Genomic DNA, 108,286 nt, shown 5'->3' with positions numbered 1-108,286 from the left:
GCGCCGGCACCCGACCAGCTGCTGCGCGTCGCGGCGCGCTTTGCCCATGCGGATCCGCGGCTGGCCTGCCTGCAAGGCGTGCTCGACTTCTACAACCCGCGCAGCAACTGGATCGCGCGCTGCTTCACGCTGGAATACGCGATGTGGTTCCGGGTGATGCTGCCGGGCCTGCAGCGTCTGGGGCTGGTGCTGCCGCTGGGCGGCACCACCCTGTTCCTGCGCCGCCACGTGATCGAGGAGGTCGGCGGCTGGGACGCGCACAACGTCACCGAGGATGCCGATCTCGGCATCAGGCTGGCACGCCGCGGCTACCGGACCGAGGTGATCGACACCGTCACCCGCGAAGAGGCCAATGCCCGGCTCTGGCCCTGGGTGCGGCAGCGTTCGCGCTGGCTCAAGGGCTACGCGATGTGCTGGGGCGTGGCGATGCGCGACCCCGGGCGGCTGTGGCGCGAGCTGGGCGCGAAACGCTGCCTCGGGCTGCAGCTGCTGTTTCTGGGCACGCTCGCTCAGTTCGCTCTGGCGCCGATGCTGTGGTCCTTCTGGCTTCTGACCTTCGGCCTGCCGCACCCCGCCGCGCCCTGGCTGCCGCCCGGCACGGGGCTGGCCCTCGTCGGGCTGTTCCTCGGGGCCGAGATGGTGACGCTGGCGGTCGCGGCGCTCGGGGCCGCGCGGGCGGGCCGGCCGAAGCTCGCGCTCTGGGCGTTGGCGCTGCAGGTCTACTTTCCGCTGGCCACGCTGGCCTTCTGGCGCGCGATGTTCGAGCTGCTGCTGCGCCCCTTCCACTGGGACAAGACCAGGCACGGCGTCTTCGGGCCGGAGCGGCCCGACCGGGTCACTCCGCCGCCTCGACCTTCGCCGCATCGAGCTTCAGCCGGGTGACGAAGGCGCGCGAGATGTGGTCGCGCACCGCCCGGTCGGCGGCGTCGCCGTCGCCCGCCTCGATCGCCTCGACGATCGCCCGGTGCTCGTCCAGTGCGCCGCGCCCGCGCCCTTCGGCCGCGAGCGAGGTCGAGGCCAGGAGCGCCATGGAGCGGTGCACGAGGTCGAGCTGCCGCACCAGGAAGCGGTTGTGGCTGGCGAGATGGATCTGCTTGTGGAAGCGCCGGTTGGCACGGCTGAGCGCCTGCGGGTCGTTCACCAGCGCCTGGTCGGCCTCGAGCATGTCGCGCAGCACGCGGACCTCCTCGGGCGCGGCATGGCGCGCCGCGAGGCGCGCCGCCAGCCCCTCGAGCTCGCCGCGCACCACGTAGAGCTCGGCCAGCTGCGTGTGGTCGAGCGAGGCGACGATCAGCGAACGGCCGTCGCGGCTCAGCATGCCCTGCGTCTCGAGGCGCTGCAGCGCCTCGCGCACGGGCGTGCGCGACACGCCGAAGCGGTCGGCCAGCTCGCTTTCGACCAGCCGGTCGCCGGGGCGGTAGATGCCGCCGTCGATCGAGTCGAGGATCAGCCCGTAGGCATCCTTCTGCGAGGGTCTGGTGTCCTGCATCCGCGGGCTTTCCTTGGGGTCTTGCGACGATACCCCCATGGGCGCGGGACGATCAAGCCGAACCGCCCGCCGCCGCTGGACCCCGACCGCGCCCGCGCCTAGGGTCGCGCCATGACCAGCCTCCCCTTCCCGACCGACTTTTCGCATGTGCGTGCCTGGGTCTTCGACCTCGACAACACGCTCTACCCGCCCCGGATGCGGCTCTTCGACCAGATCGAGGTCAGGATGCGGGCCTGGATGCGGCGCGAGCTGTCGATCGACGACGCCGAGGCCGACCGGCTGCGCGCCGACTACTGGACGCGCTACGGCACCACGCTGGCCGGGCTGATGGCCGAACACGGTCTGCCCGCCGACGACTTTTTGCGCGACGTGCACGAGATCGACTTCGGCGCGCTTGAGGCCGACCCGGCGCTGGCCGCCGCCATCGCCGCCCTGCCCGGCCGCCGCATCGTCTACACCAATGGCACGAGACCTTACGCGCTGCAGGTGCTGAAGGCGCGCGGGCTCACGGGCGTGTTCGACGCGGTCTACGGCGTCGAGCATGCCGGCCTCGTGCCGAAGCCCGAGCGCGCCGCCTTCGAGGCGGTCTTCGCGCTCGACGATCTCGCCCCCGACCAAGGCGCGATGTTCGAGGACGACCCGCGCAACCTCGCCGTGCCGCACGCGATGGGGATGCGCACCGTTCTCGTCGGGCCGCCCGAGGCGACGCGGGCCGATCACATCCACCACCACACCGACGACCTCGCGGGCTTTCTGTCGCAGCTGGTCTGAGCTTTCCCTGCGCCCCGTCCCGGCCTATCTCAACGCCATGACCCAGCATGTCGACATCCTGATCTCCGGCGGCGGCGTCGCCGGTCTCGCGGCCACGGCGGCCTTCGGCGCGGCCGGCTTCTCGGTGCTTTGCGTCGATCCGGCCCCGCCGGTGCAGGAGGCGGCCGACGAGGGCGCCGATCTGCGCTCCACCGCCTTCCTGCAGCCCGCCCGCGAACTGCTCGAGCAGGCCGGCATCTGGGACCGGCTCGACCCGCACGCCATGCCACTGCAGGTCATGCGCATCGTCGAGGCCGGGCCGCGCGGGCCGGTCACGCGCGACTTCGACGCCGCCGATCTCGGCCCCCTGCCCTTCGGCTGGAACGTCCCGAACTGGCTTCTGCGCCGCGAGATGGCGGCACGGATCGAAGAGATGGACAATGCCGCGTTCCGCGCCGGCACCGGCTTCGCCGGTCAGACGCCGCGCGACGACCGGGTGATGGTGCGGCTGAGCGACGGCGCCTGCGTCGCGGCCAAGCTGCTGGTGGCCGCCGACGGGCGCGATTCGCCGGTGCGCGCGGCCTGCTCCATCCCGGCGACGACGCGGCGCTACGGCCAGAAGGCGCTGGCCTTTGCCGTCACGCACGAGGTGCCGCACGACAACATCTCGACCGAGATCCACCGCTCCGGCGGGCCGTTCACGCTAGTGCCGCTGCCCGACCACGAGGGACGCCCCTCTTCCGCCGTGATCTGGATGGAGCCGGGGCGCGAGGCCGAGCGTCTGGCCGCGCTGCCCGCGAGCGATTTCGAGATCGAGGCCACGGCGCGCTCCGAGCGGGTGCTGGGGCGGCTCAAGCTGGTAACCGGGCGGCAGCTCTGGCCGATCGTCACCCGCACGGCGCGGCGGCTGACGGCGCAGCGCGTGGCGCTGGTGGCCGAGGCCGCGCATGTCATGCCGCCGATCGGCGCGCAGGGTCTGAACACCTCGCTGGCCGACGTGGCGGCGCTGCTCGAGCTTGCGCGCGAAAAGCCCGAGGAGCTGGGCAAGCCCGCAATGCTCGACGCCTATGCCAAGGCGCGCGAGGGCGACATCCGGCTGCGCAGCCTCGGCATCGACGCGCTGAACCGGGTGGCGATGGCGGGCGGGCCGGTGGCGCAGGCGCTGCGCGGCGCGGGGCTCGGCGTGATGCACGATGTCGGGCCGATCCGGCGCGGCGTGATGCGGCTCGGCCTCGGGATGGGGCGCTAGATCGGGCCGGGCAGCCGTTCCTCGGACAGAAGCACGTTGGCCTCGACCGGGCCGATCCCCGGCAGCGTCATGATCCGCCGCCTGAGCACCCGCTCGAAATCGGCGAGGTCGCGGGCGACGACCCGCAGCCGGTAGTCGTAGAGCCCGAGCACATGCTCGACGGTCTGCACCTCGCGGATCGCGCTCACCGCGCGCTCGAAATCCTCGAGATTGGCGCGGCCCGTCCGCGCCAGCTTCACGCCGAGGAACACGGTGACGCCGAAGCCCAGCGCGGCCGCGTCGAGATCGAGCCGCCGCCCCTTCAGCGCGCCGATCTCGCGCAGCCGCCGGATGCGGCGCCAGGCGGCGGGCTGCGACAGGCCCAGCTCGCGGCCGATCTCCGAGGCCGGGCGCGCCGCGTCCTCCTGCAAAAGCCGCAGCAGCCGGCGGTCGGTGTCGTCGAGCGCGCTCACAGCGGCAGCGCCTCGTCGAACTTCACCACGCTCACCGTCATCAGGCTCTCGATGTCGGCGATATGCGGCAGAGCGAGGATCTTCTCGCGGTAGAGCGCGCGGTAATGCTCGAGGTCGCGCGCGACGAGCTGCAGCCGCACGTCGACCACGCCGAGAAAGGTCTGGATCTCGATCACCTCGGGCACCTGCCGGGCCTCGGCGAGAAATTCGTCGAAGGCGCGCGGCTGGGTCTTGTCGAGCGTCACCCGCAGGCTGACCGCGACCGAGAAGCCGAGCGCCTTCCAGTCGATGACCGCGCGTTGGCCGCGGATGATCCCGGCATCCTGCAGCCGGGCGATGCGCCGCGCGCAGCGCATCGCGGTCAGGCCGGCACGCTCGGCCAGCTCGGCGGTGGTGAGGTCCGGCGTCTCCTGCAGGAGGCGCAGGAGGCGGCGGTCGGTGTCGTCCTGCATGAAAATCACGTTATTGATGCCCGAGACGAATGACCAGTGCGCAGATGGCGCGAAATTCATGCGATGCCCTCCTCGCCTCTTGCGCCCCGCACGGTCAGAGTGCGGCGCAGGACATATCCCCGAGGGACCAAGGAAGGACCAACCGATGCGCGTGTATTACGACCGCGACTGCGACGTGAACCTGATCAAGGACAAGAAGGTCGCCATTCTCGGCTATGGCAGCCAGGGCCACGCCCACGCGCTGAACCTGCGCGACTCGGGCGCCAAGAACCTCGTCGTGGCGCTGCGCGAAGGTTCGCCCTCGCGCGCCAAGGCCGAAGGCGAAGGCCTGCAGGTGATGGGCATCGAGGAAGCCGCCGCCTGGTGCGACCTGATCATGTTCACCATGCCCGACGAGCTGCAGGCCGAGACCTACAAGAAGCACGTGCACGACCACCTGAAGGAAGGGTCCGCCATCGCCTTCGCGCACGGCCTGAACGTGCATTTCGGCCTGATCGAGCCCAAGCCCGGCGTCGACGTCATCATGATGGCGCCGAAGGGCCCGGGCCACACCGTGCGCGGCGAGTACCAGAAGGGCGGCGGCGTGCCCTGCCTCGTGGCGGTGCACAACGACGCCTCGGGCAAGGCGATGGAGATCGGCCTGTCCTACTGCTCGGCCATCGGCGGCGGCCGCTCGGGCATCATCGAGACCAACTTCCGCCAGGAATGCGAGACCGACCTGTTCGGCGAGCAGGCCGTGCTCTGCGGCGGCCTGGTCGAGCTGATCCGCATGGGCTTCGAGACGCTGGTCGAGGCCGGCTACGAGCCCGAGATGGCCTATTTCGAGTGCCTGCACGAGGTGAAGCTGATCGTCGACCTGATCTACGAGGGCGGCATCGCCAACATGAACTACTCGATCTCGAACACCGCCGAGTACGGCGAGTACGTGTCGGGCCCGCGCGTCCTGCCCTATGACGAGACCAAGGCGCGGATGAAGGCGGTGCTGACCGATATCCAGAACGGCAAGTTCGTGCGCGACTTCATGCAGGAGAACGCCGTCGGCCAGCCCTTCTTCAAGGCGACCCGCCGCCTGAACGACGAGCACCAGATCGAGCAGGTCGGCGAGAAGCTGCGCGCGATGATGCCCTGGATCTCCAAGGGCAAGATGGTCGACAAGTCGCGCAACTGATCGCGCGGCAGCAGATTTCGAAGGGGGGCGCCGCGAGGCGCCCCCCTTTTCCGTTCGGGCCGGTCGTCGGGTGTCGAACGCCAGCGGACGGGCGGACAGGGCCGGTCCGCTTGTGGCGGACCGGCCCTGCCTGCGCGAATGCGCTGTCGTCCGGTTAGCGGTTGATGTTGCGGAACTGGTGTGTCGCGACGATCTGCCCGTCCACCTTCAGCACCGCCATCACGTCGCCACGCACCGGGCGGCGGGTGTCGATGCGGACATCGCTGTTCGCCCCGGCATGAACGCGCTCCGTGCCGATCAGGTCGCCCAGGCGGCCGGCATGGAAGGTGTAGAGTTCGACGACGCCGTCGCCGCCCGAACGCACCGTGCCGACATCGACGATCTTGGTGTTGTCCTGGATACGGCTCAGCGAGGTGAAGGCATTGTCTTCCGGAATCATCGCCGGCGCTCCGGTGGCAACCAGGCTTGCTGCGGCGAAAGCGAGAAACAGTGTGCGCATGATGTGTCCCTTTCCTGTGTTACGGGGTCGAGCCCGTCGGGTTCACGTGACCACATGCTGCGCCCCGACCCGTCACGGGGGAACGGCCGTAACATCACAAGCCCGGTGACGAGAGTTGAACGGTTTCGCCTCTTGAAAAGCGAGTTCTGCGCACCCTCGGCCCGACCGGCGGCGCAGGCGGGCAGGTTCCGGTCCGAGATGCACCGTCTTCCACCCAGAGATGCGCCGCGAATGTCACGAAGTTCACGAAAATCGCGCCGCAGGACCGCTGCCGCAAATCGTCAACCGCCGTGAATACCCCGTCCGTGAGCGATCTGCGGCCTTTGTTTCAGGCTCGGGACCCGGATTTCGGCGCGGGCTGCGCGAATCGGTCGCACCCCCGGGGGGCGCAACTCTCCGCCCGTGCCGGCCCCGGCACGTGGACAGCGCCGGCCGGCCATGCTCAATGCGCGGGCATGACCCGTCGCCCCACACCCGCGAACTGGCTCTCGATCCTGCTGCTCGGCGTGATCTGGGGTGGCACCTTCGCCGTGGTGCGCGTCGCGCTCGACGGCTACGGGCCGGTGACGGTGGCCTGCGCGCGCACCACGCTCGGCGCCGCCGCGATGCTGGCCCTGATGCGGGCCATGCGGCGGCCGCTGCCCCGGCTCGATCGCCGCACCATGGGCTACCTCGCGGCCATCGGGGGCCTTTCCACCGCCCTGCCCTTCCTGCTGCTGGCCTGGGGGCAGCAATACGTGCCCTCGGCCTTCGCCGGCATCTCGATGGCGGCGCTGCCGCTCTTCGTGCTGCCCCTCGCGGCGGTCTTCTCGGACGAGCCGCTCCACTGGCGCTCGGCCACCGGTGTCGGCGTCGGCTTCGCCGGGGCGCTGGTGCTGATCGGCCCGGGCGTGCTGGCGCCGGGGGCCGGCCTCTCGGCCTGGGGGCAGCTCGCCTGCCTCGCCGCCGCGCTGTCCTACGCCGTGGCCTCGATCCTGACGCGGCGCTGCCCGCCGATCGACGGCATCGTGCTGACCGCGCTGAGCCTCGGCGTCGGCGCCGCGATCCTGCTGCCGGCGATGCTGGTGATCGAGGGGGTGCCGGGCTGGGCCGGGCCGCGGGCGGGGCTCGCGGTGCTGTTCCTCGGCCTGCTGCCCACGGCGCTCGCCGCGCTCCTGCGGGTCACGGTGATCCGCTCGGCTGGGTCGGTCTTCATGACCCTGGTGAACTACCAGGTGCCGGTCTGGTCGATGGCGATCGGCGCGCTGGCGCTGAACGAGGCGCTGCCCTGGCGCTTCTTCGCGGCGCTGGTGCTGATCCTGACCGGGCTCGGCATCAGCCAGGGGCGCAACCTGCGCGCGCTGGCCAGGCGCGCGCAGGCCTAGGATTGAGGCTCAGGCGACGGACTGGACCTCGGCGACGATGCCGTCGACCACCTGCGCGAGCAGCCCGTCATCCTCGCATTCCGCCATCACGCGGATCAGCGGCTCGGTGCCCGACTTGCGGATCAGCAGCCGGCCCTTGCCGTTCAGCCGGCCCTCGGCCTCGGCGATCGCCCGCTTGACCGCCTCGGTCTCGAGCGGGTCCTGCCCCGGCGCGTAGCGCACGTTCTTGAGAAGCTGCGGCACCCGCTCGAACTGGCGCACCAGCGACGAGGCCGGCTTGCCGGTCTCGATCATCGCGGCCAGGAACTGCAGCCCGGCCAGCAGGCCGTCGCCGGTGGTGGCGTAGTCGGTCATGACGATGTGGCCCGACTGCTCGCCGCCGAGGTTCCAGCCGCCGCGTCGCATCGCCTCGACCACGTAGCGGTCGCCGACCTTGGTGCGCTCGAGCTTCAGGCCGCGGCCCTCGAGGTAGCGCTCCAGCCCGAGATTGGACATCACCGTGGCCACCAGCGTGCCGCCGCGCAGCCGGTCGGCCTCGGCCCAGCGGCCGGCCATCAGCGCCATGAGCTGGTCGCCATCGGCGATCTGGCCGGTCTCGTCGATGATCATCACCCGGTCGGCGTCGCCGTCGAGGCAGATGCCGAGATCGGCGCCCTCGTCGAGCACCCGCGCCGCGGCGTGGCGCGGATAGGTCGAGCCGCAATGCTCGTTGATGTTGGTGCCGTCGGGCTCGACCCCGACCGGGATCACCGTCGCGCCCAGCTCCCACAGCACCTCGGGGGCGACCTTGTAGGCCGCGCCGTTGGCGCAGTCGATCACCACCTTGAGCCCGTCGAGCCGCAGCCCGGTCGGGAAGGTCGACTTGAGCCGCTCGGCATAACGGAAGCGGCCGTCGTCGACGCGGCGCGCCCGGCCGATATTGGCAGCCTTGGCCGGCTCGATCTTGCCCGCGACCATCGCCTCGATCTCGGCCTCGGCCTCGTCCGAGAGCTTGAAGCCGTCGGGGCCGAAGAACTTGATGCCGTTGTCGTGGTGCGGGTTGTGGCTCGCCGAGATCATGATGCCGACATCGGCGCGCATCGAATGGGTCAGCAGCCCGACCGCCGGGGTCGGCACCGGCCCCAGCAGCAGCGCGTTCATGCCGGTCGAGGTGAGGCCCGCGACCAGCGCGTTCTCGAACATGTAGCCCGACAGGCGCGTGTCCTTGCCGATCACCACCCGGTGGCCGTTCGAGCCGTCATTGCGGAAGTAGCGCCCGGCGGCCGCGCCGATCCTGAGCGCGGTCTCGGCGGTCATCGGCCAGGCATTGGCGGTGCCGCGCACCCCGTCGGTCCCGAAAAGCTTTCGTGTCATTCGTCCTGTCCCATCATGGCCCTGTGCAACCGCAGGGCTTGCCTGGTATCGCTCACGTCGTGCACACGCAAGACGTGCACTCCCTGCTGCGCCGCGGCCAGCGCCACCGCCACCGAACCGGGTACCCGGTCCTTCGGGGCGGCGACATCGGCGATCGTGCCGATGAACCGCTTGCGCGACACGCCCAAGAGCAGCGGCAACCCGAAGCCGTGATACACGGGCAGCGCCCGCAGCAGGGTCAAATTGTGTTGCAGATCCTTGCCGAACCCGATGCCGGGATCGACCAGCAGCTTCGCCCGGTCGATGCCGGCCGCCTGCGCCGCCCTGATGCGGGCCTCGAGCATGTCCCAGACCTCGGCTGTCACGTCCGAATAGCGTGGCGCGTCCTGCATCTCGGCCGGGCTGCCCTTGGCATGCATGAGGCAGAGCGGCACCCCCGCCTCGGCCACGACATGGGCGAGATCCGGGTCGTAGCCCAGCGCCGAGACGTCGTTGACCATGTCCGCGCCCTCGGCCAGCGCCGCGCGCGCCACCTCGGCCTTGCGGGTGTCGACAGAGATCGGCGTGGAGAGGCCGGCGGCGCGCAGCTCGGCCACCAGCGGCACGACGCGGGCGATCTCCTCGGCCACCGGCACGGCTTGCGCGCCGGGGCGGGTGGATTCGCCGCCGATGTCGAGGATCTCGGCCCCTTCGGCCACCAGCGCCCGGGCCCGCGCCAGCGCGTCGGCCCGGCGGGCATGGTCGCCGCCGTCGGAGAAGCTGTCGGGCGTCACGTTGAGGATGCCCATGATCCGCGGCCGGTCGAGCGGCAGGCCGCAGAGGTCCGGGCGGCGGGCTGAGAGGCGGCCCTGCAGGTCGGGGGCGAGGTCGGCGGCCGCGATCAGCTGCCCGTCCGCGCCGAGCGCCTCGGAGAACCGCGCGCCGGCGATCCCTGCGAGCGGCAGGCCCCGCTCCGGCCCGATCGGCCAGAGCGGCAGGGGCGCGGGCGGGCGGCTCATGGCGCCGGGTCCAGCCGCCGGGCCGGGCAGCGCGCGCCGGGCGCGTCGGCGCCCAGCAGCAGGATCTCCCGCGCGTCGAAGCGATCGGCCAGCCAAGCCGCCAGGTCGCCCGGCCCGGTGCCGGCGGGCGGCTCCACCGCCGCCGCGACCATCCGCGACGGCGCCCAGAGACTGGCCGCGCCGCGGCGCATCGCCCAGTCGAGCTCGGTGCGGCTGTCGCGCACCTCGAGGCCGAGCACCGGAACCATCGCCCATGCGGCCTGGTCGAAGGCCAGAAGATCGATGCGGGCCTGCGCCACGGGGTCGGGCACGGCCAGACCGGGCGCGGCGGGCGCGACGCAGATGACGAGCGGCCCGGCTTCGGCCAGCAGCATGTCCCGCCAGCGTTCGGGCGCGGCGGCCGTGGCGGCGCCGATCAGCGCCACGACCGGGCGCGGTGTCTGTCCGGCTTGCTCGGTTGCGTCTGACGCGTCCTCGCGCATGATCTCGACGCCCAGCTCGCCCGGCCCGCGGTCGAGCTTGCGGATGCGCAGGTAGACGCGTTCGACCTGCGGCTCGGCCAGCAGACGCGCGGCGATGCGCTCGGCCAGCGTCTCGAGCAGGTCGAGCCGTTCGGCGGCCAGCGCGCTGTCCACCGCCTCGGTCAGCCGGTCGTAGGAAAGGATGCGGTCGACATCGTCGCCCGCAGGCGCAGCGGGCCGCAGGTCGGTCACGATGTCGACGACCAGCCGCTGCGTCTTGCCGCGCTCGGCCTGGAAGGCGCCGATCTCGACCTCGACCGGATAGTCGCGCAGAAGCAGCCGGTCGCGCGGACCGGCGGCGCCTGTTTCGGCGCCGGACTGGGCGCGGGCGGCCAGGTCGAAGGCCTGTCTGGTGTCGTCGGTCATCTACCGCTCCGGGCTGGAGGCAGGGGCGGTCTAACCGCCCCCCGCCCGGCCGGCAAGCACGGCCTCAGTTCGAAGCGGTGCGGGTGGCCTCGCGGTAGAACAGATGCGCGCCGATCGAGGCGGTGCGCGGGATGCGGCCGGCCCAGGACGGGTTCACCGCCTTGGTGTGGTAGTGCGTGGCGCCGGCGGTCAGCTCGCGCGGGCCGTCCTCGAGCATGATCGAGGCGATGCGGCCGAGCTTCTTCCACGAGCCCTTGTCGTTCACCGTGTCGGGCAGGCCGTCGCAGTAGTAGGAGAACTGGCAGGCATATTTGCGGCCGGTGCCCTGGCGCACCACCCCGCAGACGCTGTCGGGGTAGTCCGGGCTGTCGACGCGGTTGAGGATGACCTCGGCGACCGCGAACTGGCCCTTGAGCGCCTCGCCGCGCGCCTCGAAGTAGAGCGCCTCGGTCAGGCAGTTCCACTCGGCGTCGCCCTTGCCGCCCGGCTGGGCGGCGAGCATGGCCTCGTAATCCTGGCGGCCGGCGGCGGTGGCGAGCTCAATGCCGCGGTCGGCGGCGGCCGGCAGGGTCGCGGCGGTGGCGACGGCGGGAACAATCTCGGCCTCGTCGCGTTCAGTGCCCAGAAGCGCCCCGAGACGGGTCTCCTGATCGGGGGCGGCGGCTCGACCGTCGATCCGCGCCGCGGCCACGTTTCCGTCGGCGGTGGCGGGCATTGCGGTCGTGAAAGCCACAAGACATGCCATCGCGCCGGACTTGGTCAGGCGCAGAAAGTTCAGTCGATTCATCGCTGTCCCCTCGGTTCCTCGCGGTGTGCCCCGCGCTGGCAGGAGTGACCTAAGGGACCGGGGGCCGGGTGTCCACCGACCGGTTTTCTGTTAAGAAGGAACCGGCAGGTTCCCGCCAATCAGGCAAGCAGGAAGTCGCGTAACCCCGCTCAATAACCCGGAAGCGTGACCCGGAAATCACGCATTCCGCGCGCGGCCAGCGCCAGCTGGGCCGCCGAGAGCCGCGCCACCGGCACGCGGAAGGGCGAGCAGGACACGTAGTCGAAGCCCTGCCGCCGGCAGAACTCGATGGCGCTGCGCGAACCGCCATGTTCGCCGCAGATCGACAGCGTCACGTCCGGCCGGCCGGCGCGGCCGCGCTCGGCGCCGATCCTCAGCAGCTCCCCCACCCCGTCGAGATCGAGGCTGTGGAACGGGTCCTCCTCGTAGACGCCGTTCTTGACGTATGTGGACATGAAGCGGCCGGCATCGTCGCGCGACAGCCCGTAGGTCATCTGCGTCAGGTCGTTGGTGCCGAAGGACAGGAAGGCCGCGTGCTGGGCGATGTCGGCGGCGCGCAGCGCGGCGCGCGGCGTCTCGACCATCACGCCGAGCCGGTAGTCGAACTCGACCCCCGACTGGGTCCGCACCTGCGCGGCCACCGCGTCGACCCGCGCCTTGACCAGCTCGACCTCGCGCATTGCCGAGACCAGCGGGATCATCACCTCGGGCACCACCGGGTCGCCCTCGCGGCTGGCCTGCACGGTCGCCTCGAAGATGGCGCGGGCCTGCATCTCGTAGATCTCGGGCACGGTGATGCCGAGCCGCACGCCGCGCATGCCGAGCATCGGGTTGTACTCGGTCAGCGCCGTCACCCGCGCCTCGACATCCGACAGCGACACGGCGAGCCCGTCGGCCAGATCGCGCATGCCGGCGCGGTCGGAGGGCAGGAACTCGTGCAGCGGCGGGTCGAACAGGCGGATGCAGACCGGCTGGCCCTGCATGATCTCGAACAGGCGGGCGAAATCGGCGCGCTGCATCGGCAAAAGCCGCTCGAGCACGGCGCGGCGCGCCGCCTCGTCCTTGGCGAAGATCATCTCGCGCATCATGCCGATGCGCCCTTCCTCGAAGAACATGTGCTCGGTGCGGCACAGGCCGATGCCTTGGGCCGCGAAATTGCGCGCGGTCTGCGCGTCCTGCGGCGTGTCGGCATTGGCGCGCACGCCGATGTCGCGGAAGTCGTCGGCCCAGTCAAGCAGCGTGCGGAAGGCGCCGTCGAGCACCGCCTCGAACATCGCGGGCTCGCCCGCCAGCACCTCGCCGGAGGTGCCGTCGAGGGTGATCACCTCGCCCTCGGACAGCCGCCGCCCGCCCGGCGCGATCACCTGCCGCTTCTTGCGGTCGATGGTGAGGTCGGAGGCGCCGACCACGCAGGGCAGGCCGAGGCCGCGGCCGATCACCGCCGCGTGGCTGGTGATGCCGCCGCGGATGGTCAGCACGCCCTCGGCGGCATGCATGCCGCGGATGTCCTCGGGCGTGGTCTCGCGACGCACCAGGATGCAGGGCTCGCCGCGCGCCGCCGAGGCCTGCGCCGCGGTCGCGGTGAAGACGATCCGCCCGGTGGCCGCGCCCGGCGAGGCGGCGATGCCCGAAACGATCAGGTCGCGCGGCGCGGAGGGGTCGACATGGCGGTGCAGCAGTTCCGACAGCGCCTGCGGCTCGACCCGCAGCACCGCCTCCTCGCGCGGGATCACGCCATCCTCGGCCAGCGCCACGGCGATGCGCACGCTGGCGCGCGAGGAGCGCTGCACCCGCACCGCGTCGAGCACGTGCAACCGGCCCTCCTGCAAGGTGAACTCGATCTGCATCTCCTCGCGCAGCTTGACGCGGCACAGCGCGCCCATGCGCAGAAGCTCGGCGAAGGCCTCGGGGCAGAGATCCTCGAAGGAGGGGCCGCGATGGTCGCGGGTCAGGTAGATCGCGCCGGCGCCGGGCTTCAGCGCCTCGCGGCCCTGGCTCTGGCTGAGATAGCGGCCCGTCACCTGCGGCTGGCCGGTCAGGCTGTCGACGAACTGGATCACGCCCGAGCCGCATTCCCCCTGCCCCACGCCCAGCGCCATCTGCTGCACAACGAGGCCGAGCCCGGCATCGGCCGGCGCGCCCTTGGCCTGGCGCAACAGCCGCGCCGTGGTGCCCTCCCATGCGCGGGCCATCGAGCGCAGCACCTCGCAGAGCTGCAGGCTCGGATCCTGCGGGAAGGGTTCGTCGGCCTCGGCCTCGTAGGCGGCAAGCGCCGCGCGCAGATCCTCGGCGCCGGGATGGTCGGGAATGTGGAAGCTGTCGGGGTCGAGCCGCGCCACGTGCACGGCCCAGGCCTGGATGAAGCGCATGTAGAGCGAGGTCGCGGCCTCCTCGCCGACCTCGTCGCACATCCGCGCATGGCGCAGGTCGGTCATGCCGATGTTGAGGATCGCGCCGGGCCCGCCCCAGTCGGGGTCCTGGCTCGACGGGCGCACCGACAGAAGCGGCGCCTCGCCGAAATGGCGCATGATCTCGTCCATGTCGGGCATGCGGCCCTGCGCGATGGCGTGCACGCAGGCGAAGGAGAGCGCCACCGTCGTCGGCAGCGGCAGTTCCATCCGCACCAGCCGCTGCAGGCACTTCGCCCGGCCGCCATGGCGGTCGGCCGACATGTCTGCGGTCGGCGTGATCAGAAGGATCTTGGGGTCGCGCGGGGTATGCTGCACTGCGGCGCTCCTTTCGCCGCAAGATAGGCCGCGCCCGGCCATCCGCCAAGCGCGACCTTCGCAGCGTCGTGTGTCAGCCCTCGATCTTCGACAGGTCCGCCACCATCAGGCAGGTGGTGCGGATGCGCGAGAGCAGGTTGAGGCGGTTGCGGCGCAGCACCTGGTTGTCGGTGTTGACCTGCACCGCCTCGAAGAAGGCGTCGATCGGCGCGCGCAGGCTCGCCATCGCGGCCATGGCGGCGCCGAAGTCCTCACGCGACATGGCGTCGTCGATCTTCGGCTGCGCGCCGTCGAGCGCAGCGAAGAGCGCCTTTTCCTCGGCGCCTTCGGCGAACTTGGCGTCGGCGCCGAAGGAATACTCGACCCCGTCCTTCTCCTCGGCCTGTGTGAGGATGTTGTTGGCGCGCTTGAAGCCCTGCGTCAGGTTCTCGCCATCCTCGGTCTTGAGGAAGGCCGAAAGCGCCTCGGCCCGCGCCACCAGCAGCGCCAGATCGTCGTTGCCCGGCATGGCGATGCAGGCGTCGATCACGTCATGCGGGATGCCCTCGGCGCGCAGGTGCACCTTGAGGCGGTCGTGGAAGAAGGCGAGGAGGTCGTCCGCATCGGCCCGGTCGTCGGCCTTGGCGAACAGCTCCGACAGCTTCAGCCGCAGCCCGTTCGACAGGATCAGCCGGATCACGCCCAGCGCGGCGCGGCGCAGCGCGAAGGGATCCTTGGAGCCGGTGGGCTTCTCGTCGATCGCCCAGAAGCCCGCCAGCGTGTCGAGCTTGTCGGCGAGCGCCACCGCCACCGAGACCGGGGCCGCGGGCACGGCGTCGGAGGGGCCGAGCGGCTGGTAGTGCTCCTGCACCGCCGCCGCCACCTCGGGCTTCAGCTCCTGCGCCTCGGCGTAGTAGCGGCCCATCAGGCCCTGCAGCTCGGGGAACTCGCCCACCATTTCGGAGCGCAGGTCGGCCTTGGCGACGCGGGCCGCGCGCTCGGCGTCGTCGGCCTCGGCCGAGACCTGCGGCGCGATCTCGCGCGCCAGGGCGGCGATGCGCTCGATCCGGTCGGCCTGGCTGCCCAGCCGGTTGTGGAAGGTGACGTTCGACAGCCCCTCGCCCATCGCCTCGAGACCGCCCTCGCGCACGATGCGCAGGTCGTTCTCCCAGAAGAACTTGGCGTCCGAGAGCCGCGCGGCGAGCACCTTGCCGTTGCCGGCGAGGATGGTCGCGCCGTGGTCGCGGGTCTCGATGTTGGCGACGGTGACGAAGCGGGTGATCTTGCCGGTCCTGGGGTCGCGCACCGAGAAGAACTTCTGGTGCTCCTTCATCGAGGTCTGCAGCACCTCGGGCGGCAGGTCGAGGAAGTCGGCCCCGATCTCGCCCATCAGCACCACCGGCCATTCGACGAGGCCCGCGACCTCGTCCAGAAGGCCGCGATCCTCGACCAGCTCCAAACCTTGCGCGAAAGCCTGGCTCGAGGCCTCGGACCAGATCGCCTCGGCCCGCTCCTCGGCGCGCAAGAGCACGCAGGCGCGCTTCAGCTTGGCCTCGTAATCCTCGAAGGAGGTGACGGAAAATTCGTCAGGCCCCATGAAGCGGTGGCCGCGCGTGGTGTCGGAGGCGTTGATGCCGCCGACTTCCATCGGCACGACGCGCGCGCCTTCCTCGTCGGTGAGCAGGCACAGGATCGAGTGCAGCGGCCGCACCCAGCGCAGCTCGCCCGCGCCCCAACGCATCGACTTGGGCCAGGGGAAGTCGCGGATCGTGCGGCTCAGGACCTCGGCGACGATCGCCTCGGCCGGGCGGCCCTTGTGGGTGATCTGCGCGAAGTAGGACTGGCCCTTCTTCTCGTCGCGGATCTCCAGCTGTTCCAGCGTCAGCCCGGTCGAGCGCAGGAAGCCCTCGAGCGCCTTCTCGGGCGCACCGACCCGCGGGCCCTTGCGCTCCTCGACGGTGTCGCGGCTCGCCGCAGACAGCCCCTCGACCGAAAGCGCGAGGCGGCGCGGCGTGCGGAAGGCGCCGGCGGAGGCGTAGGTGAGACCCGCCTCGACCAGGCCGTCGGTCACCAAGCGCTTGAGATCCTCGGCCGCGCGGGCCTGCATGCGGGCGGGGATTTCCTCGGAGAAGAGTTCGATCAGCAGGTCGGGCATCAATAGGTCCCTTCGGGTGGGGTCGGGCAGCCGGGCGGCACCGGGTCGCCGTCGAAGACGACCTCGCCGCAGGCGTTGATCTGGTTCCAGGCGTAGCCGCGCCCGTCGCGCGTCACCGCGAGCACGCGGTCGATGCCGTAGGGCTCGTTCAGCTTCCAGACATAGGCGCGGGCCTCGCCGCTCTCGAGCGCGGCGCCGATCGCGGCGGCGTCGAAGCAGTCGAACCAGCCGGGCGCGACCAGCGGCTCGGCGCGCTCGTGGACCACGGCGTTGTCGAACGGCGTCGCGTCCTCGATGTCCATGCAGGCGCGGAAGCGGATCGGCGAGCTGTCGCTATCGATGCCGCGCAGGTTCTCGACCGCGACCGGGATCGGGGCGGCGCGGTCGTCGAGCACGGTGACGGCGCCGATCTCGGGGGCGTCGAGCTCCTCGTAGAAGGCGTAGACCTGCAGGTACCACATCGCCGCGCCGGCGATCAGCGCGACGACCAGCCCCGCGACGATGATGATGCGCGCGGTCATGCGGTGGCGTCGGCGCTGGTGTCGGCGTTGGCGTTGCCGGGAACGAAGCCGCCCGCCTCGGTGGTCACGAAGGCGTCGGCGCAGGCCTTGGCCAGCGCCCGCACCCGGCCGATATAGGCCTGCCGCTCGGTCACCGAGATCACGCCGCGCGCGTCGAGCAGGTTGAACAGGTGGCTGGCCTTGATCGCCTGGTCATAGGCCGGGTGCGCCATGACGATGCGCTTTCCGGTGCGCGGGTCCTCGGCCGGGGCCGACAGGATCTTCGCGCATTCGGCCTCGGCATCCTCGAAATGCCGCAACAGCATCTCGGCGGTCGCGGTGTCGAAGTTGTGGCGCGAATATTCCTCCTCGGTCTGGCGGAACACGTCGCCATACTTGAGCGCGATCGGCGCGTCGGGGTCGTTGAACGGCATGTCCATGACGTGGTCGACGCCGAGCACGTACATGGCGAGCCGCTCGAGCCCGTAGGTCAGCTCGCCCGAGACCGGCTTGCAGTCATGCCCGCCGACCTGCTGGAAATAGGTGAACTGGCTCACCTCCATGCCGTCGCACCAGACCTCCCAGCCCAGCCCCCAGGCGCCGAGCGTCGGGCTTTCCCAGTCGTCCTCGACGAAGCGGATGTCGTGCAGGGCGGTGTCGATCCCGATGGCACGGAGCGAGCCGAGATAGAGGTCCTGCAGGTCCGAGGGGCTGGGTTTGATGATGACCTGGTACTGGTAGTAGTGCTGCAGCCGGTTCGGGTTCTCGCCATAGCGGCCGTCGGTCGGGCGGCGCGAGGGCTGGACATAGGCCGCGGCCCAGGCCCGGTCGCCCAGCGCGCGCAGCGTGGTGGCCGGGTGGAAGGTGCCCGCGCCCACCTCCATGTCGTAGGGCTGCAGCACGGCGCAGCCCTTCGAGGCCCAGTAGGACTGGAGCCGCAGGATGATCTCCTGGAAGGAACGGGGGGCGTCGGTCATGTCTGGCCTTTCGCGGGCGAGGTGCAGGATCGCGGGCCTGATTACGGCGGGCGCTGCCGGGGGTCAATCATGGCGCGCCGGGGCAACAGCGCCGGCTTGGTGCGGCGCTTCGCCCTCGTCCCCGGCGGCAGGGCTGCTAGAGTGGCCTGCCACATCCACGGCACGGGACGCGCGATTCACATGAAACGGATACTCCTCGCCGGGCTTCTGGCCTCGGGTTTCTTCAGCGGCGCGGGCTGGGCGCAGGAGGGCGGCGTCTGGCTGCAGGTCGAGGCGCTGCCGACGCTGAGCCGCGCCGAGGCGCGGGCGCGCGCCTATGCCGGGCGGTTCGAGGACGTGAGCGGCTACGCGCTGGGCTCGGGCTGGTACGGCATCGCGCTCGGCCCCTACGACCCGGCCGAGGCGCGGCGCCTGCTGGGCGAGCTGAAGGCGCAGGGCGCGGTGCCGGGCGACGCTTTCATCGCCGATGGCGACGCGTTCCGCTCGCGGTTCTGGCCCGCCGGCGCCGCCGCCCGCGCCCCCGGCGCCTCTGCGCGCGTCGCTTCGGACGCGGCCGAACCGACCGAGGAGGCCGCCGAACGGCCGGTCGAGGTCGCCGCGCAGGCCGCCCCCGAGGCCCCCACCCCGCCCGAGGAGACGCTGCCCGAGGCGCGCGCCTCGGAGGCCGCGCTGAGCCGGGCCGAGCGCGAGCGGCTGCAGGTGGCGCTGCGCTGGGCCGGGGTCTACGACGCCGGGATCGACGGCGCCTTCGGCGCGGGCACGCGCGCGGCCATGGCCGAATGGCAGCGGCAGAACGGCTTCGAGGCCACCGGCGTCATGACCACGCGGCAGCGCGCCGCGCTGGTCGCGGCCTATAACGGCGTGCTCGAAGGGATCGGCATGGGCCCGGTGACGGACGAGGCCGCCGGCATCGCCATCGACATGCCGCGCGATCTTGTGCGCTTTGCCGAGCACCGGCCGCCCTTCGCGATCTACGAGGCCGCGGGCGAGGTGCCGGCGCAGGTGCTGCTGATCTCGCAGCGGGGCGACGCCAACCGGCTCGCCGGTCTCTACGAGATCCTGCAGACGCTGGAGATCATCCCGCGCGAGGGGCCGCGCGGTCGCAACGAGACGGGCTTCGTGATCGAGGGCGCGGGCGAGACCTTCACCGCCCATGCCGAGGCGCGGCTCGAGAACGGCGAGATCAAGGGCTTCGTGCTGGTCTGGCCGGCCGGCGACGAGGGCCGGCGCAAGCGCGTCCTCGATGAGATGAAGGCGAGCTTCGTGCGCCTGCCCGGCACGCTCGACCCGGCCGAGATCGCCGCCGACGACGCGCAGGCGATCGACCTCGTCGCCGGGCTCGAGATCCGCCAGCCGCTGCGCGAGCGCTCGGGCGTCTTCGTCGACGAGGCGGGCGCGGTCGCCACCGTGGCCGAGGCGGTCGCGGGCTGCGGCGAGGTGGCGATCGACGGCATTCGCGGCGCCGAGGTGCTGATGCAGGACGCGGCGCTCGGGCTGGCGCTGCTGCGCCCGGCCCGACCGGTCGCGCCGCGCGGGGTCGCGCAGTTCCAGACCGCCACGCCGCGGCTGCAGGACAAGGTGGCGGTGGCGGGCTTTCCCTATGGCGACGCGCTGTCGGTGCCGGCGCTGACCTTCGGCCGGCTGGCCGACATCCGCGGGCTGGACGGGCGCGAGGAGGTGTCGCGGCTGGAGCTCAGGGCCGAGCCGGGCGATGCCGGCGGGCCGGTGCTCGACGGCGGCGGCGCGGTTCTGGGGCTGCTTCTGCCCGGCGAGGGGCGCGCCGACCGGCAACTGCCCGAGGAGGTCGCTCTGGCGCTGGAGGCGGGCGCGATCCTGCCGGCGCTCGACGCGGCCGGCATCGCGGCGCGCACGACCGATACGCCGCAAGGCGGCACGCCGGAGGCGCTGACGCGCCGCGCCGCCGAGATGACCGCGCTGGTCAGCTGCTGGGAGTGAGCCGCCGGCCCGCGGCGGTCAGCGCACCGCCGCGGGCGTCAGGTGGATCAGCGTCGGGCCGCGGGTGGCGAAGGCCAGCGCCACGGTGTCGCGCAGCTCCTCGAGATTCTGCGGCCGCTCGGCCGCCGCACCCCAGGCCCGGGCCAGCGCACAGAAATCGGGGTTGCGCTGGATCACCGCGTTGGGCGCGATCTGCGCCGCGGTCATGCTGTCCTCGATCTCGCCTAGCTTGCCGTTGTCCCAGACGATGATCGGCAGCGGCAGGCCCAGCTCGACCGCGGTGCCGAGCTCCTGGATGGTGTATTGCAGCCCGTAATCCCCGGCCAGCGCCACCACCGGCCGGCCCGGGCATCCGACCTTGGCGCCGATCGCGGCCGGAAGGGCGTAGCCGAGCGTGCCGAAGCCCGAGGGGTGGTGCCACAGCCCCGGCGCGCGGGCGGGCCAGAGCTCGAGCGCCGCATAGGCGAGTTGGGTCATGTCGGAGAACACCGTCGCATCGGCCGGCAGCGCCGCGCGCAGTGCCTCGATCACCGGCACCAGCCCGGGCCGCTCGGCGGCGATCGCGGCGCGCCAGCGGTCGCGCGCGGCGGCGACCTCGTCCGGCTGCCACAGCGTGGCGGGCTCGGCCTCGCCCAACGCCGCGCGCAGCGCGCCGAGCCCCTCGGCCGCGTCGCCCGCGATCCGCAGATCCGCCCGATGGTCGGCGGCGAGGATCGCCGGGTCGATGTCGAAGCGGATCACCTTAGCATCGGCCGCGAAGCCGGGATCGGCACGCCACAGATCGGTCTCCGAGAGCGCGCAGCCCACCACCAGCACCGCGTCGGCGCGGCCGATCTCGGCGGCGCTGTCTGGCCGGGCAAGGGCGCAGCCGTAATGCAGCGGCGCGCCGCTGTCGATCACGCCGCGCCCGGCATAGGAGGCAAAGCTCGCCGCGCCCAGCCGCGCGGCCAGCGCACGGGCCTCGGTCGCCGCGCCCGCGGCGCCGCCGCCGAGCAGCAGCATCGGACGGCGCGCCTCGGCCAGAAGCCGCGCGGCGCGCGCCACCGCGCCCGGATCGGGCGGCGCGGCGCGGCGCGGCCCCGCGGAGCGCGGGGCGGCCGGTTTCGCGGCGGCCTCGAGCGCCGGGATCGGCACCTGGATGTGAACCGGGCGCCTGCGCCGCCCCTCGAAGCCCAGAAGCGCGCGGTCGACCAGCGCGTAGGCATGTTCGGCATCGCGCGCCTCCTCGGACCATTCGGTCACGGCGGCGGCCGCGGCCCGCTGGTCGCGCATCTCGTGCAGCCGGTGATCGTGCCGGCCGCCCTCGGGCAGGCAGGACGAGATGGCCAGCACCGCGACGCTGTCGGACCAGCTCTGGCCCAGCGGCGTCAGGATGTTGCACAGCCCCGGCCCGGTGATCACGTAGGCGACGCCGGGCCGGCCGGTGGCGCGGGCGTAGCCGTCGGCCATGAAACCCGCCCCCTGCTCGTGGCGGGCCAGCACGTGGCGCAGCCCGGCCTCCTCGATGCCGCGATACATTTCCTGATTGTGCACGCCGGGAATGCCGAAGATCACCTCGACGCCGCGCGCGGCGAGGGCGTGGCTGATCTGTGCGCCCAGCGGCCGCGTCATGGGTTCGGTGTCGAGCATCAGGATCTCCAGAATTCGCGTGTGCCCACGACCAGCACCACCAGCAGTTCCAGCCGACCGACGAACATCGCGAAGGTCAGGATCCACTTGGCGGCGTCGGGCAGCGGCTCGAAGGTGCCGGCCGGCCCGATCACCTGGCCGAGCCCGGGCCCGACATTGGCGATCGCGGTGGCGGCGCCCGAGACGCTGGTGATGAAATCGAGCCCGGTCAGCGACAGAAGCACCGAGGTGATGCCGATCGAGACCACGAAGACCACGAAGAAGGACATCACCGAGGACAGCACGTCGGGGGCGACGGGGCGGCCGTCGTAGCGCGGCGTGAAGATGCCGTGCGGCTGGTGGATCTTGCGGACCTGCGCCGAGATCGAGGCGAACAGGATCTGGTAGCGGAAGATCTTGACCGAGCAGGCGGTGGAGCCGGCGCAGCCGCCGATCAGGCCGATGAAGAAGAACATGGCGACCGGGAACGGCCCCCACTGCATGTAGTCGGCGCTGGCATAGCCGGTGCCCGACATGATCGAGACCACGTTGAACAGCGCCTCGCGCAGCGCGCGCTCGGTGAAGCCGTGGCTCCAATTGGCGATCGACAGCGCGATCAGCAGCACGCAGATGAGGATCGTCAGGAAGAAGTCGCGGACCTGCGTGTCGCGCAGCAGGGGCCGCGGATGCCCGGCGGCGAGCTGCACGTAGCGCACGAAGGGCAGCGCCGCGAGGAACATGAACAGCGTCGCCACGTAGTGCACGCCCGCGCCGTAGGCCGAAAAGGACGCGTCGCTGTTGGCGAAGCCGCCGGTGGCGATGGTGGTCATCGCGTGCACCGCGGCGTCGAAGGGCTCCATCCCGGTGGTGATGTAGGCCAGCATGCAGGCGATGGTCAGGCCGACATAGATCACCGCGATGCCGGAGGCGATCTGCGCGGCGCGGGGCAGGATCTTGCCCATGGTCTCGAAGGCCTCGGAGCGGAACACCTGCATGCCGCCGACCTTCAGCTCGGGCAGGAACACCATGGCGACGACGATGATGCCGATGCCGCCCAGCCATTGCAGGATGCCGCGCCACAGCAGCAGGCCGCGCGGCAGCTCGTCGAGCCCGACCAGCACCGTGGCGCCGGTGGTGGTGATGCCCGACATCGCCTCGAACATCGCGTCGGTCAGCGAGGCGCCGGTGGTGCCCAGCATGAAGGGCAGCGCGCCGAACAGCGGCAGCGCGATCCAGACGGTCGAGGTCAGCAGGAAGGTCTGGCGCAGCGTCAGCTTCGGTTTCACGCCGTTGAGGCAGGACAGCGCCATCAGAAGCCCCGTCAGGGTCGTCAGCACCGCGCTTTCGAGAAACACCGGCCAGTGGTCGTTGCCGGCGGCCAGATCGGCGAGCATCGGCCCCAGCATGGTCAGGCCCAGCACCGACAGGAGCAGGCCGTTCACGTATCCGACGGGGCGCAGGTCGATCATGCCGGAGCGTTGGCCCAGCCCCGCCGCCCTGTCAAGCTGGGCGACCGCCGCGCAAAACAAGGGGCGCGACCGTGACCGGCGCGCCCCTCACGGCCGTGGCCCACGGCTCAGCCGGGGTGGATCAGGCTCGCCAGCAGCCGCGGATCGAGGCTCTCGGCGGCGAAGGTCGGCCCCTCGGTCAAGAGGCTCACCGCGTCGTGGCTGTGCAGGCTTTCCTGGTGGCTGGCCATCACCCGGAAATCGCCGATCCGCGGGTCGGCCAGCAGCTGCTCGGCGAAGAGCCGGGCCGCGTCCTCGACGAAGATCGGGTTGGCGGCGTTCAGCTCCGCGAAGGCCTGCTCGTCCTCGCGCTTGACCATCACCTGCGTTTCGGTCGGCACGGCGGCGCGGGCGAGGTCGATCAGGTCCTCGAACCACAGCCGCGGCCCGGGCTGGGTGACGACCGAAAGCCGCGCCACAGAGCGCTGCGAATGCGGCGTGGCGAGTTGGCCGCGGAACTGGCGGGCGTGCTCGCTGAGTTCCAGCGAGCAGGGGCAGGTCGAGGAATAGACGTAGTCGAGATGGACGATGGTCTTCTCGACCCCGCCCTGCTCGACCAGTTCGAGCGCGATGTCGTAGTACTGGTAGCCCTCGAGCCCCGAACGCAGCGAGGGGCGCAGCATCGGGAAGCGGAAGCGCATCTGGATGCGGGCGTCGAAGCTGCCGAGATCGGTCTTGTAGTCGGCCAGCGCGGCGCGGACCGTGTCGAAGGAGAAGGTCTTGCCGGCATGGCGGTAGAAGGACCGCATGATGCGCGACATGTTGATGCCCTTCTTCTCGGCCTCGAGGCTGACCGTGCCGGTCACGCTGGCCTCGAGCGAGAGGTCGCCGTTGTCGCGGGTGTGGAAGCGCACCGGCAGGCGGAAGTTGGAGATGCCGACATGCTGGATCGGCCGGGCCGCGCCGCGGATCAGGCTCGCCGGGCCGTTCTGCAGGTCGGGCAGCGCGGCGCGGTAGGCGTCGTCGACCGCGAACTCCTCGGGGTAGGCACGGGCCAGCGCCGGGTAGTTCGAGACCTCGCGCCCCGGCACCAGCCGGCCGACCAGTGGGTCGAGCGTGGCGATCTCCTCTGGCGTGGCGCGCGCCGCCCAGTCGCGCAGGAGCTTCAGCGCCTCGGCGGCATCCTCGCGGCCGGGGGCGCGGGGCTGGTCGGGCTGGCGGTGCAGTTCGCGGTCGGCATGGGTCACGGGGCTGGTCCCTCTGTCTCTCCGCACCCTCATATGGGGGTGCGGTGAAGAAAATGCATCGCACCGCGCCCGCGGCAAACGGCAGGTTGTCGCAGGTTCCCGGCGATCAGATCGCCGCGACGCCGCGCCGCAGGTCCGCGATCAGGTCCTCCGCGTCCTCGAGACCGACCGAGAGCCGGATCAGCCCCGGCGTGATGCCGAGCCGGTCCTTCTGGTCCTGCGGCAGGCGCTGATGCGTGGTCGAGGCCGGGTGCGTGGCGATCGACTTGGCGTCGCCGAGATTGTTGGAGATGACGACGATCTCGAGCGCGTTGAGCAGGCGGAACGCCGCCTCGCGCGAGCCCGCGTCAAAGGCCACCACGGTGCCGCCCGCCCCCATCTGGCGCATGACGAGGTCGTGCTGCGGGTGGTCGGCATGGCCCGGGTAGAGCACCTGGGCGAGCTTGTCCTCGCCCTTCAGCGCCTCGGCGATGCGGCCGGCGGTCTCGGTCTGGGCCCGGACCCGCAGGTCGATGGTCTCGAGCCCCTTGAGCATCATCCAGGCGCTGAAGGGCGAGAGCGAGCCGCCGGTGTGCTTCATGTAGGTCTCGACCGGGCCGCGGATGTGCTCCTCGGTGCCGAGGATCACGCCGCCCAGCGCCCGGCCCTGCCCGTCGATGTGCTTGGTGGCCGAGTAGACCACCACGTCCGCGCCCTGCGCGATCGCGTCGGAATAGACCGGCGTGGCGAAGACGTTGTCGCAGATCACTTTGGCGCCGACGGCATGGGCCATCTCGGCCACGGCGGAGATGTCGACCACCTCCAGCGTCGGGTTGGAGACGCTCTCGAAGAACACCGCCTTGGTGTCCTCGCGGATCGCCGCCTTCCACTCGTCGAGGTTCTTGCCGTCGACGAAGGTCACCTCGACGCCGTAGCGCGGCAGGATCTCTTCCAGGATGTAGAGGCAGGAGCCGAACAGCGCGCGGGCCGAGACGACGTGGTCGCCGGCCTTGAGCATCGAGGTCAGCGCGCCGTTGACGGCGGCCATGCCGGAGGCGCAGGCGAAGGCGGCCTCGGCGCCTTCGAGCGCGGCGAGCCGGTCCTCGAACATCGCCACGGTCGGGTTGCCGTAGCGGGCATAGATGAACTCGTCGCCCTCGATGCCGACGAAGCGCTTCTCGGCGGCCTCGGCGCTCTCGTAGACGAAGCCCTGCGTCAGGAAGATCGCCTCGCTCACCTCGCCATACTGGCTGCGGCGGGTGCCGGCGTGGACGGCGCGGGTGCGCTTGCGGTGTTCGGTCATGGGCTGGCCTCCGGGCCTTGTCTGTCCGGGCGGCGGGGCCATGACGGCCGGGGCGCCGCGAATTGCCCGGGCGATAGACCCCGGCTGGCGTCGGGTCAAGCGCCCGGCCCTTGCGCATGGCGCGCGGCGCGCCATTCTCCTCGCGGAAACGGAAGGAGACCGCCATGCCCGCCCCCATCGAACTGCATTACTGGCCGACGCCGAACGGCTGGAAGGTCTCGATCGCGCTGGAGGAGATGGGCCTGCCCTACGAGGTGCGGCTGGTGAACATCGGCGCGGGCGAGCAGAAGGAGGCCGCCTTCCTGAAGCTCTCGCCCAACGGCCGGATGCCGGCGATCGTCGATCCCGAGGGGCCGGACGGCGCACCCATCGCGATCTTCGAGAGCGGCGCGATCCTGCAGTACCTCGCGCGCAAAACCGGCCGGTTCTGCGGCGCGACCGAGCGCGCGCGGATCGCGGTGGACCAGTGGCTGATGTGGCAGATGGGCGGTCTGGGGCCGATGGCGGGACAGGCGCACCACTTCCTGCACTACGCGCCGGGGATGGAGCCGCCGCAGGACCTGCCCTACGCCAAGGACCGCTATCGCGGCGAGGTGGCGCGGCTCTACGGCGTGCTCGACCGGCAGCTTGCAGAGAACGAATTCGTCGCGGGCGCGGACTACACCATCGCCGACATGGCCACCTTCCCCTGGGCGCGGCTGTGGGAGCGGCAGCAGCAGAGGATCGACGACTTCCCGCACATGAAGCGCTGGCTCGAGGCGCTCGAGGCGCGCCCGGCCGTGCAGTGCGGCGTGGCGCTGCATCTCGACAAGCGGCAGGGCACGGCGAACGCGGACCAGCAGAAGCACCTGTTCGGCAGCCGCTGAACGCGAAGCCGCCGGGGCCTTGCGGCGCCCGGCGGCAACTTCACTCCGGAAATACTCAGGTCCGGCGGCCTCGGTTATTTCTCCGGCTCGATCATGTAGCGCTGCAGCGAGGCGATCTGCAGCCACAGGAACAGGAACAGCGCCGCCGGGAAGGCGAAGGTCTCGATCTTGACCCAGAGTTCCTCGGTCTGGGTGCGCCAGACGATCTCGTTGGCGACGGCAAGGCCCGCGAACATCGCGACGAGCCGTTTTGTCAGCAGCATCCAGCCCTCGTGCTTCATCGGCAGCGCCTCGCCCATGATCCATTCGAGCCAGCTCTTCCTCAAGATCAGCCCGGTGCCGAGGATCGCGGCGAAGAGGCCGTAGACGATGGTGGTCTTCATCATGAAGAACCGCTCGTCGTTGAACCAGGCGGTGAGGCCGCCGAAGAAGATCACCATGAAGGCGGTGAAGACCTGCATCCGGCTGAGCTTGCCCGACAGCGCCCAGAGCGCGGCCATGGCGGCGAGCAGGATCGGGATGAACAGCAGCGTCGCGACGATGAAGCCGGAATACTCGGTGCCGGCGATCAGGAACTGCTCGTCCTTGACCCGCAGGTAGACGAGGAAGAAGGCCAGCGTCGGGCCCAGTTCCAGCACCTGCTTGAGCACAGGGTTGATCTTGCGTTCCGCCATTCTCAGCCTCCGAATTCCACGATCACCGCGCCCAGCGCGATCAGCGACATCAGCACCAGCCGCCGCGGTCCGACCGTTTCGCCCAGTATGAACCAGCCGATCAGCGCGGCGAAGACGGTCGAGGTCTCGCGCAATACCGCGGCCTCGCCGACCTTGTCGAGATAGGTGGCCAGCATCACGCCGCCAAAGCTGACCCATGCGACCAATGCGCCGACGAGCCCGCGCAGCATCAGCGGCGCCATCGGCGGCCGCACCTCCATGCGCCGCAGCCTGCGCCAGGCCAGCACCGGGAAGTCGAGCGCGGTCACAAAGAAGAACCACGCGAGGAAGGTGAAGGGATCGGGCGCCGAGCGGATGCCGGCGGCGTCCCAGGTCGTGTAGGCCGCGACCAGGAGCCCCGCTAGCAGCGCCCAGGCGAGGCCCGCGCGCAGCGCAAGCGGGTCGATCCGCTCCTCGGAGAGGTTGCGCAGCGCCAGCGCGAGGATCGCGCCCGACACCAGCGCCACGCCGAGCCATTGCGCGGCGGTGAAAGCCTCGCCGAAGACGAGGAAGGCCGCGAGCACGGTGACCACCGGCCCCGCGCCGCGCACCACCGGGTAGACGACGGTGTAGGCAGCCTTCTCGTAGGCGGTGGCCATGGCCCACTTGTAGGCGAAATGCACGACCAGCGCGCCCGCCACGAAGCCCCACGTCACCGCGTCGGGCCACGGCACGACGAAGATCGCGACCGGGGCCGAGAGGATCGCGAGCCACAGGTCGATCGCGCCGCGCGACAGCCACGGGTCGTGGCGGCCCTTCTGCAGCGCGCCGAATGCGGCATGCGCCACCGCCGAGAGCAGCGCGAGCCCGGCGGCGAGACGCGCGCCCTCGGGCGTGCCGGCGAGGGCGGCGAGCCAGTCGCTCACCGCGCCGCGCCTCGGAACGCAGCCGTGTCGCGGGCGTTCATCACGCAAACGTCAGACGGAGCCACGCCCATGCTCGACACCCTCCTCGCCGATCTGCAGAGCGGCTTCAGATCCACCTCGCCCTGGGTCGCGGCGGTGCGGCTGTTCTCGGCGATCGTGCTGACCGGGATGATCGGGATCGAGCGGGAGTGGCGCGGCAAGCCGGCGGGGCTGAGGACGCATATCCTCGTGGGTCTCGCGGCGGCGCTGTTCGTGATCCTCGGGCAGGAGGTGACGCAGCTCGACTTCGGCGGCACCGACGACCGGCGGATCGACCCGCTGCGCCTGATCGAGGCGGTGACCTCGGGCGTGGCCTTCCTCGCGGCGGGCATCATCTTCACGTCGCGGGGCGAGGTGCGCAACATCACCACCGGGGCGTCGCTCTGGCTGGCCGGGGCTGTCGGTCTGGGCTGCGGCGCCGGACAGATCCCGCTCGCCGCGATGGCCTCGGTCATGGTGGTGGTGGTCCTGATGCTGCTGCGCGAGGTCGAGCGGCTCTTGGGCTGGCACGACTAGGCGAGCTCGCCCTCCGCGCCGGTGAGCGCGCGCGCGAACTCCTCGGGGTCGAAGGGCGCGAGATCGTCGATCTGCTCGCCCACGCCGATGGCGTGGATCGGCAGGCCGAAGCGGTCGGCGATGGCGACCAGCACGCCGCCGCGCGCGGTGCCGTCGAGCTTGGTCATCACGAGGCCCGAGACGTCGGCGATCTTCTGGAAGATCTCGACCTGGCTCACGGCGTTCTGGCCGGTGGTGGCGTCGAGCACGAGAAGCGTGTTGTGCGGCGCGTCGGGGTCCTTCTTGCGGATGACGCGGACGATCTTCGACAGCTCCTCCATCAGGTCCTGCCGGTTCTGCAGCCGGCCCGCGGTGTCGATCAGCAGGAGATCCGCACCCTCGGCCTGCGCCCGTGTCATGGCGTCGAAGGCGAGGCTCGCGGGGTCGGTGCCCTGCGGCGCGGTCATCACCGGCACGCCGGCGCGGTCGCCCCAGATCTGCAGCTGCTCGACCGCCGCGGCGCGGAAGGTGTCGCCGGCGGCGATCACCACCGACTTGCCGGCCTCGCGGAACTGACTGGCGAGCTTGCCGATGGTGGTGGTCTTGCCCGAGCCGTTGACGCCGACGACCAGCACCACCTGCGGCTTCTTGGGATAGATCGGCATCGGCCGGGCCACCGGCTCCATGATGCGGGCGATCTCGCCGGCGAGCAGGTCCTTGATCTCGGGCACCGACAGCTTTCGGCCCATCCGCCCCGCGGCGATGTTGGCGGTGACGCGCAGCGCCGTCTCGACGCCCATGTCGGACTGGATCAGCAGCTCCTCGAGCTGCTCGAGCATCGCGTCGTCGAGTTCGCGGCGCGGCGCGGCCGCCTCGCCCCTGCCGAAGATGCGGCCGAGAAAGCCGGGCTTCTGGGCGGGTTCGGCCTGCGGCTCGGGCGCGCGGGCCGTCTCGGCGGGGCGTGGCGTGGGCTCGGGTGCGGGCTCGGCGCGGGGCGGCGTCTCCTCGCGCACCGGCGGCGCGGGCGGGGTGACGGGGGCGGCGGGCATGCCGGGGGTGACCGGCGGCGCGACCGGCGGCTGGGCGTCGGGCGTGGCGGGCTGCGGCGCGGCCGGGGCGCTGGGCTCGGGCCGCTCTTCGGGTTCGGCGGCGGGCTCCTCGGGCGCGGGCTCGGGCGCCTGCGGCGCGTCGGGGCGCGGCGCGTCCTGCTCGGGGGTTTCCGTCTCGGGGGTGTCTTCGACCTGCGCCTCGGCCCCCTCCTCGACGATCTCCTCAAGCCCCTTGTCGAGCTTGGAGGAAGAGGAGAAGAGCCGGTCTTTCAGTTTGCCGAAGAAGGACATGCGCCGCCCGTGTTTGCCGATATGCGAGATTTCCCCTCTCACCTAACCCCTGCGAGGGGGCTTGGAAAGGGACAGGGCCGCGGCGGGAACGGCGGCGAACCCCGCCCGATGCCGCCGACGGGCGCTCTGCCCTCCCCCGCCATGGCCCTTGCGCCGCCTGCCGCGGCAAAGCCGGGCCGGCACGCCTCGGTGCCGGCGGGGGCTGGCGGGACGCGCGCCGCCGTGCCAGCCTGATCCCATGCGAACGCTCGCCGCCCTCCTGCTTCTCGCCCTGCCTGCCACCGCGCAGGAGGCGTCGCTTTCGCCCGAGGAGTTCGCGGCCCGGGTGGATGGCCGGACGCTGACCTATCACAGCGGCGGCGCGCCCTACGGGATCGAGCGCTACGGGCCGGGGCGCGCTGTGACGTGGTCCTTCCTCGACGGGCGCTGCCTCGAGGGCGAGTGGTACCCGAATGCCGGCGCGATCTGCTTCGACTACGAGGACGGCACCGGCCCGGAATGCTGGCGCTTCTACGACGAGGGCGGGCGGCTCCGGGCCGAGTTCGTCAACGACCCCGACGCGCCGGTGCTCTACGAGGTCGAGGAGGCCGAGGGCCCGCTGCTGTGCCAGCCCGAGGTCGGCGTCTAGAGCAGTGTGCCCTGCTCGGGCGGCGCGGCGGTCTCCTGCTTCTTCTGCTTCTTCGGCTTGGCCGGGGTCGCGGGACCCGCGCCGCCGCCGGTGGGCACGGCCTCGACCCGCCCGTCGGCGAATTGCACCTCAAGAAGCTTGGCTTCGCGCGCCGTCGCCGCGTCTGTCACCAGCGCGCCCTCGGCCCGCACCACGGCATAGCCGCGCGCCAGCGTCGCCTCGTAGCCCAGCGTGCCGCGCAGCCGCTCCAGCGCGTCGAGCCGCTCGCGCTGGCGGTCGATGCGGGTGGTGACGAGATCGGGGCGCAGCCGCTCGGCCAGCCGATCGAGGTTGCGCCGCTCCTGCCGCAGCGCGGTCTGCAGCGCGGCCGGGCGCAGCCGCAGCCCTTCGAGCCGCAGCCGCTTCTGCGACAGCCCCGCGCGATGCGCGCCGGGCAGCCGGGCCGTGCTGCCCGCGAGCCGGTCGCGGGCGCGCTCGACCGCGCGGGCGGCGAGGCCGGGGCGCAGCGGGTGGTCCGACAGCTCGATCCGCTTTTTCGCGATGGCGGCGCGCAGCGCGCCGGGCAGCCGCGTGTCGAGCGAATCGAGCCGCTGCGCCGGCGAGGCCAGCAGCGCCTCGGGGCGCGGCAGCGCGCGGGCGAGGTCGCGCAGCCGCTCGGCGCGGCGGTCGAGCCCGCCGCGCTGGCTTTGCGCCATGCGCGCGCCGAGCTGGGCGAGGTCGGCCAGAAGCTCGGCCCGCACCGGCACCGCCATCTCGGCGGCGGCGGTGGGCGTGGGCGCGCGGCGGTCGGCGGCGTGGTCGATCAGCGTGGTGTCGGTCTCGTGGCCGACGGCGGAAATGAGCGGGATCCGGCTCTCGGCGGCGGCGCGGACGACAATCTCCTCGTTGAAGCCCCACAGATCCTCGATCGAGCCGCCGCCGCGTGCGACGATCAGGAGGTCGGGCCGCGGCAGCGCGCCGCCCGGCGTGAGCGCGTTGAAGCCGCGGATCGCGGCCGCGACCTGCTCGGCCGAGCCCTTGCCCTGCACCGCGACCGGCCAGACCAGCACCTTGCGCGGGAAGCGGTCGCGCAGACGGTGCAGGATGTCTCGGATCACCGCGCCGGTGGGCGATGTGACGACGCCGATGATCTCGGGCAGGAAAGGGATCGGCCGCTTGCGGCCCTCGTCGAACAGCCCCTCGGCGGCGAGCGCCTGCCGCCGCTTCTCCAGCATCGCCATCAGCGCGCCCGCGCCCGCGGGTACGACTTCCTCGACGTTGAGCTGGTAGCGCGACTGCGGGCCGAAGGTGGTCATCCGCCCGGTGGCGATGACCTCCATGCCCTCTTCGGGGCGATGGGCGAGCTTGGCCACCTGCCCTTTCCAGCTGACCGCCGAAAGCACGGCGCGGTCGTCCTTGAGGTCGAAATACATGTGCCCGGTGCGGGCCACGGTGACGCGCCCGACCTCGCCGCGCACCCGGACATAGCCGAATTCGCTCTCGATGGTCTTCTTCACCGCGCCGGAGATTTCCGAGACGGTGAACTCATGCGCGTTGGCGCCGGTGCCGGGGGTGTCGTCTTCGAACAGGTCCATGCGTCCTGTCTGCCCCAGCCGCGCGGTCCGGGCAACGGGGCGCGCGGCTCCGGGGCGGATGATTGCCCTCGCGGCGCACCCGCCCTAGAAGCGGCCCCGACGGCAAGCGCGCAGGAGGCTCGATCGTGAACATTCTCATCCTCGGATCGGGCGGGCGCGAGCACGCCATCGCCTGGGCGGTGCTGCAGAACCCGAAATGCGACAAGCTGATCGTCGCGCCGGGCAATGCCGGGATCGCCGAGATCGCCGAATGCGCCGATCTCGACATCCTCGACGGCGACGCGGTGGCGGGCTTCGCCGCCGACGAGGCGGTCGACCTCGTGGTCATCGGCCCCGAGGCGCCGCTGGCCGCGGGCGTGGCGGATGCCTGCCGCGCGGCGGGGCTGAAGGTGTTCGGCCCCTCGGCCGAGGCGGCGCGGCTGGAAAGCTCCAAGAGCTTCACCAAGGCGATCTGCGACGCGGCGGGCGCGCCGACCGCGGCCTATGCGCATTTCACCGATCTCGACGCCGCGCGCACCTATCTCGAGGCGCAGCCGATGCCGATCGTGATCAAGGCCGACGGTCTTGCCGCCGGCAAGGGCGTCGTGGTGGCGACCGAGCGCGACGAGGCGATGGCAGCGCTCGATGACATGTTCGGCGGCGAGTTCGGCGCGGCCGGCTCCGAGGTGGTGATCGAGGAGTTCATGGAGGGCGAGGAGGCGAGCTTCTTCGTGCTGGTGGACGGCGAGGAGGTGCTGCCGGTCGGCACCGCGCAGGACCACAAGCGCGTCGGCGAAGGCGACACCGGCCCGAACACCGGCGGCATGGGCGCCTACTCCCCCGCCCCGATCCTCGACGACGAGACCGCGCGAATGGCGCTCGACGAGATCGTCCGCCCGACCATGGCCGAGATGGCGAAGCGCGGCACCCCCTACCAGGGCGTGCTCTATGTCGGGCTGATGATCCAGCACGGCCAGCCGCGACTGGTCGAGTACAACGTCCGCTTCGGCGACCCGGAATGCCAGGTGCTGATGATGCGGCTCGGCGGTCAGGCGCTCGATCTGATGCAGGCCTGCGCAGAGGGGCGGCTTTCGGAAATGCAGGTGGCCTGGTCCGATGACCACGCCATGACGGTGGTGATGGCGGCCGAGGGCTACCCCGGCAGCTACGTGAAGGGCTCCGAGATCCGCGGTCTCGACGCGCTGGAGGACAGCTCTTCGGCGATGGTGTTCCATGCCGGGACGGCGCGGCGCGACGGGCGGCTCCTGGCCAATGGCGGCCGGGTGCTGAACGTGACGGCGCGCGGTGACAGCCTTTCGGAGGCGCGCGAGCGGGCCTACGCGATGGTCGAGGCGATCGACTGGCCCGAGGGGTTCTGCCGGCGCGACATCGGCTGGCGGGCACTGCCGAGCGGCAACTGAGGCGCCGGCTGTCGCATCAAGGGAGAACGGCCGAGCCGTCTCCCGCTGCGTCCATCCTCAAATACGCATGGCGACCGGCAAGCCCGGGGCTTTGCCCGTATCTTCGAGGCCGAACACGAAAAAAGGCCGCATCCGGCGGATGCGGCCTTTCTTCATGAACCGTCGGGACGATCAGGCGGCGGCGGCGCGGGCGCCGAGCACGCCGTCGATCTCGCGCGCGGCGGCGGTCTCGTCATTGCCCGAGACGGCGGCGATCTCGCGGATCAGGCGCTCGAGCGCGGCCTCGTAGAGCTGGCGCTCGGAGTAGGACTGCTCGCGCTGGTCGTCGGCGCGGTGCAGGTCGCGCACCACCTCCGCGATGGCGATCAGGTCGCCGGAGTTGATCTTCTGCTCGTATTCCTGGGCCCGGCGCGACCACATCGCCTTCTTGACCTTGGCCTTGCCCTTGAGCGTCTTCATGGCGTGGGCCACGACGTCGGGCGAGGAGAGCGAGCGCAGGCCGGCCTCGGTGGCCTTGTGAGTGGGCACCCGCAGGGTCATCTTGTCCTTCTCGAAGGAGATCACGAAGAGTTCGAGCGACATGCCCGCCACTTCCTGCTCCTCGATCGAGACGATCTTGCCGACGCCATGCGCCGGGTAGACGACGAAATCATCGGGACGGAACTCGTTCTTCTTCTTGCTCATGATGTCCTTCCTGGGAGATCCGAATCGTGGCCCAGAACGCCGAAAAGGCCTGCCGGACCGAGGGGTCCGTCAGGCCGGCGTCGGCCAAGCTGGATCAGGTTGTCAGCAGCATTACCGGAGGATCATACCACGAAAACGCCCTCGACGGAAGCGGGGGCGCATTCGGTCCGACGTCGGGCCGCCATCTAGCCGCCATCTAGTCGTCGGAGCAGCGGCTCAGCCGCCCTCGCCGGGCTTCTCGGAGAACAGCTCCATCTTGCCCTCCTTGCCGTCCATCTCCTCGGCCCCGGGCAGCGGGTCCTTCTTGGTGACGATGACCGGCCAGATCTCGGAGTATTTCCGGTTGAACTCGACCCATTTCTCGACATCCGGCTCGGTGTCGGGACGGATCGCGTCGGCCGGGCATTCGGGCTCGCAGACGCCGCAGTCGATGCACTCGTCGGGATGGATAACGAGCATGTTCTCGCCCTCGTAGAAGCAGTCGACCGGGCAGACCTCGACGCAGTCGGTGTACTTGCAGGCGATGCAGTTGTCCTTGACGACGTAGGTCATTGTCGGGCCCTCGATGCTTCTTGCGGCCTAGCTAGAGCAGCGGGCGGGATCATTCAAGCGCCCCGGGCGGCTCCTCTGCCGCAGACGTGACCGGGGGGTCGAGATCGTCGTAGAGGCCGCGCGCCTCGCTGGCCGGGCCGCGCCGTTCGCCCAGCGCGAGGATGCGGATCACCCGGATCGCGCGGCCCTGCGGAAAGGTCAGCACGTCGCCGGGGCCCACCCCGCGCGAAGGGCGCGCGGCGGGCTGGCCGTTGACCCGCACCCGCCCCTTGGTGACGAGCGCGGCGGCAAGGCCGCGGGTCTTGAAGAACCGCGCCTGCCAGAGCCACTTGTCGAGGCGCAGCGTCTCGCGCGGCGCCTCGGCGGGGTTGCCGCTGGTCCGGCTCAATCGCGCTTGAAGCCCGCGAGCGCGGCCGCGAACGGGTTGTCCGGGTCGATCTTCTTCTCGCGCTGCGGCTGCGAGGAGAACTGCCGGGGCTTGTCGCCGCGCTCGGGCTTGTCGCCACGGCGCTTGCCGTCGCTCTTGCCCTTGCCCTGCGGCTTGCCGCCCTTGGCGCCGCGCGGCGCGCCGTCGCCCTTGGCCTGGCGCCGGCCCTTGCCCTCGCCACCCTCGCGGCCCCGGCGCTGCCCGCGCCCGGCCCAGGTGAAGGTGTAGAAGGTCTCGGTCTCCGCCGCCTGCTCGGTGGCCTGGTCGGCCGCCTCATGCGCAGCCTCCGGCGCGGTCTCGCCCACGGCGATGGTGCCCGGCGGGATCTCGGTCGGACTGCCGGCGGGAATGCCGGCCGGCGGGTCGCTGTCGGGCATCTCGTCGGGCGCGGGCGCGGGGCCGCGATCGGGCGAGTCGCCCGGCACCTCGGCGGGCGGCACGTCGGGCTGGGTGCCCGGCACGTCGGTGGGCGAGGCCGGCGGCGCGTCGGGCTGATCCGGCGCGGGCGGGGTCTCGTCCGGCAGGTCGGGCGCGGTCGGCGGCTCGGGCGGGGTGATGCCCGGCGCGTCCGGCTGGTCCGGCGCCTCCTGCGGCGTCTCGCCCGGCACGTCCGGGCCCTCGGGCGCGGGCGGGGTGGTGTCCGGCACGTCGCCCGGCACCTCCTGCGGGTCGCCGGCCTTGACGGGCCGGGCCTTGGGCCGCTCGCCCTTCTCGGCCTTATAACCGAGGCCGGACATCAGCTCGGCGAACTGGTCGAGCGTCAGGCCGGTGATCGAGAGCATGTCCGGCACCGCCTCGAAGCCGTTCTTGCTGTCGCGGTCGCGCAGCATGTCGGCGAGGCGTTCGAGCATGTCGATGCGGATCGCCCGCTCGCCGGCGGCGCGATAGCCCGCCATGGCGTAGTAGCCCGGCGCGGCGCCGCGGGTGGCGGGCACGGTGACGAGGCCCGGCGGCGGGGTCTCGGGGAATTCCTGCAGGTTCTTCGACAGCGCCCAGAGCACCAGACGGATGCGGGTCGGCGCGGGCTTCAGCAGCGCCGGCATGAAGACGGTGAACTGGCCGAAGCGGATGCCGTGCTTCCTGAGCGCGCCGCGCGCCTCCTGGTCGAGGCCGCGGACCTCCTCAGCGACCTCGCCGCGCGGGATCACGCCGAAATTCTCGACCATGCGGTAGGCGAAGCCCTTGGCGACGCCGGTCAGCGCCTCGTCGTTCTTCAGCGCCAGCAGCGGCTCCTGGGTGGCCGCGATCTTGCGGTCGATGAAGTGCTGCAGGCGGCGCTTCACCTTCTCGGAGATCTCGGCGCCGGCCTCCTCGTCGACATAGGCCACGACCTGCGGGCGGAAGGCGTCGGGACCGGAGACCAGCTTGCCCACGGCCGAGCTGCCCCACATCAGGCCGCCCTGCTCGGTCACGTCGATCTCGGTGTCGGGCGCGTTGTAGAACCGGTCGGCGCGCAGGTGGAACTGCGGCGCGAGCGCCTTCTCGGCGGCCTGCCGCAGGGTCTTCGCCTCGTCCGGGCCGCCCGCCTTGTCGGCCCGGAAGCGGAATCCTTCCAGCCGTCCCACGAACTCGCCCTCGACCGTCACGTCGCCGGTGTCTGTCACTTCGGCCACCATGACCTCCTTCTGCTTGAGCCGCCGGGCCAGAACGCTGGTCCGCCGGTCCACGAATCTTTGCGTCAGAGCGCCATGCAGCGCGTCCGACAGACGATCTTCTACAGCGCGCGTCACCTCGCGCCAATGGCTTTCGTCCGAGAGCCAGTTGCTGCGCTGGGCCACATAGGTCCAAGTGCGGACATAGGCCAGCCGCTTCGACAACGCGTCGATGTCGCCGTCGGTGCGGTCGATGCGCTGGACCCGCTTGGCGAACCAGTCCTCGGGGATGCGGCCGCGATCCTGCAGGTGCGAAAAGATCTGCCCGACCATTTCGGCATGCTCGCCCCGGCCGATGCCGCGGAAATCGGGCAGACGGCAGACCTCCCACAGCAGCTTCACCGACGGGCCGTCATGCGCGCGCGCCGCGATCACCGGGTCGGCGGCGAGCGTCTTGAGCGCCGCGAGGTCGTCGCTCTCGCGCACCCGGCCGAGCCATGGATTGCTGGTGCGCTCCTCCAGAGTCTGGATCAGCCGCCGGAGCGAGCCGAACTGCAGCCGCGAGTTGCGCCAGAACAGCCGCGTCACCGGGCGGAAGCGGTGGTTCTCGATCGCCTCGACGGTCTCTTCCTCGAGCGGCGGCGCCTCGCCGGTGACGCCGAAGCTGCCGTTCATCTTGTGCCGCCCGGCCCGGCCCGCGATCTGCGCCAGCTCCGGCGGCGCGAGGTGGCGCATCTTGTGGCCGTCGAACTTGATCAGCGAGGAGAAGGCGACATGGCCGATGTCGAGGTTGAGCCCCATGCCGATCGCGTCGGTGGCGACCAGGTAGTCGACGTCGCCGTTCTGGTACATCTCGACCTGGGCGTTGCGGGTGCGGGGGCTGAGCGCCCCCATCACCACCGCCGCCCCGCCCTTCTGGCGGCGGATCAGCTCGGCGATGGCGTAGACGCTGTCGACCGAGAAGCCGACCACGGCCGAGCGCTCGGGCATGCGGCTGAGCTTCTTCGAGCCCGCGTAGCTCAGCACCGAGAGCCGCTCGCGGCGCATCATCTCGGCCTCGGGCACCAGCGCCCGGATCGCCGGGGCCATGGTCTCGGAGCCGAGGAAGAGCGTCTCGTGGCGGCCGCGCGCATGCAGCAGACGGTCGGTGAAGACATGGCCGCGCTCGGGGTCGGCGCAGAGCTGGATCTCGTCCACCGCGAGAAAGTCGGCATCCATCTCGGGCATCGCCTCGACGGTGCAGACCCAGTAGGCGGCGCGCGGCGGCACGATCCGCTCCTCGCCGGTGACCAGCGCCACCACGCCGGGGCCTCGCGCCTTGACGATGCGGTCATAGACCTCGCGGGCGAGCAGCCTGAGCGGCAGGCCGATCACGCCGGTCCGGTAGGCCAGCATCCGCTCGATCGCGTAATGCGTCTTTCCGGTATTGGTGGGGCCGAGAACGGCGCCGATGCGGGAGGGGGTCATAGGGGTCCTGTTTCGGACGGGGCCGGGAATGGGCGGTCGAAGACCGGCTCAGAGCGTCCGGCCGCCGAGCTGGATGTCGAGCCGCTCCTGCGCGGCTCGGGCGGTGTCGTCGCCGGGAGAGATGTCGCGCACCCGCCCCCAGGTCTCGAGGGCGTCCTCGGGCCGGCCCATCTCCTCGAGCAGGATGGCAAAGCCCCGGAGCGCGCCGAAATGCCGCGGCTCCAGCAGCAGGGCGAGGCGCAGATCCTCGATGGCGGGGCCGGTCAGACCGGCGAGGTAATAGGCGTTGGCGCGCGCCTCGTAGGCTTCGACGAAGTCCGGGGCGTGATCGATGGCGGCGGTCAGGTGCTCGATCGCGGCGCGCTGGTCGCCGGCCTCCAGCGCCTCGCGGCCGCGGCGCAGCAGCAGGTCGATCGCCGCCGATCCGCTCTTCGACCAGGCGTCGCGGATCTCGGCCTCGATCTCGCCCGTCTCCACGGGCCCGGCCTCGGCCAGATCGGCGAAGAGCCGGTCGATTCGCGCCGTGTCCTGCGCGGCGACGTGGCCCACGGGCGTCAGGCCCAGCAGCAGTGCCGCGAGGACAGGTTTGAAGCTAGGAAATCTTGCACCCATAGTCCCTAGTGTAGGCACCGCCCCCGGCCGAGACCAGAGGCGGCGCCATCACAAGGCCCAGATGACGGCCGACACAAGGGAAGGACGACGGGATGAGCGAACTGGTGAACCAGGCGGTGACTGCGCTGAACGCCAAGATGAACGGCGACGGCCTCGATGGCGGCCCGGCGAAGTTCGTGATCGAGGACGAGGGCGCGATCATGATCGACGAGAACGGCGCGCGCGCCGGCGACGAGGCCGCCGAGGTCACGCTCAGCGCCGACGCCGAGACCTTCAAGGCGATCCTCGAGGACGAGCTCGACCCGACCGCCGCCTTCATGCAGGGCAAGCTCTCGGTCGATGGCGACATGGGCCTCGCGATGAAGCTGGCGGCGGTACTTGGCTGACGGCACGACCCCCGAGGCTGCGGCGCCGTTCTTCGCCGAGGTGGCGGACGGCCCGGCGCGCGCCCGCTGGCTGCGCACCGCCGACGGGGTTCGGCTGAGGGCCGTCCACTGGGACGGCCCTCAGCCGAACGGCACGGTGCTGCTCTTCACGGGCCGCACCGAATATGCCGAGAAATACGGCCGCGTCGCCGCCGATCTCGGCGCGCGCGGCTATGGCTGCGTCACGCTCGACTGGCGCGGACAGGGCCTGTCGGATCGCGGCCACCGGATCGCGCTGCGCGGCCATGTCGACAGCTTCTCAGACTACCAGACGGACGTGGCGGCGCTGCTGGACCATGCCGAGGCGCTCGGCCTGCCCCGGCCGTGGCACCTGCTGGCGCATTCCATGGGCGGCTGCATCGGGCTCAGGTCGCTGATCCGCGGCCTGCCGGTGGCCAGCGCCTGCTTCACCGCGCCGATGTGGGGCGTGATGATGAGCGGCGGGCTTCGGGTCGCGGCCTGGGGGCTGAGCACCGCGAGCCGGCTGACCGGCCTGTCGCACCTGCCCTCGCCCGGCCGCTCGGCCACGCTCGACGACGCGATCGAGGCGGCCGAGGCCAACATGCTGACCCGCGACGCCGAGAGCTTCGACTGGGTGCGCCGGCAGGTCGAGGCGCATCCCGAGCTGGCGCTGGCCGCGCCCTCGCTGCACTGGCTGAACGAGGCGCTGCTGGAAACCCGCCGCCTCGCCGCCCTGCCCGCGCCGCGCCTGCCCTGCCTGACCCTGCTCGGCACCGAGGAATGGGTGGTGGATTCGGCGCGGGTGCGCGCGCGGATGCGGAGCTGGCCCGGCGCGGAGTTCGAGATGATCGAGGGCGGCCGGCACGAGCTCCTGATCGAGGACGCCGCGACCCGCGGCGCGCGGATCGACCGGATCACCCGGCATTTCGGCCGCCACGGGGGCTGAGCGGCGAGGGCTGGCCTACTCGGCCGCGCCGAGCCCCACCGGCGGCCCCGGGATCTCCGGCTCCGGCGCGGGCGCGGACCCGGGCAGGAGCCGCCGCGCCCGATGACCGCCCGCCACCGAGTCGTGCAGCCGCTCGGAGGGGTCGCGCCCGATCACCCGCCGCCCCCGCAGCAGGAACATCTTGCCCCAGCCGCGCCAGGTCCCGACCGAGGGCGCGTCCGGGTCGCAGGGAAAGCGCGCCTCCCAGTCCGCGGGCAGCGGCAGGCCGCAGGCCTCGAGCCGGGTCAGCATCCAGACCAGCGGAATGTTGGCCAGCGGCCGCGCGGCGAACTCGCCGTTGAGCTGGCCGCCGATGTCGCCATGCGTGCCGCGGAACCAGACCTGCTCGACATGGCCCTCGAAGGCGTCCGGCGTGGTCCAGAGCACCGGGGCGTAGCCCTCCCGCGTCTCGTCGAGCGCCAGCGCGTGGAAGCCGTGCAGCACGTGCCGGCCGAGCCGGTGGTCGTGGAACATGTGGTTGGGCTCCGACAGCCGCCACAGGAGCGGCAGTCTGAGCCCGAGCGAGGCGACCGTGTCCCAGCAGCCGACCGCCTCGATGTCGACCCGGTCGTGGCAATGCAGCCGGGCGAAGGCGCGGGCCGCCTCGCTCGGCGCCTCGCCGCGGTGGCGGTAGTGGCGGTAGGCGTCGCGGACGTTGCGCTCGGTCGCCTCCTCGGCCCGCAGCAGCCCGACCCGGCTGACCACCCCGGCCAGCGAGCGCACCGCGTAGGCGCCGCGCGAATAGCCCACCAGCACGATCCGGTCGCCGGGGCGGAATCGCGAGGCGAGCACGCCATAGGCGCGCTGGATCTGCCGGTTGATGCCGCGCCCCATCATCACGTCCAGCGTCTCGGACCAGCTCGGCCACTGGATGCCGGCCTCGTAATGCACGGTGAGGTTGGCTTGGCGGCCCGATTCGCGCAGCAGCTTGTAGGTCAGCCCGGCATTGGTCTCGTAGCCGCGCCTGAGCGTCGACATGGTGCCGTCGAGGATGATGACGTGGATCGCGGGGCCGCGGGCGCGGGGCTGACCCTCCGCCTGCCGCGCGCGGCGGCCGAACAGGCCCAGCAGCCAGTCACGGACGCCCATCCACGCCTCCGCCGCCGTGCCGCCCTGCCCTGCCTCGCATCATGTCGGTCCTTCCTGCTCTCCTTCAGCCTAGGGGATGGCACGGGTCTGTCCAGAGCCGCCCGACGCTGGCCTGCTCGCGTGTGCCATATCCGTTGAACATGGTGGTGACGCCGTTGAGATAGGCCCCGGCCGAGCGGAACAGCAGCCAGTCCCCTTCGGCCACGCAGCCGGCGAGCCGCGTCTCGCCCGGCAGCCGGTCGAGGCTGTCACAGGTCGGGCCGAACAGCGTGAAGGGCTGCGCGGGACCGGTCGCGCGGCCGTCATCGGTCACGAGATCCACCCGCGGCACGCCGATCGAGGGGCATTCCGACAGCCCGCCATAGATGCCGTCATTGAGGTAGAGCGCGGCGCCGCGGCGCGCCTTGACCCGCACCGCGTAGGCCATGGCGTCGGCCACCAGCCCGCGCCCCGGCTCGCAGACCAGCTCGGGCGGCCGTTCGAACCGCGACAGCCCGCGCGCCACCGCCGCGAAGATCGGCTCGAGCGCCGGGTCGCCGCCGTCGCGCCCCGAGGGAAAGCCGCCGCCGACATTGAGCCGCGCCAGCCGCAGCCCGGTGCGCCGGACGATGTCGGCGCAGGCCTCCATGTAGGCGGTCCAGGCGGCCGGGTCGGCGCATTGCGTGCCGACGTGAAACGTCATCGAGACCCGCGCCCCGGTCGCCGCCGCGCGCCGCAGCAGCGCCTCGGCCAGCTCCGGCGGCGCGCCGAACTTCGAGCCGAAATCATAGGCCGCGCCCGCCACCGGCAGCTTCAGCCGCACCGCGATCTCGGCGCCGGGGCCGACGCCCTCGGCCACGAGCTTCTCCAGCTCGCGCGAATCGTCGACCGACCACGAGGCGACGCCCGCGGCGAGGCCGGCGCGGATCTCGCCGCGCGACCGCACCGGGTTGTGGTAGTGCAGCGCCGCCGACGGGCAGAGCCGGCGCACCAGCGCGATCTCCGCGGGCGAGGCGACGTCGAAGGCGGGCATCCCCTCGGCGCCGAGCCGCGCGATCACCGCCTCGTCGGGATTGGCCTTGACCGCATAGGTCACGGCGCCCGGAAACCCGCGCCGGAAGCGGTCGTGCCGAGCCGACAGCGCGGCCAGACAGAAGAACAGCACCGGCAACTCGCCGCCATGCCGGGCGAGCCAGTCCTCCGGGCCGTCGGCATGGCCGGGAACAACCGTGGTGTCGGGAACAACCGTCGTCTGCAGCATCATCGTCCTCCTCTCCCTCATGCTGCCGGCCCCGCCCGCCGATCCGAAGCGGCGATATGCCCGATTTGTCTGGACCTTGCGGCATTTCGTCGGCTTCATCGGCGATATGACCGAGATCGACCGCACCGATGCCCGCCTGATCGCGCTTTTGAGCGAGAACGCCCGCCTGCCGGTCGCGCATCTGGCGCAGAAGCTCGGCCTCGCGCGCTCCACCGTGCAGGCGCGGCTCGACCGGCTGGAGCGGTCGGGCGCGATCGCGGGCTACACGCTCAGGCTGTCGGACAGGGCGCGCGGCGGCATCGCCGCCACCGTGCTGGTGCAGATGGAGCCGGCGCGGCAGGCCGCCGTGCTCGCCGGGCTGAGGAAACTGCCCGAGATCGAGACGGTGCACACCACCTCGGGGCGCTTCGACCTCGCCTGCCGGCTGCGCGCCCGCTCGACCGAGGATCTCGACGCGGCGCTCGACCGGATCGGCGCTCTGGCCGGCGTGAAGGCGACCGAGGCGCTGATTCACCTTAGCACCCGGATCGACCGCGGCGGCTGAGGCCCGCCGCGGCCTTTTCCTCCACCGTCCCGCGCGCTAGAGATCGGCGCGATTTCTACGAGGAGCCCGGACATGGCGATGGAAAAGACGTTCGACGCGGCCGGGGCCGAGGCCCGGCTCTACGAGGCCTGGGAAAAGGCGGGGGCGTTCCGCGCCGGCGCGGGCGCGCGGCGGCCCGAGACCTTCTCGATGATGATCCCGCCGCCGAACGTCACCGGCTCGCTGCACATGGGCCACGCCTTCAACAACACGCTGCAGGACATCCTCGTGCGCTGGCACCGGATGCGCGGCTTCGACACGCTGTGGCAGCCCGGCCAGGACCATGCCGGCATCGCCACCCAAATGGTGGTCGAGCGCGAGATGGCCAAGGCCGGCAACGAGAGCCGCCGCGAGATGGGCCGCGAGAAGTTCCTCGAGAAGGTCTGGGAATGGAAGGCGCAGTCCGGCGGCCAGATCGTCGGTCAGCTCAAGCGCTTGGGCGCCTCGCTCGACTGGGAGCGCAACGCCTTCACCATGTCCGGCGCGCCGGGCGCGCCCGAGGGCGAGCAGGGCAACTTCCACGATGCCGTGATCAAGGTCTTCGTCGACATGTACGAGAAGGGCCTGATCTACCGCGGCAAGCGGCTGGTGAACTGGGACCCGCATTTCGAGACGGCGATCTCCGACCTCGAGGTCGAGAACGTCGAGACGCCCGGCAACATGTGGCACTTCAAGTACCCGCTCGCCGGCGGCGAGACCTACACCTACGTGGAGCGCGACGCGGACGGCAACGTCGTCTTCGAGGAGGAGCGCGACTACATCGCCATCGCCACCACCCGCCCCGAGACCATGCTCGGCGACGGCGCGGTCGCGGTGCACCCCGATGACGAACGCTACGCGCCGATCGTCGGCAAGCTCTGCGAGATCCCGGTCGGGCCCAAGGAACACCGCCGCCTGATCCCGATCATCACCGACGAATACCCCGAGATGGATTTCGGCTCGGGCGCGGTGAAGATCACCGGCGCGCACGACTTCAACGACTACGAGGTCGCCAAGCGCGGCGGCATCCCGATGTACCGCCTGATGGACACCAAGGGCGCGATGCGCGCCGACGGCGCGCCCTATGACGAGGCCGCCGCGCGGGCGCAGGAGGTGGCGCAGGGTGCCGAGATCTCGGTCATGGAGGCCGACGCGCTCAACTTGGTCCCTGAGAAATATCGCGGCATCGACCGTTTTGCGGCGCGAGAGGCGGTGGTCGAGGACATCACGGCCGAGGGCCTTTCCGTCATGGTGCCCGAATGGGACCCGCGGCTCGGCCCCAAGGCCGCCAAGCGCGAGGCCGCCGAGGAAGGCGGCACCCCGCCCGAGACGCGGCTCGTCCCGCTCGTGGAGCACAAGCCGATCATGCAGCCCTTCGGCGACCGCTCGAAGGTGGTGATCGAGCCGATGCTGACCGACCAGTGGTTCGTCGACACCTCGAAGATCGTCGGCCCCGCGCTCGACGCCGTGCGGTCGGGCGAGACCACGATCCTGCCCGAGCGCGATGCCAAGGTCTATTTCCACTGGCTCGAGAACATCGAGCCCTGGTGCATCTCGCGCCAGCTCTGGTGGGGCCACCAGATCCCGGTCTGGTACGGGCCGACCCTGACCGACGGCCATGTCGACCTCGAGGCCGACTGGACGCCGTTCTGCGCCGCCACCCGCGAGGAGGCGCTGCAGAAGATGGCCGCCTATTACGGCCATGACGAGATCCGCTTCGTCGAGGACCGCGCCGAGGCCATGGCGCTGTTCGAGGCGGCGATCGGCAACACCACCGACGAGGGCGCGATCCGCACCCCCGACGCGCCGACCGCGATCCCGGTCTGGCGCGACCCCGACGTGCTCGACACCTGGTTCTCTTCGGGCCTCTGGCCGATCGGCACGCTGGGCTGGCCCGAGCAGACGCCGGAGCTGGAGAAGTATTTCCCCACCTCCACCCTCGTCACCGGCTTCGACATCATCTTCTTCTGGGTCGCCCGGATGATGATGATGCAATACGCCGTGGTGGGTGAGCGGCCCTTCGACACCGTCTACGTCCACGCCCTCGTCCGCGACGAGAAGGGCAAGAAGATGTCGAAGTCGCTCGGCAACGTCATGGACCCGCTCGACCTGATCGACGAGTACGGCGCCGACGCGGTGCGCTTCACCCTGACCGCCATGGCGGCGATGGGGCGCGACCTGAAGCTCTCGACCCAGCGCATCCAGGGCTACCGCAACTTCACCACCAAGCTGTGGAACGCCTGCCGCTTCGCCGAGATGAACGGCGCGCTGGGCGCCGAGCGCGAGGCCGCGCCGAACGTGCCGCCCAAGGCGCGCGCCACGGTCAACCGCTGGATCGTCGCCGAGACCGCGAAGATCCGCGAGGAGACCGACGCCGCGCTGCAGGCCTACCGCTTCAACGACGCCGCCAACGGGCTCTACGCCTTCGTCTGGGGCAAGGTCTGCGACTGGTATGTCGAGTTCTCCAAGCCGCTCCTGCAGGGCGAGGACATGGAGGCCCGGGCCGAGACACAGGCCGTGATGGCCTGGGTGCTCGACCAGTGCATGATCCTGCTGCACCCGATCATGCCCTTCATCACCGAGGAGCTCTGGGGCACCACGGCGCGGCGCGACACCATGCTGGTCCATGCCGAGTGGCCCGAATACGGGCTGGCCGAGCTGGCCGACCCGGAGGCCGAGGCCGAGATGTCGCTCGCCATCGCGATGGTCGAGGGCGTGCGCTCGGCCCGCGCGCAGATGAACGTGCCGGCGGGCCTACAGGTGCCGGTGGTGCTGGTCGGCGCCGACGACGCCGTCCGCACCGCCTGGGAGCGCAACGCCGCGATGATCCAGCGTCTCGCCCGGATCGAGGGGCTGACCGAGGCCGAGACCGCGCCCAAGGGCGCGATCACCGTGGCGCTGCCCGGCGCGACCGTGGCGCTGCCGCTGGCCGACATCATCGACGTCACGGCCGAGAAGGCGCGGCTGTCGAAGGTGATGGGCAAGCTCGAGAAGGAGATCGGCGGGCTGAAGGGCCGGCTGAACAACCCGAAATTCGCCGAGAGCGCGCCCGAGGAGGTGGTCGAGGAAACCCGCGAGAACCTCGTCGCGCGCGAGGCCGAGGCGGCGCAGCTTTCCGCCGCGCTCGACCGGCTGAACGAGATCGCCTGACCTGGCGCCGGGCATGGGGGCGCTGCCCCCGCCCCTTCGGGGCTCCCCCGGAGTATTTCAGGAGCGAAGTGAGCAAGGGCGGTGCCGCGAGGTGCCGCCCTTTCTTCGTGCTGCCGGGGCGGATCTGCCGCAGGATGCGGACATGATTCGCTCGCTACGCCATCTCACCGAAAGCCGCATCCGCGCCGCCGAGGCGGCGGGCGAGCTGCGCGGGCTCGCGGGCGAGGGCAAGCCCCTGCCCGACCGCTCGGGCGAAGCGCATCTCGACACCGGCACGCAGGTCGGGCACCGCATCATGGCCGAGGCCGGGGCGCTGCCCGAGGAGTTCCGCATCAAGCGCCGACTCGACGCCGCCCGCGCGGCGCTGGCCGCGGCCCGCGACCCGCAGGAGCGCCGCCGCCTGCAGGCCGAGGCCGCCGACCTGGAGCTGCGCCACGCCATCGCCACCGAGGCGCGGCGCAAGTTTCTGCGCCCCTGACGCGCGCCGGCACGATGCCCGCTGGACGCCGACCCCGCGCCGCGCCATCTTCCCCGCCATGACCGATCCGCGCCTCACCCCGCTCGCCGCTTCGCTGCCCGACACCGTGCCCTTCGTCGGCCCGGAAACCCAGGAGCGCGCCATGGGCCGGCCCTTCGCGGCCCGGCTCGGCGCCAACGAGAACGTCTTCGGCCCCTCGCCAAAGGCCATCGAGGCAATGCGCGCCGCCGCCGCCGAGGCCTGGATGTATGGCGACCCCGAGGCGCACGAGCTGCGTCACGCCATCGCCGCGCATCACGGCGTGGGGCCCGAGCATATCCGCGTCGGCGAAGGCATCGACGGGCTCCTGGGCCTTCTGGCGCGGCTGACCATCGGGCCGGGCGACTGGGCCGTGACCTCCGAGGGCGGCTACCCGACCTTCGACTTCCACGTCACCGGCTTCGGCGGCCGGATCGAGCGGATTCCCTATGACGGCGACCGCGTCGATGCGAAGGGCCTGATCGAGCGTGCCGAGTTCGCGGGCGCGAAGCTCGTCTACATCGCCAACCCCGACAACCCGATGGGCGGGCATCACGGCGCCGACACGATCCTCGAGATGATCGACACCCTGCCCGAAGGGGCGCTCCTGGTGCTCGACGAGGCCTATGTCGAGTTCGCCCCCGAGGGCACCGCCCCCGAGATCGACCCGACCGACGAGCGGGTGATCCGCTTCCGCACTTTTTCCAAGGCGCATGGCCTTGCCGGCGCGCGGATCGGCTATGCCATCGGCCCGGCGCCGCTGATCGCGGCCTTCGACCGGGTGCGCAACCATTTCGGGCTGACGCGCATGGCGCAGGCCGGCGCGCTCGCAGCGCTGCAGGATCAGGACTGGCTCGCGCAGGTGCAGGCGCATGTCACCGACGCCTGCGCCCGCATCGCCGCCATCGCCCATGACAACGGCCTCGTGCCGCTGCCCTCGGCCACCAACTTCGTCGCCATCGACTGCGGGGCCGACGGCGCCTTTGCCAAGCGCGTGCTCGACGGGCTGGTGAAGCGCGGCGTCTTCGTGCGGATGCCCGGCGTCGCGCCTCTGAACCGCTGCATCCGCGTCAGCGCCGGCACCGAGGCCGATCTCGACGCCTTCGCGCAAGCGTTACCCGAGGCGCTGGAAGAGGCCCGCGCCGCGGACTAGATCGCACGGGGTCGAGGAGACCCCGATGCGACAGCCCGCCCCGGACTACACCGCCGCCTTCCTGACCACGCTCGGCGTGCTGCTGTTCTTCGGCCTGCTCACCGTGGCCGCGATCTGGGGCTGGGTCGGGGTGATGCTCGGCGCGTGGGGCTTCGACCGCCTGGCCTGCCCCATCGCCCGCCGCGTGCGGCGCTAGAGCCGCGCCGTCACCTCCGCGACGCTCCCCGTGATCAGGTCGAGGCAGTCGGGCGTGGAAAAGCGGTGATCCGCCCCGTCCACCAGCGTCAGCCGCATGTCCGGCCCCTCGGCATGCTCCAGAAGCCGCAGCGCGGTGGCGACCGAGACGTCCTCGTCTGCCGTGCCCTGCAGGAAGCGCACCGGGAAGGGCAGCGACAAGGGCGTGCGCAGCACGAGGTGCCCCCGCCCCTCCTCGATCAGCCGCCGGGTGATCCTGAGCGGCTCGCCATAGTCCGACGGGTAGTCGAGATAGCCGTCGGCTTCGAACCGGCGCAGCATCTCCGCGGTCATCTCGGCCCGGAACCCGTCCTCGGTGAAATCGGGTGCTGCGGCGATGGTCACGAGCCCCGCCACATTCTCGGGCATCGCCCGCGCCAGCAGCAGCGCGATCCAGCCGCCCATCGAGGAGCCCACGAGGATCTGCGGCCCCTCGGTCAGACCCAGCGCCGCCGCCGCGTCCTCGGCCCAGTCGCCGATCGCGCCCTCCTCGAAGGCGCCGCCGCTGCTGCCATGCCCGGAATAGTCGAAACGAAGGAAGGCCCGGCCCTCGCGCTTGGCCCATTCCTCGAGGTGCAGCGCCTTCGTCCCCTCCTTGTCCGAGCGGAAACCGCCGAGGAACACCACCCCCGGCCCGGTCCCGGGCGTCAGGTCGTAGGCGATGCGGCGGCCCTGCGGGCTGGTGAAGTCGGGCATGGCGGTCTCCCTCTCTTGGTCGGCGCGCAGCATCGAAGCGCGCGGCCCCGATGGCAAGCCCCGCGCTTGACACCCGCGCCGCCGCCAAGCATCAAGCCCCGACACATAACCCGCAACCGGGCGTTCCGTGGGCGCCAAACCGACGAGGAGGCCGAACATGGCCCAGATCTCCCTCACCTTTCCCGATGGCAACAGCCGTGACTACCCGGCCGGCGTGACCGCCGCCGAGGTGGCGCAGTCGATCTCGCCGAGCCTTGCCAAGAAGGCCATCTCGGCCGACGTGAACGGCACCCATTGGGATCTGAGCTGGCCGATCGAGACCGACAGCCGCATCGCCATCTACTCCAACAAGGACGAGCTGCCCTCGCTCGAGCTGATCCGCCACGCCTTCGCGCACGTCATGGCGCGCGCCGTGCAGGAGATCTGGCCCGACGTGAAGGTCACCATCGGCCCGGTCACCGAGACCGGCTGGTTCTACGATTTCGACCGCGAGGAGCCCTTCACCCCCGAAGATCTCGGCGCGATCGAGAAGAAGATGAAGGAAATCATCGCCAAGTCCGAGCCGATCCGCAACGAGGTGTGGGACCGGGCGCAGGCGCGCGCCTACTACCAGGAGCGCGGCGAGACCTTCAAGATCGAGCTGATCGACCGCATCCCCGAGGACGCGCCGATCCGCATGTACTGGCACGGCGACTGGCAGGACCTCTGCCGCGGCCCGCATCTGCAGCATCTGGGCCAGCTGCCCGCCGACGCCTTCAAGCTGATGGGCGTCTCGGGCGCCTACTGGTTCGGCGACGTCTCGCGCCCGCAGCTGCAGCGCATCTCCGGCGTCGGCTTCCGCAACCGCGAGGAGCTGAAGGCGCATCTCACCTTGCTCGAGGAGGCCGCCAAGCGCGACCACCGCAAGCTCGGCCGCGAGATGGACCTCTACCACCTGCAGGAAGAGGCGCCGGGCATGGTGTTCTGGCACCCGAACGGCTGGACCGTCTACCGCGCGCTCGAGGACTACATGCGCCGCCGCCAGATCGCCGCGGGCTACAAGGAGATCCGCACCCCGCAGGTCGTCGACCGCGTGCTGTGGGAGCGCTCGGGCCACTGGGAGGCCTATCGCGAGAACATGTTCATCGTCGAGGTGGACGAGGAAGGCGCGAAGGAAAAGCGCACCAACGCGCTGAAGCCCATGAACTGCCCCTGCCACGTGCAGGTGTACAACCAGGGCCTCAAGTCCTACCGCGACCTGCCGCTGCGCCTCGCGGAGTTCGGCTCCTGCCACCGCTACGAATCCTCGGGCTCCATGCACGGGCTGATGCGGGTGCGCGGCTTCGTGCAGGACGACGCGCATATCTTCTGCACCGAGGACCAGCTCGAGCAGGAATGCGCGGACTTCATCGCGCTCTTGGCCTCGGTCTACGAGGATCTCGGCTTCGAGAAGTTCGACATCAAGCTTTCCACCCGGCCCGAGACCCGCGTGGGCTCGGACGACATCTGGGACAAGGCCGAAAGCGCGCTGGAAAAGGCGATCCAGAAGGCCGGGGCCGACTACACCGTCGATCCGGGCGAAGGCGCCTTCTACGGCCCGAAGCTCGACTTCAAGCTGACCGACGCCATCGGGCGCGAGTGGCAGTGCGGCACCTTCCAGGCCGACTTCAACCTGCCCGACCGGCTCGACGCCGAATACGTCAACGAGAAGGGCGACAAGGTCCGGCCCGTCATGCTGCACCGCGCCATCCTCGGCTCGTTCGAGCGGTTCCTCGGGATTCTCATCGAGAACCACGCCGGCCGCCTGCCGCTCTGGCTCGCGCCGCGTCAGGTCGTCGTGGCCTCGATCGTTTCGGATGCCGACGACTACGTGCACGAGGTGGTGGCCGAGCTGACCCGCGCCGGCATCCGCGCCGAGGCCGACACCCGCAACGAGAAAATTAACTATAAAGTGCGGGAGCATTCCGTCGGGAAAGTCCCTGTCATCCTCGCCATCGGCGGCCGCGAGGTCGAGGAGCGCACCGTCAGCCTGCGGCGTCTGGGCGAGAACCGCTCCGAGGTGCTGGGCTTGGACGAGGTGGTCTCGCGCCTCAAGGACGAGGCCACCCCGCCGGATCTGCGTCAGGGCCGGCGGTAACGCCCGCCCTCCTCGATCACCGGGCGCTTCATCAGCGCCGGGTGGTCCTTCAGAAGCCCGGCCGCCGGCCGGGCTTTTTCGTCCTCGGAAAGCCCCCGCCACGTCGCAGAGGCGCGGTTGATCGCCTTGTCGCCGAAAGCCTCGACCAGCGCCGCGATCTCGGCCTCGCTCAGCCCTTCGGCGCGCACGTCGACCAGCAGCGGCTCATGCCCCTGCTCTTTCAGCGCCTTCACCGCCTTGCGCGTCGTGTCGCAGTTCTTCAGCCCCAGCACCCGCATCTTTCCCTCCATTCGTGATTTGCCTTTCGGTGGAGCGCTCTAGACTCCCTGTCAACCGCCCCGCGTGGCGGAGGACGACACTTGAGACTGGAGTTACGACCATGCCGAAGGGCACCGTGAAGTGGTTCAACACGACCAAGGGCTACGGCTTCATCGCGCCGGAGGACGGCGGCAAGGACATCTTCGTGCACATCTCCGCCGTCGAACGCTCGGGCCTCACCGGTCTGGCCGACGAGGAGCAGGTGGAATTCGAGCTGATCGAGGGCCGCGACGGGCGGCAGATGGCGGGGAATTTGAGGAAGGTTTAGCCTTCTCCAATTGCCACTTCAGGCATTTCAATAGCGTTCTCTAGTGACTCTATCCTTTTTGGAAGGACGTAGAGATACTCGATTAGATAAACCAACAAGTCTAGAGTCTGCCGCGCCATTACTTGGTCTGCTTCTTTGTCCGGATCAAAATGAGCTCCAAGATTGCCTCCCTTTCTAACAGCGTTCGACAACCTGTCTATAGGAGCCTTGAAGTCGTAATTATCGCCAGCAGCTTGGATTAGCTTGTACAGGGAAGTATCTCGCTGCTCTTCTGGCAGCATATATTTAAAAATACCCTCAAGCGTACGTCGACCGCTGGTTGTCGTCGCCCCATAGATCCTTGCATTATAGGCGCGAATTGCATCGTCCAAAGATTTTCTGAGGGGCGCTGGCACACTATCGGGAAGCGCCCCGACCTTAAATTCAGAGTCCATCTCGGGATACAGATCTACCTGAATCGGCACCCGTGATCTATTTTGAACGGCCCGATCCTCATATAGCATTACAAACTTCACTAGGAAATTACAGCTAGGGCAATACGAACCTGCGGTCCGGATCGACATCGCCGGATTCAAATGGTTGTGCGCTAGAGTGAAGGATGCCCAATTTCCACAATTTGGGCAAACAGATCTAATCGCGGCAGGATAATCACAAGAAGTATTATCTTGAGTCATCTTATCGAAATATTCTGCGCCAATTCTAGTCATGTTTTTTTAGCACCCCTTGAAACTCCCGCCACTCCCTGGCGCTCATGCCGGAAGTCTCTTGGGTCACTTCCTCCCCAACGAGCATCCGGCGCAGGCACTCTACCGCCATGGTTGACAGAGTCACCCCTCCGAGCCGGTAGTCCTCGAAGGCGCGGTAGGCCATCGGCACCCAGTCCTTCACCATCTCGCAGATCGCGTCGGCATAGACCCGGATCTCGTATTGCGCGTGGGCGTCGGCCCGGAGCCGCAGGAAGTGGAACAGGTTGTGCAAATCCACCTTCCAGTACCACTGCGTGTAGATGTTGGCCGGCAGGTTCATCCGGGCGAGTTCGCGCGCGAGGCCCTGCTGCCCCTCGCCCTCGGGCGAGGTGTCGGAGATCATCGCCTCGTAATGGTCGTAGGAGCGCATCGCGTCCTCGCGCAGCCATTGCAGCACGCGCGCCGATTCCTCCGGGTTCAGCACGTCGCCCCGGCCCTGGTTGTTCTGCGCCGACTGCGCGGCGAGGTCCTCGGCGCGCGGGATGTAGAACTCGCGGTCGAGGATCGAGTAGCGTGCGGAGTACTCGTTCACGTTGGCGGTGCGGTGGCGGATCCACTGTCGGGCGACAAAGACGGGCAGTTTCACGTGCAGCTTCAGCTCGCACATCTCGAACGGCGTCGAGTGCCAGTGCCGCATCAGGTAGCGGATCAGCCCCTCGTCGTTGCTGACCGACTTGGTGCCGCGGCCGTAGCTGACGCGCGCCGCCTGGCAGATCGCGGAATCGTCGCCCATGTAGTCGACCATCCGCACGAAGCCGTGGTCGAGCACGGGATGCACCTTGTAGAGATGCGCCTCCGCGCCCTCCGAGACGGCGCGCAGGGTCGGTTTCGGGGCGGCGCGGAGATCTTCGATCTCGGCCTCCTGCTCGGGCGTCAGCGGCATGGCGGGTCTCCTCTGGATCGGCTGTCGCCCCTCTCTAGACGAGGCGTGGCGGCGAGGGAACATTCCGCGCTGGCCCCCGCCCCGGTTGCGGCCGCGCGTTGACTTCGCGCGCCCCGGCCGGAAGGGTCGGCCCCGAGGACAGCCCCCGAGGACCCGCCATGATCCGCCTTCTTTCCACCGCCGCCCTGCTGGCCCTGCTCGCCGGCTGCGGCGACGGCCAACCCTTCGACTTCGAGGACCCCGCCGACGCCCCGGCCGATGGCGGCGACGCCGGCGGCCGCGATAGCGGCGGCGATGCGGAGGACGGGGACGACGCCGATGACGGCTTCGGCGGCGACGAGCGGCTGCTGCCCGGCACCGCCGACCCCGACCCCGACCGCTCCATCACCCGCTTCGAGGCCGAGACCGAGGATGGTGGCGGCTTCGTGCGCCGCGTCACGCTGTTGTCCGGCGCGCGGCTGGAGGTCGACAACCTCGCCTTCGACGGCACCGAACCTTATCGCAGCGACTATCGCGGGCCGAGCACGCTCAACGGCTATGCCGTGTTCCAGAGCGCGGCCGAGGTCGAGACCGGCGGCTCCGAGCCGATCGACCAGCTCGACTACCGCGCCATCTACGGCGAGAGCATCAATACCGTTCGGGTCGATGGCGAACGGCTGCCCCGCACCCGCTTCGCGGTGGTGCGCACCGGCGATTTCTCGAACTTCGGCTTCGGCGGCTTCCTCTACGAGCGCAATGGCGGGGTCGAGATCCCGGCCCGCGGGCAGGCCGCCTTCCGCGGCGATTACGCGGGCATTCGGGTGTTCGACACCATCTCGCGGCATGAGTTCACCACCGGCGACATCGAGGTGCTGGTCGACTTCGACGACTTCAACGCCTCCGACGGCGTGCGCGGCACGCTCTCCAACCGCCGCGCCTTCGACGAGGACGGGCTCGAGATCGAGACCAACACCAGCGGCGTGCGCCGGACCGACCTGTCGGACCGGGCGATCCTCGACCTGCCGACGGTCCGCTTCGTGCTGACGGACGCGGCCTCCACCCCGAACGGCGAGATCGTGGGCCAGCTGAACAACCTGGTGGTGGTCGACGGCAAGGCCGAGCCTTATGAGGCCGGCGAGTATTTCGGGGTGCTGAGCGGCGACCTCGAAACCGGCGGCGAGGTCACGGGCATTCTGGTCTTCGAATCCGAGGATCCGCGGCTGGAAGACATCCGGGTGCAGGAAACCGGCGGCTTCACGGCGTATCGCGACTGATGCGATCGACGATCACCGCCCTGGCGGCGGCGGCGCTGCTGCTGGCGCTGCCCCTTGCCGCGCCGGCCGCGCCCGCCAGCCTCTCCGTCGAGCGGCTGCGCGGCCTCGCCGTGACCGCGCTTAGCGAGAACCGGCTGGATGAGGCCGAGGCGCTTTCGCGCCGCCTGCTGCAATACGCCCCCGACGAGCCGACGGGGCTGATGATCTCCGCCGAGGCGGCCCTGCGGCGCGGCGACCTCGACGCCGCTCAGGGCTTCGCTGCGCGGGCGCATCCGCGGCTCGAGGGGCCGGCCCGGTTCCGCGCCGCCCGCATCGTCGCCCTGGCGCATGCGAGGAGCGGCGCCTACACCCGGTCGCAGTTCTGGCTGCGGCGGGCCCTGCCCGACGCGCCGAGCCCGAACGCGCGGGCCGAACTGCGCCGCGATTACCAGGCGGTCCGTGCCCGCAACCCCCTTTCGATGCAGTTCACCTTCGGCGTGGCGCCCTCCTCGAACGTCAATGGCGGCAGCGACACCGAAACCCTGCGCCTGCCCGGCCTGCCCTATGACTTCACGCTGTCGGGGGACGCGCGGGCGCTGTCGGGCGCGACCGTCTCGGCCGGTGTCGCGCTGCGCTACCGGCTGCGCGCCGACCGCAGCTCGATGACCTCGGCCGACCTGCATCTTTCCGGCCGCACCCATTTCCTGAGCGACGCGGCGCGCCGGCAGGCGCCCGAGGCCCGCGGCAGCGACTACGCGCAGGCCAGCGCCTCGGTCGGGCTGCGGCATGCCTGGCGCCAGGAGGGCTGGAGCGGCCCGGCCGAGCTGTCGCTGCAGCTGGCGCGCGACGCCTATGACGACGCGCCGCTCTCCAACCGGCTGCGCTTGGCTTTGCGCCGCAGCTTCGCGATCGATGGCGACACGGATCTGAGCCTCTCGGCCGAGACGACCCGGGTCGAGCGGCTCGATCTCGACGACGGATGGTGGAAACCGGGCCTCGGGGTCGGGGTGACGCGCGCCCTGGGGCGCGACCGGGCGAGCCTGTCGCTGGACTGGCGCGAGGCCCGCACCGACCGCCCGGATCTCGGCTACGAGGGGCTGACCCTCGCCGCGGATTACGATTTCGGGCGGCGGTTCGGGCCGGCCGATCTGGGGGTCGGCCTCACGGCCGAATGGCGCGACTACCAAAGCAGCCGCTACGTGCTGGAGGAGCGGGAGGACCGGCGCCTCACGGCCGAGGCGCGGATCGGCATGCCGCGGGCGGAACGCTGGGGCTTTCACCCCGAGATCCGGCTCGAGGCCGGGCGGAACTGGTCGAACGCGGACCTCTACGACGAAGAGGTGCTCAGCCTCGATCTCGGCGTCGTCTCGAGCTTCTGAACCGCTGGCCCCGCCGGCGGCGCGTGCTAATCTCCGACCCGAACCGCGAGAAAGGGAACACGCGATGGCATTGACCTATCTGCACACCATGGTCCGGGTGAAGGATCTCGAGAAGAGCATGGCCTTCTACGAGCTGCTCGGGTTGAAGGAGACCCGCCGCATCGAGAACGAGGGCGGCCGCTTCACGCTGGTCTTCATGGCGCCCCCGGGCCAGGAGGAGACGCCGGTCGAGCTGACCTGGAACTGGGACGGCGACGATGCGCTGCCCTCCGACAGCCGGCATTTCGGGCATCTCGCCTACCGGGTCGACGACATCTACGAGACCTGCCGGCACCTGCAGGAGAACGGTGTCACGATCAACCGCCCGCCGCGCGACGGCCACATGGCCTTCGTCCGCTCGCCCGACAACATCTCGGTCGAGCTGCTGCAGGCCGGCGACGCGCTGCCCAAGCAGGAGCCCTGGGCCAGCATGGAGAACACCGGCCACTGGTAACGGGATGATCCGGGCGATCTGCGGCGCGCTGCTTCTGGCCGGGCTGGCCGATGGCGTGGCCGCCCAAGGCTGCCGGCAGGCGCTGGTGCTGGGGCTCGACGTTTCGGGCTCGGTCGACGCGCGGGAATACGCGCTGCAGCGCGACGGCGTGGCGGCGGCGCTCACGGCGCCCGATGTCGCGGCCGCGCTACTCGACCCGGCCATGCCGCCGGTCCGGCTGGCGGTGTTCGAATGGAGCGGGCCGGGCGAGACCCGGCTGATTCTGCCATGGACCGGGATCGACGGCGCGGCGGCGCTCTCCGCCGCCGCCCGGCAGATCCGCTCGGCCCGGCGGGCCGGGTTCGGCCCCACCACCGCGCTCGGCGGCGCCATGGGGGAGGGATACGCCCTCCTGGCCGCCCAGCCCGACTGCGACAGGCACACGCTCGACCTTTCGGCCGATGGCACGTCGAATGCCGGGCCGCGTCCGCAGGACACCGGCGCCGCGCCGCCCGGCGTGACCGTCAACGCGCTGCTGGTCGCGCCCGAGGCGCCCGGCCGCGCCGCGCCGCTGGTCGATTATTTCCGGGCCTATGTCATCCGCGGCGCCGACGCCTTCGTCGAGACCGCGATCGGGTTCGACGACTACGAGGCGGCGATGCGCCGCAAGCTCCTGCGCGAGCTGCGCGCACTGGCGATCGGCGCCCGGCCCGTCCCGGCGCGCCGCGGCTAGTAGATGTAGCGGATCTGGTCGGCCCAGTACCGCTCGAGCCGGCGCAGCGACATCGTCACGTCCTCGATCGCGACCTGGTCGAGAACGCCGCGGGACGACAGGCCCTGCGCGTGCCCCTCGAACAGCTTCTGGACGATGTCGCGGACGCGGTGCCCCTTCTCGGTCAGGCGCACCCGCACCGAGCGTCGGTCGACCCGGCAGCGCTGGTGATGCATGTAGCCCGCCTCGACCAGCTTCTTGAGGTTGTAGCTGACATTGCTGCCCTGGTAGTAGCCGCGGCTGCGCAGCTCGCCCGCCGTGACCTCGTGGTCGCCGATGTTGAACAGCAGCAGCGCCTGCACCGCGTTGATCTCGATCACGCCGACCCGCTCGAACTCGTCCTTGATGACGTCGAGCAGCAACCTGTGCAGCCGCTCGATCAGGATCAGCCCGTCGAGGTAACTCGCCATGAAGGCCGCCCCGCGCGGGCCCGTCAGGGCCGGTTCGAGGCTGGAATGAACGCTCATCTCAATTCTCCCTCTTGCCCGCCCGCCGGCCAGCAATGAGGGAAAATTGGAAACAAAGGATTAAGGCCGGCGCTCAGCGCGGCCGGGTGACGCCCTCGGCCCCCTTGGCGATCTCGGCTACCAGCGCCTCGTAGCGCTCGGGCGCCGGCTGCGCGCCGGCAACCCAGGCGTAGAGATCGTGGTCGTTCTCCGACAGGAGCCGGTCGTAGAGCGCCAGCTCGGCATCATCGAGATCCCGCATCCGCGCCGTCGCGAAGGCCTGCAGGATCAGGTCCATCTCCTTGATTCCGCGCCGCATCGAGCGCATCGCGAGCCGCCGCTCGCGGATCTCGCGCGGCTCGTCCGCGGGCGCGGCGGGCTCGACCGGCAGCCCGCTCATGCGCTCACCCCGAGCCGCCGCTTCAGCCGCTTTTCCAGAGCGCCCATGCGCTCGGCCGCCTGCAGCATCTCGGCCCGCAGCACCCGCATCTCGGACAGCAGGTCCTTGTAGTCGACCTCCTGCGCGCCTTCATCGGGCGCCTCGGGCCCGTCGCCGCGGCCGGTGAGCAGCCAGCTCAGCGACACGTTCAGCATGCCCGCCAGCATCTGCAGCCGGTTGGCACGCGGCTCGTCCATGTCGTCCTCCCAGGCGCCCAGCGTCTCCAGCTCGACCCCGAGCCGGGTGGCCAGCGCCTCCTGGCTCAGCCCCGCCGCCTCGCGCGCCCCCGCGAGCCGATCGCCGAAGGTGGCCGCGCTTTCGCTGTAATAGCCGTCGTCCTGCATCGCACATCCTCTCGCCCTGCCGCGGCTTGCCGGCCGCCCTGCCCCGCCATATGACACGGGGCAGGGATCATTTCCAGAACGCGGGCGACCCGGCGTCCGCCTCTAGCGACATCGACGGAGCCTTCATGCCTTTTCTTTCCGACACGCTCGCCCGGGTGAAGCCCTCCCCCACCGTCGCGATCACCGGCAAGGCGCTCGAGATGAAGGCCGCCGGGCGCGACGTGATCGGCCTGTCGGCCGGCGAGCCGGACTTCGACACCCCGCCGCACGTGGCCGAGGCCGGCCAGCGCGCGATCGCCGAGGGGCGGACCCGCTACACCGCCGTGGACGGCATCCCCGAGCTCAAGCGCGCGATCTGCGACAAGTTCGCCCGCGACAACGGCCTCGACTACCGGCCCGCGCAGGTCAGCGTCGGAACCGGGGGCAAGCAGGTGATCTACAACGCGCTGATGGCCACGCTGAACCCCGGCGACGAGGTGATCATCCCCGCGCCCTTCTGGGTGAGCTACCCCGACATGGTGCTGCTCGCCGGCGGCACGCCGGTGATCGTGGCCGCCGGGATCGGGACCGGCTTCAAGATCACGCCCGCCCAGCTCGAGGCGGCGATCACGCCGAACACCAAGTGGTTCCTGTTCAACTCGCCCTCGAACCCGACCGGCGCGGGCTACACCCGCGACGAGCTGAAGGCGCTGACCGAGGTGCTGTTGCGCCACCCGCATGTCCACGTGCTGACCGACGACATGTACGAGCACCTGACCTTCGGCGACTTCGCCTTCTGCACCCCGGCCGAGGTCGAGCCGCGGCTCCATGACCGCACGCTGACCGTGAACGGCGTCTCCAAGGCCTACGCGATGACCGGCTGGCGCATCGGCTACGCCGCCGGGCCCGAGCCGCTGATCCGCGCGATGGCCAAGATCCAGTCGCAATCCACCTCGAACCCCTGCTCGATCAGCCAATGGGCGGCGGTGGCGGCGCTGGACGGCCCGCAGGGCTTCATCGCCGACAACAACCGCATCTTCCAGCGCCGTCGCGACATGGTGGTCGAGATGCTGAACGCCGCGCCGGGCGTCACCTGCGCCGTGCCCGACGGCGCCTTCTACGTCTATCCCGACATTTCCGGCTGCCTCGGCAAGACCAGCGCCGGCGGCGTCGCGATCACCGATGACGAGGCCTTCGCCACGGCCCTGCTCGAGGAGGAGGGCGTGGCCGTGGTGTTCGGCGCGGCCTTCGGCCTCTCGCCCAATTTCCGCGTCAGCTACGCCACCTCCGACGCGGCGCTGCGCGAGGCCTGCACCCGGATCCAGCGCTTCTGCGCCGGTCTGTGCTGAGGGAGACCCGCGATGACCGACCTGCCCGGCTACTACTTCCGCATCCGCGAGAACGGCGCGTTGATGTTCCGGCTCGGCGAGGAGAACCGCCAGCGCCGGGTCGAGATGGAGCAGATCGCGGCGCTGAACACCCGCAGCGGCGAGATCCGCGGCATCGGCGGGCGCGAGCTGTCGCCCGAGGACCGCGCCGCCGCGGAGGAATGGATCGCCGGGCGGCAGGCGCTGCTGGCACAGCGCGAGATCGACGACATCGCGCGACTGGCCGACCAGCTCAACCTCGGCGCCCAATGGGCGCTGTCGCGCGCCACGCCCGAGCAGCTCGACGCCGTCACCGAGCCCTTGCTGATGGCGATGCACGATCTGCGGACGGTTCTGGTGCGCAAGCTGGCGGAGCGGGCCGAGCGGCCCGACACCGAGGCCTGATCAGCCCTCGCGCGGCTTGCGCCCCCGCCCCTTGAGCACGCGGTAGAGATAGAGCAGCACGATCAGCCCGACGATGCCGGTGGTCACCGGGTCGAGCCAGTTCTGCACCCGCTCGTATTGCGCCTCAAGCACGTAGCCCGCAGCGAAGAGACCGCCGACCCAGATCACGCTGCCCGCGGTGGTGTAGGCGAGAAACCGGCCGAGCGGCATGCCCTGCAGCCCCGCCGGCACCGAGATCAGCGTGCGCACGGTCGGGATCATCCGGCCGAAGAACACCGCCGCCGCGCCGTGCCGGTCGAACCAGTCGAGCGCCTGCTCGATGCTGTGCCGGTCGAGCGTCAGCCAGCGCCCGTGCCGGTCAACCCATTCCATCAGCCGCTCCCGCCCGAGCCTGCGGCCCAGCTCGTACCAGATCCAGGCCCCGGCCACCGACCCCACGACCCCGCCGATGAAGACCAGCACCGGCCCCGAGACGCCGCGCGCGGCGTTGTAGCCTGCCAGCGGCATCACCAGCTCGGACGGGATCGGAGGGAAGACGTTCTCGAGAAACATGAGCGCCGCCACGGCAAAGGCGCCCCCGGCGGCGATCCAGCTGGTGATGAAGTCGAACATGCCGGCCTAACCGGCGGACGCGCGCCCCGGTTCCTGCCCGATCCGCACCGAACGGCGCCAGAACCGCCACAGCAGGAACACCGCGGCGAGGCTGAGACCCACCACGAGGCCGAGCCAGACGCCGGTTGCCCCCAGCCCCAGCGGGAACCCCAGCACCCAGCCGACCGGCATGCCGATGCCCCAGTAGCTGATCGCGGCGAAGACCATCGGCATGGTGGTGTCCTGCACCCCGCGCAGCAGGCCCAGCGCCATCACCTGCAGCGCGTCGACCACCTGGAACAGCGCCGCCACGGCCAGCAGGCCGATGCCGATCGCGATCACCGCGCCGCGGGCCGGATCGTTGGGATCGATGAAGATCTTGATCAGCGGCTCGGGCAGCAGCAGGAACACCAGCCCCGCGAGACCGGAGGTGAGCACCGCGAGCACGATCCCGGTGCGGGCGATACGCCGTAGCGCCTCCTCGTCGACCCGGCCCAGCGCCCGGCCCGCGCGCACCGTGGCGGCCTGGCTCAGCCCCACCTGCACCATGAAGGCGACCGAGGTGATCTGGATCGCGATGCCATGCGCCGCCAGCGGCACCGCGCCGATCCAGCCCACCATCACCGCCGAGGCCGAGAACAGCCCGCCCTCGGCGAGGCTGGTCAGCCCGATCGGCGCGCCGAGCCGCGCCACCCGCCAGAACGCCTCCCAGTCGCTGCGCCACAGCCGCTGGAACAGCGCGTATTGCGGCATCTTCCACGCGGCGTAGACGCCGAGCAGGATGGTGCCGAGGATCATGTTGACCAGCGTGGCGATCGCCGCGCCGCGCACGCCCAGCTCCGGCGCGCCCCAGTTGCCGAAGATCAGCGCGTAGTTCATCGCCGCGTTCAGCCCGACCCCGGCCAGCGTGCCCCAGAGCAGCACGCCGATATGCTCGAGCGCCGACAAGAAGGAGCGCAGCACCAGAAGCATCAGCCCCGGCACCATCGACCACGCCGCGATGCGCAGGTAGGACTGCGCCAGCAGCGCGACCTCCTCCTCCTGCCCCATCCACAGGAACAGCTGCCCCGACCACAGCATCGGCGGCAGGAACACCGCCGAGTAGCAGAGCCCCAGCCAGAACCCCATCCGCGTGACCCGGCGCACCTGCACCTCGTCACCCGCCTCGGCGGCCGCCGCCACCACCGGCATCACCGCCCAGGCGAAGCCCGCGCCGACGATGAACAGCAGGAAGAACATCGAGGTGGCCAGCGTCGCCGCCGCCAGCGCGGTCACGTCGTACCAGCCGAGCATCAGCGTGTCGGTGACGTTCATCGCCATCTGGGCGAGGTTCGAGCCGATCAGCGGCAGCCCCAGCGCCAGGAAGCGCCGCGCGTGCTGCAGGTAGGTCATCTCGCCGGAGCCGGCGGCGCTGGTTGCCAGAGTCATTGAACCTGCCTACGCGCCGCGCCCGCCCCCGTCCAGATGCGGCGGCACGGGCGTGCGCGTTCGGCACCCTGCGGGTTGCCCGCCGCGCCCGAATGTGGCGACATCGCCGCGCAACCCGGAGGAGAAAGAATGAACAGACTCGTCATGGCCGCGACGGCCGCGCTGGTCGCCGCGCCCGCTGGGGCCGAGAACCGCATCGACATTGTCCGCCCCGACGCCCCCGAACTCGCCGCCTATGGCGACCACGCCATCGGCGTCACCACCATGAGCTTCACCCGCGAGCAGGTGCCCGACATCGCCCGCGCCACCGAGGAAGGCGTCGAGGACTACGACCGCGAGATCACCGTCGAGGTCTGGTACCCGGCGGCCGAGGGCACCGAAGCCGGCGGCAGCTACACCGCGCTCTTGCGCGACGGCACCACGGAAGTGGATCTGACCGGCCGCGCCGCACGCGACGCCGAACCGGCCGCCGAGGGGGACTTCCCGCTGGTCGTCGTCTCGCATGGCTACCCGGGCAACCGCTTCCTGATGAGCCACCTCGCCGAGAACATCGCCTCCAAGGGCTACGTCGTGGCCTCCATCGATCACCCGGATTCGACCTATGACGACATGGGCGCCTTCGGCTCGACGCTGGTGAACCGCCCGCACGACCAGGCCTTCGTGCTCGACCGGATGGCCGCGCTCGAGGACGGCATCGGCGCGATCACCGACGGCGACACCGCCGCCGTGATCGGCTACTCGATGGGCGGCTACGGCGCGCTGATCTTCTCGGGCGCGGGCCTGACCGAAGACTTCCGCGGCTCGCGCTACGCCCCGCCGCGGGACCTGCTGGAGATCAACGCGCCGGGCTCCGACAGCATGGCCGACCTGCCGGATGCGCGCGTGAAGGCGGTGGTGGCGATCGGCCCCTGGGGCCGCAACCGCGACGCCTGGAACGCCGAGGGTCTTTCCGCCATCGACACGCCGCTGATGCTGATCGCGGGCGGGGTGGACGACGTCTCGGGCTACGACGCGATCCGCTCGATCTTCGAGGAGACCACCGGCACCGAGCGGCACCTGCTGACCTTCGAGGACGCCAACCACAACGCCGCCGCGCCGATGCCCGCCCCGGCCGAGAGCTACGAGGTGTCCGAGGCTCTCGGCTGGGCGCCCTTCGAGCACTACGCCGACCCGGTCTGGGACACGACGCGGATGAACAACGTCACCCAGCACTTCGTCACCGCCTTCCTCGACCTGCATCTGAAGGGCGAGGACGCCAAGGCCGACTATCTCGACCTCGTGCCCGACAGCGCCGACGCCGTCTGGGACCGCGCCGAGGACGGCACCCCGAACGCGGGCGACAGCTACTGGGCGGGCTTTCCGAACCGCACCGCCGTCGGGCTGCGCTTCGAGACCCTGCCGTCGGGCAACTGACCCGGTGCCGCGCGCCCATGGCGCGCGGCCTCCCTGCGGGCGATGAGTATTTGGAGAGTAAAGTAGGCGGGCTGCACGCTTCGACGCCGCAGGTACGTAAAGTGAACACGGCGCGCGCGCCGCGCCGTTGCCCCCGGCCCGCCCATCGGGTTATATGGCCGGCACCTCCAGTCCACGAGCAGTGAGCCCATGCCCGACGATCTTCTCTCCGGCGCCGAGCAGTCCTACGACGCCTCCTCCATCGAAGTCCTCGAAGGGCTGGAGCCGGTCCGCAAGCGGCCCGGCATGTATATCGGCGGCACCGACGAGCGCGCGCTGCATCACCTCGTGGCCGAGGTGCTCGACAACTCCATGGACGAGGCCGTCGCCGGCCACGCCAACCGGATCGAGGTCGAGCTCCTGGCCGACTACTCCGTCGTGATCCGCGACAACGGCCGCGGCATCCCGATCGACCCGCACCCCAAGTTTCCCGGCAAGTCCGCGCTCGAAGTGATCCTCTGCACGCTGCATGCCGGCGGCAAGTTCTCGGGCAAGGCCTACCAGACCTCGGGCGGTCTGCACGGCGTCGGCGCCTCGGTCGTGAACGCGCTGTCCGACAGCATGGTCGTGCAGGTCGCGCGCAACCGCGAGCTGTTCGAGCAGCGCTTCTCGCGCGGCAAGCCCGAGGGCCCGGTCGCCAAGATCGGCGCCGCCCCCAACCGGCGCGGCACCACCGTCACCTTCCACGCCGACGAGGAGATCTTCGGCCATCACCGCTTCAAGCCGGCCCGGCTGATGAAGATGGTGCGCTCCAAGGCCTACCTCTTCTCCGGCGTCGAGATCCGCTGGAAGACCGAGATCGACGACGGCGAGACCCCGGCCGAGGCCACCTTCCACTTCCCCGGCGGCCTCGCCGACTACCTCGCCGAGACGCTGGGCAAGTCCTCGACCTATGCCGACAAGCCCTTTGCCGGCACCGTCGACTTCAACGAGAAGTTCAACGTGCCGGGCAAGGTCGAATGGGCGGTGAACTGGACGCCCTCGCGCGACGGCTTCACCCAGTCCTACTGCAACACCGTGCCGACCCCCGAGGGCGGCACGCACGAATCCGGCTTCTGGGCCGCCATCCTCAAGGGCATCCGCGCCTATGGCGAGCTCGTGAACAACAAGAAGGCCGGCCAGATCACCCGCGAGGACCTGACGACAGGCGGCTGCGCGCTGGTGTCGTGCTTCATCCGCGAGCCGGAATTCGTGGGCCAGACCAAGGACCGCCTCGCCACCACCGAGGCGCAGCGTCTGGTCGAGAACTCGGTCCGCGACCACTTCGACAACTGGCTCGCCTCCGACACCAAGTCCGCCGGCGCCATCCTCGACTTCCTCGTGCTGCGCGCCGAGGAGCGGCTGCGCCGCAAGCAGGAGAAGGAAACCGCCCGCAAATCCGCCACCAAGCGGCTGCGCCTGCCCGGCAAGCTAGTCGACTGCTCGACCGGCGCGCGCGAGGGCACCGAGCTCTTCATCGTCGAGGGCGACTCGGCCGGCGGCTCGGCCAAGATGGCCCGCGACCGCAAGACACAGGCGCTGCTGCCGCTGCGCGGCAAGATCCTCAACGTGCTCGGCGCGGCGTCCTCGAAGCTTGGCTCCAACCAGGAGATCAACGATCTCACGCAGGCGCTGGGCGTGGGCTTGGGCACCAAGTTCAACGTCGACGACCTGCGCTACGAGAAGATCATCATCATGACCGACGCCGACGTCGACGGCGCGCATATCGCGGCACTGCTGATGACCTTCTTCTTCAGCCAGATGCGCCCGCTGATCGACCACGGCCACCTCTACCTCGCCTGCCCGCCGCTCTACCGGCTGACACAGGGGGCCCGCCGCCTCTACGTCGCCGACGACGCCGAGAAAGATCGGATGATGGCCAAGGGCCTCGGCGGCAAGGGCAAGATCGATGTGCAGCGCTTCAAGGGTCTGGGCGAGATGGACGCCAAGGACCTGAAGGAGACCACCATGGACCCGAACAGCCGCAAGCTGATCCGGGTCTCGATCAACGACGAGGAGCCGGGCGAGACCGCCGACCTCGTGGAGCGGCTGATGGGCAAGAAGCCGGAACTGCGGTTCCAGTACATCCAGGAAAATGCACGATTTGTTGAGGAATTGGATGTCTGATCGGAGGTTATGCCCGATGACGATGAAGAAATCCTCAGCGAAACAGGCGCATATCCACTGAATGAACTCGTTCAGGATGGATATTTCCGGGCAAGCGAGCCTTGGACCGAGACAGAGGAGCGTGTGCTCCTGCAGCTGCATCAGGACATGCGGCTATCCACCGAAGGGATTTCCCGGCATCTGAGCCGGGCGCCCGGGGCGATCCGCTACCGTTTGAAGCGATTGCTAGATCCGGCGGTTCGCAAACGGCCCGGTGACGTGCCGGATAAAGATCATCCCTTGCGCCGCGTCCTGATGGGACGACATCCGGTGACCGGCAAGCTTCTGTCCCCCGACTCGGCGTGGCGCCACCCGTCCATACTCAACGATCTTCCGGTGATCTTGAGGGCTTGCGATGCACTGACCGCCGAAAAGCCTGCACCGGCCAAGCCGCAAGTCGTGGTGCGCCGCAATGACGAGCCCCTCAGGAAATCGAACAGACCAGCTCGTCTGGCATACAGCGCGCCGTCCGACGACTCTGTGATCGATGACTACTGAGTGCTGCCGGACCTACGCCACCACCCCGTGATCCATCCGGACCACCCGGTCCATCCGCGCCGCCAGCTCGAGGTTGTGCGTCGCGATCAGCGCCGAGAGGCCCGTACCGCGCACCAGCGCCATCAGCGCGTCGAACACCCGGTCCGACGTGTCGGGGTCGAGGTTGCCGGTGGGCTCGTCGGCCAGCAATAGACGCGGCGCGTTGGCGAGCGCCCGGCAGAAGGCCACCCGCTGCTGCTCTCCGCCCGACAGCGCCGCAGGGCGGTGATCGGCGCGCTTTTCCACCCCCACCTGCCCCAAGAGCTCGCGCGCCCGCGCCTCGGCCTCGGCGCGCGGCTTGCCGGCGGCAAGCTGCGGCAGGGTGATGTTCTCAAGCGCGGTGAACTCGGGCAGCAGGTGGTGGAACTGGTAGATGAAGCCGACATCGGCGCGGCGCGCCAGCGTGCGGCGGCGGTCCGAAAGCCGGGTCATCTCCTGCCCGGCGATTTCCACTTGGCCCTTGTCGGGCGTGTCGAGAAGCCCCGCGATGTGCAGGAGCGTCGATTTGCCCGCCCCGGAAGGTGCGACCAGCGCCACCACCTCGCCCGGCACGATCGCGAGGTCCGCCCCGCGCAGCACGCTCACCTCGTTGGGTTTGCCGTGGTTGTAGGCCTTCTGGATGCCCGAGAGCTTCAGGACGGTCTCACTCATAGCGCAGCGCCTCCACCGGGTTCATGCGGGCCGCGCGGCGGGCCGGGAAATAGGTGACGCCCCAGGAGAGCGCCAGCGACAGCGACACCGCCGAGAGCACGTCCACGAGCTGCAGCTTGGCCGGCAGCGCGTAGATGCCGCGGATCGAGGGGTCCCAGACGCCGCCGCCGGCGACGTAGTTCACGAAGGAGAAGATCGGGTCGATCCAGATCGCGAAGGCGCAGCCCAGCACCACGCCGAAGATCGTCCCCAGCGTGCCGATGCCCGCGCCGCAGATGAAGAAGACCCGCAGCACCGAGCCCTCGGTCAGCCCCATCGTGCGCAGGATGCCGATGTCGCCGCCCTTGTTCTTCACCAGCATGATCAGGCCGGAGATGATGTTCATCGAGGCGATCAGCACGAGGATCGACAGGATCACGAACATCACGTTGTCCTCGACGTCGAGCGCCCGCAGGAACGAGCCCGCGCTGTCGCGCCAGGTCCAGGTGAAGGCCGTGGGTCCCGCCGCCTCGAGGATCTCGCCGACAAGCTCGTCCACCCGGTCGGGATCCTCGACCATCACCTCGATCTCGTCGGCCACGCCGTCGCGGTTGAAGAACAACTGCGCCTCCGAAAGCGGCAGGTAGGCGCGCGTGCGGTCGATGTCGTAGCGCCCGGCGGTGAAGACATAGGTGATCTCGTAGGCCGAGACGCGCGGGCTCTGCCCCATCGGCGTGCGCGCGCCGTTGGGCGAGATGATCCGGAGCTTGTCGCCCACGCCCACCCCCAGCTCACGCGCCACGCCAGAGCCGATGGCGATGCCTTCGCCGAAGCGGCCGATATCGCCCATCGCGGTCTCGGGGTCGGCGACGCGCGGGATGGTGGCGAGGTCCTCGGGCGCGATGCCGTAGACCTCGACGCCCGCGTTCTCGTTGCCGGCATTGGCCATCACCTGACCGCGCACCAGCGGTGCCGCGCGGGTGACGCCCGGGATCGCCTCCAACCGCTCGGCCAGCGCCTCGTGGTCGGTGATCACCCGGCGGGTGATGTCGGTGTTCGGGATCACGCTGTCCTGGTAGACCGTGACATGGGCATTGGCGCCGAGGATGGTGTCGATGAACTCGGCCCTGAAGCCCGCCCGCACCGCCAGCGTCGCGATCAGCGCGAACACCGCCAGCGTGACGCCGACGAGGCTGATCCAGGTCATCACGCTGACGCCGCCCTCGGCGCGGCGCGCGCGGATGTAACGCCAGGCGATCATCCACTCGAAGGCGGAAAACGGGGCGGTGCGATTGGCCATGCGGGGCTCCGGTCGGGTTGCGCGCGGACCTTGGGGGCGCGGGTCGCGAGGGTCAAGCGCGACCCGACCGTCCCTCGCGCACCCGTGTGGCGGCTTGACGCCGAAGCCGCCAGCGGGCCAGCATTTCGCGGGGGATGTCGTGCCCGCGCCGCATCGGCGCGCCAGCCCGACCGGGGAACGAGGGAGGAGCGCCGATGCGCGCCGTGATCTGCCGCGCCTATGGCGGCACCGAGCATCTGGAGATCGTCGAGCGCGAGCTGCCCCGGCCGGGTCCGGGCGAGATCCGGGTCGGGCTCTGCGCCGGCACGGTCAGCGCCGCCGACTGGCGCATCCGCTCGCTCACCGTGCCGCCGGGCTACGGGCTGGCGGTGCGCGCCGCCATGGGCTGGGGCGGGCCGCGCCAGCCGGTGCTGGGCACCGCCTTTTCCGGCGTGGTCGAGGCGGTGGGCGCGGACGTGACGCGCTTCGGGCCGGGCGACGAGGTGTTCGGCTCGACCGGCATGAACATGGGCGCGCATGCCGAGGCGGTGGTGGTGAAGGAGGACGGCGCGGTGGTCCACAAGCCGCACGTGCTGATGCACAGCCAGGCCGCCGCCCTGCCCTTCGGCGCGACCACGGCGCTGCAGTTCCTGCGCGACCGCGGCCGGCTCAGGGCGAAGGAGAGGCTCTGCGTGGTCGGCGCCTCGGGCGCGGTGGGCACGGCGGCGGTGCAGATCGGCCGGGCCATGGGCGCGCATGTGACCGCCGTCTGCTCGGCCGCCAATGCCGACCTGGTGCGCGATCTCGGCGCGCGCGAGGTGATCGCGTATGACGAGGGCGAGGATCCCTTCGAGGAGGAGAACCGCTTCGACGTGATCTTCGACGCGGTCGGACAGGCACCGCTGAAGCGGCGGATGCGGGCGCTGCGCCGCCGCGGGCGGCTCTTGCTGGTCTATGCGGGGCTCGGCACCCAGATCGCCGCGCGCTTCGCCGGGCGCGGCGGGCGGCGGGCGCGGGACGGCATCGCGCAGGAGAGCCATGCAGACATGGAGGAGATCGCCCGGCTCGCCGAGGCGGGCGACCTGCGCGCGGTGATCGACAGCCGCTACCGGCTGTCGGAGATCGCCGCCGCCTATGATCGCGTCGCCACGGGGCGCAAGCGCGGCGCGGTGGTGCTGCTGCCCGACGACGTCTAGGCCGTCAGTCGCGGACGGCCACTTCGCCGGTCGCGTCGAGCGCCGAGACCAGCGAGTTGAACCGCTGCTCGGCCACCTCGCCGAAGAGGTTGCGGGCGCGCGGGTCGAGCTCGATCTTCAGCACCCGGTCCACGGCGTTCCACGCCAGCGAGCCGGGCATCGTCTCGGTGCCGAGCCACAGCATCGCGCCAAGCCGCATCGCCTTGCCCAGCACCTCCGCCTCGCGCTTGTCCTCGTCGCGGACCAGCGTGAACATCTGCTCGTAGCGCGCGCCCTCGCGCTTGTTCGAGTAGCGGTGCATCAGCGCCAGCCCGAGGAACACCCGCTCGGAATGCTTCAGACCACCGAGATTGGCGCGGGTGGCGTTGTCGAAGCAGACCTGCGGGCGGTAGTCGGGATGGGCGCGCCAGCTGACGTCGTGCAGCAGGCAGGCGGCCTTGATGATCCGCTTGCGCTGCCAGTCGGCATGGGGAAACAGCGGCCGGACGAAATCGTAAAGCACAGGGCCGAAGCCGGGCAGACGCGCATCCTTGGCCTCGGCGAAGCGGCAGGCCTCGATCAGCGGGTCGCGATCGCGCAGCTGCGCCGGCATCTGCTCATAGAGCATGCCCTCGCGGATGCCGTAGGACGAGATCGCGATGTCCTTGGGCTGGAACACCTTGACCAGACGGTCGAGCACGCGGATCGCCAGCGGCACCAGCGCCATCCGGTCCGACGACACACCGGCGCGTTTGCGCAGGTCGTCGGGATCCTCGGTCTCGATGTATTTGCGGGTCTCGGCCACGTCCTCCACGGTCATCCGGTACTCGTGCAGCACGGTGAGCGGGTAGTCGCGCCGGGTCATGTCGCAGCGCGCGATGGCCCGCCACGAGCCGCCCACAAGGAACAGCCGCATCCCGGTCTCGCCGCCCATCTCCTCGTGGATCCGGGCAATGGTGGTCTCGATGTACTCTTCGAGCCCCTCGTCGCCGCCCTTCACCTCCTTGAGCTTCAGCGGGCCCAGCGCCGAGGTGAGACGGCGCCCGACGCGGCCCTCGGCGATGTCGGCCAGCTCCATCGACGAGCCGCCGATGTCGCAGACGAGGCCGTAGGAGCCGGGCCAGCCCAGCAGCACGCCCTGCGCCGAAAGCCGGGCCTCCTCGTCGCCGGAGATGGTGTGCACCTCGATCCCGGTCTCGCGCAGCACCTGCTCGCAGAACTCCGGCCCGTCCTCGGCCTCGCGCACCGCTGCGGTGGCGACGGCGGTGAGCGGCACGATGTTCATGCCCTCGGCCAGCGTCGCGAAGCGCTTGAGCGCCTTGAGCGCGCGCTCGCGCCCCTCGGGGCTGAGCTTGCCGGTCTCCGACAGCCCGGCGCCGAGGCCGCACATGATCTTCTCGTTGTAGAAGTAGGCCGGGCTGCGCGCCGCGCCGTCGAACACCACGAGGCGGACCGAGTTCGAGCCCACGTCGACCACGCCGACCCGGCTCAGCGCGCGGCTTTCCGGATCGTTGAACAGCGGCCGTCCGAAAGGCCCCCAGTCGCCGCTTGAGGCGTCGCTGTTTTCGTTCATGAAGCCCCCATGATCCTTCGGCAGCATGTGGCGCGGGCCGAGTGCGAGTCAACGCCGCGCGTCGGGGCGGGTCATAACCCCTCGATCCGGCCCGGCAAAGTCAAATCGGGCCGGAAATTGATCGGCGGGTCAATCTCCCTGCGGCAGCTCAGTCATGCGCGTGGGTGAGCTGCGGCACGTCGCCCGCCCCGGCCGTGCCGCGGCCCGACAGCGACGGGTTCTCCATGAAGAAGCGGTGGCAGGAGAAGGCGCGCCCGTCCTCGGGCCAGTCGGCGCGGGAAAAGCGGCCATCGGGGCCCATCACCCAGCTCTGCGCCACGTCGGCGAGGTTGGCGGCCATAATCTGGTCGGTGATCTGCGCCTTCACCGTCGGGTTGGTGATCTCGGCCAGCGTCTCGACCCGGCGGCTGAGGTTGCGGCCCATCCAGTCGGCCGAGGAAATGAAGACCCGCGCCTTCTTCGACGGCAGGCCGCGCCCCGCCCCGAAGCAGACGATGCGGCTGTGCTCGAGGAACCGCCCGACGATCGACTTCACGCGGATGTTCTCGGACATCCCCTCGATGCCGGGCCTCAGCCCGCAGATGCCGCGGATCACGAGGCTGATCTTCACGCCCGCCCGGCTCGCCTCGTAGAGCGCATCGATCACCTCGGCCTCGACGAGGCTGTTCATCTTGGCCCAGATCTCGGCCGGCCGCCCGGCGCGGGCGTGGTCGGCCTCGGCGGCGATCATCTCCAGAAGCCGCGATTTCAGCGTCAGCGGCGAGATGGCGAGGTTCTCGAGCCCCAGCGGCTCGGCCGATCCGCCGATGAAGTTGAACACCTTGGTCGCGTCGCGGCCCAGCGCCGCATCGCAGGTGAAGAAGCTCAGGTCGGTGTAGATCCGAGCCGTGATCGGGTGGTAGTTGCCGGTGCCGAAATGCGTGTAGGTGACGAGCTGGTCGCCCTCGCGTCGCACCACCGTCGAGATCTTGGCGTGGGTCTTGTACTGGGTGAAGCCGTAGACGACATGCGCGCCGGCGCGCTCCAGCCGGCGGCTCTGGCGGATGTTGGCGGCCTCGTCGAAGCGGGCCTTCAGCTCCACCAGCGCGGTCACCGACTTGCCGTCCTCGGCCGCCTCGCACAGCGCCTCGACGATCGGCGAATTGCGCGAGGTGCGATAGAGCGTCTGCTTGATCGCCACCACGTCCGGGTCGGTCGCCGCCTGCTGCAGGAAGCGGTTGACCATGTCGAAGGTCTCGTAGGGGTGGTGCAGCAGCATGTCCTTCTGGCGGATCGCCGCGAACATGTCGCCGTCATGGTCCTGCACCCGCTCAGGGACCCGCGGGGTGAAGGGCGGCCAGAGCAGGTCGGGCCGGGCGTCGGTGACAAGCTCCTTGAGGTTGCCGATGCCGATCAGCCCCTCGACCTCCACCACCTCGGCGTCGCGGATGTGCAGCTCTTCCATGATGGTGGACTTCAGCGCGGACGGCGCGCCGGCCGAGAGCTTCATCCGCACCACCTCGCCGCGGCGGCGGCGCTTCAGCGCCACCTCGAATTCGCGCACGAGGTCCTCGGCCTCCTCCTCGACCTCGAGATCGCTGTCGCGCAGCACCCGGAAGGTGCAGTGGCCCTTCATCCGGTAGCCCGGGAAGAGCTGGTCGAGATTGAGCAGCAGAAGCTCCTCGAGCGGCAGGTAGCGCTGCCCCTCGCTCGAGGGCAGCGAGACGAAGCGGTCGATCTGCGCCGGCACCGGCAGGAGCGCCCTGAGCGGCTTGCGGTCCGAGGTCCGCTCCAGCGCGAGCGCCAGCGCCAGCCCCTCGTTCGGGATGAAGGGAAAGGGATGCGCCGGGTCGATCGCCAGCGGCGAGAGCACCGGGAAGACCCGGTTGAGGAAGGCGTCGGTCAGGAAGGCCCGGTCGGCCTTGGTGATGTCGGAGCGGTTCAGGATCTGGATGCCCTCGCGCGCCATCTGCTGGCACAGCGTGGCGAAGATCTCCTGCTGGCGGCGCATCAGCTCGCGCGCCTCGATGTCGATCTGGCGCAGCTGCTCGGCCGGGGTGAGGCCATCGGCGGCCGGCGTGGTGTTGCCGGCCTGGGCCAGCTCGCGCAGGCCGGCCACGCGCACGGTGTAGAACTCGTCGAGATTGGTGGCCGAGATCGACAGGAAGCGCAGCCGCTCGAGCAGCGGCACGCGCGGATTCTCGGCCTCTTCCAGCACCCGGAAGTTGAAGCCGAGCCAGCTCAGCTCGCGGTTGACGAAACGCGCCGGGCCGGTGAGGTCGGCGTCGAGCGCGACCGGCGCGGGGAAATCGGCGGCGAGGAAATCGGCTTGGGTCATGGGGGCGGTGTGGCGCATCTGTGCAACGTCCGGGTGACGGTCGGTCCCACTATCTCGTCCCGCCGGGCCGATTGTCCAGCCGTGCCCGCCCCCCGAGCATCCGCCGCGCCAGCGCCCGCGTCACCGGGCGGCCCTCGGCCAGCGCCATGCGGTCGAGCCGCTCGACCGCCCAAGCGGCGGCGGCGAAGCTGCGCTCGATCCGCGCCGCGAGATAGGGGATCACGTCGGCGGCGGGCACCAGCTGGCGGTCGGCGAAATGCTTGGCCAGCACCGCCGCGAGCAGCCGGTCGTCGGGATCCTCGATCCGCACCACTGCCGTGGCCTGCAGCCGGCTGGCAAGATCCGGCAGCCGGATGTCGAGCCGCGCCGGCGGCCGGTCGGCGGTCAGCAGCAGCCGCCCGCCCGAGGCCGCGAGGCGGTTGTGCAGATGAAACAGCGTCTCCTCGGCCTCGCGCGGCAGCCGGTCGACATCCTCGACCACGATCGCGGCGCCCGGCGCGGGCGGCGGCAGCGCGGGACCGAGCGCGCGGGCCTGCAGCACCATCGCCTCGCTCTCGGCCTGCCAGAGCCGGGCAAGGTGGCTCTTGCCGGACCCCGGGGCGCCGATCAGCGCCAGCTTGCGCTCGGGCCAGCCCTGTTCGGCCATCACCATGGCATGGGCGGCGCGGTTGGCGTCCGACAGGATGTAGTCCCCCGGCCCCAGCGCCACCGCCAGCGGCAGGTCGAGGCTCAGCTGCCAGGCCATTCGGCGTCCCGCGCGGGCGGCGGTGCCGCGGCCTCGGGCGGCATCGGCGCCGGGCCGCGATAGAGCGCGCTGTCCTGGTAACGCTGGATCGCGAAGCGGGCGAGCACGCCCAGCATCGCCGCGAAGGGCACCGCGACCAGCATGCCGACGAAGCCGAACAGCGTGCCGAACACCGCCAGCGCGAACAAGAGCCACACCGGGTGCAGCCCGACCGAGGAGCCGACGAGCCGCGGCGTGAGAATGTTGCCCTCGATCATCTGGCCGGCGACGAAGATCCCCGCCACCGCGCCGATCCAGACCCATTCGCCCCAGAACTGGAACAGCGCCAGCCCGATGGCGAGCGCGCCGCCGACCAGCGCGCCGACGTAAGGTATGAAGGTGATCAGCCCCGCCACCGCGCCGACCACGAGGCCGAAGTTCAGCCCGACCAGCGCCAGCGCCACCGCGTAGTAGGTGCCGAGAATCAGGCAGACCGTACCCTGGCCGCGGATGAAGGAGGCGAGCGTGCGGTCGATCTCGGCCGCGAGGCGGCGGATGGTGGGCGCGTGCTCGCGCGGCAAGAGCTCGTCGACGCGGGCCACCATGCGGTCCCAGTCGACCAGCAGGTAGATCGCCACCACCGGCACGACCAGAAGCAGCACAAGGAGGTTGATCACTCCGAGACCGGCGCTCAGCACGCTGTTGAGGATCTCGCCGCCGCGGGCGCGGATGCCCTCGCCGATGGCGTCGAGCTGGCCGCGGATGGTCGAGGTCTCGTCCATCAGCTCGGGAAAGCGGGAGGAAAGCCCCTCGCGCAGCTGCGCGAAGAGAAGGGGCGCGGTCTCCACCAGCTGGCTGGTCTGGCGGATCAGCGTCGGGATCACCAAGAGCACGGCCACGACCAGCACCAGCAGCGCGACCAGCGAGATCACCGTCACCGCCATGACACGGCTGAAGCCGAGCCGCTCCAGACGGTCGGCCACCGGGTCGAGCAGGTAGGCCACCGCGCCGCCCAGCAGGAAGGGCAGGATCACGTCGCCCAGAAGCCACAGCAGCGCGAAGGTCACGGCGGCGGCGATCGCCCAGATCCGGGCCTGTTTCTGAACGGGTAGGGCCACGCGGCACGCTCCTCGGGAGGTCGGGTCCGCAACTATGTCGCCGCTCGCCCGCCACGGCGCAAGCCCCGCGAGGGCGCTCGCGCGGGCCTGCGGCGGCGCGACATCGCTTGTCAGGTCGGCCCCGCTGGCCTAGAGGGGATTCGTTTGCCCGCAGCCCCAGCCCGAGGATCTCCGCATGCGCCTGACCCGCTATTTCCTGCCCGTGCTGAAGGAGACGCCCGCCGAGGCGCAGATCGTCAGCCACCGCTACATGCTGCGCGCCGGCCTGATCAAGCAGGCGGCGGTCGGCATCTACTCGTGGCTGCCGCTGGGCCTGAAGGTGCTGCGCAACATCGAGCGCATCGTCGACGAGGAGCAGCAGAAGGCCGGGCACATCCCGCTCCTGATGCCGACGCTGCAATCGGCCGACCTATGGCGCGAGAGCGGGCGCTACGAGGCCTATGGCGAGGAAATGCTGCGGATCAAGGACCGGCACGGCCGCGACCTGCTCTACGGTCCCACCAACGAGGAGATGATCACCGACATCTTCCGCAGCTACATCTCGTCCTACCGCGACCTGCCCAAGACGCTCTACCACATCCAGTGGAAGTTCCGCGACGAGATGCGCCCCCGCTTCGGCGTGATGCGCGGCCGCGAGTTCCTGATGAAGGACGGCTACAACTTCGACGTCGACAAGGCGAGCGCGCTCGAGGCCTATGACCGCCACATGGTGAGCTACCTGCGCACCTACGAGCGGATGGGCCTGAAGGCGATCCCGATGCGCGCCGACAGCGGCCCGATCGGCGGCGAGAACACGCACGAGTTCCTGGTGCTGGCCGAGACCGGCGAGAGCGAGGTGTTCTACGACAGCGCGATCCTCGACCTGCAGCTGGCGGACCGCGTGGTGAACTACGAGGACCCGAACCAGCTCAAGGAGATCGTCTCGGAGTGGACGACGCCCTACGCGCGCACCGACGAGACGCACGACCCGGCGCTGTTCGACGCGGTCCCCGAGGAGCGCCGCCGCTCCTCGCGCGGGATCGAGGTCGGCCAGATCTTCTACTTCGGCACCAAGTATTCCGAGGCGATGGGCGCGACCGTGACCAATGCCGAAGGGCAGCGCGTGCCGGTCGAGATGGGCTCCCACGGCATCGGCGTCAGCCGCCTCGTCGGCGCGATCATCGAGGCGAGCCACGACGAGAAGGGCATCATCTGGCCCGAAGGCGTGACGCCGTTCCACGTGGGCATCGTCAACCTGCGCCAGGGCGACGCCGAGACCGACGCGGCCTGCGCCGGCATCTATGCCGGTCTTCAGGCGCTGGGCCTCGACCCGCTCTACGACGACCGCAACGAGCGCGCCGGCGCCAAGTTCGCCACGATGGACCTGATCGGCCTGCCGTGGCGGATCACCGTCGGCCCGAAGGGTCTGAAGAACGGCGTGGTCGAGCTGGTCTCGCGCCGCACCGGCGAGAGCGAGGAGCTGCCGCCCGAGCAGGCGGTGGAGAAGATCGCCCGCATCTACGCCTATCTCTGAGGCCGGTTCAGGCCACCGACGAGGCCGCCAGATCGGCGATCCGCGACAGCCGGGCGGCCTCGGGCACCGAGAGCCGGCCCGGCGCCGCCCAGGCGACGCCGCGAAACGCCACCCCGGCCGCCTGGGCCGTGGCCTCGTCCACCTCGGTGTCGCCCACATAGAGCGCGGTGCCGCCGCCGAGATCCTCGAGCACCGCCAGGAGATGCCCGGGATCGGGCTTGCGCGCCGGCACGGAATCGGCGCCTCGCACCGCCAAGAAGTAGGATCCGAGCCCCGTCGCCTCGAGGATCGAGAGCGTCAGCGCCTGCGGCTTGTTGGTGCAGACCCCGAGCCGCCAGCCCAGCGCCTGCAGCCGCGCCAGGTCCTCTGCGACATGCGGATAGAGCCGGCCCTCGCGCAGCGGCTCCTCGGCATAGGCCTCGAGATAGGCCGCGGTCAGATAGTCGATGTCGGACGGCGCGGCCGGGATGCGCTGGCGGATCAGGAGGTCGCCGACCAGCCGCTGCGCGCCGTTGCCGACCATTTCGGCGATCAGCGAGGGTTCGGTCCGGTCGAGCCCGTGCCGGGCGAAGACGCGATTGACCGCGTGGGCGATGTCGGGCGTGCTGTCGAGCAGCGTGCCGTCGAGATCGAAAATGGCGGTGCGGATCACCGGCTCCCCCGGATTCGCGCCTGTTATCATCCGCCTCCCCCGCATCTCCTGCCCCTTACGTTAGGCGGCTGCGCGGGACACTGCAATGGTGGGCGGGCGCGCGGGCCTAGAGTTCGATCTCGGGCGCGGGATCGGGCCGGAACGGCGGCGCCTCGGGCCGGCGGCGGATGATGATGTCGCCATTGGGCAGGATCTCGGGCGGCTCGTAATTGGCGATGTCGTCGATCCGGTCGAGCACCGCCATCAGCGCCGGCCCCATCTCCGACAGCAGCGCCCGCAGATGCGGCCCGGCCTTCGCGGCGAAGCCCCTGAAATCCTCGATCGCCGGCTCCATCTCGCCGAGCAGACCCTCGAAGAACAGATCCGCCCCCTCCTGCATCAGCCCGAACCCCTCGGACTCCTCGGTCTCGGGGGTCTCGGGCGTGGCCTCGAGCTGTGCCATGGCAGGGGCGGCGCTGAGCAAGGCGATGGCGGCGGCGGTGGCGATGCGTGTCATGGCCGGGGATCTAGCCGGAGGTCGCGCCCTGTCCAGACAGGTCGAGATCGAGCGTGACCGGGAAATGGTCCGAGGCGGTCAGCAGCGCCTCGCGCAGGGCGGGATCGTCGCGGATCGCGGGGTCGTCGAGCGGGTGCCAGATCCGCCAGCGGGGGCGGCAGGCCATGAGATCCGGCGAGACCATCACGTAGTCGAGCAGCGCCGAGAGGATATGCCAGTCGGGCGGCACCGCGAAGCGCGCCGTCGCCGGCCCCGCGCCAGCGGGCCGCGCAAGCGCCGCCCGGGCATGCGGATCGAAGAGGCGCAGCGCCTCTGGCCCGCCCTCGCCCATCGCCACCTCGACGCCCGAGCGGCCGAACAGCCGCTCTTCGGCGTCGAGGCCGGGCCCGTCGTTGAAATCGCCCAGCACCACGAGGCTGTCGCCCGCCTCGAGATGATCCTCGATCCGCGCCCGCAGCCAGGCGCATTGCGCCAGCTGCTTGCGCCGGTTCTCTATGGCGATGCGCCGGGCCTCGCCGGGCGTCTCCGCGCCATGCGGCGCCTTGGATTTCGCGTGCACGCCGATCAGCCGCAGCGCCCGCCCCTCGGCCCGCACCTCAAGCTCGAGCGGCGGCTTCGACCAGGCGACCGGCGGCCCCTCGATCCGCGCGGGCCCCGATGGCGCGTCGAAGCGCGGCGCCCCCGGCGCGGCGCGCGGGTCGTGGCGGGCCGACAGCACCGCGGCGTCGTGCAGGAAGGCGATCTCCTGCTGGGTATGGCTGGGAAAGCCGATCACGGCCTCGCGGGTCCGCAGCCGTTCCTCGGCGGCGAAGCGTTCGAGCGCGCGCACGCCGCTGCGCCGTCCGCCGGTGTCGGGCGCCTCGATCAGCATCACCCCGTCGGCGTCGATCGCGCGCAGCACCCGGGCGATCGCCTCGATCTGCGCCCCGCGGGAGACGCCGTGGCGGCCCGAATCGCCGTCATCGCGCAGCGGGCGGCCGGACGCGTCGAACAGCCGGTCGAACCAGGCGACGTTCCACGTCGCCAGCCGCATCAGGCGCGGTCCCCGGCTCCGTTCCCGCCCGGCCCCGGCATCGCGACCGTCTCCGCCGCGTCGCGCAGCTCGTTGATCCGCTCCCAGGCCCGGTTGGCGGCGATCAGGCGCTTCTCGGCCATCTGCATCGCCTCCTCCGGCAGGCCGCGCGCGGCCAGCCGGTCGGGATGGGTCTCGCGCACCACCGCCCGCCAGGCGCCGCGGATCGTGCCCAGATCGTCGTCCGGCTCGACCCCGAGAACGTCGTAGGGGTCGGGCTCGGCATCGGGCACGAAGCGCGCCCTGAGCCGCGCGAAGCTGCGCTCGTCGATCTCGAAGATCCGCGCCACCTCCTGCAGGAAGGCGTTCTCGTCGGGGTGGTAGTCGCCATCGGCCAGCGCGATGTGGAAGAGCCCCTCCATCAGGTCGCAAAGCGGGCCGCGCTCGTTGCGGAACATGCGCGCGATGCGCCGCGCGTAATCCTCGAAGCCCGCGACGTCGGTGCGGGCCATGTTGAACACGCGCGCGGCGTTCTTCTCCTCCTCGGGCGGGATGGTGAAGACCTCGCGGAAGGCCGCGACCTCGTTGCGGGTCACCTGCCCGTCGGCCTTGGCCATCTTGGCGCCCAGCGCGATCACCGCGATCGCAAAGGCGACCGAGCGTTCGGGCGGGGCGCGCAGCAGGTCGAACACCGCCGACAGGCTTTCGCCCTGGCGGAGCGCGGCGATGGCCTGGGCTATGCGGGTCCAGATCGACATGGGCACACCTTAGCGCCGCAGCGCGGCGTTGTCAGAGACGTTTCTGCAGGATGGCAAGATCGAGCCAGCGGCCGAACTTGCGCCCCACCTCGGGCATGAGGCCGGTCCGCTCGAAGCCCAGCCGCTCGTGGAAGGCGAGCCCGGCGCGGTTCTCGGCGGTGACGCAGGCCACCATCACGTGCTTATCGGCGGCGCGCGCGGTCTCGAACAGCTGCGCCATCATCGCCCGGCCGACGCCGCGGCCGTGCAGATCCTCGCCCAGCAGGATGGTGTGCTCGACCGTGTGGCGGTAGCCGTCGGTGCCGCGGAAGGGAAACCAGCGTGCCAGGCCGCGCGCGCCCCGCCCCTCGTCCCAGACGAGAAACGGATCGCCCGCCGTGATCAGCTGCGCCACCTCGGCCTCGCTGCGCTCGGTCGCGTTGAAGATGGTGGTGGTGTCGCGGATCACCCGGTTCCACAGCGTCGCGAGCGCGGGCGCGTCGTCGGGGGTGGCGGATCGGATCATGGCGCGGTCCTTTTCGGTCTCGCCGCGACATGCGCCGATCCTCGGGCGGAGCGCAACCCCCGGCCCGGCCGCGTCTAGAGCTGCAGCTCCGGACGTTGCCAGCTGGCCCGGCCGGTCAGGCTGAGCGCGGCCTGCCGCGGCAGCAGGTTGATCTCGTGATGCAGGCGCCGCAGCCGCTCGACCGGGTGTTTCTTGCGCCGCCGCTCGGCCGACAGGTCCGAGGCGGTGCCCGCCATGTCCTGCCGCGCCATGGCCGGCGTCATCAGCGCCACGTCGAGGCGGTCGAAGACAGGCGAGACGTTGGGGCTGAACAGCAGGTGGTCGGTCGGCATGTCGATCTCGAAATCGCCTTCGAGGATCGCGCGGGCCGCCTCACGCCTGAGCCAGAAGCAGGCCGCGCCGGCCCGGCGCGAATGCAGCCGGTGCAGCTTTCGCTGCGGGTCGAAGGGCGCGCGGGCGAGTTCTGGGCCGAGCAGCACCTTGCCCTGCCCCGATCCGAACTGCTCGAGCTGCACGAGGCCGATGCCCTCGGGCACGAAGGACGCGTCGCGCGCCATCGGCGCCAGAGCCGGGGACAGCCGCACGTCGTCCTGCAGGAAGATCGCGCTGTCGCGGCCATCGGCGAGGAAGATCTCGAGCGCCGCGAGGAAGGAGGCCGCGTAGCACTGGCTGCCGCGGCCCATCCGCACGCGGTGGCCGCGATCGGCCACGCGCGGATGCACCCGGCCGGCCGGCACGGCGCGCGCGTCGAGCGCCGGGATCCGGGTCCAGCCCGTCAGCCCGATCCGGTCGAGCTGCGCGCGCATCTCCGCCAGCCGATCGGCGCGGCGATCGAGATTGACGAGATAGACGGCGCTTTGCATCCGATACTCCTGCGGTCGTGAACGGCGAGCGGTGCTACCTCTCGTGGAAACGCCCGTGGCGCAAGGGGGCGCCCGCCCCGCGCCCCGCATCGGCGACAAAAATCCGGGTGCGACGTTGCGACGGTCTTCGCGGCGAGCGAATTCGTGCCTATGTTCAGGATCATGGGACAAGTTTTCACGCTGCCCGCGGCATGTCTGGCCGCGATCATCGCGGTAGGACAGGCCGCCGCCGCGCAGGAGCCGGCCGAAGCGCTGATCTCGCGCTGGCAGGATCAGCCGGCCGCCGCCTACCCCGTGGGCGAAGCCGAGCTCGAGCAGTTCGAATACCGGCTCAGGCCGGTGATCGTCTTTGCCGACAGCCCGGACGACCCGCAGTTCCGCCGCCAGATCGCGCTTCTGGGCGAGCTGGTGGACGAGCTGGTGGCGCGCGACGTGATCATCCTGATCGACACCGATCCCGATGCGCGCAGCCCGATCCGCAGATCGCTGCGCCCGCGCGGCTTCGCGCTGCTTCTGATCGGCAAGGACGGCCGCATCGCCCAGCGCAAGCCGGCGCCCTTCTCGGGGCGCGAGCTGATCCGCGCGATCGACAAGCTGCCCTTGCGCCAGCAGGAGATCCGCGACGCCAACCGCGCCCCCGGCGCCGCCCGCGACACGACCGAGATGACGCCGCCGCAGATCCGCTGACATGCGAAAGGGCCGCCGGGATCGCTCCCGACGGCCCTTCCAATGCGCCGCCCCGGCCAGGCCGAAGCGGCCCGCAGGCTTAGTAGCAGCCGCGGGCGTTCGGGTTGGTCACGCAGGGCGCGATGCCGCCGATCGCACCGCCGACCAGCGCGCCGGTCACGGCGTCTTCGCCGGTCAGTTCGGCAGCGGCAGCGCCGGCAAGGGCGCCGGTGGCAGCGCGCTCGCCCGGCGAGGCGCCGCAGGCGGCGAGGGTCACGGCGACGCCGAGCGCGCCGAAGAGTTTGAACATGGATGCCATGGAAGGTCTCCGAAGGTGGTCTGTTGTGCCCCAGATAGAGCCGTCACTGCCATGCGCCACTGCGAGGTGCAAGATACTTGCGCATCGCTGCAACAGGTGACGGGCCGCCATGCCACGCCGGTCGGCGGCATCCCGCCGCCCGCCGGCCCTTCCGCCTACCGGTCTTCGTCGTCGACCTCGTCCCAGTCCTCCGCCTCGCCGGTGCCGGCGAAGACGTCCGGGAAGCTGCGGCGCGCCTCGGCGAGGTCGATCCTGAGCAGCGCGTCGTAGTCCTGCGGGTCGAAGGGGTCCTCGGCGGGCACCACCTCGCGGCCGAACAGCCAGCTCAGCCGCCCGGCGTCGAGATTGCCCCGCACGAAGGGCTCCTCGCCGAACTGCGCCCAGAGCGCGGCCATGAAGCCCTCGTCGGCGCGCTTGTCGGGCGGGCGGCGGTCGCGGAAGCGCTCGCGCCGGATGATCTTGGTCGGCCCCTCCTTCGAGGCACGGCGGATGGTGAACTGGTAGTCGGTGCCGGGCAGCCGGCTGGGAAAGCCGCGGTGCTTTTCCATTCTGTCGGTCCTCACGGGGCTGTCTCGGCCGCGGCGCGGCCCTTCGGGCCCCCGTGATAGCGCGGCCGCCCCGCCCCGGCCAGCCGGGTCAGCTGCCGGCGTGACGCCAGCCGGCGCGGCGCGCCTCGGCCTCCGAGCAGAACCAGCGCTCGCCCTTGCCGGTGTCGATCTTCGTGCGGCCGTAGAACGGGTCCTGCGGCAGGTGGTAGATCCGCCCGCCGCCCGAGACGTTGCCCTTGATCGTGCATTCGCCCGGCGCGGGCGCGTTGGCCTCGGCGCGGGCCTCGCGCCGGCCGCGGCGCCAGTCGGCCGGGTCCTGGACCGTGCCGCGCCAGATGCCGCGCCCGTCGTCGCGGGCCTCGCGCTCGTGGTTCACATAGGCGTCGGAATATTCCTCGTAGGCCAGCGCCAGCCCGGCCGAGACGATCGCCTCGCCGAGATCGCGCCCCTCGATGGCGCAGCGCGCCACGATCCGGCCGTAGCGGTCGGTGTCGACCTCGGCGCAGACCGCCTCGCGCCCCGCGAATCGCAGCGTCACCTCCTGCGTGACCCAGTCGCCGCAGGCCCAGTCGGCCCCGCCCGGCGTCTCGCAGCGCTGCGCCGCCTCGGGCGCGTCGACCCCGTGCAGCCGCACCCGCTCTCCGCCCACGTCGAAGGTGTCGCCGTCGACCACGACCAGCCGGCCGGCGGGGCCGGTCGGGTCGGGCGCGGCGGCGCAAAGGCCGACCAGGGCGAGAAGCGCGAAGCAGGCCATGCCGGGGATGTCGGGCGAAACGCCCGCCCCGGCAAGGCCGATCTTAACTTTTGGTTAAGCAATTTGTGCCCAACCGCCGATTCTAGCGCTGCGAGACCCGCCAGTTCGGGTGGATCCAGGGCTGCTCGTTGAGCGGCGCGAGATGACGGCCGAGAATGTGGTCGGAGGCCTTCTCGCCCACCATGATCGACGGCGCGTTGAGATTGCCGTTGGTGATGCGCGGGAAGATCGAACTGTCGGCCAGCCGCAGCCCCTCGACCCCGATCACCCGGCATTCGGGGTCGACCACCGCCCCGGCATCGTCGGCCGCGCCCATCCGGCAGGTGCCGCAGGGGTGATAGGCGCTCTCGGCATGTTCGCGGATCGCCTCGTTCAGCTCCTCGTCGCTCTGCACCTTCTCGCCGGGCTGGATCTCGTGGCCGCGATAGGGCGCGAAGGCCGGCTGGGCGAAGATCTCGCGCGTCAGCCGGATGCAGGTCCGGAACTCGGCCCAGTCCTTCTCGGTCGACATGTAGTTGAACAGGATCTTCGGCGCCCGCGCCGGGTCGGCCGAGGCCAGCGTGACCTGCCCGCGCGATTCCGAGCGCATCGGCCCGACATGCACCTGGAAGCCGTGCCCCTCGGCCGGGGCCTGGCCGTCGTAGCGCACCGCCATCGGCAGGAAGTGGTACTGGATGTCGGGATACTCGACGCCCGCGCGCGAGCGGATGAAGCCCGCGCTCTCGAACTGGTTCGAGGCGCCGAGGCCGGTGCGCGACAGCATCCACTGCGTGCCGGCCTTGCCCTTCCCCCACAGGTTCCAGTGGCTGTAGAGCGACACCGGCTGGGTCGCGGCCATCTGGACGTACATCTCGAGATGGTCCTGCAGGTTCTGGCCGACGCCGGGGCGGTCGGCCTTCACATCGATGCCGTGCTCGGCCAGATGCGCGGCCGGGCCGATGCCCGACAGCATCAGGATCTTGGGCGAGTTGATCGAGGAGGCGGCGAGGATCACCTCGCGGCGCGCCTTGACGATCTCGGGGCGCGCGTCGCCGCGGCTGATCTCGACGCCGGTGGCCCGGCCCTCCTCGATCACCACGCGATGCGCCAGCCCGCGCACCAGCGTGCAATTGTCGCGCTTGAGCGCCGGGCGCAGATAGGCGTTGGCGGCCGACCAGCGGGTGCCCTGCCAGATCGTCGCCTCCATCGGGCCGAAGCCTTCCTGCTTCTCGCCGTTGTAGTCGTCGGTGAGCTGGTAGCCCGCCTGCGCCCCGGCCTCGACGAAGGCGCGGGTCAGCGGGTTGTCGCGCGGCCCGCGGGTGACGTGCAGCGGGCCGTCATGGCCGCGGCGCGCCGGGTCGCCGCCATGGCCGCCATCGTGCCAGTTCTCCATCCGCTTGAAGTAGGGCAGCACCGAGGCGTAGTCCCAGCCTTGCGCGCCCATCTCCGACCAGGTGTCGAAGTCGCGCGCATGGCCGCGCACATAGACCATGCCGTTGATCGAGGAGGAGCCGCCGATCACCTTGCCGCGCGGCGTCACCAGCTGCCGGCCGCCGAGATGCGGCTCGGGCTCGGACTTGTAGCCCCAGTCGTAGCGCGCCATGTTCATCGGGTAGCTCAGCGCGCCGGGCATCTGGATGAACGGCCCGGCATCGGTGCCGCCATACTCGATGACGATCACGCTCCGGCCGGCCTCCGACAGCCGGTAGGCCATGGCGCAGCCGGCGCTGCCGGCCCCGACGATCACATAATCCGCTTCCATTTCTGCCATCCATCTTCTGTCGGGGCGGCCGGCCGGCCGCCCCTGTCCTTGCGTTTCAGCGCCTCGCGCGGCTCAGAACGGCGCCTCGACCTCGCCCATCGCGACGTAGACGGTCTTGAGCTGGCTCCAGTGCTCGATCGCCACCTGCCCGTTCTCGCGGCCGACGCCGGACATCTTCATGCCGCCGAAGGGCGCCTCGACGGGCGTCAGGTTGTAGGTGTTGATCCAGCACGACCCGGCCTGCAGCCCCGCCACGAAGCGGTGCGCGCGGGCGAGGTCGCGGGTGAAGACCCCGGCCGAGAGGCCGTAGACCGTGGCGTTGGCGCGCTCGAGCGCCTCCTCCTCGGTGGCGAAGCCGAACACCGACATCACGGGGCCAAAGATCTCCTCGCGCGCGATGGTCATGTCGTCCTTCACGTCGGCGAAAACGGTGGGCTCGATCCAGAACCCCTCGCGCTCGGGCCGGCCGCCGCCGGTGACCAGCCGCGCGCCCTCGGCCACGCCCTGGGAGATGAAGCCCTCGACGATCTCGCGCTGGCGCTCGGACACCATCGGCCCGAAATTGACGCTCTGGTCCATCGGGTCGCCCATCTTCACGCCCTTCAGCCGCTCGGAGAGCCGCTCGATGAAGGCGTCGCGGATGCCGTCCTGCACGAAGACGCGGGTGCCGTTCGAGCAGACCTGCCCGGTCGAGTAGAAATTGGCGTTGATCGCCGCCGAGACCGCGTCCTCGAGGCTGGCGTCGTCGAAGATCACCAGCGGCGACTTGCCGCCGAGCTCCATCGTCACCGACTTCATGTCGGCGGCGGCGGCGGCATAGACCTTGCGGCCCGTGGGCACCGAGCCGGTGAGCGAGACCTTGGAGACCCGGTCGTCGCCGACCAGCCCCGCGCCGACCTCGCCATAGCCCTGCACCACGTTGAACACGCCGTCGGGCAGGCCCGCCTCCTTGAGGATCTCGGCCACCTTCAGCGCGCAGAGCGGCGTGGTCTCGGAGGGCTTGAACACCATGGTGTTGCCGCAGGCCAGCGCCGGGGCGGCCTTCCAGCAGGCGATCTGGGTCGGGTAGTTCCAGGCGCCGATGCCGACGGTGACGCCGAGCGGCTCGCGCCGGGTGTAGATGAAATCCTCGCCCAGCTGGATGTGCTCGCCCGCCAGCGTCGCCGCGATGCCGCCGAAATACTCGAGCGCGTCGGCGCCCGAGGTGGCGTCGGCCACCAGCGTCTCCTGCAGCGGCTTGCCGGTGTCGTAGGTCTCCAGCTCCGACAGCTCGCGATTGCGTTCGCGCATGATGTCGGCGGCGCGGCGCAGGATGCGGCCGCGCTCGGTGCCGGTCATCGCCGCCCAGGCAGGCTGGGCGCGCTTGGCGGCGGCGATGGCGCGGTCGACCAGCGCCGGGGTCGCGGCGTGGAGGTTGGCCACGGTGGCGCCGGTCGCCGGGTAGATCACCGGCAGCGCGGCGCCGGCCTCGTCCTCGACATAGGCGCCGTCGATGAAGTGGCTGGCCTCGGGCTGGGTGTCGTAGCTCATGTCGGGTCCTCTGTTCGTCTCATTCCCCGCGCGGAAAGCGCTGGCTTTCCTCGAGGATGTTCAGGTCCATGTGATTGCGCATGTAGCGTTCGGAGGCGGCGCGGAGCGGCTGGTGGTCCCAGGGGTAGTAGCCGCCCTGCCGGAGCGCCTCGTAGACCACGTGGCGGCGCGCCTGGCTGGCGCGCACCTCGGCGTCCACCGCGTCGAGATCCCAGCGTTCGGCCGCCATGGCGCGGAACCGCGCCAGGATGTCGGCGTGGTCGGGATCGCCCGCGAGATCCGCCCGCTCCTGCGGGTCGGCCTCGAGGTCGAAGAGCTGGTCGGGATCGGCCGGGCAGGCCGTGTACTTGTACCGCCCCTCGCGCAGGGCGATCATCGGCGCGATCGAGCCTTCGGCGGCGTATTCCATCGCCACCGGCGTGCTGCGCCGACCACCCTGCCCCAGCGGCACGAGGCTCTCGCCATCGGTCCAGGGCATGACCTCGGCGAGGTCGACGCCGGCGAGGTCGCACAGCGTCGGCGTCACGTCGACGGTCGAGACCGGGTCGTCGATCCGGCCCGGCTCCAGCCCCGGCGCGGCGATCATCAGCGGCACACGGGCCGAGCCCTCGAAGAAGCTCATCTTGAACCACAGCCCGCGCTCGCCGAGCATGTCGCCATGGTCCGAGACGAAGACCACGATCGCCTCCTGGCGCGTGTCCTCGAGCACCTGCAGGATCTCGCCGATCTTGTCGTCCACGTAGGAGATGTTGGCAAAGTAGCCCTGGCGCGCCCGGCGCACCTCTTCGGGCGAGATGTCGAAGGCGCGGAAATCGCTGGCCTCCATCAGCCGCCGCGAATGCGGATCCTGCGCCTCGAAGGGGATCGCCGGGCTGGCCGGGTCGAGATGCGCGCAGCCCTCGTAGAGATCCCAGTACTTGCGCCGCGCGACGTAGGGATCGTGCGGATGGGTGAAGCTCACCGTCAGGCACCAGGGCCGCGCGTCATGGCCGCGCGCGAGGTCGTAGAGCCGGGTCTTGGCCTGGTGGGCGACGTCGTCGTCGTATTCCAGCTGGTTGGTGATCTCGGCCACGCCGGCGCCGGTGACAGAACCGAGATTGTGGTACCACCAGTCGATCCGCTCGTCGGGGCGGCGCCAGTCGGGGGTCCAGCCGAAATCGGCGGGGTAGATGTCTGTGGTCAGCCGCTCCTCGAAGCCGTGCAGCTGGTCGGGACCGACGAAATGCATCTTGCCCGACAGGCAGGTCTGCCAGCCGGCGCGGCGCAGGTGATGCGCGAAGGTCGGCATGTCCGAGGCAAACTCGGCCGCGTTGTCGTAGACGCCGGTGCGGAAGGGCAGCCGGCCCGACATGAAGGACGCCCGGCCCGGCGCGCAGAGCGGGCTTGCGGTATAGGCGTTGGCGAAACGCGCCGAGCGCGCGGCCAGCCGCCTGAGATTGGGGGCGTGCAGCCAGTCGGCCGGGCCGTCGGGAAACAGCGTGCCGGTGAGCTGGTCCACCATCAGCACGAGGATGTTCGGCCGGGCGGTCATTTCAGCTCCAGCTCGAGCGCGGCGAGCAGCTGCCTGACGGCGCCGGGGCCGTCGGGCGCGCCGCCGGTCAGCCCCTGCTTGAGATACAGCCCGTCGATCAGCGCCGCGAGCCGCTCGGCCGCGTCGCCGGCGCCGCGCCCGAGCAGCGGGCGCAGGTCGTGGGCGAGGTTGGAGCGCAGCCGGGCGTGGTAGATGCGCAGCAGCCGCGCCGCGCGCGGCGAGGTGCGCGCCAGCACGTAGAAGTTCATCCAGGCCGCCACCACCTCGGGACGGAAATTGCTCGGCGCGAAGTTGGTCCGCAGGATCGCCGCCACCCGGGCGCGCGGGTCGCCCCTTGCGGCCACCAGAGCCTCGCGCACCTCGGCCGAATAGACCGCCAGGAGGTAGCGCATCGCGGCCAGGAAGATCTGGTCCTTGTTGCCGAAATAGTGATGCGCCAGCGCCGAGGACATGCCGGCCCGACGGGCGATCTGGGCCACCGTGACGTCGAGCGAGCCCTGCACGCCGATCTCCTCGATCGTCGCTTTGACCAGTGCAGCGCGGCGTATAGGCTCCATTCCGAGCTTGGGCATAAAGGGTCTCCGCTCCGGCCCGGTCGGGCGACCGGGTTGCATCCGCGACCTTAATCGGGTTTTTATTGACGCGTCAATCAAGAACCCGGAACCACAGAGAGGACCAAAAAGATGATGCTTCGCACCACGATCAGCGCGCTGGCGCTGACCGCCGCCGCGGCAACCGGCGCCGCGGCGCAGGAGGCAGAAAGCTGCGGCCAGATCACCTTCTCCGACGTCGGCTGGACCGACATCACCGCCACCACCGCGGTGACCACGGAGATCCTCGAGGCGCTGGGCTACGAGACCGACGTGAAGATCCTGTCGGTGCCGGTGACCTATACCTCGATGGCCGATGGCGACATCGACGTGTTCCTCGGAAACTGGATGCCGACCATGGAGGGCGACATCGCCCCCTACCGCGAGGCCGGCACGGTCGAGACCGTCCGCACCAACCTGACCGGCGCGAAGTACACGCTGGCCACCAACGCCGCGGGCGCCGCGCTGGGCATCGACAGCTTCGACGACATCGCCGCCAATGCCGATGCGCTCGACGCCGAGATCTACGGCATCGAGCCGGGCAATGACGGCAACCGCCTGATCCTCGACATGATCGAGGCCGGCGCCTTCGGGCTGAGCGAGTTCGAGCTGGTCGAAAGCTCCGAGCAGGGCATGCTGGCGCAGGTCGACCGCGCCTCGCGCCGCGACGAGCCGGTGATCTTCCTCGGCTGGGAGCCCCACCCGATGAACGCCAGCTTCGACATGACCTATCTCGAGGGCGGCGACGACTGGTTCGGACCGAACCTCGGCGGCGCCGAGGTCAACACCAACACCCGCGCCGGCTTCGTCGCGGAATGCCCGAACGTGGGCCAGCTGCTCCAGAACCTCGAGTTCAGCCTCGAGATGGAGAACGAGATCATGGGCGCGATCCTGAACGACGGCGAGCAGCCGCGCGACGCCGCGCGTGCCTGGCTGTCGCAGAACATGGACGCGCTCGGCCCCTGGCTCGAGGGCGTGACCACGATGGATGGCGGCGAAGCGATGCCCGCCGTCGAGAGCGCGATCGCGGGCTGACGCCCCTTGGGGCGCGGCGGGACGACCGCCGCGCCCTGCCCTTTCCGGCCCCGGCCGCATGGCCGCGCGGGCCGCCTTCTTTTCGGCCGGAGCGATCCGGCCCCCCGCCGCCGACATCCGGATCGCCGCGAGGCCCCGCTCAGCCGAGCCGCGCCGCGCGCCCGCGATCCCCCACGGACACGGAGACGAGATGATGACAGCCGGACGACCGCAGCACCGCATCGGAGGCCCCCGCGCATGGAGATGATCCCCAAGATCCCGGTCGGAGACTGGTCGGCCACCGCATTCGAATGGCTCGAGATCAACCTCGCGATCCTGTTCGACACGCTCTCGACCCTGCTCGAAGCGATGATCGACGGCATCCTGTGGCTGCTGCAGGAGCCGCCCTCGCTGCTGGTGGTCGCGGTCTTCGTCGGCCTCACCTACGCGCTGCAGCGGCGCTGGCAGCCGGCGCTTCTTGTGGCGCTGGGCTTCCTCTTCGTGCTGAACCAGGGCTACTGGGAAGAGACCACCGAGAGCCTGACGCTGGTGCTTTCGGCCTGCGTGGTCTGCATGGGGATCGGCGTGCCGATCGGCATCGCCGTGGCGCACCGGCCCCGCCTCTACGCCTGGGTCGCGCCGGTGCTCGACCTGATGCAGACCCTGCCGACCTTCGTCTACCTGATCCCGGCCATCGTCTTCTTCGGCATCGGCATGGTGCCGGGTCTGATCGCCACGGTGATCTTCGTGCTGCCGGCGCCGATCCGGCTGACGCAGCTCGGCATCTCCAACACGCCCACCGCGCTGATCGAGGCGGCGCAGGCCTTCGGCGCGACGCCGCGCCAGCTTCTGTGGAAGGTCGAGCTGCCCTCCGCCTTCCCGCAGATCATGACCGGCCTGAACCAGACCATCATGCTGTCGCTGTCGATGGTCGTGATCGCCGCGCTGGTCGGCGCCGACGGGCTTGGCGTACCGGTGGTGCGCGCCCTCAACTCGGTCAACACCTCGCTCGGCTTCGAGAGCGGCTTCGTGATCGTGGTCGTCGCGATCATGCTGGACCGCGCGCTGCGGGTGACACGGAAATGAGCATGAACGAACAGAACCAACCCCGCCCCGCCGTCGAGTTCGACGCCGTCAACATCGTCTTCGGCGACAAGCCGCACGAAGCGCTGCCGCTGATGGACGAGGGCCTCGAACGCCACGAGATCACCGAGAGGACCGACCAGGTGCTCGGCGTGCACAACTGCACGCTCGACGTCCCCGAGGGCGAGATCCTCGTGCTGATGGGCCTGTCGGGCTCGGGCAAGTCGACGCTCCTGCGCGCGGTGAACGGCCTCAACCCGGTGGTGCGCGGCGACGTGCGCGTGCGCATGGGCGACGAGATGGTCTCGGTCACCGGCGCGCCGAAGAAGACGCTGCGCGAGATTCGGCTGCACCATGTCGCCATGGTGTTCCAGCAGTTCGGCCTGCTGCCTTGGCGCACGGTGCGCGACAATGTCGGGCTCGGCCTCGAGCTCGGCGGCATGAACCGCGCCGAGCGGCGCGAGCGGGTCGAGACCGAGCTGGAAATGGTCGGCCTCGCCGACCGGGCCGACGCGCTGGTGGGCGAGCTTTCGGGCGGCATGCAGCAGCGCGTGGGCCTCGCCCGCGCCTTCGCCACCGACGCGCCGATCCTGCTGATGGACGAGCCCTTCTCGGCGCTCGACCCGCTGATCCGCGCCCGGCTGCAGGACGAGCTTCTCGACCTGCAGGCGCGCAAGAAGCGCACCATCATCTTCGTCAGCCACGACCTCGACGAGGCGTTCAAGCTCGGCAACCGCATCGCCATCATGGAGGGCGGCCGGATCGTGCAGGCCGGCACGCCGCGGCAGATCTTCACCAAGCCCGCCAACGGCTACGTGCAGGATTTCGTCGCCCACATGAACCCGCTCGGCGTGCTCTGCGCCCGCGACGTGATGGACGAGAACGCCCAACTCGCGGCCGAGGGCCAGTGCGAGGCCTCGACGCCGATCCGCGAGGTGATGGCGCGGATCCACGCCACGCCCGCGCCGCTCGACGTGCTCGAGAACGGCCAGGTGATCGGCCAGGTCAGCCCCGGCTCGATCCTCGAGCGTCTGGGCGAGCTGCCTTCCGACTGACCGGCACCGCGTCGGGCGTGGCGGCGGTCGCCGCCCGCCGCGCCCGCGCCTCGCGCCAAGTGATGAACAGCACCGCGCCCATGATGATCGCGCCGCCCAGCAGGGTGAACGGGTCCACCGGCTCCCCGAACAGGAGCGCGCCGATCGCCACCGCCCAGACCAGCTGCAGGAAGGTGACCGGCTGCGTGACCGTCAGCGGCGCCGCCGCGAAGGCGCGCGTCATCGCGTAATGCCCGCCGGTGCCGAGACCGGCGGCGAGAAACAGGTACACCAGCGCCTCCGCCCCCGGCGCCTGCCAGACCGGCAGCGCGAAGGGAAGAAGGCCCAGCGGCACCATCAGCGACAGCATCGCCACGATCACCTCGGGCGCGAGGTCGTCCGACAGCCGCTTCACCACGAGGTAGCCCGAGGCGATCAGCATCGCCGTGCCCATCATCGCGATGTGGCCGGGGTCGATCTCGCGCAGGCCGGGGCGCAGCACCACGAAGGCGCCGACGAAAGCCGCCCCCACCGCCGCGAGACGGCGCGGCGGCAGCGGCTCGCCCATCAGCAGCGCCGCCCCCACCGTCACCCAGATCGGGTTGAGGTAGTTGATCGCCGTCACGTCGCCCAGCGGGATGCGAGCGATCGCGAAGAACCACAGCCCCACCCCGCAGCTGTGCAGCACCGCGCGCAGGCCCAGAAGCCGCCAGAGCCGCGGCGTGATCCGCGCCCGGCGCAGCGCCGGCAACATCGGCAAGAGGAAGGGCAGCCCCAGCGCGAAGCGCAGCAGCGCCGTCTGCGCCGCCGGCAGCGCCGGGCCCACCGCCTTGATCAGCACCGTCATGCCGACGAAGCACAGCCCGGCCGCCACCATCCAGCCGATCCCGGCGATGGGCGAGCCTTCCGAACGCGCGATGGATGCTGTCGTCATGCAAATCTCCTCGCGTCACCTGAGGGCAAAGCCGGCCGGGATGCAAGCCCGGCCAAGGTGCAGGCCGGGGATAGGGCATGCTGATCAAGAGAAGGAAGCGGGCCTCAGCCGCCCCAGACCAGCCCGGCGGCGATGCTCCACATCACCACCGCGATGCCGGCATCGAGCACGCGCCAGGCGGCGGGCTTGGCGAAGACCGGGCGCAAGAGCCGCGCGCCGTAGCCCAGCGCGAAGAAGAACAGGAAGGAGGCCGAGACCGCGCCCACGCCGAAAGCCGCCTCGACCCCTACGAAGCGCGAGGCGATCGAGCCCAGCAGCACCAGAGTGTCGAGGTAGACATGCGGGTTGAGCCAAGTCAGCGCGAGGCAGGTCAGCACCGCACGGCGCAGCCCGGCCGCGCCGTCATCGGCGGCGCGCAGCGCCTCGCCGCCGCGCCAGGCGGCCAACAGCGCCTTCGCGCCATAGATCACCAGGAAAGCGGCCCCGCCCCATCGCAGCACGGGCGCGATCCAGGGCGCGGCCTGCGCCAGCGCCGCGAAGCCCGAGACCCCGGCCGTAATCAGCACCGCGTCCGACAGCGCGCAGGTCAGCACCACGGCCAGCACATGCTCGCCCCTGAGCCCCTGTCGCAGCACGAAGGCGTTCTGCGCGCCGATGGCGAGGATGAGGGACAGCCCGAGCGCGACGCCGGCGAGATAGGCGGAGGCGAAGGTCATCGCGTTTGACTAAGGCCGGATACCGGATTAGCCAAATTAAAAGAACTGCGCTCGATTAAGCCAAGCTCATGATGGACTACCCCGCGCTCGCCGCCTTGGCCGCGGTGCTTCGCACCGGCAGTTTCGATCTGGCCGCGAGCGCGCTCGCGGTGACGCCGTCCGCCGTGTCGCAAAGGGTGCGCGGTCTCGAGGAGCGGCTGGGCGCCGTGCTGGTCGAACGCGGCCGCCCCTGCCGCGCCACCGCCGCCGGGGCGCGACTGTTGCGGCACCACGACGAAGTGCGCCTGCTGGAGGCCGGGCTCGACCGCGAGATCGGCGTGGCGGACAGCGGCTGGCCGACCGTCCATCTGGCGGTGAACGCCGACAGCTTGGCCACGTGGTTCCTGCCCGCGCTGGCGGGGCACGAGATGCTGTTCGACCTATCGATCGACGACCAGGAGCACAGCGCCGACCAGCTGCGGCGCGGCGCCGTCAGCGCCGCCGTCACTTCCCGGTCGGGGCCGGTGCAGGGCTGCGATTCAGAGCCGCTGGGCGCGCTACGCTACCGCGCCATGGCCCGGCGAGACGTGGCGGAGCGCTGGTTTCCGGAGGGGGTCGACGCCACCGCGCTCGCCGCCGCACCGTCGCTGGTCTATGATGCGCGCGACAGGCTGCAGGCGGACTGGGCCGAGCGCGTCTCGGGCCGCCCGGTCGCCCTGCCCGCGCACCGGATCGCCTCGACCCAAGGGTTTCTCGACGCGGTGCGGCTCGGGCTCGGCTGGGCGATGATCCCTGAGGTCATGCTGCCCGAGGATCGCGACCTGGTCGAACTGTCGCCTGTCCCGCTGGACACGCCGCTGCACTGGCAGGTGGCGCGCGGCATGGCCGGGCCGCTCGAAGCGCTGACGCGGGCGGTCAGGCGCGCCGCGCGCGCGGCGCTGGTTCAGAACGGCACGTCGTCGGCCTGATCGGCGGCCACCACGAAGCGCGCCACCACCTTCTTCTCGCCCGCCTTGTCGAAGGCCACGTCGAGCTTGTCGCCCTCGACGCCGCGGATCGTGCCGTAGCCGAACTTCTGGTGGAACACCCGGTCGCCTTCCGTGAAGGAGGACATCGCCGTCATGTCGATGGTGATGTTCTTGGCCTCGGCCGGCTGGCGCATCTGCCGCTGCTGGCCGCGCGCCTGCAGCCGCTTCCAGCCGGGGCTGTTGTAGACGTCGGCCTTGGCGGCACGGTCGTGCAGGTGCGAGCCCTGGCTTTCCATGATCGCAGGCGAGGCGCTGGCCGCCATGCCCGCCGCGCCGTAGCCGCCGCCATAAAGGCCCGGCGGGGTCAGCACCTCGACATGCCCCTCGGGCAGCTCGTCGATGAAGCGCGAGGGCAGCTGGCTCTGCCACTGGCCGTAGACCCGGCGGTTGGCGGCGAAGGAAATCGTGCAGACCGCCTCGGCGCGGGTGATGCCGACATAGGCCAGCCGCCGCTCCTCCTCGAGGCCCCGCAGCCCGCTTTCGTCCATAGAGCGCTGCGAGGGGAACAGCCCGTCCTCCCAGCCCGGCAGGAACACCATCGGGAACTCGAGGCCCTTGGCGGCGTGCAGCGTCATGATCGACACCTTCTCGCCCTCCTCGGCCTGCTCGTTGTCCATGATCAGCGCGACGTGCTCGAGGAAGCCCTGCAGGCTGTCGAAGCTCTCGAGCGCCTTCACCAGCTCCTTGAGGTTCTCGAGCCGGCCCGGCGCCTCGGGCGTCTTGTCGTTCTGCCACATCGTCGTGTAGCCGCTCTCGTCGAGGATCATCTCGGCGAGCTCGACATGGGTGTCGCTCTCGCCCACGACCTGCGCATGCCAGCGGTCGAGCGCGTCGACGAGGATGGTCAGCTCCTTCAGGCCCTTGCCGCCCAGCAGCCGGCCCTGCACCACGAGCCGCGCGCCCTCGACGAGGCTCACGCCGTTCGAGCGCGCGGTGCGCTGGATCGTCTGCACCGCCTTGTTGCCCAAGCCCCGCTTCGGCGTGTTGACGATCCGCTCGAAGGCGAGGTCGTCGTCGAGCGAGACGGCGAGGCGGAAATAGGCCATCGCGTCGCGGATCTCGAGCCGCTCGTAGAAGCGCGGGCCGCCGATCACGCGATACGGCAGGCCGATGGTCAGGAAGCGGTCTTCGAAGGCGCGCATCTGGTGCGAGGCGCGCACGAGAATGGCCATGGAATCGAGGCCGAAGGGCTGCATGCCGCGCGTGCCCTTCTGCGCCGCCTCGATCTCCTCCCCGACCCAGCGCGCCTCCTCGTCGCCGTCCCAGTGGCCGATCAGGCGCAGCTTCTCGCCCTCCTCTTCCTCGGTCCAGAGCGTCTTGCCGAGCCGGCCCTTGTTGGCGGTGATGAGGCCCGAGGCCGCGCCGAGGATATGCGGGGTCGAGCGGTAGTTCTGCTCGAGCCGGATCACTTCGGCGCCGGGAAAGTCCTTCTCGAAGCGCAGGATGTTGCCCACTTCGGCGCCGCGCCAGCCATAGATCGACTGGTCGTCGTCGCCGACGCAGCAGATGTTCTTGTGGCCGCCGGCCAGAAGCCGCAGCCAGAGATACTGCGCGACGTTGGTGTCCTGGTACTCGTCGACGAGGATGTAGCGGAACCAGCGGCGATACTGGTCGAGCACGTCGTCGCGGGTCTGGAAGATCGTGACCATGTGCAGCAGCAGGTCGCCGAAATCGACGGCGTTCAGTTCCTTCAGCCGCTGCTGGTAGGCGGCGTAGAGCTTGCGGCCCTTGCCGTCATAGGCCGAGGCGTCGGCGGTCGGCACCGCCTCGGGCGTGAGCGCGCGGTTCTTCCAGTCGTCGATGATGCCGGCCAGCATCCGCGCCGGCCAGCGCTTGTCGTCGATGTTCTCGGCCGCGACCAGCTGCTTCAGGAGGCGGATCTGGTCGTCGGTGTCGAGGATGGTGAAGTTCGACTTCAGCCCGACCAGCTCGGCATGGCGGCGCAAGAGCTTGACGCAGATCGCATGGAAGGTGCCGAGCCAGGGCATGCCCTCGACCGCCTCACCCAGCATCCGGCCGATCCGCTCCTTCATCTCGCGCGCGGCCTTGTTGGTGAAGGTCACGGCGAGGATCTCGTTCGGCCGCGCCCGGCCCGTCCGCATCAGGTGCACGATCCGCGCGGTCAGCGCCCGGGTCTTGCCGGTGCCCGCCCCCGCCAGCATCAGCACCGGTCCGTCGAGCGTCTCGACCGCCTGCCTCTGGGCGGGGTTGAGACCGTCGAGATAGGGCGCGCCGCCGGGCTGGGCCATGGCGCGGCGCGACAGGGGTTGGGCGGCGGCCTCGAAGGCCTCGTCGTCGGAGAAGCTGCTCATGCGCGGCAATCTAGCGCCGCGCCGTTCGGAATGAAAGCGGCGTTCGGTTAATGTTCCGTCCGCTTCCGGATCACGAAACCGCCGGACGCGGCAGCGAGGCGTGCCGGCACCGCCCGGCGCAACCTATTCGTTAGCGCTAACGCGCATACAATGCATAGGTCCCGACGCCGCGCGAGACACATCATGTCGGGGCTATACTGCACCGCAGAAACTTCTAGACTGCCGCCGACCGACGGAGGGGTAGTTATGGCGGAATTCCAGAAGATCCTGATCGCCAACCGGGGCGAGATCGCGATCCGCGTGATGCGCGCGGCCAACGAGATGGGCAAGAAGACCGTGGCGGTCTATGCCGAGGAGGACAAGCTCGGCCTGCACCGCTTCAAGGCGGACGAGGCCTATCGCATCGGCGAGGGGCTCGGCCCCGTTCAGGCCTACCTCTCGATCCCCGAGATCATCCGGGTGGCCAAGATGTCGGGCGCCGACGCGATCCACCCGGGCTACGGCCTGCTCTCGGAGAACCCCGAATTCGTCGACGCCTGCGCGGCCGCCGGCATCACCTTCATCGGCCCCAAGGCCGAGACCATGCGCAAGCTCGGCGACAAGGCCTCGGCCCGCAAGGTGGCGATCGAGGCCGGCGTGCCGGTGATCCCGGCCACCGAGGTGCTGGGCGACGACATGGAGGCGATCCGCAAGGAGGCCGCCGAGATCGGCTACCCGCTGATGCTCAAGGCCAGCTGGGGCGGCGGCGGCCGCGGCATGCGGCCGATCCAGTCCGAGGACGAGCTGGCCGAGAAGGTGCGCGAGGGCCGGCGCGAGGCCGAGGCCGCCTTCGGCAACGGCGAGGGCTACCTCGAGAAGATGATCACCCGCGCCCGCCACGTCGAGGTACAGATCCTCGGCGACCAGATGGGCCAGATCTACCACCTGTGGGAGCGCGACTGCTCGGTCCAGCGCCGCAACCAGAAAGTGGTCGAGCGCGCCCCCGCCCCCTACCTCTCGGGCACCCAGCGCGAACAGCTGTGCAATCTCGGCAAGAAGATCTGCCAGCACGTGAACTACGAGTGCGCCGGCACGGTCGAGTTCCTGATGGACATGGATTCGGGCGAGTTCTACTTCATCGAGGTGAACCCCCGCGTGCAGGTCGAGCACACGGTGACCGAGGAGGTCACAGGCATCGACATCGTGCGCGCGCAGATCATGATCGCCGAGGGCAAGTCGATCGTCGAGGCGACCGGCTGCGCCAGCCAGTACGACGTCAAGCTCGACGGCCACGCGCTGCAGTGCCGGGTCACCACCGAGGACCCGCAGAACAGCTTCATCCCCGATTACGGTCGGATCCAGACCTACCGCTCGGCCACCGGCCCGGGCATCCGGCTCGACGGCGGCACCGCCTATTCCGGCGCGGTGATCACCCGCTTCTACGATTCGCTGCTGACCAAGGTGACGGCGCGCGCGCCGACGCCCGAGATGGCGATCGCCCGCATGGACCGCGCGCTGCGCGAGTTCCGGATTCGCGGCGTGAGCACCAACATCGACTTCGTCATCAACCTGCTGAAGCACCCGACCTTCCTGTCGAACGAGTACACCACCAAGTTCATCGACACGACGCCGGACCTGTTCAAGTTCGACAGCCGCCGCGACCGCGCGACCCGGCTGCTGACCTACATCGCCGACATCACGGTAAACGGCCATCCCGAGACCGAGGGCCGCCAGCGCCCCGGCGCCGAGGCCCGGCCGCCGCGCGCCCCCGCCCCGCGGGTCGAGCAGCCCGTCGCCGGCACCCGCCAGATCCTCGAGGAGAAGGGCCCGCAGGCCGTCGCCGACTGGATGAAGGCGCAGGAGCGGTTGCTGATCACCGACACCACCATGCGCGACGGCCACCAGTCGCTTCTGGCGACCCGGATGCGCTCGATCGACATGGTCCGCGTCGCGCCCTCCTACGCGGCCAACCTGCCCGAGCTGTTCTCGGTCGAGTGCTGGGGCGGCGCCACCTTCGACGTGGCCTACCGCTTCCTGCAGGAATGCCCGTGGCAGCGGCTGCGCGACATCCGCGCCAAGATGCCCAACATCATGACGCAGATGCTGCTCAGGGCCTCGAACGGGGTGGGCTACACCAACTACCCCGACAACGTGGTGCAGGGCTTCGTGAAGCAGGCGGCCGAAAGCGGCGTCGACGTGTTCCGGGTCTTCGACAGCCTGAACTGGACCGAGAACATGCGCGTCGCGATGGACGCGGTGATCGATGCCGGCAAGCTCTGCGAGGGCACGATCTGCTACACCGGCAACCTGCTCGACGCCAAGCGCGACAAGTACGACCTCGACTACTACGTCGCGATGGCCAAGGATCTCGAGAAGGCCGGCGCGCATGTGCTGGGCCTGAAGGACATGGCGGGCCTGCTGAAGGCGCCGGCCGCGACCAAGCTCTTCACCGCGCTGAAGCAGGAGGTGGGCCTGCCGATCCACTTCCACACCCACGACACCTCCGGCGCCGCGATCTCGACCGTGATGGCGGCGGCGGCGGCCGGCGTCGACGCGATCGACGCGGCGATGGACAGCTTCTCGGGCAACACCTCGCAGCCGACGCTGGGCTCGATCGTCGAGGCGCTCTCGGGCACCGAGCGCGACACCCATCTCGACATCGACGCGATCCGCGAGATCTCGAACTACTTCGAGACGGTGCGCGCGCATTACGCCGCCTTCGAAAGCGGCCTGCAGGCCCCGGCCTCCGAGGTCTACCTGCACGAGATGCCCGGCGGGCAGTTCACCAACCTCAAGGCGCAGGCGCGTTCGCTCGGCCTCGAGGAGCGCTGGCACGAGGTCGCCAAGACCTATGCCGAGGTGAACATGATGTTCGGCGACATCGTGAAGGTCACGCCGTCCTCGAAGGTGGTGGGCGACATGGCGCTGATGATGGTGAGCCAGGGGCTGACCCGCGCGCAGGTCGAGGATCCGTCCCACGACGTCTCCTTCCCCGACAGCGTCATCGACATGATGAAGGGCAATCTCGGCCAGCCGCCGGGCGGCTGGCCCACCTCGCTGCAGAAGAAGGTGCTGAAGGGCGAGAAGCCGCTGAAGGACCGCCCCGGCAAGCACCTGAAGCCGGTGGATTTCGAGGCGGCGCGGGCCGAGGCCTCGCAGGCCTGCGGCGGCATGGAGATCGACGACGAGGATCTGCAGGGCTACCTGATGTATCCCAAGGTCTTCACCGACTACGCCCGCCGGCATGCCCAGTACGGCCCGGTGCGCACCCTGCCCACCCGCAACTTCTTCTACGGGATGGAGCCCGGCGAGGAGGTCTCGGCCGAGATCGACCCCGGCAAGACGCTGGAGATCCGGCTGCAGGCGGTGGGCGAGACCGGCGAGGACGGCGAGGTGCGGGTGTTCTTCGAGCTGAACGGCCAGCCGCGCACGATCCGGGTGCCGAACCGCAAGGCCGCGGCCACCAGCGCCAAGCGCCCCAAGGCCGAGATCGGCAACCCGGCCCATGTCGGCGCGCCGATGCCCGGCGTGGTCTCCACCGTGATCGCCCAGCCCGGCCGAAAGGTGAAGCAGGGCGACATGCTGCTGACCATCGAGGCGATGAAGATGGAGACCGGCCTGCATGCCGAGCGCGACGGCACGGTCAAGGCGGTGCATGTCACGCCCGGCGCGCAGATCGACGCCAAGGACCTGCTGGTCGAGCTGGAATGAGCCGGCTCGGCAATGTCAGCCTCGTCGTGCCCGATTACGACGAGGCGATCGCCTTCTTCACCGGGCCGATGGGCTTCGAGCTGGCCGAGGACGTGGCCATGGGCGACAAGCGCTGGGTCCGGGTGGTGCCGTCTTCGGGCGGCACCGGCCTGATCCTCGCCCGCGCCGACACCGCCGAGCAGCGCGCCGCGATCGGCGCGCAGGGCGGCGGCCGGGTCTGGCTGTTCCTCGAGACCGCGGATTTCGCCGGCGACCACGCGCGGATGCGCGACGCCGGCGTGGTGTTCGAGGAGGCGCCGCGCCACGAGCCCTATGGCACCGTGGCGGTGTTTCGCGACCCCTGGGGCAACCGCTGGGACCTGATCGAGCCGGGCGAACGCTGATCGGGGACTGACCGGGTGCTGCCCGGCGGCTGCGCCGGGAACGCCACGGCGCGTGGCGGGTTGTCATGCGACATCTTGGCAGCGCGGGGGCCGCGCGCCATGGTCGCAGCGACCTGACCTGATGGACCGCCATGCTTGAACTCTTCTCCGACCCCGCCGTCTGGGCGTCGTTCCTCACCCTCACCATCCTCGAGATCGTGCTGGGCGTGGACAACGTCATCTTCATCTCGATCGCCGCGGGCCGCCTGCCCGAGGCGCAGCGCCGCCGCGCGCGGATCCTCGGCCTCGCCGGCGCGTTGATCCTGCGGATCCTGCTGCTGTTCTCGATCGCCTGGATCGTCGGACTGTCCGAACCCTTCACCGAGATCCTCGGCCACCCGGTGTCGTGGCGCGACGTGATCCTGCTCGTCGGTGGCGGCTTCCTGATCTACAAGGCCGCGACCGAGATCTTCGCCGAGGTCGAGGGCGACAGCCACCACGGCACCGCCGAGACTGTGAAGGTCACCTTCTTCGGCGTGATCACCCAGATCATACTGCTCGACCTCGTCTTCTCGATCGACAGCGTGATCACCGCGGTGGGCATCGCCGACCACATCGAGGTGATGGTCGCCGCGATCACCATCGCGATCCTGCTGATGATGGTCGCCGCGACGCCGATCGCCAACTTCGTCGAGCATCACCCCTCGACCAAGATGCTGGCGCTGGCCTTCCTCGTGATGGTCGGCATGTCGCTCGGCGCCGAGGGCCTCGGCTTCCACATCGAGCGCGGCTTCATCTACGCGGCCATGGTCTTCGCCGGCGGCGTCGAGGTGCTGAACCTGTGGCGGCAGAAGCGGCGGATGCGGATCCGCGCCGCCGCCGACAGGGTGCTCGCCACCGAGGGCGAGCGGGCCGGCGTGCTGCACCAGCACTGAGACCTGCCGCCACGGCATGCGCGCCCCGCCGGAGAAATCCGCGCGGGGCGTCGTTTTTCCGCTTGCAGGCCCCGGCGCGCTTGGCTACATCCGCCCCACGAAACGGAAGCGGGCGTAGCTCAGGGGTAGAGCATTACCTTGCCAAGGTAAGGGTCGTGAGTTCGAATCTCATCGCCCGCTCCAGTTTCGATCCTCCCCGACATCGCAGGACGACCCACCGCGCAGGCGCGGTGTTCGTCTTTCCGACCCGCCGGTCTCAGCGGGTGCCGGCATGCCCCTCGAGCGTGCTGCGCGCCATGGCGGACGGATCGCGGCCGTCGCCGGGGGCGTGCGGCGCGTGCCGCCGCTCCGCCTCCAGCCGCCTGCGCCGCCGCCTTTCGCGCCACGCCCAGCTCACCGCCACGGCGAGGACCAGGAGCAGTCCGATCACGGCGATCATGTTCGCGGTCATGGCGGCATCATAGCACGAAACCGTGGCCGGCAGGCTTCCGCGAGGTCGGCCGAATTTTCTTGCCGCCCCCTCTTGCGGTCGCCCGCCGGCTTGGCTAAATCCGCCCCACGAAACGGAAGCGGGCGTAGCTCAGGGGTAGAGCATTACCTTGCCAAGGTAAGGGTCGTGAGTTCGAATCTCATCGCCCGCTCCAGTTTCGATCCTCCCCGACATCGCAGGCAGCCTCTCTTGGCCCCGGCCCTCGCGCGCCCTATAGACGGCGGCGACACGGGAATGAGGGATGCGATGCGCACCGCCAAGATCAGCCGCAAGACCGCCGAGACCGACATCGAGGTCGAGATCGACCTCGACGGCACCGGAAGCTACGACAACAAGACCGGCGTCGGCTTCTTCGACCACATGCTCGACCAGCTGTCGCGCCACGCGCTGATCGACATGAAGATCCGCACCGAGGGCGATCTTCATATCGACGACCACCACACGGTCGAGGACACCGGCATCGCGCTGGGCCAGGCGCTGCGCCAGGCGCTGGGCGACAAGCGAGGCATCCGCCGCTACGGCGAATGCCACCTCGCCATGGACGACGCGCAGGTGCGCTGCGCGCTCGACCTGTCGGGCCGGCCCTTCCTGATCTGCAATCTCGACTTCCGCGCGCCCAAGATCGGCAGCTTCGACACCGAGCTGGTGCAGGAATTCTTCCAGGCGCTCGCCACCCATGGCGGCATCACGCTGCATGTCGACCGCATCCACGGCCACAACGCGCACCACGTCGCCGAGGCCGCCTTCAAGGCGGTGGCCCGCGCGCTGCGCCACGCGGTCGAGCCCGACCCGCGCCGCTCGGACGCGATTCCGTCGACCAAGGGGGCGCTATGAGCCTGACCGCGCTGATCGACTACGAGAGCGGCAACCTGCACTCGGCCCAGAAGGCGTTCGAGCGCATGGCGCGCGAGACCAATGCGGGTGAGGTGATCGTCACCTCGCGCCCCGAGGACGTGGCCCGCGCCGATCGGATCGTGCTGCCCGGCGACGGGGCCTTCCCGCATTGCAGGGGCGCGCTCTCGGCCCAGCCGGGCCTGCACGAGGCGCTGGTCGAGGCGGTCGAGGTCAAGGGCCGCCCCTTCCTCGGCATCTGCGTCGGCATGCAGCTTCTGGCCGAAGTGGGCCACGAATACGAGCGCACCGAGGGTCTCGGCTGGGTGCCGGGCGAGATCGTGAAGATCGAGCCCTCGGACCCGGCGCTGAAGGTGCCGCACATGGGCTGGAACGATCTGGTCATCGACCGCCCGCACCCGGTGCTCGAGGGCGTCTCGACCGGCGATCACGCCTATTTCGTTCATAGCTGGCAGTTCCGCCCCAGCGACCCCGAGACGCTGCTCGCGCATGTCGACTATGGCGGGCCGGTGACGGCGGTGGTGGGCCGCGACAACGTCGTGGGCGCGCAGTTCCACCCCGAGAAGAGCCAGGCCGCGGGGCTCAGGCTGATCTCGAACTTCCTCGGCTGGAAGCCCTGAGGCGAAGGCCCGCGCCGCGGCGCGGGCCCCTGCTCGCTCAGCCCTTCAGGAAGGCGATCAGGTCGTCCGCGACCCGGTCGCCATCCGTCGCCAGAAGCCCGTGCGGCCGGCCCTCGTATTCCTTCAGCTCGGCCTGCTTCGCGAGCTTCGCGGCGCGACGTCCCGAGAGAGCGATCGGCACGATCTCGTCGCCGGTGCCGTGAATCACCAAGGTCGGCACGTCGATCCCCTTCACGTCCTCGGTGAAATCGGTGGTGCCGAAGGCGTCGACGCAGTCGAGCGTCGCCTTGGGGCTGGCCTGCATCGCCATCATCAGCGTCCATTGCAGCACGCCGTCGCTGACCTTGTTGCCGTAGAATGTCCGGGCGAAGTCCTGCAGGAAGGCCGGGCGATCCTTGCGCAGCCCCGCCCTCATCCCGGCGAAGACGTCCTCCGTGACGCCGTCGGGGTTGTGCCCGGATTTCAGCATCCCCGGCGCGACCGAGGCGATGAGGGCGGCCTGCTTCACGCCCCTTCCATCGTGACGCGACATGTAGCGGGCGACCTCGCCGCCGCCCATCGAGAAGCCGGCGATGGCGGCATCGGTCAGCCCCAGCTCCGAGATCACCGTGCCGAGATCGTCGGCCAGGGTGTCGTAGTCGTAGCCGCCATAGGGCTGGCCCGAACGGCCGAAGCCGCGGCGGTCATAGGCGATGACGCGATGGCCGCTCTCGGCCAGGCGCAGCGCGACGGTCTCCCAGCTGTCGGAGTTGAGCGGCCAGCCGTGAATCAGCACGACCGGCCGGCCCTCGCCCCAGTCCTTCACGTAGAGCTGGGTGCCGTCCTTGGTGGTCACGAGGGGCATGGCCTTGTCCTTCCCTTTGAGAATTCCGGGAAGGGGAACCGCCACGCCCCCGTGGCTGTTCCGGCCTACTGGACCTTCTGCCAGACGCCGCCCTCGCGGCAGAAGCCCAGCACGCAGCCCGACACCGACAGCCTGTCGCCCGACAGGACCAGCTTGGAGCTGTAGGTCTTGCCGTTGTCGGGGGCGAAGACCTTGCCGCGATACTCGCCGCCGCCCTTGGCGACGGTCTCGGAGATGATGTTGCGCCCGAGATTGGGCGAGCCGATCTCGGAGCCGTCGGGGCCGAAGGCCTTGACCAGCTGGCCGCAGAGTTGCGCGCCGCAGGGCGCGACCTGGATCAGGCCGCTGTTGCCGTTGTCGTCGGGCGCGGTGCGCCAGACCCCTTCCAGCGGGTCGGCGGCGGCCGTCCCCGCCAGTGCCACGAGCGCCAGGGCGGCCCAGGCCAGTTTCCGCATGATCGTCTCCTCCTCAATCACGGGCTCAATCACGAGGCGAAGCTGACCCCGGCGTCACCCCGGCTGGCAAGGCTGACGTGGCGTTGCATCCGCCGCCGCCCCGTGCCACGAGGCGCGCGCAACACCTTCGGAGACAGCGCGATGATCCTCTACCCCGCCATCGACCTCAAGGACGGCCAGGCCGTGCGTCTGCTGCGCGGCGAGATGGACAAGGCCACGGTGTTCAACGACGACCCGGCGGCGCAGGCGCGCGCCTTCGTCGAGGCCGGGACCGAGTGGCTGCACCTCGTCGATCTGAACGGCGCCTTCGCGGGCGAGCCGGTGAACGGCGCCGCGGTCGAGGCGATCCTCGCGGCCTGCCCCGGCACGCCGGCGCAGCTGGGCGGCGGCATCCGCGACATGAAGACGATCGAGACCTGGCTCGACAAGGGCCTCGCGCGGGTGATCCTCGGCACGGTCGCGGTCGAGAACCCCGACCTCGTGCGCGAGGCGGCCAAGGCGTTCCCGGGCCAGGTGGCCGTGGGCCTCGACGCGCGCGAGGGGCGCGTGGCGACGCGCGGCTGGGCCGAGGAGACCAACGTGATGGTCACCGATCTCGCGAAGAGCTTCGAGGATGCCGGGGTGGCGGCGATCATCTACACCGACATCGCCCGCGACGGCGCGATGGCCGGCCCGAACGTCGCGGCGACCGAGGACCTCGCCCGCGCCGTCTCGATCCCGGTGATCGCGAGCGGCGGCGTGTCGTCGCTCGACGACCTGAAGGCGCTGAAGGCCACCGGCGTGATCGCCGGGGCGATCTCGGGCCGCGCGCTCTATGACGGCGCGATCGACCTCGCCGAGGCGCTCAAGCTGCTGAAAGGCTGACAGGCGAAGGCGCCGCCGGGTCCCCCGCGCGGCGCCCTGCCACTTCACTCTTCAAATACTCATGGCCCGCCGGTTCCGCCCGGCGCGCCCGCGCCGGTCAGCTCCCCGCCGCGGCCTTGGCAAAGTTCTCGAGCGCGTCCTCCATCTTCTCGATCGCCTCGAGATCGTCGTCGACGGCGAGGTCGTCGAAGGTCTCCTCCGGCTCTTCCCAGGCAACGAAGACCTGCCCGGACCCGTCGTCATAGGCGAGCATCTTCAGCGGCAGGTAGAGCCCGGCCTGCGGGTCTTCCTGCATCACCGGCGTGCCGAGCTGCGGGTTGCCGAAGATCAGAAGCTGACTGTCGGCCAGCGTCATGCCGGCCTGTTCGGCGCCGCCGCCATGGTCGACGCGGGCGAAGACGGTGGCGCCGGCCTCGGTGACGGCGGCCTCGAGCCGGTCCATGACCTCGGCGACGCTGCCCTGCGCCTCGCGGGTCTCAATGTCGGCCAGCGCGGGCCCGGCGAGCGCGGTGGCGGCGAGCGCCGCGGCGATGATGCGTTTCATGTCGAATGCCTCCGGTTGTCCGGCCCCTCAACACCCGCACCCGCTCTGTCGTTCCGGGCCCGTTCCGGCACTGGCCCCGCGCGGCCATGGGCGCTAGAAGGGCAGCGATTGCAGGAGGCCCCCATGCTCAAGACCCGCATCATCCCCTGTCTCGACGTGGCCGACGGCCGCGTGGTGAAGGGCGTGAACTTCGTCGACCTGCGCGACGCCGGCGACCCGGTGGACGCGGCGCGCGCCTATGACGCGGCGGGCGCTGACGAGCTGTGCTTCCTCGACATCCACGCCACGCACGAGAATCGCGGCACGATGTTCGACCTTGTCCGGCGCACCGCCGAGAGCTGCTACATCCCGCTCACCGTGGGCGGCGGCGTGCGCAGCCATCACGACGTGCGGGCGCTGCTCCTGGCCGGCGCCGACAAGGTCAGCTTCAACTCGGCCGCCGTGGCCGACCGCAGCGTGGTGACGGAGGCCGCGCAGCGCTTCGGCGCGCAGTGCATCGTAGTGGCGATCGACGCCAAGACCGTGGAGCCCGGCCGCTGGGAGATCTTCACCCATGGCGGCCGCAAGCCCACCGGCATCGACGCTGTCGAGTTCGCGGTGGACATGCAGGCGCGCGGCGCGGGCGAGATCCTGCTGACCTCGATGGACCGCGACGGCACGCGGCAGGGCTTCAACCTGCCGCTCACGCGCGCCATCTCGGACGCAGTCGACATCCCGGTGATCGCATCTGGTGGCGTCGGCACGCTCGACCACCTCGTCGAGGGCGTGACCGAGGGCGGCGCGAGCGCCGTGCTCGCGGCGTCGATCTTCCATTTCGGCACCTACAGCATCGCCGAGGCCAAGGCGCACATGCAGGCGGCCGGCATCCCGATGAGGCTGACATGAGCCTGAAGGCCCTTTCAGATACGATCCTCGCGCGCCGCGGCGCCGACCCCGAGACCAGCTGGACCGCCAAGCTGCTGGCCAAGGGCCCGGAGAAATGCGCCGAGAAGTTCGGCGAGGAGGCGATCGAGGCGGTGATCGAGGCGGTGAAGGGCGACCGCGAGCGGCTGACCTCCGAGGCCGCCGACGCGCTCTATCACCTGCTGGTGATGTGCGCCGCGCGTAACGTCAGCCTCGACGACATCGAGGCCGAGCTGGCGCGGCGCGAGGGCCGCTCGGGCATCGCCGAGAAGGCGGCGCGCAAGGGGTCATAAAAAAAGCCCGGGACGGGGCCCGGGCTTAAAGGTGTGGAACGAGGGACAGTGAAATGAAACGCACATGTTCCAGATATGCGCTCCCATGAAACCATCTAAACACAGATTGGTTCCGCCAGAAGCCGCTGTCATCAACTTGTGAACGAGAAAACCCGGATTCGTGATCAACCCCGGGCTGCGTAAAGCGCCACGGCGGCCGCGTTCGACACGTTGAGCGAACCGAACCCGCCCGCCGCGTCGATCCGCACCAGCGCGTCGCAGGTCTCGCGGGTCCGCTCGCGCAGCCCCGGCCCCTCGGCCCCGAGCACCAATGCCACCGGCCGGTCGCGCTTGCCTTCGACCGCCGCCTCGATGGTGGTCTCGGCCTCGCCCGCGAGGCCCAGCACGAGGTAGCCCATCTCCTTCAGCCGCTCCATCGTCTCGGCGAGGTTGCGTACCCGCAGGTAGGGCTGGCGCTCGAGCGCGCCGGAGGCGGTCTTGGCCAGCGCCCCGGTCTCGGGCGCGGAATGGCGCTGCACGCCGATCACCGCGCGCGCGCCGAACACCTCCGACGAACGCAGGATCGCGCCCACATTGTGCGGGTCGGTCACCCGGTCGAGCAGCAGAAGCCGCGGCGGCCCCGCCCGCTCGCCGCCCAGCGCGACGTCGTCGAGCGTGCCCCAGTCGAGCGGCTTCACCTCGAGCGCCGCGCCCTGATGCACCGAATCGGGATCGATGGGGGCCGCGAACCTGCGCGGGTCCGAGATCTCGGGCGTCATGCCGCTCTCGGCGATGGCGTCGGCGAGCTTGGTCTCGGCGTTCCTGGTGACGACCAGCCGCAGGCGTTCGCGGCGCGGATTCACCAGCGCGTCTCGCACCGCGTGCAGGCCGAACAGCCAGACCGTCTCGGCCGCGGCGGCGCGCTTGGCCTGCTCCTTCTCGATCACCCACTTCGGCTTCTTCATCGCGTCCTCCGGTCCGTCCGCTGCCGCCTGATTGCGCGGAACGGGGCGCGAAGTCCAGCCGGGCCGACTTGGCGGAAGGCGCGGGATTTTCCGGTTGACGGTTCTGGGCCCGGCGCGTATTCCCCACCTCGCAGCGGGCCAGACGGTCCGATGCGGGCGACGAGCTGCAAGGTGCGGCAGCGGACTGTAACTCCGCCGGGGAGAC

General features: G+C 70.5%; 106 protein-coding genes and 3 tRNA genes (2 of these 109 cut by a window edge). 46 read left to right on the top strand and 63 right to left on the bottom strand.

The annotated features are described in order from the left end of the window. A protein-coding gene (locus BLT43_RS06490; RefSeq protein ID WP_090111146.1) for a glycosyltransferase family 2 protein crosses the window boundary here: on the top strand, positions 1-882 show its 3' portion. It extends 837 nt beyond the left edge of the window; 882 of the gene's 1,719 nt are visible here — the last part of the coding sequence; the start codon falls outside the window, past its left edge; its stop codon occupies positions 880-882. Here BLT43_RS06490 and BLT43_RS06485 read toward each other — a convergent pair. Next, positions 836-1,489 (bottom strand): GntR family transcriptional regulator, encoded by a 654-nt coding sequence (locus BLT43_RS06485; RefSeq protein WP_090111144.1) that lies wholly within the window; start codon positions 1,487-1,489, stop codon positions 836-838. The genes BLT43_RS06490 and BLT43_RS06485 overlap by 47 nt on opposite strands. A 111-nt stretch (positions 1,490-1,600) precedes the next feature. On the opposite strand from BLT43_RS06485, the gene BLT43_RS06480 reads away from it, so the two are divergent. Together BLT43_RS06480 and BLT43_RS06475 are read left to right on the top strand one after the other, a co-directional pair. After that, positions 1,601-2,260, top strand: a complete 660-nt coding sequence (locus tag BLT43_RS06480) for a pyrimidine 5'-nucleotidase (RefSeq protein ID WP_090111143.1) — start codon at positions 1,601-1,603, stop codon at positions 2,258-2,260. Positions 2,261-2,297: 37 nt separating this feature from the next. Continuing rightward, the gene (locus BLT43_RS06475) at positions 2,298-3,488 is read left to right on the top strand and encodes an FAD-dependent monooxygenase (protein ID WP_090111141.1); all 1,191 of its coding nucleotides are present in this window, start codon (positions 2,298-2,300) and stop codon (positions 3,486-3,488) included. Here the strand turns inward: BLT43_RS06475 and BLT43_RS06470 are convergent. Next, on the bottom strand, positions 3,485-3,940 hold the full coding sequence (locus BLT43_RS06470) for an Lrp/AsnC family transcriptional regulator (RefSeq protein WP_090111139.1): 456 nt from the start codon (positions 3,938-3,940) through the stop codon (positions 3,485-3,487). The two genes, BLT43_RS06475 and BLT43_RS06470, sit on opposite strands and share 4 nt — an antisense overlap. After that, positions 3,937-4,392, bottom strand: coding sequence for an Lrp/AsnC family transcriptional regulator (locus BLT43_RS06465; RefSeq protein ID WP_090111528.1), 456 nt, complete (start codon positions 4,390-4,392; stop codon positions 3,937-3,939). Before BLT43_RS06465 ends, BLT43_RS06470 begins: the two co-directional genes overlap by 4 nt. A 145-nt stretch (positions 4,393-4,537) precedes the next feature. On the opposite strand from BLT43_RS06465, the gene ilvC reads away from it, so the two are divergent. Continuing rightward, the gene (ilvC, locus tag BLT43_RS06460) at positions 4,538-5,560 is read left to right on the top strand and encodes a ketol-acid reductoisomerase (protein ID WP_090111137.1); all 1,023 of its coding nucleotides are present in this window, start codon (positions 4,538-4,540) and stop codon (positions 5,558-5,560) included. Between the two features lie 154 nt (positions 5,561-5,714). On the opposite strand, the gene BLT43_RS06455 is transcribed toward ilvC, so the two are convergent. Then, positions 5,715-6,059: a hypothetical protein gene (locus BLT43_RS06455; protein WP_131802627.1), complete on the bottom strand. Its 345-nt coding sequence runs from the start codon at positions 6,057-6,059 to the stop codon at positions 5,715-5,717. A gap of 455 nt (positions 6,060-6,514) precedes the next feature. Between BLT43_RS06455 and BLT43_RS06450 the strand changes: the two genes are divergently transcribed. Beyond that, positions 6,515-7,423: a DMT family transporter gene (locus BLT43_RS06450; RefSeq protein ID WP_090111134.1), complete on the top strand. Its 909-nt coding sequence runs from the start codon at positions 6,515-6,517 to the stop codon at positions 7,421-7,423. Positions 7,424-7,432: 9 nt separating this feature from the next. Here the strand turns inward: BLT43_RS06450 and glmM are convergent, their stop codons facing one another. The 8 genes from glmM to BLT43_RS06410 form a co-directional block, all read right to left on the bottom strand. Next, positions 7,433-8,776, bottom strand: a complete 1,344-nt coding sequence (gene glmM / locus BLT43_RS06445; protein WP_090111133.1) for a phosphoglucosamine mutase — start codon at positions 8,774-8,776, stop codon at positions 7,433-7,435. Continuing rightward, positions 8,773-9,774, bottom strand: a complete 1,002-nt coding sequence (folP, locus tag BLT43_RS06440) for a dihydropteroate synthase (RefSeq protein ID WP_090111132.1) — start codon at positions 9,772-9,774, stop codon at positions 8,773-8,775. Before folP ends, glmM begins: the two co-directional genes overlap by 4 nt. Beyond that, positions 9,771-10,661, bottom strand: coding sequence for a dihydroneopterin aldolase (locus BLT43_RS06435; RefSeq protein WP_090111131.1), 891 nt, complete (start codon positions 10,659-10,661; stop codon positions 9,771-9,773). The genes folP and BLT43_RS06435 overlap by 4 nt, the downstream gene beginning before the upstream one ends. A gap of 64 nt (positions 10,662-10,725) precedes the next feature. Beyond that, positions 10,726-11,448, bottom strand: a complete 723-nt coding sequence (locus tag BLT43_RS06430; protein ID WP_090111130.1) for a cell wall hydrolase — start codon at positions 11,446-11,448, stop codon at positions 10,726-10,728. A gap of 149 nt (positions 11,449-11,597) precedes the next feature. Next, positions 11,598-14,120 (bottom strand): putative PEP-binding protein, encoded by a 2,523-nt coding sequence (locus BLT43_RS06425; RefSeq protein ID WP_207497455.1) that lies wholly within the window; start codon positions 14,118-14,120, stop codon positions 11,598-11,600. Positions 14,121-14,247: 127 nt separating this feature from the next. Next, entirely contained in the window at positions 14,248-16,308 is a 2,061-nt protein-coding gene (gene glyS, locus BLT43_RS06420) for a glycine--tRNA ligase subunit beta (protein WP_090111128.1), read from the bottom strand. Then, on the bottom strand, positions 16,308-16,829 hold the full coding sequence (locus BLT43_RS06415; protein WP_090111127.1) for a DUF6446 family protein: 522 nt from the start codon (positions 16,827-16,829) through the stop codon (positions 16,308-16,310). The genes glyS and BLT43_RS06415 overlap by 1 nt, the downstream gene beginning before the upstream one ends. Continuing rightward, positions 16,826-17,785 carry a glycine--tRNA ligase subunit alpha gene (locus BLT43_RS06410; RefSeq protein ID WP_090111126.1) on the bottom strand — a complete coding sequence of 320 codons (960 nt, stop codon included), beginning with the start codon at positions 17,783-17,785 and terminating at the stop codon, positions 16,826-16,828. Before BLT43_RS06410 ends, BLT43_RS06415 begins: the two co-directional genes overlap by 4 nt. Before the next feature lie 180 nt (positions 17,786-17,965). On the opposite strand from BLT43_RS06410, the gene BLT43_RS06405 reads away from it, so the two are divergent. Continuing rightward, positions 17,966-19,741 (top strand): trypsin-like peptidase domain-containing protein, encoded by a 1,776-nt coding sequence (locus BLT43_RS06405; RefSeq protein ID WP_090111125.1) that lies wholly within the window; start codon positions 17,966-17,968, stop codon positions 19,739-19,741. Positions 19,742-19,759: 18 nt separating this feature from the next. On the opposite strand, the gene BLT43_RS06400 is transcribed toward BLT43_RS06405, so the two are convergent. From BLT43_RS06400 to metZ, 4 genes are all read right to left on the bottom strand, one after another. Beyond that, a complete protein-coding gene (locus BLT43_RS06400; protein WP_242652233.1) occupies positions 19,760-21,370 on the bottom strand; it encodes a 5-guanidino-2-oxopentanoate decarboxylase in 1,611 nt (536 codons plus the stop codon). Further along, positions 21,370-22,818: a TrkH family potassium uptake protein gene (locus BLT43_RS06395; RefSeq protein WP_090111123.1), complete on the bottom strand. Its 1,449-nt coding sequence runs from the start codon at positions 22,816-22,818 to the stop codon at positions 21,370-21,372. Before BLT43_RS06395 ends, BLT43_RS06400 begins: the two co-directional genes overlap by 1 nt. Before the next feature lie 107 nt (positions 22,819-22,925). Beyond that, on the bottom strand, positions 22,926-24,077 hold the full coding sequence (gene folE2 / locus BLT43_RS06390; RefSeq protein ID WP_090111122.1) for a GTP cyclohydrolase FolE2: 1,152 nt from the start codon (positions 24,075-24,077) through the stop codon (positions 22,926-22,928). A gap of 73 nt (positions 24,078-24,150) precedes the next feature. Next, on the bottom strand, positions 24,151-25,326 hold the full coding sequence (gene metZ, locus BLT43_RS06385; protein ID WP_090111121.1) for an O-succinylhomoserine sulfhydrylase: 1,176 nt from the start codon (positions 25,324-25,326) through the stop codon (positions 24,151-24,153). Positions 25,327-25,490: 164 nt separating this feature from the next. Between metZ and BLT43_RS06380 the strand changes: the two genes are divergently transcribed. Continuing rightward, complete coding sequence (locus BLT43_RS06380) at positions 25,491-26,192, top strand: glutathione S-transferase family protein (protein WP_090111120.1); 702 nt, start codon at positions 25,491-25,493, stop codon at positions 26,190-26,192. Between the two features lie 74 nt (positions 26,193-26,266). Here the strand turns inward: BLT43_RS06380 and BLT43_RS06375 are convergent, their stop codons facing one another. Then, positions 26,267-26,866 carry an inner membrane-spanning protein YciB gene (locus BLT43_RS06375; RefSeq protein WP_090111119.1) on the bottom strand — a complete coding sequence of 200 codons (600 nt, stop codon included), beginning with the start codon at positions 26,864-26,866 and terminating at the stop codon, positions 26,267-26,269. 2 nt (positions 26,867-26,868) lie between these two features. Next, positions 26,869-27,771 (bottom strand): DMT family transporter, encoded by a 903-nt coding sequence (locus BLT43_RS06370; protein WP_090111117.1) that lies wholly within the window; start codon positions 27,769-27,771, stop codon positions 26,869-26,871. Positions 27,772-27,840: 69 nt separating this feature from the next. Here BLT43_RS06370 and BLT43_RS06365 point away from each other — a divergent pair, with 69 nt between their 5' ends. Continuing rightward, positions 27,841-28,326: an MgtC/SapB family protein gene (locus tag BLT43_RS06365; RefSeq protein WP_090111115.1), complete on the top strand. Its 486-nt coding sequence runs from the start codon at positions 27,841-27,843 to the stop codon at positions 28,324-28,326. Here the strand turns inward: BLT43_RS06365 and ftsY are convergent. Further along, positions 28,323-29,645, bottom strand: a complete 1,323-nt coding sequence (gene ftsY / locus BLT43_RS06360; RefSeq protein WP_090111113.1) for a signal recognition particle-docking protein FtsY — start codon at positions 29,643-29,645, stop codon at positions 28,323-28,325. The genes BLT43_RS06365 and ftsY overlap by 4 nt on opposite strands. A 238-nt stretch (positions 29,646-29,883) precedes the next feature. Here ftsY and BLT43_RS06355 point away from each other — a divergent pair, with 238 nt between their 5' ends. Continuing rightward, entirely contained in the window at positions 29,884-30,273 is a 390-nt protein-coding gene (locus tag BLT43_RS06355; protein WP_090111111.1) for a hypothetical protein, read from the top strand. On the opposite strand, the gene xseA is transcribed toward BLT43_RS06355, so the two are convergent. Beyond that, a complete protein-coding gene (gene xseA, locus BLT43_RS06350) occupies positions 30,270-31,847 on the bottom strand; it encodes an exodeoxyribonuclease VII large subunit (protein WP_090111109.1) in 1,578 nt (525 codons plus the stop codon). The two genes, BLT43_RS06355 and xseA, sit on opposite strands and share 4 nt — an antisense overlap. 125 nt (positions 31,848-31,972) lie before the next feature. On the opposite strand from xseA, the gene purD reads away from it, so the two are divergent. Then, positions 31,973-33,247, top strand: a complete 1,275-nt coding sequence (purD, locus tag BLT43_RS06345; protein WP_090111108.1) for a phosphoribosylamine--glycine ligase — start codon at positions 31,973-31,975, stop codon at positions 33,245-33,247. A gap of 171 nt (positions 33,248-33,418) precedes the next feature. On the opposite strand, the gene BLT43_RS06340 is transcribed toward purD, so the two are convergent. From BLT43_RS06340 to BLT43_RS06320, 5 genes are all read right to left on the bottom strand, one after another. Continuing rightward, positions 33,419-33,931, bottom strand: coding sequence for a CarD family transcriptional regulator (locus tag BLT43_RS06340; protein ID WP_090111106.1), 513 nt, complete (start codon positions 33,929-33,931; stop codon positions 33,419-33,421). Between the two features lie 216 nt (positions 33,932-34,147). After that, positions 34,148-34,483, bottom strand: a complete 336-nt coding sequence (gene fdxA, locus BLT43_RS06335; protein ID WP_090111104.1) for a ferredoxin FdxA — start codon at positions 34,481-34,483, stop codon at positions 34,148-34,150. Positions 34,484-34,532: 49 nt separating this feature from the next. Beyond that, on the bottom strand, positions 34,533-34,871 hold the full coding sequence (locus BLT43_RS06330) for an RNA-binding S4 domain-containing protein (RefSeq protein WP_090111102.1): 339 nt from the start codon (positions 34,869-34,871) through the stop codon (positions 34,533-34,535). Continuing rightward, the gene (locus tag BLT43_RS06325) at positions 34,868-37,969 is read right to left on the bottom strand and encodes a helicase-related protein (protein WP_090111100.1); all 3,102 of its coding nucleotides are present in this window, start codon (positions 37,967-37,969) and stop codon (positions 34,868-34,870) included. The genes BLT43_RS06330 and BLT43_RS06325 overlap by 4 nt, the downstream gene beginning before the upstream one ends. Positions 37,970-38,017: 48 nt before the next feature. Next, positions 38,018-38,581, bottom strand: coding sequence for a tetratricopeptide repeat protein (locus BLT43_RS06320; protein ID WP_165612553.1), 564 nt, complete (start codon positions 38,579-38,581; stop codon positions 38,018-38,020). 92 nt (positions 38,582-38,673) lie between these two features. Between BLT43_RS06320 and BLT43_RS06315 the strand changes: the two genes are divergently transcribed. After that, entirely contained in the window at positions 38,674-38,967 is a 294-nt protein-coding gene (locus tag BLT43_RS06315; protein ID WP_090111099.1) for an SCP2 sterol-binding domain-containing protein, read from the top strand. Next, entirely contained in the window at positions 38,960-39,913 is a 954-nt protein-coding gene (locus BLT43_RS06310; protein WP_090111098.1) for an alpha/beta fold hydrolase, read from the top strand. The genes BLT43_RS06315 and BLT43_RS06310 overlap by 8 nt, the downstream gene beginning before the upstream one ends. A 15-nt stretch (positions 39,914-39,928) precedes the next feature. Here the strand turns inward: BLT43_RS06310 and BLT43_RS06305 are convergent, their stop codons facing one another. Then, complete coding sequence (locus tag BLT43_RS06305) at positions 39,929-41,041, bottom strand: DUF2235 domain-containing protein (RefSeq protein ID WP_090111097.1); 1,113 nt, start codon at positions 41,039-41,041, stop codon at positions 39,929-39,931. A gap of 64 nt (positions 41,042-41,105) precedes the next feature. Continuing rightward, the gene (locus BLT43_RS06300; protein WP_090111522.1) at positions 41,106-42,281 is read right to left on the bottom strand and encodes a type III PLP-dependent enzyme domain-containing protein; all 1,176 of its coding nucleotides are present in this window, start codon (positions 42,279-42,281) and stop codon (positions 41,106-41,108) included. A 106-nt stretch (positions 42,282-42,387) separates the two neighbouring features. Between BLT43_RS06300 and BLT43_RS06295 the strand changes: the two genes are divergently transcribed. The 5 genes from BLT43_RS06295 (at position 42,388) to BLT43_RS19100 (ending at position 47,838) form a co-directional block, all read left to right on the top strand. After that, complete coding sequence (locus BLT43_RS06295) at positions 42,388-42,825, top strand: Lrp/AsnC family transcriptional regulator (RefSeq protein ID WP_090111520.1); 438 nt, start codon at positions 42,388-42,390, stop codon at positions 42,823-42,825. Between the two features lie 72 nt (positions 42,826-42,897). After that, positions 42,898-45,993, top strand: coding sequence for a valine--tRNA ligase (locus tag BLT43_RS06290; RefSeq protein ID WP_090111096.1), 3,096 nt, complete (start codon positions 42,898-42,900; stop codon positions 45,991-45,993). A 142-nt stretch (positions 45,994-46,135) separates the two neighbouring features. Continuing rightward, positions 46,136-46,471 carry a DnaJ family domain-containing protein gene (locus BLT43_RS06285; protein WP_090111095.1) on the top strand — a complete coding sequence of 112 codons (336 nt, stop codon included), beginning with the start codon at positions 46,136-46,138 and terminating at the stop codon, positions 46,469-46,471. A gap of 58 nt (positions 46,472-46,529) precedes the next feature. Continuing rightward, complete coding sequence (locus tag BLT43_RS06280; protein ID WP_090111094.1) at positions 46,530-47,642, top strand: pyridoxal phosphate-dependent aminotransferase; 1,113 nt, start codon at positions 46,530-46,532, stop codon at positions 47,640-47,642. Between the two features lie 25 nt (positions 47,643-47,667). After that, a complete protein-coding gene (locus tag BLT43_RS19100; protein WP_165612552.1) occupies positions 47,668-47,838 on the top strand; it encodes a hypothetical protein in 171 nt (56 codons plus the stop codon). Here BLT43_RS19100 and BLT43_RS06275 read toward each other — a convergent pair. Continuing rightward, positions 47,835-48,572 (bottom strand): alpha/beta hydrolase, encoded by a 738-nt coding sequence (locus tag BLT43_RS06275; protein ID WP_090111093.1) that lies wholly within the window; start codon positions 48,570-48,572, stop codon positions 47,835-47,837. The genes BLT43_RS19100 and BLT43_RS06275 overlap by 4 nt on opposite strands. Before the next feature lie 157 nt (positions 48,573-48,729). Between BLT43_RS06275 and thrS the strand changes: the two genes are divergently transcribed. Then, on the top strand, positions 48,730-50,688 hold the full coding sequence (gene thrS, locus BLT43_RS06270) for a threonine--tRNA ligase (protein WP_090111092.1): 1,959 nt from the start codon (positions 48,730-48,732) through the stop codon (positions 50,686-50,688). On the opposite strand, the gene BLT43_RS06265 is transcribed toward thrS, so the two are convergent. Continuing rightward, the gene (locus BLT43_RS06265) at positions 50,673-50,978 is read right to left on the bottom strand and encodes an arsenate reductase family protein (protein WP_090111091.1); all 306 of its coding nucleotides are present in this window, start codon (positions 50,976-50,978) and stop codon (positions 50,673-50,675) included. The genes thrS and BLT43_RS06265 overlap by 16 nt on opposite strands. 89 nt (positions 50,979-51,067) lie before the next feature. On the opposite strand from BLT43_RS06265, the gene BLT43_RS06260 reads away from it, so the two are divergent. Next, entirely contained in the window at positions 51,068-51,274 is a 207-nt protein-coding gene (locus tag BLT43_RS06260; protein WP_090111089.1) for a cold-shock protein, read from the top strand. On the opposite strand, the gene BLT43_RS06255 is transcribed toward BLT43_RS06260, so the two are convergent. After that, complete coding sequence (locus BLT43_RS06255; protein WP_165612551.1) at positions 51,271-51,738, bottom strand: DUF4145 domain-containing protein; 468 nt, start codon at positions 51,736-51,738, stop codon at positions 51,271-51,273. The two genes, BLT43_RS06260 and BLT43_RS06255, sit on opposite strands and share 4 nt — an antisense overlap. A 235-nt stretch (positions 51,739-51,973) precedes the next feature. Continuing rightward, on the bottom strand, positions 51,974-52,903 hold the full coding sequence (gene thyX, locus BLT43_RS06250; protein ID WP_090111085.1) for an FAD-dependent thymidylate synthase: 930 nt from the start codon (positions 52,901-52,903) through the stop codon (positions 51,974-51,976). 158 nt (positions 52,904-53,061) lie between these two features. Between thyX and BLT43_RS06245 the strand changes: the two genes are divergently transcribed. The 4 genes from BLT43_RS06245 to BLT43_RS06230 all read left to right on the top strand — a co-directional run bounded on the left by BLT43_RS06245 (position 53,062) and on the right by BLT43_RS06230 (position 56,719). After that, positions 53,062-54,156 carry a hypothetical protein gene (locus BLT43_RS06245; RefSeq protein WP_090111083.1) on the top strand — a complete coding sequence of 365 codons (1,095 nt, stop codon included), beginning with the start codon at positions 53,062-53,064 and terminating at the stop codon, positions 54,154-54,156. Next, positions 54,156-55,514 carry a tetratricopeptide repeat protein gene (locus BLT43_RS06240; RefSeq protein WP_090111081.1) on the top strand — a complete coding sequence of 453 codons (1,359 nt, stop codon included), beginning with the start codon at positions 54,156-54,158 and terminating at the stop codon, positions 55,512-55,514. The genes BLT43_RS06245 and BLT43_RS06240 overlap by 1 nt, the downstream gene beginning before the upstream one ends. 64 nt (positions 55,515-55,578) lie before the next feature. Continuing rightward, positions 55,579-56,007: a VOC family protein gene (locus BLT43_RS06235; RefSeq protein WP_090111079.1), complete on the top strand. Its 429-nt coding sequence runs from the start codon at positions 55,579-55,581 to the stop codon at positions 56,005-56,007. Positions 56,008-56,011: 4 nt separating this feature from the next. After that, positions 56,012-56,719 (top strand): DUF1194 domain-containing protein, encoded by a 708-nt coding sequence (locus tag BLT43_RS06230; protein ID WP_090111077.1) that lies wholly within the window; start codon positions 56,012-56,014, stop codon positions 56,717-56,719. Here the strand turns inward: BLT43_RS06230 and BLT43_RS06225 are convergent. The 3 genes from BLT43_RS06225 to BLT43_RS06215 all read right to left on the bottom strand — a co-directional run bounded on the left by BLT43_RS06225 (position 56,716) and on the right by BLT43_RS06215 (position 57,987). Beyond that, positions 56,716-57,225, bottom strand: a complete 510-nt coding sequence (locus BLT43_RS06225; protein WP_090111075.1) for a helix-turn-helix domain-containing protein — start codon at positions 57,223-57,225, stop codon at positions 56,716-56,718. The two genes, BLT43_RS06230 and BLT43_RS06225, sit on opposite strands and share 4 nt — an antisense overlap. Before the next feature lie 73 nt (positions 57,226-57,298). Then, positions 57,299-57,604: a succinate dehydrogenase assembly factor 2 gene (locus BLT43_RS06220; RefSeq protein ID WP_090111073.1), complete on the bottom strand. Its 306-nt coding sequence runs from the start codon at positions 57,602-57,604 to the stop codon at positions 57,299-57,301. Beyond that, positions 57,601-57,987: a helix-turn-helix domain-containing protein gene (locus BLT43_RS06215; protein WP_090111071.1), complete on the bottom strand. Its 387-nt coding sequence runs from the start codon at positions 57,985-57,987 to the stop codon at positions 57,601-57,603. Before BLT43_RS06215 ends, BLT43_RS06220 begins: the two co-directional genes overlap by 4 nt. 125 nt (positions 57,988-58,112) lie before the next feature. On the opposite strand from BLT43_RS06215, the gene BLT43_RS06210 reads away from it, so the two are divergent. Together BLT43_RS06210 and BLT43_RS06205 are read left to right on the top strand one after the other, a co-directional pair. Beyond that, positions 58,113-59,315, top strand: a complete 1,203-nt coding sequence (locus BLT43_RS06210; protein WP_090111069.1) for a pyridoxal phosphate-dependent aminotransferase — start codon at positions 58,113-58,115, stop codon at positions 59,313-59,315. Between the two features lie 12 nt (positions 59,316-59,327). Continuing rightward, positions 59,328-59,738 carry a hypothetical protein gene (locus BLT43_RS06205; RefSeq protein ID WP_090111067.1) on the top strand — a complete coding sequence of 137 codons (411 nt, stop codon included), beginning with the start codon at positions 59,328-59,330 and terminating at the stop codon, positions 59,736-59,738. On the opposite strand, the gene BLT43_RS06200 is transcribed toward BLT43_RS06205, so the two are convergent. After that, the gene (locus BLT43_RS06200) at positions 59,739-60,350 is read right to left on the bottom strand and encodes a DedA family protein (RefSeq protein WP_090111065.1); all 612 of its coding nucleotides are present in this window, start codon (positions 60,348-60,350) and stop codon (positions 59,739-59,741) included. It abuts the gene before it with no gap. A 6-nt stretch (positions 60,351-60,356) separates the two neighbouring features. Then, positions 60,357-61,757: an MATE family efflux transporter gene (locus BLT43_RS06195; protein ID WP_242652232.1), complete on the bottom strand. Its 1,401-nt coding sequence runs from the start codon at positions 61,755-61,757 to the stop codon at positions 60,357-60,359. A 129-nt stretch (positions 61,758-61,886) separates the two neighbouring features. Between BLT43_RS06195 and BLT43_RS06190 the strand changes: the two genes are divergently transcribed. From BLT43_RS06190 to BLT43_RS18870, 3 genes are all read left to right on the top strand, one after another. Then, positions 61,887-63,170 (top strand): alpha/beta hydrolase family protein, encoded by a 1,284-nt coding sequence (locus tag BLT43_RS06190; protein ID WP_090111061.1) that lies wholly within the window; start codon positions 61,887-61,889, stop codon positions 63,168-63,170. Between the two features lie 189 nt (positions 63,171-63,359). Continuing rightward, positions 63,360-65,315, top strand: coding sequence for a DNA topoisomerase IV subunit B (gene parE, locus BLT43_RS06185; RefSeq protein ID WP_090111059.1), 1,956 nt, complete (start codon positions 63,360-63,362; stop codon positions 65,313-65,315). Positions 65,316-65,324: 9 nt separating this feature from the next. Beyond that, positions 65,325-65,852, top strand: coding sequence for a hypothetical protein (locus BLT43_RS18870; protein WP_131802626.1), 528 nt, complete (start codon positions 65,325-65,327; stop codon positions 65,850-65,852). Positions 65,853-65,864: 12 nt separating this feature from the next. Here BLT43_RS18870 and BLT43_RS06180 read toward each other — a convergent pair whose 3' ends face one another. Next, positions 65,865-66,542, bottom strand: a complete 678-nt coding sequence (locus BLT43_RS06180) for an ABC transporter ATP-binding protein (RefSeq protein WP_090111057.1) — start codon at positions 66,540-66,542, stop codon at positions 65,865-65,867. Then, positions 66,535-67,821 (bottom strand): lipoprotein-releasing ABC transporter permease subunit, encoded by a 1,287-nt coding sequence (locus BLT43_RS06175; RefSeq protein WP_090111055.1) that lies wholly within the window; start codon positions 67,819-67,821, stop codon positions 66,535-66,537. The genes BLT43_RS06180 and BLT43_RS06175 overlap by 8 nt, the downstream gene beginning before the upstream one ends. Positions 67,822-68,015: 194 nt before the next feature. On the opposite strand from BLT43_RS06175, the gene BLT43_RS06170 reads away from it, so the two are divergent. Then, positions 68,016-68,996, top strand: a complete 981-nt coding sequence (locus tag BLT43_RS06170; RefSeq protein ID WP_207497422.1) for an NAD(P)-dependent alcohol dehydrogenase — start codon at positions 68,016-68,018, stop codon at positions 68,994-68,996. Between the two features lie 4 nt (positions 68,997-69,000). Here the strand turns inward: BLT43_RS06170 and BLT43_RS06165 are convergent, their stop codons facing one another. From BLT43_RS06165 to BLT43_RS06150, 4 genes are all read right to left on the bottom strand, one after another. After that, positions 69,001-70,548 carry a Ppx/GppA family phosphatase gene (locus tag BLT43_RS06165; RefSeq protein ID WP_165612550.1) on the bottom strand — a complete coding sequence of 516 codons (1,548 nt, stop codon included), beginning with the start codon at positions 70,546-70,548 and terminating at the stop codon, positions 69,001-69,003. Between the two features lie 148 nt (positions 70,549-70,696). Further along, positions 70,697-72,865, bottom strand: a complete 2,169-nt coding sequence (locus tag BLT43_RS06160) for an RNA degradosome polyphosphate kinase (protein WP_090111518.1) — start codon at positions 72,863-72,865, stop codon at positions 70,697-70,699. Positions 72,866-72,914: 49 nt separating this feature from the next. After that, a complete protein-coding gene (locus BLT43_RS06155; RefSeq protein ID WP_090111050.1) occupies positions 72,915-73,610 on the bottom strand; it encodes a P-loop NTPase family protein in 696 nt (231 codons plus the stop codon). After that, positions 73,595-74,707 carry an AI-2E family transporter gene (locus tag BLT43_RS06150; protein WP_090111048.1) on the bottom strand — a complete coding sequence of 371 codons (1,113 nt, stop codon included), beginning with the start codon at positions 74,705-74,707 and terminating at the stop codon, positions 73,595-73,597. Before BLT43_RS06150 ends, BLT43_RS06155 begins: the two co-directional genes overlap by 16 nt. Positions 74,708-74,882: 175 nt before the next feature. On the opposite strand from BLT43_RS06150, the gene proS reads away from it, so the two are divergent. Beyond that, the gene (proS, locus tag BLT43_RS06145; RefSeq protein ID WP_090111046.1) at positions 74,883-76,220 is read left to right on the top strand and encodes a proline--tRNA ligase; all 1,338 of its coding nucleotides are present in this window, start codon (positions 74,883-74,885) and stop codon (positions 76,218-76,220) included. Between the two features lie 7 nt (positions 76,221-76,227). On the opposite strand, the gene BLT43_RS06140 is transcribed toward proS, so the two are convergent. From BLT43_RS06140 to BLT43_RS06115, 6 genes are all read right to left on the bottom strand, one after another. Then, entirely contained in the window at positions 76,228-76,902 is a 675-nt protein-coding gene (locus BLT43_RS06140; RefSeq protein WP_165612549.1) for an HAD-IA family hydrolase, read from the bottom strand. Between the two features lie 76 nt (positions 76,903-76,978). Beyond that, on the bottom strand, positions 76,979-77,368 hold the full coding sequence (locus BLT43_RS06135; RefSeq protein ID WP_090111043.1) for a hypothetical protein: 390 nt from the start codon (positions 77,366-77,368) through the stop codon (positions 76,979-76,981). Between the two features lie 10 nt (positions 77,369-77,378). Next, on the bottom strand, positions 77,379-78,401 hold the full coding sequence (locus tag BLT43_RS06130) for an endonuclease/exonuclease/phosphatase family protein (RefSeq protein ID WP_090111041.1): 1,023 nt from the start codon (positions 78,399-78,401) through the stop codon (positions 77,379-77,381). After that, positions 78,401-79,138, bottom strand: coding sequence for a molecular chaperone DjiA (locus BLT43_RS06125; RefSeq protein WP_090111039.1), 738 nt, complete (start codon positions 79,136-79,138; stop codon positions 78,401-78,403). The genes BLT43_RS06130 and BLT43_RS06125 overlap by 1 nt, the downstream gene beginning before the upstream one ends. 31 nt (positions 79,139-79,169) lie before the next feature. After that, positions 79,170-79,643: a GNAT family N-acetyltransferase gene (locus tag BLT43_RS06120; RefSeq protein ID WP_090111038.1), complete on the bottom strand. Its 474-nt coding sequence runs from the start codon at positions 79,641-79,643 to the stop codon at positions 79,170-79,172. A gap of 74 nt (positions 79,644-79,717) precedes the next feature. Then, positions 79,718-80,506, bottom strand: coding sequence for a hypothetical protein (locus BLT43_RS06115; RefSeq protein ID WP_090111036.1), 789 nt, complete (start codon positions 80,504-80,506; stop codon positions 79,718-79,720). A gap of 162 nt (positions 80,507-80,668) precedes the next feature. Here BLT43_RS06115 and BLT43_RS06110 point away from each other — a divergent pair, with 162 nt between their 5' ends. After that, positions 80,669-81,193 (top strand): DUF4174 domain-containing protein, encoded by a 525-nt coding sequence (locus tag BLT43_RS06110; protein WP_090111516.1) that lies wholly within the window; start codon positions 80,669-80,671, stop codon positions 81,191-81,193. A 79-nt stretch (positions 81,194-81,272) separates the two neighbouring features. Here the strand turns inward: BLT43_RS06110 and BLT43_RS06105 are convergent, their stop codons facing one another. The 7 genes from BLT43_RS06105 to betI all read right to left on the bottom strand — a co-directional run bounded on the left by BLT43_RS06105 (position 81,273) and on the right by betI (position 88,167). Beyond that, positions 81,273-81,491, bottom strand: a complete 219-nt coding sequence (locus BLT43_RS06105; RefSeq protein ID WP_131802625.1) for a hypothetical protein — start codon at positions 81,489-81,491, stop codon at positions 81,273-81,275. Positions 81,492-81,646: 155 nt separating this feature from the next. Next, positions 81,647-82,039 carry a hypothetical protein gene (locus tag BLT43_RS06100; protein WP_090111032.1) on the bottom strand — a complete coding sequence of 131 codons (393 nt, stop codon included), beginning with the start codon at positions 82,037-82,039 and terminating at the stop codon, positions 81,647-81,649. An 88-nt stretch (positions 82,040-82,127) separates the two neighbouring features. Continuing rightward, entirely contained in the window at positions 82,128-82,793 is a 666-nt protein-coding gene (locus BLT43_RS06095; RefSeq protein WP_090111030.1) for a thermonuclease family protein, read from the bottom strand. An 82-nt stretch (positions 82,794-82,875) separates the two neighbouring features. Next, entirely contained in the window at positions 82,876-84,534 is a 1,659-nt protein-coding gene (gene betA / locus BLT43_RS06090) for a choline dehydrogenase (protein WP_090111029.1), read from the bottom strand. Between the two features lie 72 nt (positions 84,535-84,606). Next, the gene (gene betB, locus BLT43_RS06085; RefSeq protein WP_090111027.1) at positions 84,607-86,064 is read right to left on the bottom strand and encodes a betaine-aldehyde dehydrogenase; all 1,458 of its coding nucleotides are present in this window, start codon (positions 86,062-86,064) and stop codon (positions 84,607-84,609) included. A gap of 19 nt (positions 86,065-86,083) precedes the next feature. Further along, positions 86,084-87,595, bottom strand: coding sequence for a choline-sulfatase (gene betC, locus BLT43_RS06080; protein ID WP_090111025.1), 1,512 nt, complete (start codon positions 87,593-87,595; stop codon positions 86,084-86,086). Further along, positions 87,592-88,167: a choline-binding transcriptional repressor BetI gene (betI, locus tag BLT43_RS06075; RefSeq protein WP_090111023.1), complete on the bottom strand. Its 576-nt coding sequence runs from the start codon at positions 88,165-88,167 to the stop codon at positions 87,592-87,594. Before betI ends, betC begins: the two co-directional genes overlap by 4 nt. Before the next feature lie 111 nt (positions 88,168-88,278). On the opposite strand from betI, the gene BLT43_RS06070 reads away from it, so the two are divergent. The 3 genes from BLT43_RS06070 (at position 88,279) to choV (ending at position 91,337) form a co-directional block, all read left to right on the top strand. Further along, the gene (locus BLT43_RS06070) at positions 88,279-89,220 is read left to right on the top strand and encodes a choline ABC transporter substrate-binding protein (protein ID WP_090111021.1); all 942 of its coding nucleotides are present in this window, start codon (positions 88,279-88,281) and stop codon (positions 89,218-89,220) included. 237 nt (positions 89,221-89,457) lie between these two features. Further along, positions 89,458-90,285, top strand: a complete 828-nt coding sequence (gene choW / locus BLT43_RS06065) for a choline ABC transporter permease subunit (RefSeq protein WP_090111019.1) — start codon at positions 89,458-89,460, stop codon at positions 90,283-90,285. 2 nt (positions 90,286-90,287) lie between these two features. Next, positions 90,288-91,337, top strand: coding sequence for a choline ABC transporter ATP-binding protein (gene choV, locus BLT43_RS06060; protein ID WP_423222116.1), 1,050 nt, complete (start codon positions 90,288-90,290; stop codon positions 91,335-91,337). On the opposite strand, the gene BLT43_RS06055 is transcribed toward choV, so the two are convergent. Beyond that, positions 91,288-92,250, bottom strand: coding sequence for a DMT family transporter (locus tag BLT43_RS06055; protein WP_090111015.1), 963 nt, complete (start codon positions 92,248-92,250; stop codon positions 91,288-91,290). The two genes, choV and BLT43_RS06055, sit on opposite strands and share 50 nt — an antisense overlap. Before the next feature lie 104 nt (positions 92,251-92,354). Beyond that, complete coding sequence (locus BLT43_RS06050; RefSeq protein ID WP_090111013.1) at positions 92,355-92,966, bottom strand: LysE/ArgO family amino acid transporter; 612 nt, start codon at positions 92,964-92,966, stop codon at positions 92,355-92,357. A 68-nt stretch (positions 92,967-93,034) separates the two neighbouring features. Between BLT43_RS06050 and BLT43_RS06045 the strand changes: the two genes are divergently transcribed. Further along, positions 93,035-93,913 (top strand): LysR family transcriptional regulator ArgP, encoded by an 879-nt coding sequence (locus BLT43_RS06045; RefSeq protein WP_090111011.1) that lies wholly within the window; start codon positions 93,035-93,037, stop codon positions 93,911-93,913. Here the strand turns inward: BLT43_RS06045 and BLT43_RS06040 are convergent. Further along, positions 93,889-96,285 carry an ATP-dependent helicase gene (locus BLT43_RS06040; RefSeq protein ID WP_090111009.1) on the bottom strand — a complete coding sequence of 799 codons (2,397 nt, stop codon included), beginning with the start codon at positions 96,283-96,285 and terminating at the stop codon, positions 93,889-93,891. The genes BLT43_RS06045 and BLT43_RS06040 overlap by 25 nt on opposite strands. Positions 96,286-96,531: 246 nt before the next feature. On the opposite strand from BLT43_RS06040, the gene BLT43_RS06035 reads away from it, so the two are divergent. From BLT43_RS06035 to BLT43_RS06020, 4 genes are all read left to right on the top strand, one after another. Continuing rightward, entirely contained in the window at positions 96,532-99,975 is a 3,444-nt protein-coding gene (locus BLT43_RS06035; RefSeq protein WP_090111007.1) for a pyruvate carboxylase, read from the top strand. Next, entirely contained in the window at positions 99,972-100,358 is a 387-nt protein-coding gene (locus BLT43_RS06030) for a VOC family protein (RefSeq protein ID WP_090111005.1), read from the top strand. Before BLT43_RS06035 ends, BLT43_RS06030 begins: the two co-directional genes overlap by 4 nt. Positions 100,359-100,489: 131 nt before the next feature. Continuing rightward, the gene (locus BLT43_RS06025; RefSeq protein ID WP_090111003.1) at positions 100,490-101,272 is read left to right on the top strand and encodes a TerC family protein; all 783 of its coding nucleotides are present in this window, start codon (positions 100,490-100,492) and stop codon (positions 101,270-101,272) included. 108 nt (positions 101,273-101,380) lie between these two features. After that, positions 101,381-101,455, top strand: a tRNA-Gly gene (locus tag BLT43_RS06020). 73 nt (positions 101,456-101,528) lie between these two features. On the opposite strand, the gene BLT43_RS06015 is transcribed toward BLT43_RS06020, so the two are convergent. After that, on the bottom strand, positions 101,529-101,723 hold the full coding sequence (locus tag BLT43_RS06015) for a hypothetical protein (protein WP_090111001.1): 195 nt from the start codon (positions 101,721-101,723) through the stop codon (positions 101,529-101,531). 118 nt (positions 101,724-101,841) lie between these two features. Here BLT43_RS06015 and BLT43_RS06010 point away from each other — a divergent pair. The 3 genes from BLT43_RS06010 to hisH all read left to right on the top strand — a co-directional run bounded on the left by BLT43_RS06010 (position 101,842) and on the right by hisH (position 103,234). Continuing rightward, positions 101,842-101,916, top strand: a tRNA-Gly gene (locus BLT43_RS06010). Between the two features lie 92 nt (positions 101,917-102,008). Then, a complete protein-coding gene (hisB, locus tag BLT43_RS06005; RefSeq protein WP_090110999.1) occupies positions 102,009-102,596 on the top strand; it encodes an imidazoleglycerol-phosphate dehydratase HisB in 588 nt (195 codons plus the stop codon). Continuing rightward, entirely contained in the window at positions 102,593-103,234 is a 642-nt protein-coding gene (gene hisH / locus BLT43_RS06000) for an imidazole glycerol phosphate synthase subunit HisH (protein ID WP_090110998.1), read from the top strand. The genes hisB and hisH overlap by 4 nt, the downstream gene beginning before the upstream one ends. A 37-nt stretch (positions 103,235-103,271) precedes the next feature. Here the strand turns inward: hisH and BLT43_RS05995 are convergent, their stop codons facing one another. Both BLT43_RS05995 and BLT43_RS05990 read right to left on the bottom strand, forming a co-directional pair. Beyond that, on the bottom strand, positions 103,272-104,078 hold the full coding sequence (locus BLT43_RS05995; protein WP_090110996.1) for an alpha/beta fold hydrolase: 807 nt from the start codon (positions 104,076-104,078) through the stop codon (positions 103,272-103,274). 65 nt (positions 104,079-104,143) lie between these two features. Continuing rightward, positions 104,144-104,533, bottom strand: coding sequence for a DUF2147 domain-containing protein (locus tag BLT43_RS05990; RefSeq protein WP_090110995.1), 390 nt, complete (start codon positions 104,531-104,533; stop codon positions 104,144-104,146). 141 nt (positions 104,534-104,674) lie between these two features. On the opposite strand from BLT43_RS05990, the gene hisA reads away from it, so the two are divergent. Next, positions 104,675-105,397: a 1-(5-phosphoribosyl)-5-[(5-phosphoribosylamino)methylideneamino]imidazole-4-carboxamide isomerase gene (gene hisA / locus BLT43_RS05985; protein WP_090110994.1), complete on the top strand. Its 723-nt coding sequence runs from the start codon at positions 104,675-104,677 to the stop codon at positions 105,395-105,397. A gap of 97 nt (positions 105,398-105,494) precedes the next feature. Here the strand turns inward: hisA and BLT43_RS05980 are convergent, their stop codons facing one another. Further along, on the bottom strand, positions 105,495-105,941 hold the full coding sequence (locus BLT43_RS05980; RefSeq protein WP_090110992.1) for a DUF302 domain-containing protein: 447 nt from the start codon (positions 105,939-105,941) through the stop codon (positions 105,495-105,497). A 123-nt stretch (positions 105,942-106,064) separates the two neighbouring features. On the opposite strand from BLT43_RS05980, the gene hisF reads away from it, so the two are divergent. Both hisF and BLT43_RS05970 read left to right on the top strand, forming a co-directional pair. Next, on the top strand, positions 106,065-106,826 hold the full coding sequence (gene hisF / locus BLT43_RS05975) for an imidazole glycerol phosphate synthase subunit HisF (RefSeq protein ID WP_090110990.1): 762 nt from the start codon (positions 106,065-106,067) through the stop codon (positions 106,824-106,826). Further along, positions 106,823-107,137, top strand: coding sequence for a phosphoribosyl-ATP diphosphatase (locus BLT43_RS05970; protein WP_090110988.1), 315 nt, complete (start codon positions 106,823-106,825; stop codon positions 107,135-107,137). Before hisF ends, BLT43_RS05970 begins: the two co-directional genes overlap by 4 nt. Positions 107,138-107,301: 164 nt before the next feature. Here the strand turns inward: BLT43_RS05970 and rlmB are convergent, their stop codons facing one another. Then, positions 107,302-108,081, bottom strand: a complete 780-nt coding sequence (rlmB, locus tag BLT43_RS05965; protein ID WP_090110986.1) for a 23S rRNA (guanosine(2251)-2'-O)-methyltransferase RlmB — start codon at positions 108,079-108,081, stop codon at positions 107,302-107,304. A 154-nt stretch (positions 108,082-108,235) separates the two neighbouring features. Here rlmB and BLT43_RS19095 point away from each other — a divergent pair. Further along, a tRNA-Tyr gene (locus tag BLT43_RS19095) sits at positions 108,236-108,286 on the top strand (it continues 33 nt past the right edge of the window).

Source organism: Limimaricola pyoseonensis (genome assembly GCF_900102015.1).
In the GTDB taxonomy this organism is placed as follows: Bacteria; Pseudomonadota; Alphaproteobacteria; order Rhodobacterales; family Rhodobacteraceae; genus Limimaricola; species Limimaricola pyoseonensis.
The sequence above is the reverse complement of the archived record's forward strand: the minus strand, read 5'-3'. Positions and strand labels throughout refer to the sequence as shown.

What these genes read in the sequence shown, in the direction of transcription:
- folE2 (WP_090111122.1), bottom strand. Translation starts at nt 24,077, where the DNA reads ATGAGGGTGCGGAGAGACAGAGGGACCAGCCCCGTGACCCATGCCGAC.
- BLT43_RS06405 (WP_090111125.1), top strand. Translation starts at nt 17,966, where the DNA reads ATGAAACGGATACTCCTCGCCGGGCTTCTGGCCTCGGGTTTCTTCAGC.
- BLT43_RS06225 (WP_090111075.1), bottom strand. Translation starts at nt 57,225, where the DNA reads ATGAGCGTTCATTCCAGCCTCGAACCGGCCCTGACGGGCCCGCGCGGG.
- ilvC (WP_090111137.1), top strand. Translation starts at nt 4,538, where the DNA reads ATGCGCGTGTATTACGACCGCGACTGCGACGTGAACCTGATCAAGGAC.
- BLT43_RS06465 (WP_090111528.1), bottom strand. Translation starts at nt 4,392, where the DNA reads ATGCAGGACGACACCGACCGCCGCCTCCTGCGCCTCCTGCAGGAGACG.
- betC (WP_090111025.1), bottom strand. Translation starts at nt 87,595, where the DNA reads ATGACCGCCCGGCCGAACATCCTCGTGCTGATGGTGGACCAGCTCACC.
- BLT43_RS06315 (WP_090111099.1), top strand. Translation starts at nt 38,674, where the DNA reads ATGAGCGAACTGGTGAACCAGGCGGTGACTGCGCTGAACGCCAAGATG.
- BLT43_RS06295 (WP_090111520.1), top strand. Translation starts at nt 42,388, where the DNA reads ATGACCGAGATCGACCGCACCGATGCCCGCCTGATCGCGCTTTTGAGC.
- BLT43_RS06285 (WP_090111095.1), top strand. Translation starts at nt 46,136, where the DNA reads ATGATTCGCTCGCTACGCCATCTCACCGAAAGCCGCATCCGCGCCGCC.
- BLT43_RS06230 (WP_090111077.1), top strand. Translation starts at nt 56,012, where the DNA reads ATGATCCGGGCGATCTGCGGCGCGCTGCTTCTGGCCGGGCTGGCCGAT.
- BLT43_RS06485 (WP_090111144.1), bottom strand. Translation starts at nt 1,489, where the DNA reads ATGCAGGACACCAGACCCTCGCAGAAGGATGCCTACGGGCTGATCCTC.
- BLT43_RS06205 (WP_090111067.1), top strand. Translation starts at nt 59,328, where the DNA reads ATGACCGACCTGCCCGGCTACTACTTCCGCATCCGCGAGAACGGCGCG.
- parE (WP_090111059.1), top strand. Translation starts at nt 63,360, where the DNA reads ATGCCCGACGATCTTCTCTCCGGCGCCGAGCAGTCCTACGACGCCTCC.
- BLT43_RS06115 (WP_090111036.1), bottom strand. Translation starts at nt 80,506, where the DNA reads ATGCAAAGCGCCGTCTATCTCGTCAATCTCGATCGCCGCGCCGATCGG.
- hisH (WP_090110998.1), top strand. Translation starts at nt 102,593, where the DNA reads ATGAGCCTGACCGCGCTGATCGACTACGAGAGCGGCAACCTGCACTCG.
- BLT43_RS06435 (WP_090111131.1), bottom strand. Translation starts at nt 10,661, where the DNA reads ATGACCGACGACACCAGACAGGCCTTCGACCTGGCCGCCCGCGCCCAG.
- BLT43_RS06140 (WP_165612549.1), bottom strand. Translation starts at nt 76,902, where the DNA reads ATGATAACAGGCGCGAATCCGGGGGAGCCGGTGATCCGCACCGCCATT.
- BLT43_RS06070 (WP_090111021.1), top strand. Translation starts at nt 88,279, where the DNA reads ATGATGCTTCGCACCACGATCAGCGCGCTGGCGCTGACCGCCGCCGCG.
- BLT43_RS06160 (WP_090111518.1), bottom strand. Translation starts at nt 72,865, where the DNA reads ATGACCCAAGCCGATTTCCTCGCCGCCGATTTCCCCGCGCCGGTCGCG.
- BLT43_RS06260 (WP_090111089.1), top strand. Translation starts at nt 51,068, where the DNA reads ATGCCGAAGGGCACCGTGAAGTGGTTCAACACGACCAAGGGCTACGGC.
- BLT43_RS06475 (WP_090111141.1), top strand. Translation starts at nt 2,298, where the DNA reads ATGACCCAGCATGTCGACATCCTGATCTCCGGCGGCGGCGTCGCCGGT.
- BLT43_RS06130 (WP_090111041.1), bottom strand. Translation starts at nt 78,401, where the DNA reads ATGCGGCTGGCGACGTGGAACGTCGCCTGGTTCGACCGGCTGTTCGAC.
- BLT43_RS06055 (WP_090111015.1), bottom strand. Translation starts at nt 92,250, where the DNA reads ATGACGACAGCATCCATCGCGCGTTCGGAAGGCTCGCCCATCGCCGGG.
- BLT43_RS06050 (WP_090111013.1), bottom strand. Translation starts at nt 92,966, where the DNA reads ATGACCTTCGCCTCCGCCTATCTCGCCGGCGTCGCGCTCGGGCTGTCC.
- BLT43_RS06290 (WP_090111096.1), top strand. Translation starts at nt 42,898, where the DNA reads ATGGCGATGGAAAAGACGTTCGACGCGGCCGGGGCCGAGGCCCGGCTC.
- BLT43_RS06215 (WP_090111071.1), bottom strand. Translation starts at nt 57,987, where the DNA reads ATGCAGGACGACGGCTATTACAGCGAAAGCGCGGCCACCTTCGGCGAT.
- BLT43_RS06120 (WP_090111038.1), bottom strand. Translation starts at nt 79,643, where the DNA reads ATGATCCGATCCGCCACCCCCGACGACGCGCCCGCGCTCGCGACGCTG.
- BLT43_RS06450 (WP_090111134.1), top strand. Translation starts at nt 6,515, where the DNA reads ATGACCCGTCGCCCCACACCCGCGAACTGGCTCTCGATCCTGCTGCTC.
- BLT43_RS18870 (WP_131802626.1), top strand. Translation starts at nt 65,325, where the DNA reads ATGCCCGATGACGATGAAGAAATCCTCAGCGAAACAGGCGCATATCCA.
- BLT43_RS06375 (WP_090111119.1), bottom strand. Translation starts at nt 26,866, where the DNA reads ATGGCGGAACGCAAGATCAACCCTGTGCTCAAGCAGGTGCTGGAACTG.
- glmM (WP_090111133.1), bottom strand. Translation starts at nt 8,776, where the DNA reads ATGACACGAAAGCTTTTCGGGACCGACGGGGTGCGCGGCACCGCCAAT.
- BLT43_RS06455 (WP_131802627.1), bottom strand. Translation starts at nt 6,059, where the DNA reads ATGCGCACACTGTTTCTCGCTTTCGCCGCAGCAAGCCTGGTTGCCACC.
- thrS (WP_090111092.1), top strand. Translation starts at nt 48,730, where the DNA reads ATGGCCCAGATCTCCCTCACCTTTCCCGATGGCAACAGCCGTGACTAC.
- BLT43_RS06095 (WP_090111030.1), bottom strand. Translation starts at nt 82,793, where the DNA reads ATGGCCTGCTTCGCGCTTCTCGCCCTGGTCGGCCTTTGCGCCGCCGCG.
- BLT43_RS19100 (WP_165612552.1), top strand. Translation starts at nt 47,668, where the DNA reads ATGCGACAGCCCGCCCCGGACTACACCGCCGCCTTCCTGACCACGCTC.
- BLT43_RS06110 (WP_090111516.1), top strand. Translation starts at nt 80,669, where the DNA reads ATGGGACAAGTTTTCACGCTGCCCGCGGCATGTCTGGCCGCGATCATC.
- fdxA (WP_090111104.1), bottom strand. Translation starts at nt 34,483, where the DNA reads ATGACCTACGTCGTCAAGGACAACTGCATCGCCTGCAAGTACACCGAC.
- BLT43_RS06245 (WP_090111083.1), top strand. Translation starts at nt 53,062, where the DNA reads ATGATCCGCCTTCTTTCCACCGCCGCCCTGCTGGCCCTGCTCGCCGGC.
- BLT43_RS06400 (WP_242652233.1), bottom strand. Translation starts at nt 21,370, where the DNA reads ATGCTCGACACCGAACCCATGACGCGGCCGCTGGGCGCACAGATCAGC.
- BLT43_RS06190 (WP_090111061.1), top strand. Translation starts at nt 61,887, where the DNA reads ATGAACAGACTCGTCATGGCCGCGACGGCCGCGCTGGTCGCCGCGCCC.
- ftsY (WP_090111113.1), bottom strand. Translation starts at nt 29,645, where the DNA reads ATGTCCTTCTTCGGCAAACTGAAAGACCGGCTCTTCTCCTCTTCCTCC.
- BLT43_RS06045 (WP_090111011.1), top strand. Translation starts at nt 93,035, where the DNA reads ATGATGGACTACCCCGCGCTCGCCGCCTTGGCCGCGGTGCTTCGCACC.
- BLT43_RS06030 (WP_090111005.1), top strand. Translation starts at nt 99,972, where the DNA reads ATGAGCCGGCTCGGCAATGTCAGCCTCGTCGTGCCCGATTACGACGAG.
- BLT43_RS06425 (WP_207497455.1), bottom strand. Translation starts at nt 14,120, where the DNA reads ATGTCGGCCGACCGCCATGGCGGCCGGGCGAAGTGCCTGCAGCGGCTG.
- BLT43_RS06125 (WP_090111039.1), bottom strand. Translation starts at nt 79,138, where the DNA reads ATGTCGATCTGGACCCGCATAGCCCAGGCCATCGCCGCGCTCCGCCAG.
- BLT43_RS06040 (WP_090111009.1), bottom strand. Translation starts at nt 96,285, where the DNA reads ATGAGCAGCTTCTCCGACGACGAGGCCTTCGAGGCCGCCGCCCAACCC.
- BLT43_RS06220 (WP_090111073.1), bottom strand. Translation starts at nt 57,604, where the DNA reads ATGAGCGGGCTGCCGGTCGAGCCCGCCGCGCCCGCGGACGAGCCGCGC.
- BLT43_RS06035 (WP_090111007.1), top strand. Translation starts at nt 96,532, where the DNA reads ATGGCGGAATTCCAGAAGATCCTGATCGCCAACCGGGGCGAGATCGCG.
- folP (WP_090111132.1), bottom strand. Translation starts at nt 9,774, where the DNA reads ATGAGCCGCCCGCCCGCGCCCCTGCCGCTCTGGCCGATCGGGCCGGAG.
- thyX (WP_090111085.1), bottom strand. Translation starts at nt 52,903, where the DNA reads ATGCCGCTGACGCCCGAGCAGGAGGCCGAGATCGAAGATCTCCGCGCC.
- BLT43_RS05995 (WP_090110996.1), bottom strand. Translation starts at nt 104,078, where the DNA reads ATGCCCCTCGTGACCACCAAGGACGGCACCCAGCTCTACGTGAAGGAC.
- BLT43_RS06320 (WP_165612553.1), bottom strand. Translation starts at nt 38,581, where the DNA reads ATGGGTGCAAGATTTCCTAGCTTCAAACCTGTCCTCGCGGCACTGCTG.
- betB (WP_090111027.1), bottom strand. Translation starts at nt 86,064, where the DNA reads ATGAGCTACGACACCCAGCCCGAGGCCAGCCACTTCATCGACGGCGCC.
- BLT43_RS06135 (WP_090111043.1), bottom strand. Translation starts at nt 77,368, where the DNA reads ATGACACGCATCGCCACCGCCGCCGCCATCGCCTTGCTCAGCGCCGCC.
- BLT43_RS06275 (WP_090111093.1), bottom strand. Translation starts at nt 48,572, where the DNA reads ATGCCCGACTTCACCAGCCCGCAGGGCCGCCGCATCGCCTACGACCTG.
- BLT43_RS06165 (WP_165612550.1), bottom strand. Translation starts at nt 70,548, where the DNA reads ATGAACGAAAACAGCGACGCCTCAAGCGGCGACTGGGGGCCTTTCGGA.
- proS (WP_090111046.1), top strand. Translation starts at nt 74,883, where the DNA reads ATGCGCCTGACCCGCTATTTCCTGCCCGTGCTGAAGGAGACGCCCGCC.
- BLT43_RS06410 (WP_090111126.1), bottom strand. Translation starts at nt 17,785, where the DNA reads ATGACCGACGCCCCCCGTTCCTTCCAGGAGATCATCCTGCGGCTCCAG.
- BLT43_RS05980 (WP_090110992.1), bottom strand. Translation starts at nt 105,941, where the DNA reads ATGAAACGCATCATCGCCGCGGCGCTCGCCGCCACCGCGCTCGCCGGG.
- BLT43_RS06395 (WP_090111123.1), bottom strand. Translation starts at nt 22,818, where the DNA reads ATGATCGACCTGCGCCCCGTCGGATACGTGAACGGCCTGCTCCTGTCG.
- metZ (WP_090111121.1), bottom strand. Translation starts at nt 25,326, where the DNA reads ATGACCGAACACCGCAAGCGCACCCGCGCCGTCCACGCCGGCACCCGC.
- glyS (WP_090111128.1), bottom strand. Translation starts at nt 16,308, where the DNA reads ATGCCCGACCTGCTGATCGAACTCTTCTCCGAGGAAATCCCCGCCCGC.
- BLT43_RS06105 (WP_131802625.1), bottom strand. Translation starts at nt 81,491, where the DNA reads ATGGCATCCATGTTCAAACTCTTCGGCGCGCTCGGCGTCGCCGTGACC.
- BLT43_RS05990 (WP_090110995.1), bottom strand. Translation starts at nt 104,533, where the DNA reads ATGCGGAAACTGGCCTGGGCCGCCCTGGCGCTCGTGGCACTGGCGGGG.
- BLT43_RS06025 (WP_090111003.1), top strand. Translation starts at nt 100,490, where the DNA reads ATGCTTGAACTCTTCTCCGACCCCGCCGTCTGGGCGTCGTTCCTCACC.
- choW (WP_090111019.1), top strand. Translation starts at nt 89,458, where the DNA reads ATGGAGATGATCCCCAAGATCCCGGTCGGAGACTGGTCGGCCACCGCA.
- BLT43_RS06200 (WP_090111065.1), bottom strand. Translation starts at nt 60,350, where the DNA reads ATGTTCGACTTCATCACCAGCTGGATCGCCGCCGGGGGCGCCTTTGCC.
- BLT43_RS06380 (WP_090111120.1), top strand. Translation starts at nt 25,491, where the DNA reads ATGCCCGCCCCCATCGAACTGCATTACTGGCCGACGCCGAACGGCTGG.
- BLT43_RS06305 (WP_090111097.1), bottom strand. Translation starts at nt 41,041, where the DNA reads ATGGGCGTCCGTGACTGGCTGCTGGGCCTGTTCGGCCGCCGCGCGCGG.
- betA (WP_090111029.1), bottom strand. Translation starts at nt 84,534, where the DNA reads ATGGAAGCGGATTATGTGATCGTCGGGGCCGGCAGCGCCGGCTGCGCC.
- xseA (WP_090111109.1), bottom strand. Translation starts at nt 31,847, where the DNA reads ATGGACCTGTTCGAAGACGACACCCCCGGCACCGGCGCCAACGCGCAT.
- BLT43_RS06480 (WP_090111143.1), top strand. Translation starts at nt 1,601, where the DNA reads ATGACCAGCCTCCCCTTCCCGACCGACTTTTCGCATGTGCGTGCCTGG.
- hisA (WP_090110994.1), top strand. Translation starts at nt 104,675, where the DNA reads ATGATCCTCTACCCCGCCATCGACCTCAAGGACGGCCAGGCCGTGCGT.
- BLT43_RS06155 (WP_090111050.1), bottom strand. Translation starts at nt 73,610, where the DNA reads ATGGCCTGGCAGCTGAGCCTCGACCTGCCGCTGGCGGTGGCGCTGGGG.
- BLT43_RS06415 (WP_090111127.1), bottom strand. Translation starts at nt 16,829, where the DNA reads ATGACCGCGCGCATCATCATCGTCGCGGGGCTGGTCGTCGCGCTGATC.
- BLT43_RS06210 (WP_090111069.1), top strand. Translation starts at nt 58,113, where the DNA reads ATGCCTTTTCTTTCCGACACGCTCGCCCGGGTGAAGCCCTCCCCCACC.
- BLT43_RS06355 (WP_090111111.1), top strand. Translation starts at nt 29,884, where the DNA reads ATGCGAACGCTCGCCGCCCTCCTGCTTCTCGCCCTGCCTGCCACCGCG.
- betI (WP_090111023.1), bottom strand. Translation starts at nt 88,167, where the DNA reads ATGCCCAAGCTCGGAATGGAGCCTATACGCCGCGCTGCACTGGTCAAA.
- BLT43_RS06325 (WP_090111100.1), bottom strand. Translation starts at nt 37,969, where the DNA reads ATGACCCCCTCCCGCATCGGCGCCGTTCTCGGCCCCACCAATACCGGA.
- BLT43_RS06265 (WP_090111091.1), bottom strand. Translation starts at nt 50,978, where the DNA reads ATGGAGGGAAAGATGCGGGTGCTGGGGCTGAAGAACTGCGACACGACG.
- BLT43_RS06235 (WP_090111079.1), top strand. Translation starts at nt 55,579, where the DNA reads ATGGCATTGACCTATCTGCACACCATGGTCCGGGTGAAGGATCTCGAG.
- BLT43_RS06340 (WP_090111106.1), bottom strand. Translation starts at nt 33,931, where the DNA reads ATGAGCAAGAAGAAGAACGAGTTCCGTCCCGATGATTTCGTCGTCTAC.
- BLT43_RS06280 (WP_090111094.1), top strand. Translation starts at nt 46,530, where the DNA reads ATGACCGATCCGCGCCTCACCCCGCTCGCCGCTTCGCTGCCCGACACC.
- BLT43_RS06015 (WP_090111001.1), bottom strand. Translation starts at nt 101,723, where the DNA reads ATGACCGCGAACATGATCGCCGTGATCGGACTGCTCCTGGTCCTCGCC.
- hisF (WP_090110990.1), top strand. Translation starts at nt 106,065, where the DNA reads ATGCTCAAGACCCGCATCATCCCCTGTCTCGACGTGGCCGACGGCCGC.
- BLT43_RS06430 (WP_090111130.1), bottom strand. Translation starts at nt 11,448, where the DNA reads ATGAATCGACTGAACTTTCTGCGCCTGACCAAGTCCGGCGCGATGGCA.
- hisB (WP_090110999.1), top strand. Translation starts at nt 102,009, where the DNA reads ATGCGCACCGCCAAGATCAGCCGCAAGACCGCCGAGACCGACATCGAG.
- BLT43_RS06195 (WP_242652232.1), bottom strand. Translation starts at nt 61,757, where the DNA reads ATGACTCTGGCAACCAGCGCCGCCGGCTCCGGCGAGATGACCTACCTG.
- BLT43_RS05970 (WP_090110988.1), top strand. Translation starts at nt 106,823, where the DNA reads ATGAGCCTGAAGGCCCTTTCAGATACGATCCTCGCGCGCCGCGGCGCC.
- BLT43_RS06240 (WP_090111081.1), top strand. Translation starts at nt 54,156, where the DNA reads ATGCGATCGACGATCACCGCCCTGGCGGCGGCGGCGCTGCTGCTGGCG.
- BLT43_RS06170 (WP_207497422.1), top strand. Translation starts at nt 68,016, where the DNA reads ATGCGCGCCGTGATCTGCCGCGCCTATGGCGGCACCGAGCATCTGGAG.
- BLT43_RS06300 (WP_090111522.1), bottom strand. Translation starts at nt 42,281, where the DNA reads ATGCTGCAGACGACGGTTGTTCCCGACACCACGGTTGTTCCCGGCCAT.
- BLT43_RS06365 (WP_090111115.1), top strand. Translation starts at nt 27,841, where the DNA reads ATGCTCGACACCCTCCTCGCCGATCTGCAGAGCGGCTTCAGATCCACC.
- BLT43_RS06100 (WP_090111032.1), bottom strand. Translation starts at nt 82,039, where the DNA reads ATGGAAAAGCACCGCGGCTTTCCCAGCCGGCTGCCCGGCACCGACTAC.
- rlmB (WP_090110986.1), bottom strand. Translation starts at nt 108,081, where the DNA reads ATGAAGAAGCCGAAGTGGGTGATCGAGAAGGAGCAGGCCAAGCGCGCC.
- BLT43_RS06180 (WP_090111057.1), bottom strand. Translation starts at nt 66,542, where the DNA reads ATGAGTGAGACCGTCCTGAAGCTCTCGGGCATCCAGAAGGCCTACAAC.
- choV (WP_423222116.1), top strand. Translation starts at nt 90,288, where the DNA reads ATGAACGAACAGAACCAACCCCGCCCCGCCGTCGAGTTCGACGCCGTC.
- BLT43_RS06175 (WP_090111055.1), bottom strand. Translation starts at nt 67,821, where the DNA reads ATGGCCAATCGCACCGCCCCGTTTTCCGCCTTCGAGTGGATGATCGCC.